This is a genomic window from Acuticoccus kalidii (assembly GCF_021556395.1).
Taxonomy (GTDB): domain Bacteria; phylum Pseudomonadota; class Alphaproteobacteria; order Rhizobiales; family Amorphaceae; genus Acuticoccus; species Acuticoccus kalidii.
The window spans coordinates 56,914-158,627 of sequence record NZ_JAKGCS010000005.1 but is presented as its reverse complement, the minus strand read 5'-3'; the positions used below and the strand labels follow the sequence as shown (position 1 = coordinate 158,627).

Sequence of the window (101,714 nt, the reverse complement as noted above, 5' to 3'; positions counted from 1 at the left end):
GGCGCGACCGCGACACCCTCCATGAATTCAGCGCCTTAGCCATCGGCGCCGAACCGTTCTCCCTCCCTCGACCGGGCATGACGCCCGACGGCCGCCCGCTCGCCGCCGCGCACTCGCCTCAAAGTGGCACGCGCGTTGCTTGAAACGGGGCCGGGCGATCAACCGATCGTCGCCTACGTGAATTGGCCGAGGGAGGCACAATAATGTTCCCACGCACGCTACGACGTGCCAGCATTGCGCTCGCTGCGACGGTACTTCTATCGACCTCGGCACTCGCCGACGGAACGCTGCGGATCGGTATGACCGCGAGCGACATCCCGCTCACCACCGGCCAGACCGACCAGGGCGGCGAAGGCATGCGGTTCATGGGCTATACGGTCTATGACGCGCTCATCAACTGGGATCTGTCCAGCGCGGACGAGCCGTCCGTCCTCATTCCGGGCCTCGCCACCGAGTGGAGCGCCGACGAGGCGGATCGCACCAAGTGGACCTTCAAGCTCCGCGAAGGCGTCAAGTTCCACGACGGCAGCGACTTCGACGCCGAGGCCGTCGTCTGGAATCTCGACAAGCTCCTCGACAAAGAGAGCGAGCAATACGACACGCGCCAGGCCGCGCAGGGCGCGAGCCGCATCCCGTCCATCGCGAGCTACAGCGTGGTCGATCCGCTGACGGTCGAGATCGTCACCAAGACGCCCGATGCGACGCTGCCTTATCAGCTCGCCTGGATCATGATGTCCTCGCCCGCCAACTGGGAAGCCCTCGACAAGAGCTGGGAGGCCGTCGCGGCGAAACCGTCCGGCACCGGGCCCTGGAAGCTCGAAACATTCGTGCCGCGCGAGCGCGCCGAACTCGTGCCCAATGCCGACTATTGGGACGAGGCCCGCGTGCCTCAGCTCGACAAGCTCGTCCTCCTGCCGCTGCCCGAGCCCAACGCCCGCTCGGCCGCCCTCATGTCCGGCCAGGTCGACTGGATCGAGGCGCCCGCGCCCGACATCGTCCCGGCGCTCCGCGGCAACGGGTTCGAGATCGTCTCCAACACCGTTCCGCACAACTGGACCTGGCACTTTTCGCGCAATGACGATTCCCCCTGGAACGATATCAACGTGCGCAAAGCCGCGAACCTCGCCGTCGACCGCGACGGGCTCGAGCAGCTTCTCGGCGGGCTGATGGTGAAGGCGAAGGGCTTCATGCCGCCCTCGTCGCAATGGTTCGGCAATCCCGAATTCGACGTCACCTATGACCCGGAAGCCGCCGTCGCCCTCCTCGCCGAATCCGGCTTCGGTCCCGACAATCCGGTCACGGTGAAGACGCTGATCTCCTCCTCGGGGTCGGGTCAGATGCTGCCTTTGCCGATGAACGAGTTCATCCAGCAGAACCTCGCCGAGGTCGGCATCAACGTCGAGTTCGAGGTCGTCGAGTGGAACACGATGATCAACATCTGGCGGGCCGGCGCGCAGGATCCGTCCGCGATGGGGACCAACGCGATCAACTTCTCCTACTTCATCCAGGATCCGTTCACCGGCCTCATCCGGCACCTTTCCTGTGATCTCGCGCCGCCCAACGGCACGAACTGGGGCTCCTATTGCGACCCCGAGATGGAGGAGCTCTTCGCCGAGATCCGCTCAACCTTCGATCCCGCCGAGCAGGACGAGGTGATGCGCCGGACGCACGAGAAGTTCGTCAACGACGCGCTCTTCCTCTTCGTCACCCACGACGTGACGCCTCGCGCCATGAGCCCGAAGGTGAAGGGCTTCGTCCAGGCGCAGAACTGGTTCCAGGACTTCTCCGGGATCACGATCGAGGAATAAGGGCCCCGCGCGGCGCTCCGGCGCCGCGCCGCCCACGCGGGAGGCGACGGCCTCCCACCGCCATCCGCACGAAAGCGGCCCATGCCGCCGCCGCCACGGGCGCCCCGCCCGTGGCTTCCTACGACAGCGACGGAGCGCCCATGCGATGCTGACCTACACACTGAGAAGGCTCGCCTACGTCATCCCCGTGGCCTTCGGGGTCAGCGTCATCTGCTTCCTCCTCGTGCACATCGCCCCCGGAGATCCGCTCACCGCGGTGATGCCGATCGACGCGACCGCCGAGCAGCAAGCCGAGATGATGGCCATCTACGGCTTCGACCGACCGTTGCCGGTGCAATATGCGATCTGGCTGGGCAAGGCGCTGATGGGCGATCTCGGCACGTCGATCGCGACCGGGCGCGAGGTGTCCGCCGAAGTGAGCCGCGCCGTCGGCAACACGCTGATCCTCGCCGTCTTCGCCTCGATGATCGGCTTTCCGCTCGGCATCCTGTTCGGCTTCATCGCCGGCTATTTCAAGGACACGCTCGTCGACCGCGCCGTCACGGCCCTGTCGATCACCGGCGTCTCGGTGCCGAATTACTGGCTCGGGATCGTCCTCGTGGTGATCTTCTCGGTCAATCTCGGCTGGCTCCCGTCCGTCGGCGCCGGCCCCGGTGGCTCGACGGCCTGGAAATGGGACTTCGAACACCTGCGCTATATTATCCTGCCGGCCGTCACCCTCGCGGTCGTGCCGATGGGGATCGTCACCCGCACCGTCCGCGCGCTCGTCGGCGATCTGCTTTCGCAGGATTTCATCGACGCCTTGAAGGCCAAGGGTCTCGGCCGCTTCGAGATCCTGAAGCACGTCGTGAAGAATGTGACGCCGACGACGCTGTCGGTCGTCGGCCTTCAGCTCGGCTACCTCCTCGGCGGCTCGATCCTGATCGAGACGGTGTTCAACTGGCCGGGCACTGGCTTCCTCCTGTCGAACGCCATTTTCCAGCGCGACCTGCCGCTTCTTCAGGGGACGATCCTTGTCCTCGCGCTCTTCTTCGTCTTCGCCAACCTCATCGTCGACCTCGTCCAGCCGCTGGTCGACCCGCGCATCAAGAGAGGCTGACCCGACATGAGCGCCAGCATGGACGCCCGCATCGAGGCGACGCCCGGAACCGTCGGCCTCGAGGCCGAAACCACCGTCCCCGTCCGCTCCCAGGGCTATTGGCGCGGGGTCTTCACCCGCCTCAAGCGCGATCCGGTCGCGATGGTCTGCGGGGCGATCCTCCTCCTCCTCTTCCTCGTCGTGATCTTCGCGCCCTATCTGCCGCTGGCGGACCCCTACAAGGGATCGATGATCGCCCGGCTGAAGCCCGTCGGCACGCCGGGCCACATTCTGGGCACCGACGAGCTCGGCCGCGACATGCTCGCCCGGCTCATTTATGGCGGCCGCCTCACCTTGATGCTCGGCCTCCTGCCGGTCGTCTTCGCCTTCGCGATCGGCACGACGCTCGGCATCCTCGCGGGCTATATTGGCGGCGCGCTCAACACGGCGATCATGCGCACGGTCGACGTATTCTTCGCCTTCCCGTCGATCCTCCTCGCGATCGCGATCTCGGGTGCGCTCGGCGCGGGGATCGTCAACAGCCTCGTCTCGCTGACGATCGTCTTCATTCCGCCGATCACGCGCGTCGCGGAGAGTGTCACCGCCTCGGTGCGCTCGCTCGAATATGTCGACGCGGCGCGGATCTCCGGCGCCCATCCGCTGACGGTGGTGCGCGTCCACGTCCTCGGCAACGTGATGAGCCCGATCTTCGTCTATGCGACGAGCCTCACGTCCGTCTCGATGATCCTCGCCGCGGGCCTGTCTTTTCTCGGCCTCGGCGTGAAGCCGCCACAGCCCGAATGGGGCCTGATGCTCAACACGCTGCGCACGGCGATCTACATCGATCCGCTGATCGCCGCCCTGCCCGGCATGATGATCTTCGCGACCTCGCTCTGTCTCAACCTCCTCTCAGACGGCCTGCGCTCGGCCATGAACATCAAGGACTGACGCCATGCGCGAGGTAAAGAACTCCCGCGATCGCGGCGGCCCGGCCCAGCCCCTCGTCATCGCCAACGATCTCACCCGCCACTTTCCCGTGCGCGGCGGCCTGTTCGGCAAGGCGGCGGGCGCCGTGCGTGCCGTCGACGGGGTGACCTTCACCGTCGAGAAGGGCGAAACGCTCGGCATCGTCGGGGAATCGGGCTGCGGAAAGTCGACGACGGCACGCCTCCTCGTCGGCCTGATCGGCCTCGACAAAGGCGAGATCGTGCTCGACGGGGAGAAGCTCGGCGGCGATCTGCGCCTCAAGGATCTGTGGGACGATGTGCAGATGGTGTTCCAGGATTCCTGGGCCTCGCTGAACCCACGCCTCACCATCGAGGAGACCATCGCCTTCGGTCCCAAGATGCGCGGCGTTTCGAAGGTCGACGCCCGGCGCCTCGCGCACGATTTGTTGGAGCGCGTCGGCCTCGCCCCGGCGCGCTTTGCCGGCCGCTACCCGCACGAGCTGTCGGGCGGTCAGCGCCAGCGCATCAACATCGCCCGCGCGCTCGCGATGAAGCCGCGCCTCGTGATCCTCGACGAGGCGGTGTCGGCGCTCGACAAATCGGTCGAGGCGCAGGTGCTGAACCTCCTCGCCGACCTCAAGGCCGAGTTCGGCCTCACCTACGTTTTCATCTCCCACGATCTCAATGTCGTCCGCTTCGTCGCCGATCGGATCATGGTGATGTATCTCGGCGAAGTGGTGGAGATCGGGCCGGTCGACGAGGTTTGGCGGCGCCGGGCGCATCCTTATACGTCGGCTCTCTTCGCGGCGATGCCGTCGATGGACCCCGACGCGCGGACCGAAAAGCCACCGCTCGCCGGCGACCCGCCGAACCCGATCGATCCGCCATCCGGTTGCCGCTTCCACACCCGCTGCCAGTATGCCGAGGCGGTGTGCGGCAAGAGCGTGCCGCGGACGAGCGTCGTCGCCGGCATCGCCTCCCACCTCGCCGCCTGTCACATGCTCGACGAGGCCTCCGGCCACACCAAGGCCGGCGCCGCGCCCACGCTGATCAACGAGGCCGCCGAATGAGCCCTTTGATGGAGATCAGGGACCTCACGGTCCGCTTTCATGGCGAGCGCACGGTGCACGCCGTCAACGGGCTCGACCTCACGCTCCAGCCGGGGGAAGTCATCACGATCCTGGGTGAATCGGGCTCGGGCAAGAGCGTCACGCTGAAGGCGCTGTTGAAGCTCCTGCCGGAAAAGCGAACCGAGATCGGCGGCACGATGACCGTCGACGGGATCGACGTTACCGCGCTCACCGGGCGGCGCCTGTCGGACTATCGCGGCAAGGCCGTGTCGATGATCTTCCAGGAGCCGATGCTGGCGCTCGATCCAGTCTACACGATCGGCGATCAGATCGCCGAGGCGGTGCGCCGGCACGACCGTGTCTCGCGCACCAAGGCGATGGACATCGCGCTCGACATGCTGACGCGCGTGCGCATCCCCTCCCCCGAGCGGCGGTTGCGCAACTACCCGCACGAGATGTCGGGCGGCATGCGGCAGCGGGCGATGATCGCGCTCGCCCTCGCCTGCCGGCCGAAGCTCCTCCTCGCCGACGAGCCCACCACCGCGCTCGACGCGACGGTGCAGATCCAGGTGCTGCTCCTTCTGCGCGAGCTTCAGAAGGAGTTCGGCATGGGGATCGTCTTCGTCACGCACGATATCGGCGTCGCGGTGGAGATCTCCGACCGCATCGCGGTGATGTATGCGGGCAATATCGTCGAGGAGGGCACGGTCTCAGAGATCATCAAGGATCCGCGCCATCCCTACACCAAGGGCCTCCTCGCGGCGAACCTTCACGGTGCGACGCGCGGCACGTCGCTCGCCTCCATCCCCGGATCGCCGCCGCCGCTCGACGCGCGGCCGAACAATTGCGCCTTCGCCCCGCGGTGCGCCCACGCGCGCGAGGAATGCCTCGAGGCGCTGCCGCCGGTCTTCCGGCCCGGACCGGGACGGCGCGTCGCCTGCGTCCTCGAGCGCGGCCAGTCGGAGATGGTGCTCCCGGCGCGAACGCCCGAAGCGGCCTAGACCGAGAGGCGCTCCGCGATCAGGCGCGCGGCGGCCGGGATCGGCTCGACGATCGCTGCACCGAGCCGGGTGGAGATCACATGCGCCGCCGCAGCGAGCGGCCCGCCGCCGATGATCACCGCTTCGGCCCCGCCTTCGGCGATCGCCCGCCGGGCCGCCGCCGTCAGCGCATCGGCGAGAAGACCGGGATCGGCCACGATCGCATTCGGATCCCCCGGCGTGAGGAAGGTGCCGGCAAAGGAGCCGGCGCAGCCATAATGCGCGACACGGGCAGCGATCGGATCGACGAGAGCGGGCGTCGTCGTCGCAATCGCGAAGCGGCGGCCGTCGCGGGCGGCGTCGAGGATACTCGCCTCGCCGATCCCGATCACCGGAACGTCGAGCCGCGCCCGCACCGCATCGAGGCCCGGATCACCGAACGCGGCGACGATCACCCCGGCGGCGCCGCCCACATCCTGCGCCATCACCTCAACAGCACGCGCGCTTTCGGCAAGCGCGATCGGCTCGACGATCATGTTCGGCCCGAACGGCGCCGTCCGCCCCAAGAAGCGAAGGTCGGGCATCGCGGCGGCGGCGATCGCCACCATCTTCGCCGTCGTGTCGTCGTTGGTGTTCGGATTGATGAGGAGGACGTCCATTCGGTCCCTTCCGGCGGTAAGCGATGCCACCATGCGCCGACACGGCCGGCCGCGCCAAGAGCGCAGCGGCGTGCGATTGCAGCGCCTCCGTAGCCTCCGCTCACCGTGCGCGGGAGCGACTGGCCCGCTGGGGTGCGGCGTGGCGCTGTCTGAGCCGGACGGGTCTCATCCAGAACACAATCAGCATGGATGCTATGCGATAGTGTCTTCGGAGCGATGGAAATGAACCACGCATATCGCGGCATCGCAACCGATCCGGCGGGGGACGTCAGACCATGAGCCATTCATCCCATTCCAGCACCGCGAGCCCGACCGGCCGAACGACGCATCCGCGATCGGCCGTCGCCCGGCTCCTCTCGCACACCCGAGCACACGCACGCGCCGGCGCGATCCCGCGCGCCCTCCGGCGCACCTCGCTGGTCGCGGCGACGCTCCTCACCCTGTGCGCGACCGCCGAGGCGGACGCCGTCCTCTTCGAGAATGTACGGATTTTCGACGGAACGGGTGCGGACCTCACCCCGCCGATGAACGTCCTCGTCGAAGACGGCCTGATCGCGACAATCTCGGCCGAGCCCGTGGACGCCGACGGGGCGGAGCGCATCGCCGGCGATGGACGCGTCCTGATGCCCGGCCTCATCGACGCCCACTGGCACACGATGCTCGCCTCCGTGACGCCGATGGAGGCGCTCGGCGATGTCAGCTACAACGCCATCGTCGCCGCCGACGAGGCGACCGCCACGCTGATGCGCGGCTTCACCACGGTGCGCGATGTCGGCGGTCCGGCATTCGGCCTCAAGCGGGCGATCGACGAGGGCCTCGTCCAGGGGCCGCGCATCTATCCGTCCGGCGCGATGATCACGACCACCAGCGGACACGGCGATTTCCGCCAGGTCACCGAGCTGCCGCGCGGTCTCGGTGACGCGCACTCGCGGATGGAGGTGGTGGGCGGCAGCATGCTCGCCGACAGCCCGGACGAGGTGCGGCTTCGCGTGCGCGAGCAATTCATGCTGGGCGCGACGCAGATCAAGCTGACGGCCGGCGGCGGCGTCTCCTCCCCCCATAGCCCGATCGACGTCACGACCTTCACGCCCGACGAGCTGCGCGCCGCGGTCGAGATCGCCGACAATTGGGGGACCTACGTCACGGTCCACGCCTTCACCATCGATGCGATCGAGGGGGCGATCGAAGCCGGGGTGAAGTGCATCGAGCACGGCTTCCTGATGGACGACGCGACGGCACAGGCGATCGCCGAGCATGGAATCTGGCTGAGTCCGCAGCCTTTGCCTGAGGCGCTGCGGCTCGGCTTCCCGGAAGGATCGGTGCAGCGCGCGAAGGCGGACGAAGTGTGGCCGGGGATCGACCGGACTTACGAACTCGCCAAGACCTACAACATCAAGACGGCGTTCGGGACGGACGTTCTGTTCTCCCGCGAACTCGCCCGGAGCCAGGGCGCGATCCTCGCCTCGCTTGTGCGCTGGTATACGCCCGCCGAAGCCCTCGCGATGGCGACAGGCACGAACGCCGAGCTTCTTGCCCTCTCCGGTCCGCGCAACCCCTATCCCGGCAAGCTCGGCGTCGTCGAGGAAGGCGCGTTCGCCGACCTCCTCCTCGTCGACGGGAACCCGCTCGAGGATATCGCGCTGATCGCCGATCCCGAGAACAGCTTCAAGATCATCATGAAGGACGGCGTCATCGAGAAGAACACGCTCACCGATTAAGGGCGCGAGTCGGACCGTCCGGCCCGCCGGACGCCGTCCGCGAAGCCTCTAAGTTGCTGGTGCTGCGGTCACTTTCGTGTTGTTCGGGGCACACCCAGCGACGCCATGACGCTCCGGCGCTCACGAACCCTTGATAGGGCAAGCCCCGCGCTTGAGATGCCTGTGCTTTTTCGCAAGTTCAATCGATGCACGGGCCCGTCGGCCCTGCGCTTGCCGAATGCCATGGGCCGAGGGATCGAGGGGAAATGTCGAAAAGCCACACTGACATGAGCCGGAGGGCGTTCGTCGCCCTCGGGGTGACGACGGCGACCGCCGCCTTGGCGGGTTGCGTCGCCGACGGAGCGAGCTTTCAGGCCGCAACGCTCGGTTATCGGCCGGTTCCGCAGCTCGGCTCGCCCGAGCGGGAAGCCTTCCCGGTGCCCACCGTCGACATGAACAAGATCCCGAAAGAATTCCATCGGCAATATGTCGATCATTCGGGCCGCTATAAGCCCGGCACGCTGATCGTCAGCACCGGCACGCGTCACCTCTACCTCATCGTCGACGAGACGACCGCCATCCGCTACGGCATCGGCGTCGGCCGTGCCGGCTTCGCCTGGGGTGGCGAGGCGCGCGTCGGCCGCAAGGCGCAGTGGCCGACCTGGACGCCCCCGAGCCAGATGATCAAGCGCGAGCCGAGCCTCAAGAAGTGGGCCGGCGGCATGGAAGGCGGACCGAGCAACCCGCTCGGCGCGCGTGCGCTCTACCTCTACAAAGGCGGCCGCGACACGCTCTATCGCATCCACGGCACCAACGAGCCTTTCTCGATCGGCCAGGCGATGTCGTCCGGTTGCATCCGTATGCTCAACAAGGACGTGATCGACCTTTATGAGCGCGTGCCGAGCGGCACAACCGTCGTCGTCCAGCACGGCAACGCGACCGTCTGAGGCCTACCGGGCCGGCGTGTCGGCCGGCCCGCTTAGAATCTCAGGGGCCGGCTACTCGGCCGGCCCGTCGAGGGTAAGCGTCTGAAGGAGCGCGCCGTCGGACAGGCGGCGCACTTCGATCCGCGGCTGCGCGCCACCGATCGTGAGGACGATTCGGTCACCCGTCACCGCCGCGTTCGTCACCTCCTCCGCCGCGAGCGGCAAGCTCACCTCTTCCACCACCGGCGCACTGGTGGTGCTCTCCGAGACGCGGTAGATGACCGCGAGGATGACGGCGGCGAAACCGATCAGCATCACGCCCCCCGAGATGAGCAGAAGGCGCACGAGCTTGCGCCGGACCGCTTCCATCGCGGGATCGAGTTCCTCGTCATTCTCGGTATCGGTCACAAGCGCTCCAGGACGGTTTCAAGCAATGTCGGTCGAAGAGGTGGCAATCGAGGTGGATCGCGCGGGACGGGCCGACGCCGCCCTCGCGACCGCGGTGGACTCCCTCAGCCGAACCCGCGTGCAGGCGCTGATACGGGCTGGCGCCGTGGAACTCAACGGCGAGACGATGACCGACCCCTCGCGCAAGGTCGCAGTCGGCGACCGCCTCACCCTCGTCCCGCCTCCGCCGGAACCGGCGACGCCGGTGCCCGAAGCGATCCCGCTCGACGTTCTCTTCGAGGACGAGGCGCTGATCGTGATCAACAAGCCGGCCGGCCTCGTGGTCCATCCGGCGGCCGGCCATGCGCGCGGGACGCTCGTGAACGCGCTTCTCCACCATTGCGGGGACAGCCTGTCGGGCATCGGCGGCGTGATGCGCCCCGGTATCGTCCACCGGCTCGACAAGGACACCTCAGGCGTGATGGTCGTCGCGAAGACCGACGCGGCGCACCAGGGCCTTGCCGCCCAATTCGCCGACCACGGCCGCACGGGGCCGCTCCGCCGCCGCTATGACGCGCTCGTCTGGGGCGAGCTGTGGCCCCGCAGCGGCACGGTCGACCGCCCTCTCGGCCGCCATACCGGGGACCGGCAGCGCTTTGCGGTGCGCCGCGACGGCAAAGTCGCGATCACGCATTATCGCATGGAAGAGGTGCTCGGGACGGTGAGCCGCATCGCGTGCGAGCTCGAAACCGGCCGAACCCATCAGATCCGCGTCCATATGGCGGCGATCGGTCACCCTCTCCTCGGCGACACGCTTTATGGGGCAGGCTTCGCGACCAAGGCGAACCGGCTCGGCGAGACGGCCCGCGCCGCGCTCGACGCGCTCGGCCGGCAGGCGCTTCACGCGGCGCACTTGACGTTTTCTCACCCGCTCTTACTTACAACGATGGTCTTCGAGGCCCCGCCTCCCGAGGACCTTTCTCGCGTCCTGTCGGCATTACGCGAGCGCGCATGACGCGCGGTGCCGCTGCGTGGTTGAACCAGCGCAGCCGGCACAGAACATAAACATATCTTCACTTGCCAACCTCCCCGTCCGGGAGGAGGCTTGAATCTTGGCCCGATGGTAACCAAATCACATGGTCCGGCGGTGCTTCGGACCGCGCGTGCCTCGCCGCATGTCGGGAGGCACTTTTGTTATAGGAGGGATACGTATGGCCAAATCCCTGCCGGCGATCGCGTCCGGTGAGGCGGGGCTGTCCCGCTATCTGGACGAAATCCGCAAGTTCCCGATGCTGGAGCCGCAGGAAGAGTACATGCTCGCCAAGGCATACTTGGAGCATGACGATTCCGATTCGGCCCACAAACTCGTCACCAGCCATCTGCGTCTCGTCGCCAAGATCGCGATGGGTTATCGTGGCTATGGCCTGCCGATCTCCGAGGTCATTTCGGAAGGCAATGTCGGCCTGATGCAGGCCGTCAAGCGTTTCGACCCGGAGAAAGGCTTCCGCCTCGCCACCTACGCTATGTGGTGGATCAAGGCGGCGATCCAAGAGTATATTTTGCGTTCGTGGAGCCTCGTCAAGCTCGGGACCACCGCGAACCAGAAGCGGCTTTTCTTCAACCTGCGCAAGGTGAAGAGCTCGATCCAGGCACTCGATGACGGGGACCTCCGTCCCGATCAGGTCGCCCAGATCGCGAAGAAGCTCAACGTGCCCGAATCCGACGTCATCTCGATGAACCGCCGGCTTTCGGGCGACTCGTCGCTCAACGCACCGATCCGTCAGGAAGCCGATTCCGGCGAATGGCAGGATTGGCTGGTTGACGATACGACGAGCCAGGAAGAAGTGCTCGCCGAGAACGAAGAGCTCGACAATCGCCGTCAGCTCCTGAAGAACGCGCTCGGCGTCCTCAACGACCGCGAAAAGCGGATCTTCGAGATGCGCCGCCTCGCGGAAGAGCCGATGACCTTGGAAGCGTTGTCGACCGAGTTCGGCGTCTCGCGCGAGCGTGTGCGTCAGATCGAGGTGCGCGCCTTCGAGAAGGTGCAGAAGGCCGTCGTCAAGGCATCGCGCGAATTGGAGCGGCCCTCGGAGCAGCTTGCCGCTCCGGCCTGAGGCCGCGACGGATCCGCCGGACCATCCGGCGGATCATGAGGGGACGACCCGGCTGACGGATCGAACGGCTCCACGCGGGGCCGTTTTTTTTGTCCGCAAAGCGTGCCGGTTCGCTGTGCCTCGACTTAGGCCTCCAGACCGTGAGCGCCCCACTCGCGACATGGTCGGCCGGGTCGCCTGCGGGCACGGGCGGTTCACCCGTCGATCCGCTCCCGGCTTGCCTGCCGTAGGTGGTCGAGAAACAAGGTAAAGGCGCGGGTCGGTTGGCGCCGGCTCGAATAGAAGGCGTGATAGCCTGGAAAATGCGGACACCAGTCGGCGAGCACATCGACGAGACGGCCGTCCTTCAGGGCGGGCGCGGCAAGGTCCTCGAGCATATAAGCAAGGCCCATTCCCGCTGAGGCCGCTCCGACGAGCGCGTCACCGTCATTGACGATGACGGACGGCGCGACCTTCACCGTCTCGGCGCGCCCGTCTTTCTCGAACGACCACGGCGACAGGGTGCCTCCGGCATTTCTATACCCGATGCAGCGATGCGCCGAGAGCTCGCGCGGTGTGCGCGGCGGCTCGCAGGTATCGAGATACCGCGCCGCGCCCACGACGACCGCCCTCAGCGGTCGCCCGACCGGCACGGCGACCATGTCCATCTCCAAATCCTCGCGCAAGCGTACCCCGATGTCGAACCGCTCGGCCACGATATCGACGTGCCGGTTCTCGACGCTCAATTCGCCGTCGATCTCGGGATGGGCCGTCATCAGGCGCGAGAAGGCCGGCCAGACGAGCGTAGCGGCGGCATGTTTTCCGCACGTCACCCGCAGCCGCCCACCCGGTTGCTCGCGCAGCTTTTCAAGGTCCTCGATTTCGGCATCGAGCTCCGCGATGACCGGCACGAGCGTGTCGAGCAGGCGTTCACCCGCCGCCGTCGGAGCGAGGCTGCGCGTCGAGCGGGACAGCAACCTGACCCCGAGCTCGCCTTCGAGGCGCTTCACGGTCTGGCTGACGGCGGACTGGGTTACGCCGAGACTGCGCGCCGCGGCGGTGAAGCTGCGCTCAGCGGCAACGCGGTGGAAGATGACGAGATCGGAGAACATCCGCGGATCCATTCAGTAGCCATACTACTTGATCCGTCAATTTCCCAACCCCTAATCGCCCACTCCATCGATGCACTAATATCCGCTCACCACGAACGAGGAGCGGACAATGACCGACACGGTATGGTTCATCACCGGAGCCGGCGGGGGACTGGGATATCTGCTCGCCCGCGATGCATTGGCCGCCGGCGACAAGGTCGTCGCGACCAGCCGGTCCATCGAGGGGCTGGGCGAAAGCCTGTCCGCTGCGGAAAACAGCCTGCTCGTCCTCCCGCTCGACGTGACCGACCCCCGCGCGGCGGCGAGGGCGCATGATGCGGCCATCGCGGCGTTCGGCCGGATCGACGTGCTGGTCAACAACGCCGGTCGCGCGCAGCTCGGATGGTTCGAGACGATCCCGCAGGAGGACGTGCGCCGGCAGTTCGAGATCAATCTCTTCGGAGCGATGAACGTCGCGCGCGCGGTGCTCCCCACGATGCGCCGGCAGCGCTCGGGCCTCGTGGTGACCATCTCGTCGGTGAACGGCCTCGTCTCGAATCCCGGTGGGTCGGTCTATGCGGCGTCCAAATTCGCGCTCGAAGGCTGGATGGAGGGCCTTGCGGAAGAAATCGCACCGCTCGGCATCCGCTCCCTCATCGTGGAACCGGGGATGATGCGCACGAACTTCCTTAATCCGTCCACCGCGCGGCAAGGCGATATCGACATTGCGGACTATGCCGAGCCGGTGTCCGCGTTCCGCGCCTTCATCGCGCAGGCGAACGGCGCCCAGCAGAACGATCCCGAGGCGCTTTCCGCGCTGATCGTCGCCGAGGCGTCGTCTCCCTCCCCGGCGCGGCGGCTGCTGTTCGGTGCCGACGCGCACGAATGGGCGGGCGCCAAGTGCCGGCAGCTCGCGGCCGAGATCGACGCCTCGCGCACACGTGCCTGAGTATGGGCAAGGCGGGGTTCGTCCGCACGAACGGCCAACACGGTTCGCGGACGTCGCCCGTGTCGGCCCGATCGCGGCGGTCAGCCTTTGTCGGCGCCGGGCAGGTCTCTGTCAGGGCCGTCCTGTCCCTTCCGGCGACGCGACAGGGGCAAGACATGGCCGGCCTTCGACACGAGATCCTGCACCTTCGCGCCCAGCGAGAGGAGCTGGACGAGTCGCTCCGTCTCCAGCCGGTTCATGTCGTTGTACCAGCCGGTCAACAACTCGATCAGCCCGGTCAGCTCCTCGATGCGCTGGCGGGCATAGACCTCGTCGGTGCTCGTCTCGTCCGAAAGCTGCAATTCGCGCAGTTTGGAGAGGGTCGGGTCGATCTCCCGGCGCTTGCGCTCCTCCACCAGGGTGCGAACGATCTCCCACAAATCGCTCGGCGTGGTGAAATACTCCCGCCGATCCCCTGCGAAGTGCTTGAGGCGGACGAGATTCCACCCCTGCAGCTCCTTGAGCCCCATCGACACGTTGGACCGCGAGAAGCCGAGAAGGTCGGTGATCTCCTCCGCGTTCAACGGCCGCTCGGTGACGAACAACAGCGCATAGATCTGGCCCACCGTGCGGTTGATGCCCCAGCGCGACCCCATCTCTCCGAAATGGAGGACGAATTCCTCTTGCAAGGGGGGAAGCTTCACGGCACCTCCGTCGACGTCGCGACACCGCGGGGCGGCGCGCTGGACCACTCGCCACATGCTACCCCATCCGGGTGTCGCTTGGCTGAAGTCGCTTCGAATGTTGCAAGAAATTACCGCTCCCCGAACGAGGAGCGGCAATTTTGTTCGGACCATCGTCGCCGTTGGGGCGGCGCCGTCAATGGCATGGGTCCAAATTGCGGGGGACTGGCAATAAAACGCCGCCCCTCATCGAGAGGGACGGCGCGTCTCGATCGGCCGCGGCCGATAATGTCGCAGGCGGCTTACTTGTAGCCGACTTCGTTGTAGATGCGCTGCGCCTCGTCGGAGAAGTTGCCGAACTCGCCGACATTGAGCTCGTCGCGCTTGAAATCGCCGAGCTCCAGAACTTCAGGCGCCGCCTCGACGCCCTCGACGACCGGATACTCGTCATTGCCGTTGGCGATCAGCTCCTGCGCGCGCGGCGTCAGAAGATACTCGATGAAGGCCCGCGCATTGTCGACGTTCGGGGCGTTCGCCGCGATCCCGGCGGCGGAGATGTTGACGTGCGTGCCGGTGGTCTCCTGGTTCGGGAAGACGATGCCGATCTGATCGATGCCCTCGGTGAGGCCGGCCACCTCGTTGCGCAGACCGCGCGCATAATAATAGTGGTTCGCCACCGCGATCGGGCACTCGCCGGAGATGATGCCGCGAAGCTGATCGGTGTCGCCGCCCTGCGGATCGCGGGCGAGGTTGTTCTTCACGCCCTCGGCCCATTCGCGCGCGGCCTCTTCGCCCTCATGGGCGATGATCGAGCCGAGCAGGGAGAGCATGTAGGTGTTCGACGAAGAGCGCGTGCAGATCATCCCCTCATACTGCGGATCGGCGAGATCCTGGTACGTCTGGGGCGGGTTCTCGACGCCGTCCTTGTCGAAGAAGATCAGGCGGGCGCGGGTCGAGATCGCGGTCCAATTGTCGTCCGCGCTGCGAAGCTCGGCCGGCACCTTTTCGTTGACGACCTCAGACCCCATCGGCTGGAGCAGGCCCCCATTGTCGGCGATGGCGATGCGCGCCGCGTCGACGGTGATGAAGACGTCCGCCGCGCCGAGCTCACCTTCCGACCGCATCCGTTCCATGAGGACGTTCGCGTCGTCCTCGATCCGGTTCACGGTGATGCCGGTGCTTTCCTCGAAGTCGCTATAGAGGGCGTCGTCGGTGTCGTAGTGACGCGACGAATAAATGTTCACCTCTCCCTGCGCGAAGGCCGGCGAGGCCATCGCGATCAGGGCAATGGCGGACAGAAGGTGCCGTTGCATGGAAACTTCCCCTGCTCGATTTCGTTGCGCGGGGAGGTATCGCTATGCAATAGACCGGTCAACATCGCCGAAAAAATCAAGAATTCAACTAAAACCAATCTGTCGGCTTATCCAGTTTGAGCTGGAATAAATCTAATCTTTCAAAATCCTAATACTCTCGTTCGTAGAAAACACCGATCGACGTTTCGTCGGTCATGGCCTCCCCGCGAATTCTGAGGTTTCGCGTCACATCGAGGTTCAGCGTGACGCCGGAGGACTCCGCGCCGGCCCGCACACCGAGATAAACATTGTCGGCAATGTAACGGCCGGCCTGCGCCGAAGTGCCGCCATCCTCCGTGGTGACGATCTCGAGATTGTCGAGCCCGGAGAAGACGCGGACCTGCTCGAGGATGTTCGGACCACCGCCACCGCCGGCGAGCTCGGCCACGGCCGCGGCGAGCTGTGCGAGCTGGAAGGCGGACAGATCTTCGATACTCGTCCCGAAGAGGAGCTGCGCGAGGACTTCGTCCTGCGGCAGATCCGGCTCGGAGCTGAACTCGACCGTCGGATCGCTCGCCTGGCCGGACACGGTGACCCGCACGACGACATCGCCCTTGCGGGTTTCCGCGACGAGGCGGATCGTCGGATCGAGATCGCCGAGCAGCGTCACCGAGCCTTCGGTGAAGACGATGCGCTGGTTCAAGATGTTGAGCCGGCCGCGGATGAGGTCGAACCGGCCGACCGGCGCGATGTTGTTCGACGGACCCGTGACGCGCAGCTCGCCGCCGAACTCGGCGTCGATGCCGCGGCCGCGGACGAAGAGGCGGCGCGGCGCGGAAATCGTCACGTCGAGCTGGACACCGGAGCCCGATGCGCCCCCCTCCTGCACGTTCGCATAGGGGCCCGCCTTCGCGCGGCGCAGCGTCTCCAGCACCGCCCGCGAGGGATCGACATGGCTCACCTCGATGAGCGCCGTCGTCCCGTTGAGGCTTTCCGGCACGGTGATCTCGGCCCGGTCGATGTCCACCCGGCCGACGATCGCCGGATCGACGGTGAGGCGCCCGTTCACCCTGAGATCGCCGTTGAAGATGATGGCGAAGAGCCGGCCATCGGCATAGCGCGCATTGCGGGCCGTAATCGTGAGGTCGGCGGGGAAGCCGTCATTGAGGCCGACGGTGCCCGACACGACCACCGTCCCGTCGCCGAGATTGCCCGACACGCGTTCGAGAACGACACGGTTGCCGTCGAGATTGGCGGCGATCGCGCCGTTGGTCATCACGAAGCTGGTGTCGGGATCGCGCACCGTGATGTCGCTGCCGCGCACCGAGCCGTTGATGTTCGGTGCGTCGAGCGAGCCGGTAACGCGAACGTCCGCGACGACCTGACCGCTGAGGAGCGTGCCGCGATCGGCGAGGAAGCGCTGGGCGATGACGAGAGCGGCGTCAGCGCGCACCCGCACATCGAGCCCGGAACCGGCGAGCGGCACCGTTCCCGACGCCTCCACATTGAGGCCCGAGCCGTTCGCGGTGGCGTTTCTGATCTCGACCCGGTTGTTGGCGAACCGGCCTTCGGTGCGGATCGTCAGCGGGCCGACATTCACGCTGGCGAGTTGGGTCGAGGAGAAGCCGTCGACGCCGAGGGAGAAGGTCGCCTGCGGGTTCTCCACCGAGCCGCGCGCCTGGGCCTGGCCGTTGAGGCGGCCGGTGAGGCCGAGATCGGGCTGCACGGCGTTGGCGAGCGCCACGGGAAGGTTCGACAGGTTCACGTTGAGATCGAGACGGCGGCCGACGCTGCCCGTCGCGCGCACCTCGCCGCCGCCGGCGCGGACCAGCGCATTCGAGATGCTGACGGTGCCGCGGTCGAAGGTGCCGGCGGCGGTCAGCGAGATCATGCCCACCCCGGAGCCGTTGAGCGCCGCGGCCGAGACCGACGGCGCATCGACGCGGAACCGCACCTGCGGCCGCTCGATCGAGCCGCTCGCCTGCACCTCGCCCGACAGGGTGCCGGAAAGGCCGAGATCGGACTGGAAGCCGTTCGCCACCGCGAGCGGCAGGTTCTGGAGCCGCGCGGTCACGTCGAGCCGGCTGCCGACGGTGCCGGTCGCGGTGATGAGACCGGAGCCGATCCGCACCTCGGCGGTGGAGAGCGTCGCCGACTCGTCGGCATAGCGGCCCGCGACGCGCGCATTGACCGCGCCGACGCCCGAGGCGCGCAGCGGCGCCGCGTTGGCGTTGTCGACGCGAAGGTCGAAATCGGCGGCCGGATCGTCGAGCGAGCCCGTCACCGTCGCCTTGCCGGAGGCGGTGCCGGAAATGTCGTAATTCGGGACGAAGGCGTTCGCGAGGGCGAGCGGCAAGGTCGTCATGTCGACGGTGAGGTCGAGCGTCTCGCCGACGGTGCCGGAGGCGATGATCTCGCCGCTGCCGATCCGTGTCTCGAACTGGCGGATGGTCGCGGTGCCGTCAGCATAAGAGGCATCGGCCGACAGGTTGAGCGGCGCGATCCCGCGATCGCGCAGCATCGCGGCGGTGACGCCGGTCGCCGTGAGTGAGGCGTTCGCCGTCGGCTCGGAGCGCGTGCCGGACAAAGTGAGGTCGCCCGAAACGGTGCCCCCGACGCCGAGATCGGCGCGCACGAGGTTCGCGATCGACAGAGGGAGCTGCGCGAGTTGGGCCCGCAGGTCGAGATCGTCGCCCAGCGTGCCGGCGACCGAGACCGACCCGTCGCCGATGGACAGGTTCGTGTCGCCGATCGTGACGGTGCCACTCGCGACGGTCACCGTGGTCGGCGCGCTGAGCCGCGCGGCGAAACCGTCCCGTGAGAGGAGGAAGGACTCGAGTCCGGCGGTAAAGCCGCCTTCGGAGCGGGCGAGGCTGCCATTGGCGGACAGCGTGCCGGTGCCGAGATCGGCGCTGAGATTGAGGTTGGTCGCCTCCCCGTCCCGCCGCGCCGTGAGGTCGGCGGTGCGGATATCGAACCCGGCGACCTTGAGGGTGCGCACGTTCGCCGTCCCGTCGAGGGAAGGAATGCCGAGCGCGTCGTCGACCGCAAGATCGATATCGGCGTAGGAGAGCGAGACGCCCGCGACGGAGATCTGCCGTGCCTCCGCGTCGAGATCGACGCCCTGGCGACCGTCATTGATCGAGAGCTGCACGGTGCCCGACAGGCTGCCCTCGGCCTCGGTGAGGGCGAGCGGGGCGAGCCGCGCGAGGTCCGGGACGTCGAGCAGGAGATCGCCTTCGACGAGGCCCGTATTGCGCAGCGCGATCGACCCTTCCGCGGTCGCCCCCGCAATCTCGATGATGAGGCCGCGCAGCGCGCGCAGGCCATCGCCGGTATCGAGCCGCGTGTTGAGGCGCAGAGGCTCGTTCTGGAACGTGCCGCTGACCGCGAGGGTGCCGTCGACGTCGCCCTGGATCGCGCTGTCGCGATCGAACGTGCCGTCGAACGCGACGTCGAGCTCGCGCAGCTCCTGCTGGTCGAGGGTGAGCACGGGGCTCGTGATGCGCGCGGCGATGGTGGGATTGGAGGGCTGGCCGGAGATGGTGAGATTGGCCTCGATCCGGCCGGACGCCTTGTCGCTCACCGCCGAAAGGTCGGCGAGCGCCGCCTCGGCCTTGAGATCGGCGACCGCCTCGGTGACGTCGCCGTCGACGGTGACGTCGAGCTGATCGTTCGCGACCCGGAAGGCCTCGAAGGAGAAGCCGTCAGCCGTCTTCGCGGCGCGGCCCGTCAGCGTCGTCGTCCCGGCGAGAAGCCCGTCGACCGCTTCGATGCCGGCGGCGAGATTGTCGGTCTGGGCGTCGATCGCGAGCGACAGCGTGCCGTCGAAACCGATGGTGCCCTGCGCGCCGAGATCGATCGAGCCGCCGAGCTCGCGGTTCGCGATCCCCGAGAAGGCGGCGAGATTGGCGGCGGTCAGCCGATAATTGCCGTCGACCGCGTCGCCGACCGTCCCCTGAAAGCTCGCGCTCAGATTGTCGGACGAAATCTCCGCGACGTCGATCGAGACGGCCTGGCCGGTCTGCCAACGGCCCGATGCGTTGAGGTTGATCGCCGTGCCGATGGCGTCGGCGATGCCGCCATCGTCGGAATTCAGCTCGTCCGCCCCGCCCGTCACCTTGAAGGTGACGACGCGGTTCGCGGCATCAGACAGGTTCGCGGCCGTGCCGGTCGCCTCGATGCGCGCACTCGGGGTGCTGATCGTCGGCGTGTCGAGATCGGTGAACGCGATCGTCGCGTTGAAGGCGTCCCCCTGGTTGCCGCCGAGGCCGATATCGATGGTCGCTTCGCGGATCGTCGCGTCGCCGCCACCGCCCGGCAGCGCGATCGGCCCGCCGTCCTGGCCGCGCATATCGCCCTTGACCGACAGACGCGTGGGGACGCCATCGGCGCCGACCGACGCTGCGAAGGTCAGCGAGGCGACGCCGCTTTCGAGCGAGCCCTCGGAGATCTCCATCGCGCCGCTGTCCTGGCGCATGAGGTCGAGTTTCACGCGCGAGCCGCCGGCCACCAGCGGATCGTAAAGGTTCGCAACGAGCGGCGAGAGATCACCCTCGATGTCGACGAGGGCGCGCAGGCCGCCATTCGACTGGGTCAGCGTCGTCGTGCCCGACACCAGCGTGCGCTGATCGGCGTCGAGGCGGATCTGCGCGACGAAATCGGAGAGCGGGCCTTCGCCCTTCACCTCGAAGACGATCGGCGGCTTGCCTTCGATCGACATCGCGTTGGCGAGGACGCCGTCGGCCGGCTCGGAGACGACGACGTCGATCGCGAGCTGACGGGAGGAGTTGCTGAAGCTCGTGTCGATCGCGAGCGTTCCCGGCCGGTCGCGGCGCTCGATGTCGAGCTTGGCCTCGAGATCGCCGCTGCCGAGGCGGATGCTGCCGTCGACGCTGAGATCCGCGGCCGGGCCGATGACGCCTTCCGCGATCTTCACCTCCGGCACGGCGAGCTTTTCAAGGAGGACAGAGACCGGAAGCTCCGGCACGGCGAACTCCGCGCCCTCTTCGAGCGGCTGGTCGTTCTCGTTGGGGAGCGGCGTGCGGGTGATGTCGATCGAGGAGGCTTCGAGGCTGTTGATCGACAGACGGCCGCGCAGCAGCGCGAGGCGCGACCACACCATGTGCACGTCGTTGATGCGCAGCCAGACGCCCTCGCGGTCGGCGATGGTGATGTAGGAGATGCGCACGTCGGAGGAGAGCGCGCCGTTGATCTGACCGAGGCTGATCTGCCGGTCGGGCGTCGAGATCTGCCGTTCCACGAAGCGAACGAAGCGGGACTTTTCCGCATCGTCCTGCGCGACCGCGAAGCCGACGGAGGTGAGGCTCAGGACCAGGAGCGTCAGGAGGAGCTTTTTCACCGCATTTCCTCCGATCAGAAGGCTTGGCCGATGCCGATATAGAAAGCGACGTTCGGGTCGCCTTCCAACGGATCGAGGGGAACGGCGACGTCCAGGCGGATCGGGCCGACGCCGGTATTGTAGCGCAGGCCGACGCCGGCGCCGAAGCGCATCGGCTCGGAGAAGTTCGGGAACTCGTCGCGGAAGGCGTTGCCCATGTCGAGGAAGGGCACGATGCCGATATTGCGCGTCACGCCGACGCGCGCCTCGACGGAGGCGGTGAAATAGGAGCGACCGCCGATCACGTCGCCATTGCGGTCGATCGGGCCGACACCGCGATAGGGATAGCCGCGGATCGAGCCGCCGCCACCGGCGAAGAAGAGCTTGTTGGCCGGCACTTCCTGAAGCGGCGCGCCGACGATCGACCCGGCCGACGCGCGCCCGGCAAGCACGAAGCGCTCGGAGGTGATCGGGATATAGACCGTCCCCTGAAGCTGGGAGATCGCGCCGACATTGTGATGGTTCGCCTCATAGAACGGCTCGAACGCCGCATCGACGCGATAGCCGCGCGTGGGGTTCAACGCGCTGTTCGAGCCGTCATATTTCGCCGTCAGCGGCGTGCTGAGGAAGACGAAGTCGCCGTCGCCGACCGTGGTCTGGTCGATCGAGGAATATTCGCCGGACAGGAAGCCGGACACGGTCAGCCGCTGGCCGATCCGCCGTGTGAGACCGAGCCGGCCACCGACGACGCGGGCGCGATAGGTGTCGGGCGAATCCTGCTCGCCGAAGATCGTCGTCGAGAAATCCGTATAGGGGTTGAAGACGCCTGGTTTGATGAAGGTCGCAGCGACGCGATAGTTGTACTCGTCCGGATCATTGGCATCGATGCCGCCGACGCTCGCCTCGAGATTCAGCTTCTCGGCGCGGCCGAACAGGTTGCGGTGGCGCCAATAGGTCTCGAGGCCGATGCCGTCCACCGTCGAATAGGATGCGCCGCCGCCATAGACGCGCCGCTTGCGCTCCGCGACCTCGATCGACATCGGAAGCGACCCGTCGGGCAGGATCTCGTCCCCCTCCAGGATGCGGACCGCCTGGAACACCTCGAGCCGGCGCAGCTGATCGCGCGCCCGGTCGATCTGGTCGGGATCGTAGGTCTCGCCCGGCGTGATGCCCGCATAATAGGCGACGAACATCGGGTCCATGTACTGCGTGCCCGACACCGACGTGTCGCCGAAGGTGGCGAGCCGGCCCGGATCGACGCGAATGCCCACGTCCACCGTCGAGTTGCGGTGATTCGCCGTGACATTGCGATTCGCGATCGCGGCCTTCGGATAGCCCTTGTAGCGCCAGCGATCGACAAGCGCCGCCTCGCTCGCCAGGACGATGGTGGAATTCGCCTGCCCGCCGGTCACGAGACCGAGCTCGGCCGGCGTCCGCGGCACCTTGCTGTTATAGTGCTCCGGCACCTCGCCGGCGGCGTTGACGATATCGATATTGTCGAAATGAAAGAGCGGGCCGGGATCGACGGAGATGTTCACGTCGGCGGTGTCGCCGAACTGCGCGTCGACCGGAATGTTCGCCGCCTCCTCCCCGTCGACCTGGATCGAGATCGTCGGGCCGTAGCGGGCCGCGCCATAGAGCGTGCCGAGAAGGCGCTGATAATCGCCGCGCGCACGGGACAGCAGCGCCGCCGCGCCCGGGCTCGGCTCTTTTTCCTCGTCGATCAGACGCGAGGCGCCCCGCAGCGTCTTTTCGAGACCGTCATCCGGCGCGACGCTGAGATCGACTTTGTAGCTGACGGCATCGGGAGACGGCGGCTCCTCGGGCTCGCCGCCGAAAAGACGTATCCCAAAGATCTCAAACGCGGCCGCGGTGTTCGGCACGCTGACGCAGGCGATTAGCGCCGTCGCCGCCACCACCCGACACCGTTGGGCTACGCTCAATTCCATTACTCCGCACGCAAGTGATCTCGATCAATACGCGCGAGCAAACCAGAATGCACAACGCATTGCCATGCGCCGAGTCTCCTTGAACGCGAGCTGCGGCATGAGGGCAACACTACGCATGAACCAAAACTTGCAGCGGTCGAAACAATTCGAACGAGACACGACAGATTGGAATGCGCCCCGGACACGGGGCCATCAAACTGAGAAAACAATGGCTACTTTGCAGTTCGGGTCGCGATATGACATGGAAGAGGAACATCGCACGTTTGGAGTAGGCGCATGATGGGATCGCTGATCGACCATCTCGTCGGGTTCGGTGAGATCTGGCTCGCGACATATGTCCTGGTATTCGGCTCGTACCTCGTGTTCGGCTGGGCCTTCACCCTGTGGTCGCGCCATCATCCCGAACGCAAGATCCAGGAGCGACGCGACGGACAGAAGCGGCGCAACAAGGAGATCCGGGCGAGCGCGCGGTCGCTCATCGTCACCTGCGCCTGTTTCGCCGGCGGTCTCTATCTCCAGCTCCAGGGCGTCACGCTGTTCGATCCGTTCGCGCTGACCTGGTGGTCGGCGCCGTTGATGTTCCTCGGCTCGGTCTTCCTGTTCGACACGTGGTTCTATTGGGTCCACCGCCTCAACCATTTCGGCCCGTTCAAGAAGTGGCACGCGCTGCACCACCAGTCCGTCGCGCCGACGGTGTGGAGCAACTATTCCGACACCTTCTTCGACGCCTTCTCCCAGCAGAGTTTCTTCCTGTTCATGCCGCTGATCGTGCCGTTTCCGCCGGCGATCTTCATCGCTCACCGCGCGTTCGACCATTTCAACGGGATGATCGGCCATTCGGGCATCGAGTTCGCGGCCGGCAAATCGTCCCGCTCGCCCTGGCCGCTCGCGTCGGTGACGTTCCACGACATGCATCACTCGACCTACAACTATAATTACGCCAACCATTTCTCCTTCTGGGATCGGCTGATGGGCACGCTGCATCCCGATTATGACGAGAAGGTCGTCTGGATGGAGAAGCGGATCGCCGCCGGCGCCCGCCGCGAGGACGGCGACGAAGTGCCGAGCCGCAGCGCCGTCTGAACCGCGCGGCGCCGCGACCACCCGTCACTTGCCAAGACGGCTTCATCCGTCCATCTGCCAACAACTTGCCATGACACTCGATTACCGACGCACCGAGCCGGTAACGCCTTTGGAGGATCCCCCATGCGTCGCATCACCCTCGCGGCCCTCGCCGCGATCGTCTCGGCATCGACGGCCGCCTTCGCCGCCGACACCGAGTGGAAGCCCTTGATCTCGCCGGAGGATCTCGCCTCCTTCGCCGACGGCTCCGTCACGATCGTCGATATCCGCGATCCGAAGGCGTTCGCGACGGCCCATCTTCCGGGGGCCGTCAACGCGCCGTACGAGGATTGGCGCGGCCCCGCCGACAATCCCGGCGCCGTTCTGTCCGACGAGGCGCTGACCGCCCTCCTCCAGAGCGCGGGTCTGCGCACCGACAACACCGTCATCGTCACCCATGCCGGCGTCGACCAGACCGATTTCGGCGCGGCGGCGCGCGTCTACTGGACGCTGAAGTCGGCCGGCTTCCCGCAGATCGCCATCCTGAATGGCGGCGTGCGCGGCTGGATCGCCGACGGCCAGAGCCTCCAGGTGACGGCCGATGCGGTCGAGCCGTCCGATGAGAGCTTCACGATGTCGGACGAATGGATGATCGACCGTGAGGGCATCGCCGCCGTGATCGCGGGCGAGCGTCAGGCGACGCTCGTCGACGCCCGCCCCGACGACTTCTTCGCCGGCGCGAAGAAGCACGCCGCCGCGAGCTCGGCCGGCACGTTGCAGGGCGCGAAGAGCTTCCCCTTCGCCGCCTGGTTCGAGGGCTCCGACACCGAGGTCGCCGGCGCGGATGCGACCACGGTCGCCGCCAATGCACCGGCCGCCGAAGGCGAGACGGTGAGCTTCTGCAACACCGGCCACTGGGCGGCGACCAACTGGTTCGCGATGTCCGAGCTCGCCGGCAAGAAGAACGTGAAGCTCTACCCGGAAAGCATGGTCGGCTGGACCAATGCCGGGGGCGACGCCGTCAGCGGCGAATAGGACCGGCAGTCACGGGCCGCCGATTGCGGCCCCGGTCGCGTCGCGGGCCGACGCGGGACAAAAAGGCCCCGGACCGAGGTCCGGGGCGAAGTCGCGAGGGTTATCGCACCGGAGGGAGGGATGTCGGGGCCCGGCTCCGGCCCTCAAGACATACGGCGATCCGCACGCCCGGAATTTGATACAAATCACATTTTTGACGTTCCGCCCCGCCGGGCAGCGAGCAGCGCGCGAAACAAGGCGCAAGCGGTGGGCGGGCCGGCCGTGCGGCTGACCGAGGGCGACCCGCCGAAGGCCGCCACGCCCATCTCATGCCGACAAACGAAAGGCCGGCCCCGAGGGACCGGCCTTTCGACCATTCGCGGCCACGCCGTTGCGGCGGCCGGGCACGCCTCGCAGATCGTGCGCCCGCGGGCGCACGCAGCGCAGACGGTGCGCCGGCGCCTATTCGGCGGCGTAGGAGACGCCCGCGGCCTTCGCGCGCTCGACCGCCTCGAGGATCTTCTGCTTCGCCTCGTCGACGTCGCCCCAGCCGGTGACCTTCACCCACTTGCCGGGCTCGAGATCCTTATAATGCTGGAAGAAATGCTCGATCTGCTGGATCGTGATTTCCGGGATGTCCTTGTAGCTCGTCACCTTTTCGTAGCGGCGGGTGAGCTTGGTCGAGGGGACGCACAGGATCTTCTCGTCCTGGCCGCTCTCGTCGTCCATGTGCAGCACGCCGATGGGGCGCGCGTTCATCACCGCGCCCGGCACGATCGGCCGCGTGCTCGCGATCATGACGTCGATCGGGTCGCCGTCATCCGACAGGGTGTGCGGCACGAAGCCGTAATTCACCGGGTAGCGCGTGGGCGTGTAGAGGAAACGGTCCACCCACAAAGTGCCTGACGCCTTGTCGAGCTCGTATTTGATGGGCTCCCCGCCCACCGGAACCTCGATAACCACGTTGACATCGTCGGGAGGATTCTTCCCGATCGGAATGGCGTCGATGCGCATGCGCATGTCCTTTGTGCTTCCCGTTCACGCCGACCGTGAGGCCGGCTCGCACGCTTCACTATTGCAGCCAGCGCCGAGGGCAAGAGGCGATGCAATCGCAAAGCAGCGACTGTGGACGGCGCGGACGCAAGTTTGCGTCCGCTAGAATTGAATGTCGCCGCACGCTCAAGAGAGGGTGCGGTTTCTCCTTTTATATCTTTAGCAGATTCCGCACCTGCTCAAAAGTTTAGCGCCTTTTCACCGCTCGAGCGCCTCCCGCACCAGCGCGGCGACGAGCCGCGGATACTCCGCCTGCGGAACGAGCCCCGCGAGCGCCTTCGCGTCCGTGCCGAGCTTGTGTTTCTTCGCCCCTTCGAGGGCCATCTTGTCGGCGAAAGGGTAGAGTTCGGGCCAGACGGCCTGTGCCTCGCGGAAGAAAATGTCGACCGCCCCGTCGCCGACGCCCTTCACCGCCTTCAGCGCCGTCCGTTCGGCCGCCGGATCGGCGCCCGCCGCCTCGCGCAGACGGCGCAGGTCGCCGCGATAGCGGTCCATCAGCAGATCCGCGGCGTCCTGCAGCATCCGTGAGGTCTTCTCGTCGAAACGGGCATAGCCGTTTTTGTTGAGAACCTCGACGCGCGCCTCCCACGTCGCGTCGCGCATCGCCTTGACGGTGGTGTAACCGGCATCGGCGAGGGCGCGAGCCGCCGTCATCGCGTTGGCGTGCTGGATCGGTGCGGACAGGAGGATGCAGGCCGTCAGCCAGCGAAACAGCGGCGACGGGGTGTTCTTCTCGAGCTTGATGCCGAGCTCTTCGGCGAAGGTGGTTCCATGGGCGGCGATGAGATCGCGCGCCGTTTCGGCTTTCGTCATCGGCTCGCTCCCTTCCTGGCGGGAACGCGGAGGAGCGGAAAGGGTTCGATCCGCCTCCGGGCGGCGGATCGACGATCGTGAAGCACTGGAGCGCTGCGGCCAGCGCTCCGACGCAGGCCTTGTCTACATCACCGCGCCGATCTGCCAGGGCACGAACTCGTAGTCGCCGAGCCCCTGCGCCTCGGATTTCGTCTTGTCGCCGGACGCGACCGCAAGGAGGCGCTGGTAGATCTCCCGGCCGACATCCTCGACGCTCTTCTCGCCGGTGAGGATCGGGCCGGCATCGACGTCCATGTCCTCGTTCATCTTGGTGGCGAGCTCGCTCGTCGTCGCGACCTTCAGCGTCGGGGCGGGCTTGGAGCCGAACGCCGAGCCGCGGCCCGTCGTGAACACCACGAGGTTGGAGCCGGAGGCGATCTGACCCGTCACGGAGGCCGGGTCGTAACCGGGCGAATCCATGAAGGCGAAGCCCGGCGTGCGGATCTCGTCGGCATATTCGTAGACGCCGGTGAGCGGCGTCGTGCCCCCCTTCGCCGCCGCGCCGAGCGACTTTTCGAGGATCGTCGTCAGACCGCCGCGCTTGTTGCCGGGCGACGGGTTGTTGTCCATCGAGCCCTTGTTGCGGGCGACATAGTCCTCCCACCAGCGGATGCGCTTGATCAGCGTCTCGCCGACCTCACGGCTCGCGGCCCGCTCGGCGAGGAGATGCTCGGCGCCGTAGATCTCCGGCGTCTCGGCGAGCACGCCGGTGCCGCCTTGGGCGACGAGAAGATCGCACGCATAGCCGACCGCCGGATTGGCGGTGATGCCGGACCAGGCGTCCGAGCCGCCGCACTGCAGCGCCACGGTGAGCGCGGAGGCCGGGCACGGCTCGCGCTTCGCCTCGTTGGCGAGCGGCAACATCGCCTCGACCTTAGCGATGCCGGCGTCGACGGTGCGCTTCAGGCCAGCGACGTCCTGGATGTTCATCGTGGCGAACAGCGGGCCCTGCTTGAGGCCGTAGGCTTCGAGAAGCCAGTCGATCTGGTTCATCTCGCAGCCGAGACCGACCATCAGCACGCCGGCATGGTTCGGATGGCGCGCATAGCCCCACATCGTGCGCTGAAGCGCGGCAAAACCGTCGCCCGAGCCGGCCATGCCGCAGCCGGTGCCGTGCGCGAAGGCGACGACGCCGTCAACGTTCGGATAGTCCTTCAGCCGCTCGGCGGTGAAATGGTCGGCGATCTTGTGCGCGGCGGTGGCCGAGCAGTTCACGCTGGTGAGGAGGGCGATGTAGTTGCGCGTGCCGATCCGCCCGTTCTCGCGGCGGTAGCCCATGAAGGTGTCCTGCGTCTCCGGCTTGGCGGGCGGGCGCAGATTGGTGCCGAAGCGATAGTCGACGTCGGTCGCGCGGAAGGCGAGATTGTGCTCGTGCACGTGCTCGCCGGGGGCGATGTCCTGGCTCGCATAGCCGATGATCTGCGCATATTTGCGCACCGGCTCACCGGACTTGATGGGGCGCATCGCGATCTTGTGCCCACGCGGGATGAGCATCGTCGTGGTCACGGATTCGACGGCTGTCCCCGCCTCCAGCGGACGGGTGGCGGTGACGACATCGTCGACTTGGTCGAGGCGAACAAACAGGGCCATGGCGTTTCCTAAGATTTGTCTCGTTCTAGCATGAGACGAGGGCGTCCTGCGAAGCGCAATTGAGGTCGATCGGACCGGCGCCGACGGCACCGAGACGGCGCGCGGACGGGGAACACCCGCCCCCATCGCACGCCCTGTCCGACGCGGGCGGCACGCGCGTGCGCTCCACCCGGCGGCTCAACGCCGCGTGTCGTCGAGCGCTTCCTCGTCGCACAGAACCTCGACGATATCTTCGACGGCCTTCGTGTGGCGGGCAGACGCGCCGCGCGCGGCCTTCGGTCCGGCGGCGGCCTTTCCAGGTCGCGCCCCTGAAGTGGCGCCGGGCGCATAATGCTTCAAGAACACCCGCATCACGTGATTGACGCCCGCTTCGTTCACCGAACGCGCGTCCGGGCCGAAATAGCGCCCGCGCGTGTGCGGTGCGGTGATGATCTCGTAAGACGGGAAATAGTCGACCGCGTCGTCGGCATCGGCCGTCGCTTGCGCCGCCACCCGCAGGATCGCCTTGGAATGCGTCGTCGACACGAGGACGTGACGGTCGATCCCCGTCGCCATCAGCGGCACCGGGGAGACGGTCAGCACGAACTTCACGCTCGGATTGCGCGCCTTGATGAAGGCGATCGCAGCCCGGAGATCGTCGACCACCTCGTCGACCGAGAAGTTGAGGAACCTGTGCCGCGTCGGATCGTAGGTGCCGCCGGCGACACCCGGTGCGAGCGGGTAGATGGCGCCGGTCTCGTCGGTCCACGCCTCGGTGAGGCCGAGCGTGAAGACGAAAACCGAGAGGTTCTCGACCATCTCCCGAACCTTCGCCAGGTGGAAGGCCCGATCGGCGCGGAACTCGCTCTCGCTCTCATAGGTCGCGACCTGGGGGCGGAACGGATCGCACAGCATGCCGTCCTCGCGCGTCCAGGCGCCGATGCCCGGATCGAAGAGCCCATAGGCGCGCTCCAGAAGCTGGCGGAGTTGGCGCGAGGTGTAGATGTTGCCCGAGCGCGTGGCGTAGACGCCATATTGAAACTCACGCGCGAGCGGCGCGGTGAGGAAAGACGGCCCCTCTTCCGCGATCAGGATGTTGAACCCGTTCGCCTTCAAATGCCGCGCGACGTGCTGGGCAAAGCAGCTCCCGGAGGTCGCCACCTTGTCGCTCGGCAGGATGGCGAACTTGGGGTTCACCATCGGGTCGAGCTCGGTGTGGTTGGCGACGCCCGCCGCCCGCCGCCAATTGCGATAATAGGCGATGCCTTCGTAGGGATGGCGCTGCGTCATGACGTGCTCTCCAACGGGGGCGTAACGCGGGCGGGATGCGGCGCGCCGCCCGCCGACACCGCGTCCGCATAGGCGCGCAACGCGTCGAGGACGTGGGCGCCATAGCGGGCGTTCGCGTGGGTCGGATCGGCCTTGCGGTACGGCGCGGCGAGGAAGCCATTCTCGTCGAGCGCCTCTTCCATTGGACCGATGAAATGGATGCCCTCCGCCTCGCACATCTCCTTCACGATCTGATTGCCCATCCGGTAGAGCTTCAAACGGATCGGCGCAGGCGTGAAACGCGGCTCGAGGCCTGCCGATTTGGCGAAAGCGCCGAGGTGCTGGGCGAGATGCTCGTTGTCCGGAATCGGCGGCGGCGACGCGACGTGCACGGTGGGCTTGCCATAAAAACGCTTGAGTAAGCGGACCTTCGAGAGCATCCCTGTCAGCATCAAGTTGAGCATCGCCCTGACCTGCGCCCGCGGGACGATGCGTCGGTCCTCGAACATGATCGGGACGGACGGCTCTTCAAAGTCGAATGGTTCGGGCTGCTCGATCAGCCCGAGGAGGTTGTGTTCGTTGCCGCCGATCATTGAGACCGCGATCTCCGGCTCGAAGCGGGAGAGGAGACGCGGCGAGATTTCGTCAAGCCGCGACCGCTTGCCTTTCGGGATCAACAGAACCCCGAACCGCGGATCGGGATCGTCCTTCAAGACATCGTACACCGAGCGGGTGTGGCTGAGGCCGATCACGAAGACCGGCAGCTTGCGCGCCGGCTTCAATCCGCGCAGCACCATGCGGGGCAGGCGCTTTTCCATGTCGGCGGACCAATCGATGGTCTTCGCGTCGAGAATGCAGGGGTTCGGCGTCGTCACAGCGTCGGATTTCGTCACGGCCGCCATCTACCACTCTTTGAGATCATGAGCCTCGATCCCGTCACCATCGCAACATTTCTCGTCACCGTCTCGATCCTCGGCATATCGAAAGGTGGCCTCGCCGGCGTCGGCATGATGGCGATGCCCACACTCTTGTTCGTGATGCCACCGGCCCAGGCCGCAGGTCTCATGTTGCCGATCCTGATGATCCAAGATGCGTTCAGCGTCTGGCTCTATCGCGCCCACTGGGATCGGGGCAATGTGAAACTTCTCCTGCCGGCCGCCCTGATCGGCATCGGGCTCGGCTTCACGCTCTTCTGGGCGCTGCCGGAACGGCCCATTCTCGGCATTCTCGGCATCGTCACGCTCGCCTTCGCGCTGCGCGGGATCCTGAACGCGAACGCGCCGTCGAAGGTGCCCAGCAAGCGGGTCGGCTTCCTGCTCGGGATGATGTCCGGCTTTACCTCGACCGTCTTCCATCAGGGCGGCCCGCCCTTCCAGATCTACCTCATCCCGCAGCGCCTGCCGCGCGACGTCTTCGTCGGCACCGGTGTCATGTTCTTCGCCGCGGTCAATCTGATCAAGCTGCCGGGCTTCATCGTCCTCGGGCAGATCACGCGCGAAGGGCTGATCATCGCCGCGATCAGCGCGCCCTTTGCGCTGTTCATGACCTATGTCGGCATGCTTCTCGTGCGCCGCTTTTCGGCGGAGCGCTTCTATCAGATCATCTACTGGCTCCTGGCGCTCGTCGGCACGAAACTGCTCTTCGACGCCATCATCGGTCGCTAGCGCACACGCGTCATCGCGCACCTCGACGCGCGATTGACGGTCTGGCCAATTCCATCTTGGCTGCGTCCGTTCTAGGTTCGCGTCACAAGATTTCAGAGGGAGAGAAAATGCGGATCCTGATTATCGGCGGCGGCGGTTTCATCGGCCAGAAGATCGCCCGCTCATTGGCGGCGAGCGGCACGCTGCGCGGCGAAACCATCACCCATCTCGCGCTCGCCGATCTCGCCGAGCCGGGTCCGTTGGAGGCCCCGTTCGACGTCTCACGTCATGCGACGGACATCGGCGACCGCGCGTCGGTCGACACCCTGTTCGAGACCAAGCCCGACGTGATCTTCCACCTCGCGGCGATCGTCTCCGGTCAGGCCGAGGCCGAGTTCGATCTCGGCATGAAGGTGAACCTCTTCGGCACCTTGAACATCCTCGAGGCCGCCCGTGCGCTGGGCACGAAGCCGGTCGTCGTGTTCACCTCCTCCTGCGCCGTCTATGGCGGCGAGATCCCCGAGGAGATCGAGGACTGGACGGCGCTCAACCCGCAGACCTCCTATGGCGCGCAGAAGGCGGCGGGCGAGCTCTTCGTCACCGACTATTCGCGCAAGGGCTTCATTGACGGCCGCGCCCCGCGCCTGCCGACGGTGACGATCCGTCCGGGCAAGGCGAACGCCGCCGCATCGTCCTTCATGTCCTCGATCTTCCGCGAGCCGCTCCAGGGTGAGGAAGCCGTCTGCCCGGTCGATGCCGATTACGCGCTCTGGTACGCCTCGCCGCGCGTCACGGTGGCGAACCTCATCAAGTGCGCCGAGATCCCCGCGGAGAAGCTCGGCGAGCAGCGCGGCTTCGCCCTGCCGGGCAAGGTCGCGACGATCGGCGAGATGGTCGAGGCGATGCGCAAGGTCGCCGGCGACGAGCCGGTGAACCGCATCAAGTGGGAAAAGGACCAGCGGATCTACGACATCGTCACGGTCTGGCGCCCCTATATCAACCCGCAAAAGGCGCTCGCGATGGGCCTCACGGCCGACAACAATTTCGAGGAGAATGTGCGCTATTTCCTCGAGGACGATATCCGCCGCTGACGCACCCCGCGGCGGCATGACCCCCTGCCGCCACGACGCGGGACGATAGGAGCCCGGCGGTCACCCGAACGCCTTCTCGGGCGACCGCCAAGCCCTCCCCCGCCCTCCGCACGGTCGCGCCGATCGTGCGGACCACCCGCCGCGCTCCTTAGTCGGCGACGGGCCTCCCCGGCCGGACCGCGACCACGAGCACGACCGCCTCTCGCACCGACGAAGCCGTTGGCGGCCCCGCGGCGTGGTGCTAATCCTTCGCGACGTTCCGAAGGATCCGGGCATGTTCCTTGTCACCGTCGCACTCATCTGGACCGTGGCCGCCGTCACGCCCGGCCCCAATGTCCTCGTCGCGATCCGCTGCTCCATCAACGGCTCGCGCCGCACGGCATTCGCCTCGGTCGCCGGAACGCTCTGCGGCACGGCGCTCTGGGGCCTCGCCGGCGCGTTCGGCATCACGGCCCTCTTCACCGCCGCCCCCCTCGCCTATGCGATCCTCAAGATCGTCGGCGGGGTCTATATCGCCTATCTCGGCGCGCGGATGATCTGGAAGGCCCGGCGACCGGGCAGTCTCGGCGAGACCGACCTCGCCACCAAGGGGCCGGGCTGGGCCTTCCGCCTCGGCTTCGTCACCAACATCGCCAACCCGAAGAGCGCCGCCTTCGTGGCCGGCCTCTTCGCCGCCGCGCTCCCCGCCGATCCGACATGGTGGCACGGCCTCGCGGCCGTCGCCGTGATGCTCACGATCTCGGCGACCTGGTACACCATTCTCGTCCTGTCGCTCACCCACCACCGGGTGGCGAGCGCCTACCGCGCGATGCGGCGGCGGGTGGACCTCGTGACCGGCGCGCTCTTCGTCGGCTTCGGTTCGGCGCTCGCCCTCGCCGGCCGCTGACGGGGGCTCGAAACGAAAAAAGCCCGCCTTCGACAGGCGGGCTCGTTTCGCATGGGTCGCCGATCGTGAGATCAGGCGACCGGGCTGATCAGCGGAAGGCCCGCGAAGTGCGCCTTCAGATTGCGCACCACGAGATCGCCCATCGCCCAGCGCGTCTTGTGCGTCGCCGAGCCCTGGTGCGGCGACAGCACCACATTGTCGAGCCCGAAGAAGCCTTCCGGCACGTTCGGCTCGTCCTCGAACACGTCGAGGGCGGCGCCGCCGATCCGCTTCTCCTTCAGCGCCGAGAGAAGCTCGGCCTCGTCGACCGTGGTACCGCGGCCGACATTGACGAACAGTCCGTCCGGTCCGAGCGCGTCGAACACGGTGCGGTTGATCATCTTGTTGGTCGAGGCGTCGCCCGGCACAATGTTGACGAGCCAATCCACGTCCTTCGCCATCTGGGTGAGATCGGCGTAGTAGGGATAGGGCTCGGCCTCCTGCTTGTTGCGGCCGTGATAGACGACCTGCATCTTGAAGGCCTGGCAGCGCCGCGCGACCTCTTTGCCGATCCGGCCGAGGCCGATGATGCCGATCGTCTTGCCCGTCAGCTCCCGCGTCAGGCGATAGTTGCCCTTCGAGGCCCACTTGCCCTCGCGGGTATAGACGTCGGCCTGCGGGATCTCGCGGCAAAGCGCGATGATCAGGCCGAGGGTGATCTCGGCCATCGCATCGTTGAGGACGTCGGGCGTGTTCGAGACGCGCACGCCGTGCTTGCGCGCCGCGTCGACGTCGATGCCGTCATAGCCGACGCCGAAGCTCGCCATCATCTCGAGATTCGGCAGGCGCGACATCACTTCCGGCGGGCAGCCGAGATGGCCGCTCGTCGCGACGCCGCGGATCTTCGGGCCGACCTCGGCGAGGAAGGCGTCCTTGTCGGACGCCTCGAAATATTTGTGCGTGTTGAAGGCCGCATCGAGCCCCTCGATACAGCTCGGCAGAAGCCGATTCATGATGAGGACGTCGACCTTTTCGGTCATGCCGCGATCACCGTCTGACGCTGCTCGCCGAGCCCCTCGATGCCGAGCGTCATGACGTCGCCGACCTTGAGATATTTCGGCGGCTTCATGCCCATGGCGACGCCCGGCGGGGTGCCGGTCGGGATGATGTCGCCCGGCAGAAGCGTCATGAACTGGGAGACGTAGGACACGATCGTCGGCACGTTGAAGATCAGCGTCGAGGTCGAGCCGGTCTGACGGCGCTCGCCGTTGACGTCGAGCCACATCGGCAGATTGTGCGGATCGGGCATCTCGTCGGTCGTGACGAGCCAGGGGCCGAGCGGGCCGAACGTGTCGTGCGACTTGCCCTTCGTCCACTGCCCTTCGCGGCGGACCTGATAGTCACGCTCGGACACGTCGTTGAAGAGAGCGAAGCCGGCGACATAGTCCATCGCGTCCGCCTCGGAGACGTACTTCGCCGTCTTGCCGATCACGATCGCGAGCTCGACTTCCCAGTCGAGCGCCTCGGACCCGCGGGGCATCTCGACATCGTCGTTCGGCCCGCAGATCGAGGTGGTGGCTTTGTGGAACAGGATCGGCTGGCTCGGCGGCGTCGCGCCGGTCTCCGCCGCATGGTCGGAATAATTGAGGCCGATGCAGACGCACTTCGACGGCGCGCCGACGCACGGGCCGATGCGACCGGCATTCTCGACGACCGGCAAGGACGACACGTCGGTCCCGATGAGCTGAGCGAGCACCTCGGAGGAGAGCGTCGCGCTCGAGATGTCGGCGACGACGCCGGACAGGTCACGGATCGTGCCGTCCGTGTGCAGGCAGCCAGGCTTTTCGTGGCCCGCCGGGCCGTAGCGCAGAAGTTTCAAGGACCGTCTCCCTTGGTTCGGTTTGTTTCGTGGTGGGCCGAAACGCGATGTGGATCATCCGCCCCGCGTTTTCGCCGTGAGAACGCGGGTGTCAGGCGGCCGTCCAGCCGCCATCAATAACGAAGGCTTGTCCGGTGACGAAGGCCGATTCGTCCGACGCGAGATAGACCGCCATCATGGCGATCTCCTCGGCGGTGGCGATGCGGCCCATCGGCTGACGGGCGATGAAGCTCTTCATCGCGCCTTCATAGTCGCCGGTGGCGCGCAGGCGCTCGTGCAGCGACGGGGAATCGACCGTACCGGGGCAGATCGCGTTGCAGCGAACGCCCTTCGTCACGAAATCGACCGCGACCGACTTGGTGAGGCCGAGAATGCCCGCCTTCGACGCGCCATAGACGCAGCGATTGGGCACGCCAATGATCGAGGAGGCCGCCGAGGCGATGTTGACGATTGCGCCGCCGCCCCGCTCCACCATGCCGGGGATCGCAGCGCGCATGGTGCGGAACATCGCCTTCACATTGAGGCCGAACGCGACGTCGAAATCGTCGTCGCTCGCCTCGAGGATCGTACCGTTATGGACGATACCGGCGCAGTTGAAGAGGATGTCGGGCTCCGTGCGGGCGATCGCCGCCTCGACCTCGCCTTGGTCCATCACGTCGAGACCGAAGGTGATGACGCCTTCCGGCAGGCCCTTCAGCCCCTCTTCGTTGATGTCCGTCGCGAAAACCGTCGCCCCGTCGCGGGCGAAGGCTTCGACCGTTGCGCGCCCGATGCCCTGGGCCGAAGCCGTGCAGAGCGCGCGTTTACCAGCAAGCCGCATCACCGATTCCCAAAGAGTTCAGCAAAGAAATCGACCATCTGGGGGACCATGCGGTCACCATGGCCGTTGGCCTTCGCGACGCCCAGTGTCTGCTTGGCCGACACCGACATGAGGCTCGGCACGCCGAGCCCGTCCGCCATCGCGGAATAATAGCCGACATCCTTCGTCGCGTTGGCGACGGAGAAGGCGAGAAGGTTGGGATCGCCGTCGATCGCGTAGCCCTTCACGAAATCCATCATGCCGGAGCGCAGCGGCCCGGCCGACATCACGTCATAGAGCTTGTCGCGCGGAATGCCGGCGCAATCGGCCATCGCGAACGCCTCAGACATCGCGCAGGCCGTCGTCATCGCGAAGAAGTTGTTGATCAGCTTCAGCGTATGCCCCGCGCCGAGCGGGCCGACATGGAAGACGTTCTCGCCGAGATCCTTCAGCACCGGCTCGACACGAGCGAAATCGTCCGCAGTGCCGGCGGCCATGATGTTGAGCTTGCCCTCTTTCGCATGGGAGGGCGTGCGGCCGAGCGGGGCGTCCATATAGCGCGAGCCCGCGGCCTCGACCTGTTCGGCGAGGGCCTTGGTGGAGCCGGGAAGCGACGTGCCGAAATCGATCACGATCGAACCGGGCTTCAGGCCGGCGATGACGCCGTCCGGGCCGAGCATCCGGGCCTCGACCGAGGCGGAGGTGTCCATGCAGAGCATGACGATGTCGCTCGCCGCCGCGACGTCCGCCGTGCGCTGGACCTCCGTCGCGCCGCGCGCCACCGCTTCGTCGACGCCTTTGCGGCTGCGGTTGGCGATCACCGTCATCGGATAGCCGAGCGACTGGAGCCGCTCCACCATCGCAGAGCCCATCAGTCCAAGGCCGATGAAGCCGATGGCGGGTTTGTTCGACATACTTCCTCTCCTTCGCTGGGTCTTGCGCCCAATGCAGCGCTCGCGCCCGTCCGCATGGGACGCCGGGTGCGACGCGCACGTCGTTATGGCACACATCCTCGCTCGGGCCCCCCTTCGGACCCGCGACCGGTGGCGTGCGAGATGAATGGGTGGCACAGCACGCCCTAAGAAACAATCGCCCACGTCAGGCGAGCTGCGCCTTACGATCGATAAAAATGGCGGCGGGCGACGGATGCCTCGTTATCCTTGGTAGCGTTCCCGGCGATTTTCCGGCGCGATCATTCCTTCGCCCGGAGCGTCTCGAAATCGACCATGACGTGCTCGGCATAGGCCGGGCGGTCCGAGAGGCGCTCATAATAGGCATCGAGCGCCGGCAGGCTCGGCCGGTCGATCTCCATCTCATAATAGCGGTAGAGAAGATGGGCGAGATTGACGTCGCCGATCGTGAGGGCGTCGCCGGCGATGAAGGGCCGGTCGGCGAGGAATCCGTTGGCCGCGGTCAGCGCTTCGATGGAAGCCTCGAAATTGCGGGCGATCTCCGCCGGCTTGCGCTCCGACGGACGGGTGCGCACCGTCGACCAGAAGAGCAGCATCAACGGGCGCGTCACCGTGTTGTGGGCCCATTCGGCCCACATATCGGCGGCCCCGGCCTTCGCCGGATCGGCCGGCCACAGGCGCCGCTCGGGATCGGCGAGGGCGAGATGGCGCACGATGGCGTTCGATTCGAACATCGCATAGCCATCCATCTCGACCGCCGGAATCCGGCCGTGCGGGTTGAGGGCGCGGAATTGCGGCGTGTCGAGCCCGCCATACATGCCGCCGACATCGTGGCGCTCGTATCGAAGACCCAACTCTCCGATCGTCCACATGACCTTCTGGACGTTCGAGGAGGTGGCGCGGCCCCATACGGTGATCATGGTCGTTTCCTCTTCGCGTTTCATCGCGCGTTGAGGCAATCTAGACCAGTCCCGGGCGCCGATGGCCAGCATCGAACGTCCATCCTCACACAGCGCACGCATCTCGCCGGGCATCGCGGACACGCCGCGGCCGGTGGGACATGCACAGCACCGCTTCGGCGGCTCGAACGGGAGCATCATGCGCAATCTCTTCATCGAAGGCCTGATCACGCTGCGCCAGAGTTACTGGTTCTGGCCTTCGATCCTCACGGCGTTCGCCCTCGTGCTCGGCTTCGCGATGCCCGTGTTCGACGGCTATGTCGGCTCCGACTGGATGCAGCCGCTGCCCTTCCTGCGCCCGTTGCAGGTCGACGGCGCGCGCGATATGCTGACGACCCTCGCAAGCGCGGTCCTCGGCGTGGCCGGCGTCTCCTTCTCGATCACGATGGTCGCCGTCACCTTCGCGAGCGGCAATTATGGCCCGCGCCTCATCGGCAATTTCATGCGGGACCGGACGAACCAGCTCGTTCTCGGCGTCTTCCTGTCGACCTTCGTCTATTGCATCGCGGTGCTGAGCCGCGTCCATGACGAGTCCGACATCGCCGCCGTCGTGCCGCAGATCTCGATCCTCTTCGCGATCGTTCTGACGCTCGCCTCGGTGGGGGCGCTGATCGTCTACATCCACCACGTGCCCGAATCGATCAACATCATGAACCTCGTCGCCCGGATCGGCGGCGAGCTCGAACGCGCGATCGCCGCGATGCTCGTGACGGAGAGCGAACGGGACGAGAAGTGCGCGAACACCCACGACGATCCCGGCGTCGCGGCATGGAGCGAAAACCCCGTCTATAGCGAGCGCGCCACCTCGATCCGAAGCCACGGCACGGGCTATCTCCAATGGATCGACCTCGAGCGGCTCGACGCGATCGCGGCCGAGGCCGACGTGCAGATCGTGCTCGTCCGCTCGGCGGGCGATTTCGTCGTCGAGGGCGAGCCGATCATGACCGTTCGCCCGGCCGAACGGCTCGACGAACGCCATGCGGCCGACCTTGCGATCGCGCTGACGCTCGGCGCCAACAGGACCGAGCTTCAAGACGTCCTCTTCCTGTCGGACGAGCTCGTCGAGGTGCTCGCCCGCGCGCTGTCGCCGGGCGTCAACGATCCGCATACGGCGATGCTCTGCCTTGATTGGCTGCGTGCGGGCCTCAGCATCCTGGCGCGGGAGAAGGGATGCGGCGAGGTCTCGCCCCGTGCGCGGGTGCTCTACACCCGCGTCACCTTCGAGCGCATGATCGAGAGCGCGTTTTCTCAGATGCGCCAATATATTGCCGCTGACCGCAACGTCACGCTGCACGCCATCGGGACGCTGTCGGATCTCGCAGCCGAGGTCAGCGACACGTCCCGCATCGCCGCCCTCGACGAGCAGGCCGAAACGCTCGCCACCTCGGCCCACGAACGCCAGGCCGAGAGCGCGGCCAAGGCGGAGATCGACGCGGCCATGGCGGCCTATCAGGAGCGCAAACGCCGCGGTGACGCCGGGGTTATCGGCCCGCGTCCGGGCTGAGACGGGATCGGGCGAGGGCGTCGCCTTCTCGCAGTGGGCGGCGCGACGTGTGGGCGCCGGGCCAGTCTATCCGCCCGGCTCGAGCGTCACCACCGCGGGGTCGCCCGCGAGCGCGGCGGGGATCGACGGCGTGGTGCGGATGCGGGCGAATTCCGCGCCCGGATCGCTGCCGAAAATCGCCGCCGGCAGGCCGATGAACGCCTTCGGATCAGCCAGATGGCCGACCCGCACGACCACCCCGTCGAACGTGCGTCCCGAATAGGGAAGGTCGACAGACACGTTCTGGCCCGGCGCGATGTCGCTTCCGGCGGCGAAGAGCGCCTGGACATGCCCCTCGGCGCCCTGCTGGTAGAGGAGGCCGAGCGTCTGGCCGCGCACGACACGTTCGCCGGGGTCGGCGAGAATGCGGGCGAGATAACACTCGCACGGGCTGATGATCGTCCGTTGCTCGCTGCCGGCGAGATCGTTCGCGAGGGTGACCAGCGTCGCGCCACGGTCGACCGCTTCGCCCGGCGCGGCCGCCCAATCGAGGACAACGCCCCCCTGCCCGGCCCACACCGCGACGCGCTCCACCGCGACGGCGGCATGTTCGGCCCGCACGGGGCCCGCCGGGCCGCTTTCGGTCCGCGTCTTGTCGGCCGCGAGGGTGAGGATCGCGACCCCCGCGACGAGGCCGATGACGGCGAGATTGAACGGCAGCGACATCAGCGCCGTCAGCGGCCCGACACCGCGCGGTCGCCTGGTGCGCGCGCCCTTGCCGCGTGACGCAGCGCCGGCGGTGGCGGGCGCGGCGTTCGCGACCTGCGCGCGGCGCGGCGCGGCGAACGGCTTTGACTGGAGGCTCACCTGGGTGAGCGCGCGCAGCACCTGGCGCTGCTCCTCGCTCGGATTGATGAAACGCCACCCCGTCCGCTCGGAGGAGCGGTTCGCGACCTCGGCGTCGATGTCCATGTTGACGGCATAGTCGCCAAGATCGATCTCGAGCTCCAGGGTGCGCACGTCGCCGATGCGGTAAAAATGGCCGTCCGATCGGATGGCGATCCCGCCATTCGACCAATCGACCAGCGGGAAAAGCTGATTTTCGATGATGACGGTGCCGCCGCCCTCGATCCGCTGCGCCGTGCGATTGCGCGCGCCGAGCGCGTTGGCCCGTTCCTGCTCGCGCCGAAGGTCGGGCTCAGGCGGTGGCGGCACGGTGCGGGCGCGGTCTTCCGGTCCGTAGGCGCGGCGCGGGGTGGCCGCGATGATCGGGCGGTCCTCCTCGACGGGCGGCTCCGATGACGCGGCCGCGGCCGCGGCGACGAGTGCGGTGTTTGCGGCGTTCGCCTCGCCGCCCGTCGGGGAAATGTCGGCCCGGCCGGTGGTGCGATCGCGTCCCTGGCGGCCGCCTTCGCGGCGGCCACGCGCCCTCATGCGCGCCTCCCCGGCGTCGCGCGTTCCGCTCGGCTTGACGACCTGCGGCTCGCTCGAGGGCATCGGCACATTGTCGAGGGTGACGGTCCAACCGCCATAACCATATTCGATTCCATCCGTCTGCGACGCGGATTGCGGCTCGTTGCGGTCGACCGCCATCGCCTCGTCGTCTCGTGCGCGGCGGCGGCGTAGGCGTGCACCCACTGTGCTCTCGGTCAAATCGTCTCCGCTTCCGCCCATCCGGCTCCCTGCGTCGCTGCGGACACTATGGGCCGGATCGGACACTTTGTCAGTCGACTTCCCTCTAGCGTGAATAGGAATAATCAACCATTGCGTGTGTGTCTAGACGATTTCCCTCTATGGTCGGAATCCCGCGACCCGACGGCGCCAGCGCTTCGGCCCCTGCGAGACCGCTTGACCCCGGCCGAGGCGGACCGATTCATCTGCATCCAACGCGCCGGCCACCCCCATCGATCCGCACCCGGCGCACTTTTCGCGCGGCGCGGCCATCCGAGGCGCATGCCGACCGATCGGCGACGGGTGGCGTTTAGCGTTGGCCGCCGATCAAGACGTAGCTGAAGTTCTGATTAAACGGGATGACACCCTCGATATACTGATCGACGAAGAGGTTGATCTTCGCGATCCGGCTCTTCGGCACGATGACGATGTCGAAGGGCTGCAGCAGGGTGTTCTCCGTCGGCGTCCCGTCCCGCGAGAAGGACTGGAGATCGAGGAAGCGCATCATCGGCAGGTCGTTCGGGCCGCGGCGGATGAGGACGACATTCTTGCGCTCGGCCGTATCCTCGAAGCCACCGGCGAGGAACACCGCCTCGAGGACGCCGGTCTGCCCGTTGAGCGGATAGGCGCCGGGATCGGAGACCTCACCGCCGACATAGACCTGGCGGTTGCCGAAATCCGTCGGGATCACACCGACATCGGGAAAGCGCAGATACTTCCCGTAACGCGCCTCGAGATCGGCCTGGAGCGCCTCGGGCGTGCGCCCGGCGGCGTGAACCTTGCCAACGAGGCCGATATAGATGTTCCCGTCGGGGGCGACGGTCGTCGTCACGTCCTCGTCGTCGTAGAAGGGGAGCGTCACTTTGAGGGTGTCGCCGACGACGAAGCGCATGCCGCTATCATATCCCTCGGCCCACGGCTGGAAGCCGCTCGGCACCGGCATCGCGGTCACCGGTGCGGCGCCACGCGACGCGCAGGCGGGCGCGCACGCGCCGCGCGCATCCTCCGGCGCCTTGTAGACAGGGCACGCGGCGGCGGACTGCGGCGCGCACACGTCGCCCGATTGCTGGGACGCGCATGCAGAAAGAAAGAGGGCGAGGGCCACGACGGCCAGACGCACGATGCCACACTCCTCGGATGAGCCAACGCGACACGTTCGTCGCGATATGGTTAATGGGTGACTAATCGCGCCCCACGCTGTCCACAGCCCCGGGCCGGCTTCAGTATGCATTCTCCGATCGCATAACGAGCGACAGCGGCGTCATCGCGAGGATGTAAAGGTCGAACCAGAAGTTCCAGTTCTCGATATATTCGATGTCGTAGCGGACACGGACGAGGAGCTTGCGGTTGGTGTCGGTCTCGCCGCGCCAGCCGTTCACCTGCGCCCAGCCGGTGATCCCCGGCTTGACCCGGTAGCGGCGCATATAGTCGGCGACCGCCTCCTCGAAGGGCTTCCCCTCCGACTTGGTGCCGAGCGCATGGGGCCGCGGACCGACGAGGCTCATGTCGCCTTGGATGACGTTGAGGAGCTGGGGCAGCTCGTCGATCGAGGTGCGGCGGAGAAAGCGGCCGACACGCGTCACGCGCGGATCGTCCTTCGTGGTTTGCGCCGCGCCGGCGAAATCGGCGAGATCGGTCCGCATCGTGCGGAATTTGTAGATCGTGAAGATCCCGCCATTCCACCCGCGGCGCGGCTGCCGGAAGAAAACCGGCCCTTTGGAATCGAGCTTGATCGCGATAGCCGCGGCGATGAGAACCGGCGAGATGAGGACGAGAACGAGGCTCGCGAGGAGCCGATCCTCGATGAACTTCGCAACGCCCGCCCACCCCTCGATCGGCGCCTCCATCGCGCGCAGCATCGGAGCGCCGCCGACGACCTCGAACGGGCGGTCGAAAAAACGCCACATCGCGAGATCCGGCGCGAACAGCACCGTCACCGAATAGCGCGACAGGCGGTTCATGATCTGGGTCAGCCGCTCGACGGCGCTGAGCGGCAAAGCGACGATGACCTCATCGACATAGCCACGCTCCACGGCGTCTTCGAGCTCGGCGAGCCCGCCGCGGCGCTCATAGCCTTCGATGCTGGCGGGCACCCGCTTGAAGCGCTCGTCATAAAAGCCGACCAGCAGATAATTCGCGTCGTCGCTCGCCTTCAAATGCTCGATCACGGCGACGCCCTGCGCATCGCCCCCATAGATCGCGACGCGACGCTGGAGATGGCCGCGCGACATCGCGAAGCGGACGATGGCGCACACCACCATCCGGTAAAGCAGGATGCAGAGGACCACCGTCGCGGCCCAGACGAACAGCCATTCGCGCGTGTATTGCGCGCCGAGCCGGAAAGCCACCGTGACGGTGGCGACAACGAGAAAGGTGAGGAGGCAGGCGCGCAGGATCCGCCGCACGAGGCGCGGCGTCACCTTGTGGGCGGGAATGCGATAGACGGAATTGTGCTGCGCCATCCGCGAGAAGACGAAGGCGGCGATCGAAACGATCACCAGATTGGAGATCGTCGCCTCTCCGCCGCCGACGAGAAGCTGCGAGACGACGAAGCCCGACAGAAGGAAGACGAGAAAATCCCCGACGCCGAGCGCTCGGTCGATATTGCGCAGGTCGAGATAATGCGGCCGAAGCCCTTGCACCGGCGGCCCTTTCGGGGTCGGTGCGGGCGCCTGTGCGGACGCCTCTGCGCGAGCCGCCTCGCGGTTGCCATCCGCCTCGTGGGATTCCGCCTCGTGCGATGGTGCCGCGATGCTTTGGGACCGTCCCTGCCGCGTCATGTTCGATCACTCATCTTCGGCGCCGGCGACACCTGCGGCAGCACAACCCATCCAGCGACGTCGATCGACCGACGCCGGCATGTAGCCCGACATCGCGTCGCCCGAGATGCAACAATGCAACCCGACCCGAGCGCATACCCGAGCCGAATCCGATTCGAGCCGCGCGCCGTCATCATCACATTCGGGCCGTCCGAACGACCCTTACGGCCCTTCTGACGACGGCGAGCGATCAGCGACTATTCGTGATGCCACACGCACAAGGTATGAAGGCAAAGTCTATCGACTGCAATCATTTCATGGTTCGAGGCCTGCATTCCGCACCGCCCGGCTCCGATTTGCAGTCGATGCCCAACTATCGCCACCTCTTACCGAAACTTGTAAATACACCGATGAAAAGGTTAAGCATTTCGCGGTGCGAAAAATTGCCTCGCCTCAGATGTTTGATCTTGAGTGCCTGCTCCCCGCACCGGCGATGGGTTTTGGCACCGGCCATGACGACATCCAATGCATGCATAACCTTATTATTGCCATCATAGGTTATTCCTATGCGGCCCGCCGGCAATGGAGAGGCAAGCATTTCTGTGTACCCTGACATGAGATTGGTGGCCCTGCCCGAGTTGCGTTTGTAGATTGAAAATGGACCGATCGAGCAGCGCTTCGGGCCTGGTTCGGCGGATCGGCGCCGCGCCGTAAATTGGCGAAATGTGCGGCGAGGACGTGCCACGTGCTCGCTCTCGCCAGGGAGGCTAGGCTGGCTGTCAGTCACGGCATCGACGCGGAGATGACGAACGAGGCGGGGATGATGCGGGCGTCGCGCACGGCCGGCGCGTCCGTGCGACTGCCGTCCGACGCGGCGGCATGACGGCGCTCGCGAGCGAGACCGCGCCGAACCGGACCCCACCCGGCGCGGACACCGACCTCGCCAACCCGCTCAACCCGATCCTCTGGCTGATCGCCGCGCTCTGGCAGTACAAATGGCTGATCGTCACCGTCGTGACCGTCGGGGTCGTCGCGGCGGCCTTCCTCGCCTTGCGCATTCCCGACAATTACACCGCCGGCGGCCTCCTCGAGATCAATCCGCGTCAGACGAGCCTGCTCGACGACAATGCGCAGGACACCCAATATATCCCGCCCGAGACGCTGACCGAGACCGAGGTCCAGGTCATTCGCTCCTACAGCGTGCTGTCGCGTGTCGTCGACACGCTCGATCTCGAATATTCGAGCGCCAATCCCCTCCTCGGCGAAGCCCGTTCCACCGGCGCGCCGACGATGACGCGTGAATCCGCGCGCAACGTCATCGTCTCGGAATTGCGCAACGGTCTCAGCGTTCAGCCGACGGGCCGCTCGTTCATCGTCGACGTGCGCTATGAAGCCGGCGAGCCGGCTTTCGCCGCCGAGGTCGTGAACGCGGTGATGGCGTCTTATCTCGGCGTCGAGGTGAACGAACTGCGCTCGCGCGCCCGCGATGCGGTCACCGCCCTGTCGGACCGCCTCGAAGCCTTGCGCACCGATCTCGACCGGCGCGAGCAGGACGTCCAGGATTTCCGCAGCCGCAGCCGCGTCACCGAAGGCGCCGGGACGGACCTCCTCGCCGAACAGCTCACCCGCGTCAACGAAGAGCTGATCCGCGCCCAGTCGGCCCTCGCGGTCGCCGCCGCCACCTCGCGCCAGGGTGGCCAGGCCGACGCCGCCCTGCCCGAGGTGGTGAACTCGCCCCTCATCCAGACCCTTCAGGCCCAGGCCGCCGAGCAGGAGAAAATCGTTTCCGAGCTCGCCGCGATCTATCGCGCCTCCCACCCGCGGCTGATCCAGGCGCGCGATGCGCTCGCGGTCCTGCGCAATACCATCGTGCAGGAGACCGCCAAGATCGCCGCCTCGCTCCAGACCAGCGAGGCCGTACAGAGCGAGCGCGTCGCCGCCCTGCGCAGCGAGGTCGAGACCTTGCGCGACCAGCTCAACGAGCAGCGGGCGGCCGAGCTCGAATTGCGCCGCCTCGAGCGCGAGGCGGAGGCGTCCCGCCGGATCTACGAGACCTTCCTCAACCGCTTCAACGAGGTGCAGGGCACCGAGGGGCTCGAGCGGCCGCGCGGCCGGATCGTCGCCGCCGCGGTGCCGCCGACGAAACCGTCCGGCCCCAACCGCCTCCTCGTCGTCGCCGGGGGCGGGATCCTGTCGGGCGCGGCGGCCTTCGCCCTCGTCGTCGGGCTCGCGCTTCTCGATGCCCGGATCCGCACCCGCGCCGACCTCTCCCGCGCGACGGGCATTCCCCCGGTCGCGGTCGTCCCGCCCGTCCCGCGAGGCCGCGGGCGACGCGCGCGACGCCGGAATGCGGCGTTCGCAGAGGCCATCACGCATCTCCGCGCCGCGCTCATTCTCGGCAGCGGAACGTCCGGGCCAATGGCCATCGCGCTCACGGCGGCCGACGGTGCGGCCGGCCACAACGCGCTGTCGATGGCGCTCGGCCAGGCCTGCGCGATCGCGGGCGACACGACCGTCCTCGTCGACGCCGACTTCACGCGGCCGAGCGCCCATGTCGAGCTGTCCGGCAGCAACGAGTTCGGCCTTTCGGACCTCCTTCAGGCGCGCGGCGACGTCGATGCGGCGCTACAGCTCGATCCGGCCTCCCCCTTGCAGTTCATCGCGCCCGGCCGGCTGACCGACGCGACGCTCTTCCGCAGTGTCGCGATGGCCGATCTTCTGAACGCCCTTTACGTCCGGTTCGATGTCGTCCTCGTCAACCTGCCGCCGCTTCTCGACCAGCCGGAGGCCCAGGCGCTCGCCGGCGAGGCGGACGTGACGGCCCTCGTGGCGCGCGCCGGGGTCTCTGAACGGGCGAGCCTCACCGAGCTCGTGTCGATGCTCCACTTTGCCGGCCGCGGACACCGGGTCGCCACCGTCCTCATCAGACGCTGACGCGGACCCGGACGGCGACCGCGATCGCGGGGCGCAATGGCCGCACCCACTTTGAACGCGGCACCGCGACATCACATGTCCCCTATCCGCCGCGGCCGACGGGCACGTTCGCGGATCGCACCGTTCCACACGAAGCGTGGATCGGTGCGGGAACTCGCAGGCTCTCAGCTCCGTTGGTCGCAGGTCATGGTCTCTCTGTCTCCGTCCGCGATTGGACACCAAACCCGCCAGGCGTTCGGCCTCGCAGGGCTTGCCGCCTCGGTGCTGCGTCGCTCGATCGGGCGGCGCTTCCCCGAACTCGCCGCCGAGGATCGGCTCGCGATGGTGCCGAAGGCCGCCCCGGTCTCAGCCCCGATCAGCATCCGCTGGAACGATCATCACGTGCCCTTCGTCGAGGCGACGACGGAGCATGACGGCGCCGTCGGACTCGGCATCGTGCACGGACATTTGCGGCTCGCGCAGACGGAGCTGATGCGCCGTGTCGCCTATGGCCGCCTCGCCGAGGTGGTGGGCGAGCCGGCGGTCGAACTCGACACCTTGCTGCGTCTCGTCGATTTCCCGCGCGCGAGCGAGGCCTCCCTCGCTCTCCTCCCCGACGAGACGCGCGCCTGGGCCGAAGGCTTTGCCGCTGGAATCACCGCGGCGGCCGAGGCCCAGCCCCTCCCGCCGGAGTTCGACATCCTCGGGATCACCCCGGACCCGTGGACCGTCGGCGACATCTTCGCCGTCTCGCGGCTCTGCTCGGCCGATTATGCCTGGCGCGTGTGGCGCACGCTCAACCCGCTGCGCGAGCACGAGGAATGGACGCGCATGTGGGCCGATCTCGTCGGCGTCGCGGCGGTGGCGGACGAGGATATTCCGGTCGGCGCCGAAGCGCTCGACGAGGCGCTGCCGACCACCTTCACGCACACCGGCTCGAACGCCTATGCCGTCGCCGGACGCCGCACCAAATCCGGCGCGCCGCTTCTCGCGTCCGACCCCCATCACATCATCACCACTCCCAATCTGTGGCTCATCGCCGGGATGCGGACGCCGGCCGTCTCGGTCTGGGGCTTCATGATCCCGGCGTTGCCGATCTTCGGCGTCGGCCGCAACGCGTACGGCGCATGGGGCGGGACGAACCTGCACGCCACCTCCTCGGAGCTGATCGACCTCACCGGCGAGACGCTCGAGGAGCGGGAGACCACGATCGCGGTGCGCGGCAAATCGCCGAGGACGGTGACGACCCGTCAGTCCGAGCTCGGCCCGGTGATCAGCGACGCCAAGCCGTTCCGCATGAAGTCCGACACCGTTGCGCTCCACTGGCTCGGCCACAAGCCGAGCGACGAGTTCACGCCCTTTTATGCGATGATGCGCGCGCACGACTGGCCGGCCTTCGAGGATGCGGTCGACGCCTATGCCCTGCCCGGCCTCAACATGATCTGGGCCGGAACCGACGGGACGATCGGCAAGATGATCGGCGCGCACGTGCCGCGCCGGCCGCTGACGACGCCGGCCGATCTCGTCATCAGCAAGGCGGACGCGCACACCCAGTGGGCGAACCTCCTCACCGGCAAGGATTTGCCCCAATCGGTCGACCCGGAGGAGGGTTTCGTCGCCTCCGCCAACGAGGCGCCCGTCGATCCGCCGGTCACGATCAGCCTCTTCTTCGCGGCCGAGCACCGGATCCGCCGGATCGTCGAATTGTTGTCGGCGCGGACGGATCTCACGCTCGACGATCTCAAGGGCTTTCAGCTCGACGTCTACCACAAGGCGGCGGACACGCTCGCAAGGCGCCTCGTGGGGATCGCCGAAGGGATCGGCCGGACCGGCCCCGTCCTCGACGCGATCAAGAGCTGGGACGGGCAATATCGCGCCGACTCGCGCGGCGCCCTCGCCTTCGAGCTCTTCGCCGCGCCGCTGATCGACGGGCTCGAAGCGCGCTCGCCCCACCGCATCGTCAGCCCCTATTGGCGGCCGTTCTCCCGCCTCACGCGCCTCGTCGACGCCGCGACGGAGGCCGACCTCGAAGCCGCGCTCGGCGAGGCGCTCGACGCGGCGGAGGCCCCGTTCGCGAAGACCGGCACCTGGGGCTCGCTCCACCGGCTGCGCCTTGCCCACCCGCTCACCCGCATCCCGTGGCTGAAGACCCGCCTTCCCGCGCTCGACTTCCCCTCGGGCGGAACGAACGACACTTTGATGAAGTCGATGCATCCCTTCACCCAGAAGGTGCATTCGACCAATTTCGGCGCGAACGCCCGGTTCTGCGCCGATCTCGCCGATATCGACGAGACCTATGCCGTCCTCCTCGGCGGTCAGGACGGCTGGCCCGGCTCGCGCACGATGTTCGACCAGGTCGGCCATTGGCGGCGCGGCGAACAGATCCGCCTTCCGCTGCGGCCGGAGAGCGTCGCGAGCGCCTTCCCCTACGTCACCCCGATCACCCCGGTCGAGGCGGCCTAGAATGCTCGATGCGACGCCCTTTCTGCGCGGCTATGCCCGGCTGCGCCAACGCCGCCTTGCGCGCCACAGCGCCGCCTCGCTGCAGGAATCGCAGCTGCTTTCCCTCGTTCATCGCGCACGCGGGACCCAATTCGGCCGCGACCACGATTTCGGCGCGATCGAGAGCGTTGCCGATTATCAAACCCGCGTCCCGCTGCGCTCCTTCGAGGATTTCCGCGCCGATTATTTCGACGCCGCCTTCCCGGTGCTCGAAGATCTCACCTGGCCGGGGCGTATTCCCTATTTTGCGGCCTCGTCGGGAACGTCGAGCGGGCGCACCAAGCACATTCCGATCTCCCGCGAGATGCTGCGCTCCAACGCGCGCGCCGGGACGGACATGCTCGGCTATCATGCCCGCCTCCATCCCCATTCCAAGGTGCTCGGCGGCAAGAGCTTCATGCTCGGCGGCTCTGTCGCGATGGAGGATCTCGGCCACGGGGTGAAATCGGGCGATCTGTCGGGCATCGCGCGGCTCGAAAATCCGCGCTGGTCGACGCCGTTCGTCTTCCCGTCCATCGAGGAGGCGCTGGAAGCGGATTGGGAGAACAAGATCGACCGACTCGCGCGCCTTTCGGTCAAGGAGCCGATCCACTGCATCGCCGGGACGCCGAGCTGGCTGCTCCTCTTTTTCGAGCGCCTCGCCGAGATCACCGGCCGCGGGCACGATGTGTCGGCCTTCTATCCTGAGCTCGATCTGATGGTCTATGGCGGCATGAGCTTCGCCCCCTATCGGGACATTTTCGAGACCTGGTTTCCGCGCGGCGGGGTCGACTGGCGGGAAGTCTATTCGGCGAGCGAGGGCTTCGTGGCGAGCGCCGATCGCGGCATGGACGACGGGATGCGCCTCAATCTCGATATCGGGCTGTTCTTCGAGTTCGTGCCGATCGCCGAATGGGAGGCGGAGAACCCGACCCGCTATTGGATCGGAAACGCGCCGGCGGGCGAATATGGCCTCGTGCTGTCGACCTGCGCCGGGCTCTGGGCCTATCGGCTCGGCGATGTCGTGGAGCTTCTGCCCGGCGAGCCGCCGCGGGTGAAGGTGACGGGCCGCACGTCCTATTATCTCAGTGCCTTCGGTGAGCACGTCTCCGGCCAGGAGATCGAGCGCGCCGTCCTCGCCGCCGCCCAAGCGATCGGGCGTCATGTCACCGAGTTCTCCGTCGCTCCGATCTATCCCGAAGCGGGCGACCATGCCGGCGGCCATCAATATGTCGTCGAACTCGACACGGTGCCCGATGCGGACGCCGCCGCGCGATTTGCCGCGGTGCTCGACGAGACACTTCAGAGCGGCAACGAGGACTATGAAGTCCACCGGCGGAACGACTATCAGCTCAAACCGCCGCGCGTCGCCTTCGTCCCGCATGGCGCGTTCACCGACTGGATGCGCGAGCGCGGCAAGCTCGGCGGACAGAACAAAGTGCCCCGCGTCGCGCTCGCCAACGGCGTGCGGGATGATCTATTGAGGCTCGCGGCGCGCCATTCCGCTCAGGAACGCGTCTGACTTCTGCCCTCGAAGACGCGGCGAGCGATGACCAAGACCCCCTTTCAGCGCGTCCAGCTCGTCACCGCGAGCCCGTTCGGCCCCGCCGACCCCGCTCGCGCCGAGGCGATCGAGACGCGGCTCTATCGGCCGCAGTCGGTCGATGGCCGTTGCCCGGCGCTCGTGATCAGCGCCGGCGGTCGGACCGAAGCGGCCGAACGATGCGCACGGCGCGCGACGCGGACCGGGGCGATCGCGCTCATCGTCGACACCGCCGCGGCGCGGCGGGCGCGGGGAGCCTTCGCCCGCGTGCGCGTCACCGAGGCGATGGCCGTCGCCGACGCCTTCGCCGCCTTGGTCTATCTCGCCACCCGCGATGACGTCGACCCGGCGTGCATCCATCATGCGGGCCTCGCCGATGGCGGAACGGCGGCCATCCTCACGACCTATCGCCAGTTGCAGCAGCGCTTTCGACCGGACGGGCCGGCCTTCGCGAGCCACCTCGCGATCGACGCCCCACCGAACGTGCGCATGGAGGACTACCGGACGACCGGCGCGCCCGTCGCCCTCGCGTTCGGCGCCGGCTGTCCGGCCGACACCGCGCGGCTCGACCTCGTCGCCGGCGATCTCGAGCAAGGCGGATCGTCCGTCTCCCGGCATGTGGTGGACGCGATCGCCGAGGACTGGCACCCCGCGCCCGCGCTCCGCGTCACACCGGATGGACGCGTGGTCGATGATCAGAGCGGCCGTCCGGTGAAGGGCCTTCTCGGCCGCTATTTCGCGCTGCGGCGGGCGCGGCGGCGCCCCCGCCCCGCGCCGGTCGAGGCCGACGCGACCGCGACGCTCGACGGTCTCATTCGCGCCCAGCTCGGCGGAGCGGCAGCATCGGCGCGCGAGACGCCGGCCGGCTGACGCCGGCGGCCAGGCCCGGCTTATCGCGGGCGTCGCCAGCGGTCCGGTTGATGTGCTTTAGTCTGCCGGAGGATCGTCCAAGGAGCGACAGATGGTGTCCCATCCCGTCCCCTCACGCCGCGCCGATTATGCGCTGTGCGAGACGATCGCGAGCCGTTGGGCCGACAATGACGTCTACGGCCACGTCAACAACGCGGCCTACTACACGATGATCGATTCGGCGGTAAACCGTTATATGATCGCCCGCGCGGGGATCGACATTCACAGCGGCCCGTTCATCGCGCTCGTGGTGGAGACGGGATGTCGCTTCCACCATCCGCTGCATTTTCCACAAAATATCGAGATCGCGATCAAGGTCGCCCGGATCGGCCTATCGAGCGCCACGTGGCACGTCGCCCTGTTCGAGGCGCCGGCCGCACCCGAGACCTCGGCCGCGGCGGACGCGCACTTCACCCACGTCCTCGTCGACCGCGCGACGCGGCAGGCGACGCCGTGGCCCGATCGGATGCGCGACGCCCTGTCGGCGGCGATGGGGTGAAGGGTGGCCGACGGGGCGTCACCCTGGTCGAGCCGGGCCCGAGACGAGAAAGGGCCCCGGAGTCAGCGACCCCGAGGCAAGTTTGAGGCAGTGGATGCCGGCCGCATCCTCATCGAGCGACGCGACCGCCAGTGGTGCAGCCCGACAGGCGGGCTGGTCGTTGCCCCGCCGGCGCGACGGCCCGCGGGACAGAACCGCGAACGGTTGATCCCGGCTCAGCGCATATTGACGACGCGCACCGCGGGGCTCGCCGACGCCGAGGTCGGCGGCATCACGAGACGCGGGCCGGACGGCGGCGGCGCCACCGTGGGCGTCGTCGAGGCGGGCGGCGCGCTCGGGCGCAGCGAGGTCGACGGCGAGGGCACGGTATAGGTCGGCGGCGGAGCCGGCGAGTTGCTCGGCAGGTTCGACGTGCCGACCGCGGGTTCCGACAGATCCGTCTGCTCCGGCCGCGGGACGACGGCAGCGCCTTCGACCGGCTCGTTCAGCACCTGCGGACGCACCGGCACGGGCGCCGATGCCGGACGCGAGGCGCGCGACGGCGCCGGGCGCTTGATCGTCGTCCGCTGCGGCTCGCGATAGGATGTCGGCGCAATCACGGTCGGATCGACGACCTGTTCGGGCAGGATCGTCTCCCCCGGCCGGCCGATCCGCGGATCGGGCTCCGGCGGGTCGCCATAGGGGTTCCACGTCTTCGACATGAAGTAGCCGTTGATCGTCAAACCGTAGGCGAGGAGGAGGAGGCTGCGGGCGTCGGTGTTGTTCTCGCAAAGCCGCAGGCGCCAGGTGATCGCCCCACGCTGGAACGAGAAGACGCGCGCATCGGCGGCGATGCGCTGCCAGGCATAGATGCAGGTCGCCTTGCCCGAGCCGCCGGTGGCGTAGCTGAACGGACCATAACGGTTCTGTGCATAAAGTCCCGACACGCGCATCGGAACGCCGGGAAAGCGCTCGTTCAGCTCCTGGCGGATGTCGGTGACGTTCATCAGATCGGTCGAGAGGGTCGATTGACCCGCATCCCGCCCCATCGGCCCGAACGCCCGCACATAGATGACGTTCTGGCCCGAAACGGACGAGCCATTATCGAGAATGATGTCTTGCGCCAACGCGTTCGCATAACGGTTTTCGACGACGGCGATCACCTCTGGCCCACCCGGCGGGGGTGTCATGAAGGCCTCGGTCACGGGCACGGAATTGCCGAGCGTCGCCGTTCTGACGCCACCGGCATTGTACCCGCACCCGGCCAAGGCTGCCGAGATGAGGATCGCGATCGTCTGGTGCGCCTTTCGCAAAGTCAGGATCATCGCATCCAGCCTCATATTGGTCTTCGGCGCGCCGCACGTGTGGCGGCACGCATGGCCGAATCGAATCAATTCGGCTTCTCTCGCGCGAGAGTGGCGGGCGATCCTTGAGCATTTGTTAACCTTGACGACGATTAACGTTAACTCCGTTGGATGACCGCCACGCAGGCCCGCGAGGCTCGGGAAGGCCATCCTTGAGAGGCTGCGATTAACGTCGCGTTCACCATCCCCCGCGAGCCTAGTCGGAGGGTTGGCGTGCGATTCGAGGCGGGCGCGCTTTGGCGCAGTCGGCCGCGTTGATTGCCGCGTGCGAATTCAGTAGTCACCATTCTGGCGACAGGATGGGCTCATGGTGCAGAACTTGCTATGAGGCACGAGCCCGAATTTGTCGGAAATGTGGCATACACAGCGGATGCAGACGGGCGTTGATTCGCCACGCGGCCACAGTTTGACAAATTTTGTCAGACTCGGGGTCTCATTGAGGACGGTGCCATGAGGTTTTTGGTTCTACTGCTCTGGCTGGCCGCGGTGGCGGTGATCCTCTTTATGGTGACGCAGCCGGTCAGCCTCGACACGCACTTCGTCACGTCTCTCATCATCGTGGTAATCATCGCGATTTTGAAGATGTTCGACCGGCAAGGCGCCTTCCGCGCCATCGTCCTCGCCCTCGGGACGGCCGTGGTGCTGCGCTATCTCTATTGGCGCACCTTCACGACCATTCCGCCGGTCTCCGAGCTGCAGAACTTCATCCCCGGCATTTTGCTCTATTTCGCCGAATTCTATTCGGTGATGATGCTGTTCCTGTCGCTGTTCGTGATCGCGGATCCGCTCAATCGGGCCAAGCGCACGCTGACGCGGGACGCCCCTCGCCCGACGGTCGACGTCTATGTGCCGACGATCAACGAAAGCCCGCAACTCCTCGCGACGACGCTGTCGGCGGCGAAACAGATGGACTATCCGCGCGACCGGCTGAACGTCTTCCTCCTCGACGATGGCGGGACGGACGAACGGACCGAGAGCGCCGATCCGCGTGTCGCGGCGACGGCGCAGGAGCGCCGGCGCGAGCTCCAGCAGCTCGCCCGCGATCTCGGCGTCAACTATCTGACGCGCTCGGCCAACATCAACGCGAAGGCCGGCAACCTCAACAACGGCCTTGCCCATTCGACGGGCGAGTTCGTCGCCGTGTTCGATGCCGACCACGCCCCCGCGCGCGACTTTCTGAACGAGACACTCGGCTATTTCTACGACGATCCGCGCCTCTTCCTGGTGCAAACGCCGCACTTCTTCATCAACCCCGACCCGCTCGAGCACAATCTCGAGACCTGGAACCGCATGCCGTCGGAGAACGAGATGTTCTACGGCGCGATCCAGAAGGGTCTCGACAAGTGGAATGCGAGCTTCTTCTGCGGTTCGGCCGCGGTGTTGCGCCGCTCCGCACTCGAAGAAATCGGCGGCTTCGCCGGTTCCTCGGTGACGGAGGACTGCGAGACCTCGCTCCAACTGCACCGCGAGGGCTGGAACTCCGCCTTCGTCGACCGGCCGATGATCGCCGGTCTTCAGCCCGAGACGTTCGCGAACTTCATCGGCCAGCGCTCGCGCTGGTGTCAGGGCATGATGCAGATCCTGTTCCTGAAGAACCCGTTGATCCAGGGCGGGCTCAGCTTGGCGCAGCGGCTTTGCTACATGTCGTCGATGTTCTACTGGCTGTTCCCGATCGCGCGGCTCATCTTCCTCTTCGCGCCGCTCTTCTATCTCTTCTTCGGCCTGTCGATCTTCGACGCGTCGGGCGCCGAATTCGCCGCCTATACGATCACCTACATCCTCGTGAACCTGCTGCTGCAGAACTATCTGTGGAGCCGGGTGCGATGGCCCTTCGTCTCCGAGCTCTATGAGACGATCCAATCGGTCTACCTGATCCGCGCGTTGGGCGCGGTGACGCTCAGTCCGAGGCGGCCGAAATTCCGCGTGACGACGAAGGGCGAGACGAACCGGACATCGCGCATTTCCGAGCTTGGCGGCCCGTTCTACTTCATTTTCTTCCTGCTCCTCGCGGGCGTCGTCGCCACGATCTATCGTGTCATCACGCAGCCCTTCGCGGCGGATATCGCGCTCGTCGTCGGCGGGTGGAATCTCTTCAACATCCTTCTGATGGGCGCGGCGCTCGGCGTCGTCGCGGAGCGGCGGCAGCTTCGCAGCTCGCAGCGCGTGGCGATCGACCGGCCGGCCGAGATCATCTATGGCGACCGCGTGATCCCGGCGAAGATCGACGACGTCTCGATTTCCGGTGCGCGCGTTCTCGTGCCGGCGAACGTGCTGCGGCAGATCAAGCCGGGCGAGCAGATCATCATGCGCTTCCAGCCGATGGCGCCGCTCTCCTCCAACGAGCTGCCGCTGACGGTCCGCTCGGTGGTGCGTGACGAAGGCGGCGTCGCTCTCGGCTCCGAGTTCGCGGTGGTCGATCCGCGCCAGTACGAGCTCGTCGCCGACCTCGTCTTCGCGAACTCGGACGAATGGGTCCGCTTCCAGGCCTCGCGCCGTAAGGATGTCGGCGTCATTCGCGGGGTGGTCGAATTCATCTCGCTCGCGATCTTCCAGATGGTGCGCGGGTTGTCCTACCTCCTCACCTCGGCGGGCCCTCGCCGCGCCGCGGCGGCCCCGAAACAGGCCGACACGCCCGCGGCGCAGAGCCCGGCCCAGCCTCAACCCCGACGCGGCGGCTTCATCGGCGCGGACCCCAACGCCATCGTCACCGGCGGCGGCTCCGCTGCGGCGATGCACGGCGGTGCAAGCTCCCGCCCGACGCATACACGAGCCGACCGATGAGGATTGCGATCATGCGTCCCTCCCGCCTTCTCGGCGCCACGGTGCTCTCGGCCGCGGTCCTCGGCCTCGCGCTGCCGGCCGTCGCCCAGCAGCAACCCGCCCCCTTCTCCTTCTCCCTCGACGGCGCCACGGCGGCTCCCGCCGCCCGGCAGTCCCCGGCCGGAGCGAACGCCAGCGAGGCGCCGCCGCAGCTTCCCCGCGGCGGTGCGACCAACACCGCGCCGGCGAGCAGCACCTCGCGCCCGGGCGCCCGCCCGTTCGACATCAACGGCGACGGTCGCGCCCCGCCCACCGAGGTCGTGGACGAAGAACAGGAATATTTCGGCCCATCGACGACGACCTCGCCGCTCTCGGCCGGCCGGCCGTCGCCCGATGTCCTGCCCCTCGACGCGATCAGCCAGGAGCAGCGGCGCGAGTTGCAGCGTGTCCTCAAGGAGGATTCGAGCCAGGTCCGCGAGCTGCGCGTCAATGTGGAGAATGACCAGGATTGGATCGATTCGGTCGTCGAGCGGCCGATCGTTCCCTTCCGCACGCTCCGCCTCGACGGTGAGATCGACTATCGCTCGTGGAGCGTCTTCCTCACCGCAGCCGAGGCTGCGCGCGGGGGAACGCTGTCGATCGCCTTCACCAATTCGGTTCTCGTCCTTCCCGAAGCCTCGCGCCTCCGCGTCTATCTCAACGGCCGCCAGATCGCGCAGACCGCGATCGACAGCCCGGACCGGACCAAGGTGATCGCGCTGCCCGTTTCCTCGCAGCTTCTGCGCCCCGGCGAGAATGCGCTGCGGATCGAGACCGACATGCGCCACCGCATCGACTGCTCGATCCAGGCGACCTACGAGCTGTGGACCCGGATCGACACCCGTCTCACCGGCTTCACCTTCGAGGGCGGCCGCATCCCGTTGAGCGGGATCAACGATCTCGGCGCGGTCGGCGTCGGAACCAACGGCGCGACGCGGCTGCGCATCTACCAGGAGCAGGCCGGCAACCCGACCAATATCGACCGGATGCTCCGCGCCGTTCAATCGGCCTCGCTGCGCGGTCGCTTCGCCCAGCCGCTCGTCGAGGTCGTCAACTCGATGGACGGTGCCGTCGCGACCCCCGGCATCCTCAACATCATCATCGGCCCTTACGAGGCCATCCGCGGCGTCTCCAACGTCGTGCCGCGCGAAGGCGCGCTCGGCCCCGTGACCGCGCTCGTCGACGATGCCGAGATCGGGCCGACCCTCGTGATCACCGGCCCCGGCGAGCGCGATGTCGACGCCGCGCTCGCCCGCTTCGACGCGCCCGAATTCGCCGAGACGCAGCAATCCCCGATCGCCGCCATCCCGCCCTGGATGGTGCCCGACAGCGTCCGGGTGAACGGTGCCGACACGGTGACGCTCCGCGATGGGGGTGTCGAGACGATCAACTTCTCCGGCCGCCACTTCACCACCCACTTCTCGGTGACGCTGCCGCCGGACTTCTACGCCGCCGCCTATGGCGAGGCGCTGCTCCTCCTCGACGCCGCCTATTCGAGCGAGGTCGAGCCCGGCAGCCGCCTCACCGTCTCGGTGAACGGGGTTCTGTCGACCGCGATCAGCTTCACCTCTTCGGCGGGCGAGGTCTTCGATTCCTTCCCCATCGTCCTGTCGATGCAGAGCTTCCGGCCCGGCATCAACGAGATCGAGATCGTCGCGGACCTCAACACACCGTCCGACCGCGCCTGCCTCCCAGGCGGGACGGTGCCGCAGCGCGATCGCTTCGCCCTCTTCTCGTCGACCCGCCTCGTCTTCCCGAACTTCGCGCGGATCGGCCAGCTTCCCAACCTCGCCTCCTTCGCGACCAACGGCTTTCCCTATCCGCTCTCGGCCGAGCCGGTCCGGGTCCATGTCGCCGGGCCGTCGAACGACACCATCGGCGCAACCGGCACCCTCCTCGCCCGCGTCGCGGCGAGCCGCGGGGCGCCGCTGCGCACCAATGTCGTCGAGGAGGTCGCTCCGTTCGGTTCGGCCGGCATGATCGTCGTCGGCGCGCTCTCGGACGTGTCGAACCTCGCGCTCGACGCGACCGGCGCATCGCGCGTCATTCCGTCCAACTGGCTGCAACCCTATGCGGCCGGCAGCGTCGGGAGCGGCGCGGAGCCGGAAGGCCTCGAACGCTATGACGACGTCCTGCGCCGCTTGCGCCAACAGCTTCGCCAGGAAGAGATCCGCCTCGACCGCGATGCCGCCGAGCCGCAGGACCCGGCCGAGCAGCAACGGGCGCTCGACCAGCGCAACGAGACGCTGCGCACCCGCGAGCGCTGGGCCGAGAAGCTCGGCCAGGGCTCCGGCGTGTCCCGCTGGATCAACCAGGCCAAAAACAAGGTGCGCGAGGCGATCAAGCTCAACATCACGTTCGGCCGCAACGAGGACGCGCTCGGCATGGCCGCGCCGATGATCTCGGAAAACGCCTCGCTCGTGATGGCGCAAGGCCAGGCGCCCGACAATCCGCAGACCGCATGGACGCTCGTCACAGCGCCCTCCCCGGCGCTCCTGTCGACGTCGATGGCGGCGATTTCCTCGCCCGATATGTGGGACCGAATCGGCGGGCGCATCACCGCTTACGACCTCGAAAGCAATTCGGTCGAAGTCGTGCCGGTCGATCAGGTCTCCTATCTCGCGACGCTGCCGCTGTCCTTCGGCAATCTCCGCCTCATCGCGGCAAACTGGTTTTCGATCAATAACGGCGTCTACGCCATCGCGCTCGTCGCCGTCGGCATCTTCCTCGGGTTCATCACATGGGTGTTCGTGACCCCGCTTGGACGGCGCAACAAACGCTGAGGCTTCACCGCTTCAGCGCTCACCAACACGTCTCGCGGCCGCGTCGGTCCGCGGGGCGTTCAGATGATCGACGACCGCACGCACCGGGCCTTCGACGGCACCAGCATGCGGGTGGACAAACGTGCCGCGTACCGGTGCGACTTACCATTCATTAACTGTGTTGATTCAGACTCGTGCGCATACATCCAACGACGTCTCGTGATTTCGACTTCGCATTCGGTCGCGCGCAAGACTCGGACAGCTTCGCGAGGAGCGAATGGTGAAACACTCGATTGAAGCCCACGAGATCAAACCGCCTCTCGCCTTGCGCCCAAAAGAACCGTTCTCCGTGGAAGATGGCGCCCGCCGCCTCGCCCGGGCCGCCGGCCGGCACGCCCGCACGATCCCGTCGGGCGCGACCTCTCCCATCAAGCCGGTGGTCCTCGGCGTCACCGCCGCGCTGATGGTCGGCTTCGTCTTCGATGTCGGCCCGTGGTCGGCGATCACCGGCCGCCTTCTCGGCACGGCGGACGCGCAGGAGGCCCTGCAGCAACGCCAGTCGTCGGATGCATCCGTCCCCTCCGAGGCCGATCGCGCGGCGCTGCGTTATTTCGCACGCGAGGGCGACGTCGACCGGCTCGAGGCGGAGCTGCGCCGGTTGCGCGCGCTCTATCCGGGCTGGCAGCCTCCGCGGGATCTCCTCGACCCGCAGGGGGAGGATACCGAGCTGCAGCGCATGTACGATCTCGTCGGCGAGCAGCGCTATGAGGAGGCCCGCGCCGCGATCGCCGAACGGCGTCAGCGCGATCCGTCCTGGACGCCGCCTGCGCGGCTCACCGATCTCATCGACCTCGCCGGCGTCCGCGAAGAGCTGCTCACGGCGAGCAATGCACGCAATTTCCGCGAAGTCCTGTCGCTCGCCGAGAGCAACGAGCGGATCCTCACCTGCGACGATGTCGATTCGCTCTGGCGCGTCGCCGAGGCGTTCGCCCAGACCGGCCGTCCGCAGCGCGGGTTCGACGTCTATGCCTATATCGTCAACACCTGCACCGATCAGGCCGTGCGCGGGGCGAGCCTTCAGAAGGCCGCCGCCCAGCTCGACCCGACCTATGTGACCGAACTCTTCGAGCTCGGCCAGACCGGGCCCGACGGGCAGAACGAATTCACCAACGCGCGGCTCGACATCATCCGCGGCGCCGTCGCACGCGGCGGCGAGATCGAGGGCGTGATCGTCCCCGCCGAATGGCTCCAGCTCCTCGCCGATCATGCCCGCACCGGGCAGGATCTGCAGGATGCGATGCTCGTCGGCTTTTACCTCTACCGGCAGGGCAATCCCTCCGAGGCGGCGCAGTGGTTCCGCTTCGCGCTCGACAACGGGCTCGGCTCGGACGCGGCCGAGGGCTATATCGTGGCCCTCCGCGCCACCGGAAACCGCGATGACGAAGCGCTCGCCCGCGAGGTCGCCTATCAGTGGCGCGAGCAGACGCCGGAGCTGATGGAGGCCTATCTCGATGCCCTCGCCACGATCCTGACGGCGGACGAGTTCGGCGAGCGCTCCATCCTCGACGTCGAGCAGTCGTCGGTCGACCGCTTCGTGCCGGTCGTCATCAATCAGCGTGACGCCAACGGCGCCCAGGCGCTCGGCTGGTACGCCTTCAACACCTGCCAATTCATCATCGCCGAAGAGTGGTTCATCACTTCGGCGAACTGGGTGCCGACCGAAGCCGCGATCTACGGCCTCGCCCTCACCCGCCTTCGTCTCGGCGACCAGGCCGGCTTCAGCGAGGTGGTGGCCGAGTGGGGGTCGCTCTACCCGTCGGTGAACGGGCTCGCGACGGGCGAGGACATCGCGCCGATCGATCCCGTCACCGGCGCGCCTGACGATCCGACGGCGCAGGTGGGCGTTTCCTCCGTGGTGTGCGATCCCGCCGAGCGGGAGCGCCTGCGCCGCCTCCTCGTCGAGCAGCAGCGCGCCTCGGGCGACCTGATGACCACCGAGGCGGGCTCGCTGACGGCCGTTCCGGTTCAGGTTCGCGCCCTCGCCTCGCGGCCGGACGGCATGGAGCGGCCGGAGATCCCGCGTCGCTCCGTCGTGATCCGGCCGGAGCCCCAGGAGCCGAGCAGCCTCCTCATCCAGGCGCAGACGCCGCCGCTGCCGGTCCCGACGGGTCCGGTCCGCCAGGCCGTCCCCAACACGGCGAGCCCGAATTATGGCGGCGAGTCGCTGGAGGATCGCGTCCTGCGCGAACGGGCGGCCGAGAATGCCGCCCGCTACGGAACGACGCCGACCGCGCCGAGCACCGCACGGCCGATCGAGCGGCGCACCACGGTCGTCACCGGCGGCAATCGCGCGGTCGATACCGGCGGCGCCACCGTCCAGCGCCGCGTGCGCCAGGGCCTGCCGACGACGGTCGACGAGGATGTCTATCGCATCGTGGAGCGCCCCCGCACGACGAGGACGCGCAGCAGCGGCGGCGGCGGCGGTTCGTCGGCTCAGTCGGCGCTCGCGAGCCGGAATTACGGATCTTGCGTCGCCATCACCGATGCGTCGATCCGGTCCGGGCGCCTTTCGGCGGCCGACGCTGCGGCGCGCGGCTACTGCCTCCTCCAGCTCGAACGGCCGGTCGAGGCGGCGCAGGCCTTCCAGCTCGCCCGCGTGAAGTCTCGCATCGGCAGCAACCAGGCCGCCGACGCAGCCTATGGCTCCGCGCTCGCGGCGATCGCCACCAACAACACCAACGAGGCGGCGGTCGCGGCGACCAGCGCCCCGATGTCCCGCGCGCGGCGGACCGAGCTGCAGATCGGCATCCTCACCCAGCGCGCAATCGCCGCCAATCGCGATGGCCGCTATGTCGAGGCACTCTATTATCTCGACCAGCGCTCGCGGATTGCGCCGCTGCAGAAGGATCTGATGCTTCTGCAGGGCTACGCCTACCAGAATGCCGGCGACTTCCGGTCCGCGCAGAAGATCTTCCGGGCCGTCCACGGGGCGGGCGCGAGCAGCGAATCGATGCGCGCCATCAACGTCGCCGAAGAGCGGAAATACCCGCCGCAGACCCGCTCCACGGTGGGCGACAGCTACCGCTGACGCCGCCACCCCATCACGACGATGCAAGAGCCGGGTTCGCCCGGCTCTTTTCGTTTGCGCGGCGGCAACGGCAACTGGGGGCTGTGGCAAATCGGCCATCGGCGCTTTATCCGGCAATCGCCGCGATGCAAGTCAACATATGTTAGTTAAACTGGCCGCCAGACTGCGCAAACTGCCCAAGTCCTAAGGCAGACATTCGTATTCGCCGCCAATTCGTTGCCTCGAAACGAAACCATACCACGACATTCACGGCGTCATCAGCGCAGACATGCACGAGCGAGCGGGAGCATCGGGGAATGGACGACGACGCGTACCCTTTTTACGATTCCTTCGACACGATCAGCAGCGAATACTGGCATCGATCGAACCACACCAACGAAAATTCGTGGATCAACACGAGTTGGGCGTATGGCAACACGATCCAGCACGACAGCGAGTTCGAGCTCGTTCTCGAGCGCAGAGAAACCGACGGGAAAGAGTTTACCGGGGCGGAGATCCAGAGCAACGACAAGTTCGGATACGGCCGCTACGAAATCGAGATGAAACCCTCCGGCGAAACCGGCGTCCTCTCAACCTTCTTTCTCTACACCGGCGAATATTACGGTGACATGTGGAACGAGATCGACTTCGAGTTCATCGGAAACGATCCGACCCATGTCCGGCTGAGCTACTACTATAACGGCTCCTCCTACCACGAGGACGTGGCGCTCGGTTACGACGCCTCCGAAACCTTCGTGACCTACGCCATCGAATGGCTGCCGGATTCGATCCGCTGGTATGCCGGCGACACGCTCCTTCACGAGGTGATCGATCCGCTCGTTCCCGTGCCGGACTCGCCGGCCAAGATGTTCATGAGCATCTGGGCCGGTGTCGAAAGCGAGTTCGGCGCCCCGACCTTCGAGACCAGCACCTCGGCGCATTATCGCGGCGTCTCTTTCGAGCCGTTCGACGTCACGCAGGATCCGGACGCGGCGCCCTTCAAGCTCACCCTCTACGACGCCGATACCGACACGGTGATCGCCCCGATCACCGACGGCGCGGTCATCGAGGTGGAGAATCTCGACACCACCAAATTGTCGATCCTCGCCGCGCCGACCAACGCCGCGACCCGCTGGGAGACATCGAGCCTCACCCTCGATCTCAGCGGCGCGATGGCGCACGAGCAGATCGAGAACTACAAGCCATGGGGCCTGTTCGGCGACCGCTATAGCGATCTGTGGGGCCGCTATTTCAGCGAGGGCGATTACGCGCTCAACCTCACCGCCTATTCGGAGCTCCAGGGCGAAGGCGACGTTCTCGGCCTCGCCGATTTCGACTTCACGCTCGTCGCCGCCGATCCGGCCGAGGAGCCGGCGCCGAGCCCGCTCCGCATCGTCCTCTTCGACACCGAGACCAACCGGCCCATCGCCACGCTGACGGACGGAGCGACGGTCGATCCCGCGCTGTTCTCCGATCACGACCTTTCAGTCCTCGTCACCATCCTCGACGAGACGTTGGCCGCGACCGCCGACAGCATCGCCTTCAACCTCGACGGGCCGGTGGCGCACGAGCAGATCGAGAATGCCGCCCCCTGGGCCCTGTTCGGTGATCGCGGCAGCCTCATTCACGGCCGCGATTTCGCCGAGGGTGCCTATACGCTCGATCTCTCGCTCCACCCGCGCAACGATGGACGCGGCGGGACCGAGCACAGCGAGAGCCTCACCTTCACCGTCGAACGCGGCGGCGACACCAACGGCGAAGGCGAGGCACCCGAGAACGACCTCAGAGTGTTCCTGATCGACGCCGACAACGACACGATCATCTCCCGCCTCCAAGACGGCGACACGGTCGACGCCGACACGATCGGCACGCGCAATCTGTCCGTTCTCGTCCGCAGCGGCGATCCGCGCACCGAAAGCGTCGTCTTCGAGCTCGACGGGGCCTATGCGCACGAGCAGGTCGAGAACGTCGCCCCGTTCGCCCTTTTCGGCGACCGCGATCCCCTCTTCCACGGCCGCGATCTGCCCGACGGCGACTATTCGCTCGCGATCGCGAGCCATGTCCGCGCCGGCGGCAACGGGGCGCTGCTTGCGAGCCTCGATCTCGACTTCACCATCGCCTGAGGCGAAACACGGCGGCGATTGTCTGTTTCGCCCGCCCGCCCTGATGCGCTAAAGCGGGGGCAGTCGAAGCGCACGGCACGCGGGCCGGAAGGCGCCGACGGCCGACGATAGGAGTTCGTATGATCCGCAGCATCACCCTCGCCGCCAGCATCCTCGTTCTCTCGCTCGCCGGGGCCGGCGCCGAGGAAACGCTTCCGAAGAGCATCATGGAGGCGCCGACCGAGACGCAGGCGTCCGAGCCCGGCGTCGAATCGATCGCGCAGGAGGCGGCCGAGGTCGGCGAGGAAGGCACCGAGGCCGGCGGCATGGAGCGGACGGAAGACGAGATGATCGAAGCCGAAGACAATGACGGCTGCGTCACCAACGAAGACACCGGCGGCTGCCCCGGCGAATTCAACTGACACCGCCACGGGCGCGGGTGTGCGCCGTCACGCGCCCACCATCGCCCGGCCGCCTCACCCCTGAGGCAGGCGCTTACAATGCAGGCCGCGCCCCTCTATCCGCGAGCGCGGTGAGAAAGCGTGAAATATCGGCGCCCACCTTCGGCCACGCATAGGCGGTGAGGTCGGGCGCCGTCTCGCTCGGAAGCGGCGCCGCGAGCGCGTCTTCGAGCACGTCGGTCGAGATGTCCCCGTCGAAGAGACGGACCCAATCGGCGCCGACCGCCTCCCTCAACTCCGGCAAGCTGCCGATCGCGGGGGCGAGGATCGGCTTGTTGCGCCCGAGGGCATGGAGCGCGACGCCGCTGTTCAGGATATTGCGGTAGGGCAGGACGACGAGATCGTGCGCGTCGATGACGCGCTCCAGCTCCTCGTCGGCGACGAACGCGTCGCGGATGTCGATCGCGATGCGCGGATCGCCGGCCGCCCGGCGGGCGATCTCCTCGCCGAGGCCCGCCTCTCCGGCCGTGCCGATCACCGTCAGCGCGAACGGCGCACGCGCGACCCCGCGCGCCGCCTCGACGAGGCGCTCCACATTCTTGTAGCCTCGGATATTGCCGAAAAAGAGTACCCGATTGCCCCATTCCGCCGCGCGCAGCGGACGGGGCGGCGTGCCCGCTCCATAGCGCCCGTGGACCGTCACGAGCTCCTTCGCGAAGCGCAGGCCCGGATAGAGGCGGCGCGCCTCCTCCCGCGAGGAGCGGGAGAGGTAGACGACCCCGTCGAGAAGGCTCGTGAACAGATGGCTCGTCAGCGCCGAGCGCATCGACCCGCCATCGTGCGGCTCGAGATTGTGCGCCACCCAGACGAAGCACGTCCCGTGCCGCCACTTGTCCCTCGCCATCTTGGCGAGGAGCGTGAGGGTCGCCTTGCGGCGCGTCGGGCGGAAGAACTCCGTCGGCCAGTGAAAGACGACGACATCGTACGCCCCCCGCCCGAGCCCGTCCCATTCGAACGAGACGATATCGAGCGCCGCGGGATCGATGTGGCGCGAAAAGAGCCCCGAATAGGCGTTGGCGGGGGCGCTCACCGGCTTCAGCGCGAGCCGGGGCCTCGCCCGATCACGCGGGGCGGACGCCGCCATGGCCGGCGATCGCTGCAACATCGCTAGGCCGCGACCGGGCGAGCGGCGCGAGCGGCGGCGGCCTCCATGACGTCCATGAAGGTCTCGAACTGCGCGCCGGCCTGAAGCGCGGGACGCTCGGCATAGCGCCTCGCCGCCTCGCTCGCCCCGTCATAGGCGGCCGGATCGGTCCACAGATGCCGCAGCGCGGCGGCCCAATCCTCGAGCGGCGCGTCATAATCGAGCGTCACGCCGCCGGGGCCGATCGCCTCGGGAAGACCGCCGCGGGTCGAGCCCACCACCGGGATCCCGCTGCAATGGGCCTCGGACGCGACGCGGCCCCAGGCCTCCTCCCATTTGCTTGGCGCGAGCAGGATTTTCGTGCGGCCATAGACGGTCTTCATGTCGTCGGTGCGGCGCATGAAGGTGACGTTGGCGAGCCCGTCGAGCTCGCCGCGAATGCGGGCGAGCGCCGCATCGTCGAGCCGCCAACTCTCCACGAACAAGAACGGGATTTCGGGGCACGCCTTCGCGAGCGCGAGCGCCTTCTCGTACCCTTTTTCGGGATAGAGATTGATGAAGGTGACGAAGTTCCGGCTCGTCTCGAAGCGGTATTTCCCGGCATCGATCGTCGGCGGAATGACGACGCTGTCGATCCCGAACGCGTCTTTATAGGCGCCGGCGGTAAACGCGGAATTGGCGATGAAGCGTGCACCGGGCAGCTCGCGCACATCCCCTTCGAGCTCGTGATATTCGACGTTTCGCAGATAGACGACGAGCGGCACGTCATAGGCGGCGAGCGCCTTTCCGACCCGAACCGCCTTGTGGCATTGAACGAGCGCGGCGTCCGGCTTGAACGCGTTCACGACGTGGCCCGCCGCATCCCAAGGAAACCACGCCCGCATCACCTTGTAGCCGAGGGTGTGGTCGGTCGCGACGGGTGCGCGGCCCATCTTCAGCTTCACCCGTGCCTTGAAGCCGAACAGGCTGTCGCCGAAGAGGGCGGCGAGGACGGCCGCGTCGTGTCCGGCCGCGATCGTCTGGCGGACCAGATGGTCCGTGCTCGACTGAACACCGCCGTTGAATTCGGGAAGATAGCCGTTGCCGCCGGCGAACAGGATTCGCACCACAGATCCTCCATTGGCCGGCTCGGTCCGGATCCGCCCCGTTCAAGAGGCGCGCGGCCTGTCGTCGCAAGCCAGGCGTCCGGCGAGCGCGGGAATGCGCGAGGCCGCTCGCCATCGCCTCGACGGTTGGCGGCCTGATCCGACATTGCAGTGCAGCATAAATGGGCGACCCACACTATCATATGTTGATCCCTCCTCTTATGGCATGGGCCAAAGCTGACGACGCCGCTTGCCGTCGAGCGGCCATTTGCCCGCGGAGGATGGAATGTCGCCTGTTCCCCCGATGAGATCGCTTTCGGCGCTCGCCCTCTCCCTCGTTCTCGCTGGACCGGCCGTCGCCGGCGATGCCTTCATCGATCGGTTCGACCGGCTCGATGGCCAGCGCTGGACGATCTCGAACGGATGGACCAACGGCGCGCACATGGGCTGTATCTGGCAGCGCGACGAGGTCAGCGTCGGCAACGGCGCGCTCTATCTGCGCCTCACCAAGACGCCGACCGAGACCGACAAAGGCGAGACGCGCGACTATGCGTGCGCCGAGATCCAGAGCCGCGAGACCTACGGCTTCGGCCTCTATGAAGCGCGGATCAAGGCGGCGCGCGGCAGCGGCCTCGTCTCCGCCTTCTTCACCTATACCGGCCCCCATCTCGGCGATCCGCACGACGAGATCGACGTCGAGATCCTCGGTCGGTCGATGGACGAGTTCGACAGCAACCATTTCGTCGCCGGCAAGGACCAGGGCGCGGTTAAGATCCCGCTGGCGGCCCCCGCCGATCGCTCGATCATCGATTATGCCTTCGAATGGACCCCCGACGCGCTGCGCTGGTACGTCAACGGAACGCTGGTGCGCGAGGTGACGGAGGGCCCGATGCCGGAGGCCGATCAGAAGATCTTCTTCAGCATCTGGAATGGCGGACGCGGCACAACGGAATGGCTCGGCGAGCCCGATCCGTCGATCGAGTGGGCGGCGATGATGGTCGACTATGTCGCTTATACGCCGATAGGCGAGACGTGCCGCTTCGCCGGCTCCGCGAGCTGTTCACCCAACTGGGAGGTGCGGGGCACGCGGGCCGACGAGGGAGAAAGCGCCACCCAGTGACCCGTATTGCGAAGCGCATCGTCACCGCAGAGCCCGCGAACACGGCCTATATCGCCGCGGCGATGACCGTGTCGATGTTCGTCTTCGCCTATTCGACGCGCTTCGGTCAGGTCTCCATCCTCGCCCTTTACGCCGTCTGGTTCTTGCCGCTCGCGGTCGAGCCGCGCCTGGCGCTCAAATATTTCGGCGGCACCCTCGCGGTGTTCGCCCTCGCCGGCCTCGCGATCGCCTCGACGCTGTGGTCCGATCATCCCTCCGGCACGCTGCGCACGGGGATCCAGTACGCGACGACGATCGTCTGCGCGGTCGTCGCGGCGCGGATCTCGGGGCGAACGGGCTTCGTCCTCGGCGGGCTCATCGGCTCGATCCTCGTCGGCCTCTATTCCCTCGCGATCGGCGGCTACCATTATGACGTGATCGACGCGACCTACGCCTTCACCGGCGCCTTTTCCTCCAAGAACCAGCTCGGCTTCTTCTCTTCCCTCGCGATCCTGTTCGGCATCGCGGCGCTCTTCGAGCGCTCGGTGGCGATGCGCCTTCTCGGCTGCATCGTGATGGCGCTCGGCGGATTCCTGCTGGTTTCGTCGGATTCGGCGACCTCGCTGATCACCGTCGCGGGGGCGGCGCTCGTCATGGGCGCCATCCTCGCCGCATCGCGGACGAAGCCGACGGTGCGGCTCGTCCTCATCGGGCTTGCGGGGCTCTTTCTGGGCGTCCTCGTCGTCGTCGCGATCCAGTTCGGCGTCTTCAGCGGCGTGCTCGGCGCGTTCGGCAAGGATCCGACGCTGACGGGGCGGACCTATCTGTGGAGCAAGGGGATCGAGGCGGCGGGGGGAAGTCCGCTCTTCGGCATGGGCTATCAGGCGTTCTGGCGGATCGGCTATCCGCCGGCGGAGGATTTGTGGCGCGAGTTCTACATCACCGCGCGCACCGGCTTTCACTTCCACAACACCTATATCGAGATGGCGGTGGGGCTCGGCCTCGTCGGTCTCGGGCTCATGGTGGCGATGCTCGTGACGCTCCTCGTCCAGTCGGCCGGGACGATCTTGCGCGCGCGCGTCACGGTCTTCAACGCGCTGACCATCACCTTTGCGCTCTTGCTCCTGATGCGCTCCTTCGTCGAGATCGACTTTCTGATGCCCTACACGGTGGGCACCTTCCTGCTCTATTTCGCGATGGTCCGGCTGATGGAGGAGCGCGCCAGAGCGCACCGCACGACGCGCCGGACACGCCGCGCGCCGGCCCGTTCAGCCCGCCATCTTGGCCCGCAGTTCGCCGCGTAGGCGCTTGAGGCGCGCGGCGATCGGATAGCGGAAATGCCAGGCGGCCCCCGGCCGGGCAACAACGCGCGCCAGCGCCGCACGGATCCGGTTTTCCTTCAGCGCGTCGACCGCGTCGATGAAGGCGGCGGCGTCGTCGAGCGCGCGGGTGCGTTCGGCGAGCGCGCGGCGGGCATTCGCATCGAGCGTGTGGCGGAGCGCGAAATCCTCGTCCGCCCGCTTCATCGCCGCGACATGACGCGCCGCGAGCCGGGCGGAAATCGACCCCTCCCGGCGGCGATAGAGATAACCGGCGCTCGGCTCCACCGCACAGCGTGCACCGCCGGCGAGCGCGTCGGCCATCAGGAGATAGTCCTCGCCGATGCGCAGGCTCGCATCGTAGCGTAGCATGAGCCGGTCGAGCATTTCGCGGCGGAAGAAGGGCTTGGCGTAGCCGAGGCTCTGATTGCGCGCGAAGGGATGGTTGCCGGCGATATAGGTCGCAAGGTCCATCTCGCGCATCGCGGCGAGCTGCGGTTCGGCGATGAGCGGCTCGGGCGGCGCGTCCTCTCGTTCGACGAGGACATTGTCGATCACGATATCGGCGCGGCTCGCCTCGGCGCATTCGACGAGCCGTTTGAGGCGGCCCGGCAGGAAGACGTCGTCGGCATCGAGCACTGCGACATAGGCGCCGCGCGATTCTTCGATGGCGCGATTGCGCGCCGCGCCCGGTCCCCCGTTCGCCTCCATCGCATGGACGGCGACGCGCGGATCGGCGATCGCGCGGGCGACGGCAAGCGTGTCGTCGGTCGAGGCGTCGTCGACGATCACGACTTCGATCGAGACGCCCTGATCGAGCGTGCTCGCAACGGCCTCGGGAAGGCTGTCGGCCGCATTGTAGGCGGCGACGACGACGCTGACATCAATTGGCGGCAATGGACCGATCCGCCCCGTACTGAACGAGCGTGCGCATCCCGAGAAGCTGGGCGACCACGCCGGCGTGGAGGCTCGCCCGCAACGTCCAGGAAATGCGGCGGCGGGCGAAGGGAAGCATCGCAAGCGCCGCGACGGTGCAGACGCCGCATTTCGCGCCGGCGAGCGCGAGGGAACGCCCCTGCCCGACAGGCCCCCGCGCCGCCTGCGCGAGGAGCAATCCGTGCGTCTGGCCGGAGCGGAATTTGCGCTTCATCAGCCAGCCGAGCGACTGGCGCCGCGCGTCGACCCGCTCGCTGACGATCGCGTCCGGCGCCTCGACGATGCGCGCGCCGAGGCGGAAGGCGCGGGCGAAAAACTCCGTGTCCTCCCCACCCGTGCGGCCGAGATCGGGGCGGAAGCGCGCCCCGGCGAGGGCGGGCGCATCCCGGCGGAACAGGACGTTCGAGGTGTAGCCGGTGCGGATCGTCCCGCCGACATGGACGGGACCGGCGGAGTGAAAGTCCCCGTCCCGCATCCAGCGCGGCGCCGCCTCGTCATAAAGGGCGACGACCGGGCCGAGAACGATGTCGGCCCCGGTCTCCTCCTGGCAGGCGAGGAGGCGGGAGAGCCAAGCGGGATCGGCGATCTCGTCATCGTCCAGGATGGCGACGAAGGGCGCCGTCGCGGCGTCGAGCGTCGCATTCCGGGCAATCGAGATATTGCGCGCCGGGGCGTGACGGTAGACGAGATCGAGGCCGAGATCGGCTCCGATCGCCTCGATCGCCGGGCGGGCGGCGTCGGTCTCGTCATTGTCGGCGACGATCACGCGGATCGTCGCCGGGGCCGCCTGATCCGCGAGCGAGCGGAGGGTCTCGCGGATCGAGGCGCGGCGAAAGGTGCACACGCAGACATCGACGTTCGTCATCGTCGGTATCCCTTCAACAGCCCTTCCCAGAACCCGAGCGACCAGGCGAAATGCATGATCATGGCCGCCGGACCCGCGAAGAGAACGCATCGCGACGCTTCTTTGAGCCGCAAGAATGCGCCGAAAGCGAGGCTTGCCCCCGCCCAGGCCACCATCGGCAGCGCGAGCAGCGCGGCGAGCGGCGCGCCGAAGGCCGCGACAACGAGCGCGACGAGGCCGATCGCCGTCGCGGGCGCGACCGTTGCGGGGATCAATTGGCGCAGTTTCGGCCAGGCGTGGTGCTTGGCGATCGTCATCGCCCGGCCTCGGCCATAATTGCGGTATTGCCGGAAGAGCGAGCCCGGCGCGTTGCGGGGATTGTAGACCAGCGACACCCGATCGCTCTGCCAGATCCGCCCGCCATTGGCCGCGAGGCGGAGGTCGAACTCGGCATCCTCGTTGTGGCTGAAGGCGGGGTCGTAACCGTCGATCGCCCGGAAGGCGTCGGCGCGGATGAGCGCGTGATGACCGTGGTCGACATAATTCGCCTTCGCGCCGACACGGTGACCGGAATTGCCGGCCCCGAGGCGCGAATTCTGTGCCGCCGCGACGGCGCGCTGGAAGCAGCCCTCCCCCTCCGTCCGCATCGCGACGACCACCGATTCCGCCGCCACCCGCTCCGCCTCGATGAGGAGTCCCCGGCAATAATCGGGCGGATAGTGGCTATGGGCGTCGATGCGGATCAGATATTTCGCGCGGCCACCGAACAGCGCCACGGCGCGGTTGATCCCGGCGCTTTGGATCTTGTCCGGGTTGTCGATCAGCACGACACGCGGATCGCGCGCGGCGATCGCCTCGACGATCGCGATGGTGCCGTCAGTGCTTCCCCCGTCCGCGACCACGATCGCGAGCGGCACCGCGTCCGCCTCGGCGAGGAGCTGGTCGATCAGCGGGCCGATATGGCTCGCCTCGTTGAGGGTCGGAAGGACGACGAGCGTCTCGGCGAAGGTGAAGGGCGCGTTCATGCCGCAAGCTCCACGCGCGGCATGGCGCCGGTGATCAGCGCGACGAGCGCCGCGCAGTCGCCGTCATCGGCCACGAAATCGCCGGTCGGAACGCGGGCGACCTTTGCCGCCTCGGCCCGGTAGGCCTCGCCGTCGAGCGTTCGCAGGCGATCGGCGAGCGCCTCGGCCGGATCCGCGCCGAGGACGAGCCCATAATCGCGATCGGCAAGGAAGCGGGCGATCTCGGTGCCCTGCCGCGCGATCGGGACCGCGCCATAGAGCCCGCCTTCATAAAGGCGGTTGGGCAGGAGCCATTCGGAGTTGGCGTCCGCCTCATAATAGTCGATCGCCCAGACGAAATGGACGTCCGCATAGATCGCCGCCAGGTCGTCCGGATTGCGATAGGCCCCCTCGAAGGCCACGTTCGGCGCCGCCGCGAGCTCGGCAGCGAGGTCGTCGAAGATCGCCGCCGACGGACGACCGCGAACGACGATCTCGGCGAGCCCGTCGAGCGTGGCGGCGAGCTGCTTCAGAAGATCCACCGAGCGCCGGTCGCGCAGCGCGCCGAAGAGGCCGATCCGCCAGGGCGGACCGTCGGCGAGGCGTGGCGATGGCGGCGGCGCTGCCCAGCCGGGCACCTTGTTTTCGACGAGATGGACGGGCGCCCGTACCCCGGAGAGCGGCTCGAAATACTGGCGGACGAAGGCGGGCGAACTCGTGATCACCGCGCTCACATTGGCCGCGAGGCGGCGCTCCACCTCGCGCAGCGCCCGCCCCTTCACGGAGCGGTCGAGGAGGAGGCGGTGGATGTCGAGTACCTCGTAGCTGAGCGGCACCGCGCGCGGCAGCTTGCCGCGGACCGCCGCGCCGAGGGACAGCATCTCAAGATTGCGCGCCAGCACCGCATCGACGGCGCCGACCGCGCGCGCGAGCCGTCCGGCGCGCGCCGAAGCGGTCATCACCTGCGCGGCACGGTTCGCCATTCGGGCGTCATGGGTCCGCCCGAGAGCGATCGGAAGGACCCCGGCGACGCTGCCGGGCGGGCTTTCGGTCCGATGAAATCCAGCGAGAACGACGCTCGCTCCGCCGCGCTGCAACATCGTGACGCGGCGGGCGACCGCAGAATCAGCCAAATCGTGGACGAGATACAAGATTCGCACGGCAGCCGCTCTGGTTGTGAAATGCACCTGAACGATGCAGACTGCCTATGCGTATCGGAGGCGCGGGATCGGTCTCTCCAACTAATGTTATTGAGAGGCGTTGCGGCTGGATGTTTGCTGCAGCGCGAAAGTTGTACCGCAGGTGCGTGCACCTCAAGGTCAAACTTTGTGTAGAGGGCGCGTGGAAGAATGCATCGGCGCTGGCGATGACGGGATCGCCGTCATCGTACCGGCTTACAGAGCGGCCGCCACGGTGGCCAACGCGATCCAGTCGGCGCTCGCCGAACCGGAAGTTGCGGAGGTCGTGGTCGTCGACGATGCCTCGCCGGACGATACGGCTGCGCAGGCGCGCGCCGCCGATGACGGGACCGGCCGCCTCACCGTTCTGTCGCTCGCCCGCAATTCAGGCCCATCGGCCGCCCGCAACGCTGCGATCGCGGCCTCCGCCGCACCGATTATCGCCGTTCTCGACGCGGATGACCGGATCCTCCCCGGTCGCTTCGCGAACCTTCTCGCCGTTCCCGAATGGGACGTCATCGCCGACAACATCCTCTTCGTCTGTCCCGACACGGAGGACGCGACCCTCGCGACCTTCCGCCCGCTCGCGACACCCGGCGAGGTGCACGATCTCGATTTCGCGACCTTCGTTCGCGGCAATGTCACGCGGCGGGGCTATCGTCGGCGCGAGCTCGGCTTTCTCCACCCGTTGATGCGGCGGGCCTTTCTCGACGCGCATGGTCTTCTTTATGCCGACGATATCCGCCTCGGCGAGGATTACGAGCTTTACACCCGCGCTTTCCTCGCCGGCGCCCGCTTCCGCCTCACGACGAGCCTCGGCTATTTCGCGGTGGAGCATGACGGCTCGTTGAGCGGCTCGCACCGGACCGCCGATCTCGCCCGGCTCGCCGTGGTCGACGACGCCCTCCTCGCCGACCCGCGCCTCGGCGCCGACGATCGCGCCGCCGTGCTCGAACACCGGCGCAGTATTGAAGCGCGCCATCGCCTGCGCCAATTCCTCGACGAGAAGCGCCATCACGGCCTCGTCGGAGCGGGATCGCGACTGTTGCGGCGTCCGGCGGCGATCGGCGACGTCGCGGCCGGCGTCTTCCACGACAAGCTCGAGGCGGCACGCACACGGCTGCGCCCCGCCCGAAATGAAGCGCGCCCACAGACCCTTTTCGAGGCCCCGCAGTTCGGGAACAGGTGATCCCGCCAGCGCGCGAGCGATCGGGGACGGAGCACGATGAACACGATACCGGACGATTTCCGCGCCGAGCCGTATGGCCGCAGCGCCGCGCCTGCGCGGCGCGAGGACGATCATGGCGAGTTCATCGATCTCGGCGTTCTCTTTCGAGCGGCGCGGCGGCAGGCGTGGCTGGTGATCGCCTCGATCGGCGTGTGCAGCGTTCTCGCGCTCGGCTATGCGATGTCGCTCCAGCCGCTCTACACCTCTTATGCGACGATCCTACTCGACGAAGATCGGGCGGAGCTCGTCAACCTCATCTCCGAATTGCCCAATGCGGCCCTGCGTGACGCGACGGTGCAGAGCGAGGTGGAGGTTCTGAAGAGCCAGGCGCTCGCCGAGCGGGTGGTCGACCGGCTCGACCTCACTGCGCGACCGGACGTCCTGTCGATCAAGCCCTCGCCGATCAATGCGGCGATCGGACAGGTGAAATCGGTGGTGTCCGGCCTCGTCGCCCTCGTCGAGCCGCAGCCCGAGATCGATCCCGCGGCAGAGGCCAACCCGGCGGCGGCGAGCCCGAGCGAGCGCACCCTTCTCGCCGGGAGCCTGCGTCAGAAGCTCGACGTGCAGCGGATCGGGCGCAGCTACGTCTTGCAGATCTCCTACACGGCCCCCGCGCCCGAACTCGCCGCCGAGATCGCGGAGGCCTATACCGACGCCTATCTCGCCTTCCAGCTCGAAGCCAATGCGAGCGCCGCCGACAGCGCGGTCGAGTGGATGCGCGATCGCGTCGAAACGCTCCGTCAGGCGAGTCTCGACGCGAGCCAGGCCCTTGCGACCTTCCGCCAGGACCACGGCCTCGTCTCGGTCGGTGAGCGGCTCCTTTCCGAACAGCAGGTGTCGGAGGTGTTGAGCCAGCTCGTGCTCGCCCAGGCCGATGCGACCCGCGCCCGCGCCCTCGCCGATCAGGCCGAGTCGGCAATCGAGGCGGGACCGGATGCCGCCCTCGCCGCCCTCGCGGGGATGAGCACCGCCAATGACACCGCGACCGAGACGCTCCGGATCCGCTATCGTGACGCGCTCCATCAGCAACGGCGTGTCGAGGCGCGTTTCGGCGCCGACCACCCCGAGGCACAGCGCCTCGCGGCCGAGGTCGCCGACGCCGAGACCCAGATCGAAGACGAGTTGCGCCGGCGCGCCCGGCAGGCCCGCGGCACCGCGGACGCTCAGCAAACCCGCGTCGAAGCGCTCCGCAGCGGCCTCGACGATGCGATGAACAACACCGGCCATGACGGCGGCACGCTCTACCGCCTCAATCAGCTCGAACAGACCGAACAGAGCTACAAGCAGCTCTATCAGTCGGCCCTCACCCGGCTCGAAACGGTCGTGCCGCAGCAATCGATCCCGATCACCCCGGCGCGGGTGATCACGGCGCCCGACATGCCGAAGGGCGCGTCCAGCCCGTCAAAGGCGAAATATCTGGCGCTCGGTTTCCTGCTCGGGGCATTTCTCGGCGGCGGTGTCGGCACGCTTCGCGAATTCGCCCGCGACCGGATCGACAACGAAGCGGACGTGCGCCGCATTCTCGGCCTTCCCGTCATCGACAGCGCACCACGCGGACGGCACACGAGCGCGCGCGACCGCGTCGCCTCCGCTGCGCCGCGCGACCCGCGCGTGCTGCGCACCTTGCGGGCGATCAAGCTCGCCCTCGATCATGTCGGGCGGGGACGGGGGGCGCGCTCGGTCGCCTTCCTCTCGGCCCAGCCGAAGGAAGGGGCGGGCCCGCTGGGCTTCGCCTTCGCCCAGATGCTCGCCTCTTACGGCCTCCACGTCCTCTTCATCGATGCCGCGGAGCGCGGCCAGTCCGTCATCGAGCAGATGGGCGCCGGCAAGAACACGAGCCTCGTTGATCTGGCCCGGTCCAACAATTCGATGACGGTCGACGCATTTCGTGTGGCCAAAGACTCAACTTTGTTTGCAATACCTTTCACGTCCTCCGAAACGCCTTTCGCGGGAACGATCTTTTCCCAGTCGTCGGCTCTGCGCGAGACGCTCGCGGCGCTCGCCGAAGACGTCGACTATGTGATCTTCAACGCCCCGCCCGCGACCACCGGGCCCGACGTCGACGCCGTGGCCCCCTATGTCGAGGCGGCGGTGCTGGTGACGCGCAAAGGGCGCACGTCAGCGCACGAAGCTCTCTCTTTGGTTGAGTCGCCGCTATGGGGTGACCGGATCATCGGCGCGGTTCTGACCTGAGGTTTCATGACCTCGGTTGCCTGAACATACGTTCAGTTCCACTAAAAACCGTGAATGCATAGGAGCCTTACAATTTCGCAAGGCTCCCAGTGCTGCCTTATTCATGAACGACTGCCGCGCAATTCAAATGCAACGCGCAAAATTAAGCGACACCTGCCCAATAAACACATAAAATGACGGGACGATGATCGTCGTTTTGTCGGAATGACAAAGAATATCAGGCAATTCTGTGGCAATGTGACTTAATTTTTGTTATAGCCGCTCCCCAGGCGCTTCTCTCTAAGGGTGCATGAGGCTCGGGCACTTGGACCGAATTCGGTCTTTGCGACCGGGCCGAGTTGCACAAGTTTCGACCCTCGGAGAGTTCCTGATGATCGCCAATGCTCTTCAGCGCAGCCGGTCTGCGCACTGGTATGCGCCGATCTCTCACAGAACGATCAAAACTCTGGCTCTAAAGAAAAAGCGTGCGCGCCGTGCGGCACGCAGCAAAGCTCTCGCGCTGCCCACCCCAGTGGGCGGCAAGCAAAAGCGAGCCTTCGATATCCTGGTTTCGGCGTCGGCGCTCGCCGTCGCCGCCCCCGTCCTCGGCGTCCTTTGCGTCGCGGTTCGCCTCGGCGATCGTGGCCCCGCCGTTTTCGGCCACGAGCGCATCGGCCACAATGGCCGCACCTTCCGTTGCCTGAAGCTGCGCACCATGCGCACGAACGGGGACGAGATCCTCGCCGCCCATCTCGCGGCCGACCCCGCCGCCGCGGCCGAATGGCGTGAGACGCGCAAGCTGAAGGATGACCCGCGCGTCACCCCGCTCGGGCGGTTCTTGCGCAAGACGAGCCTCGACGAGCTGCCGCAGCTCATCAACATCCTGCGCGGCGAGATGAGCATCGTCGGCCCGCGCCCCGTCGTGCGCGCCGAGCTCAATCGCTACAAAGACGGTGCCGCCGCCTATGTCGCCACCCGCCCCGGCCTCACCGGGCCGTGGCAGGTCTCCGGCCGCAGCGATGTCGGCTACGATTCCCGCGTCGCCCTCGACACGGCCTATGTCTCGTCCTGGTCGATGCTGCGCGACATCCTCATCGTCACGAAGACGGTTCCGGCCGTCCTGCGGGCCAAGGGGTCTTACTGATGGCCGGCCCCGCTCCGTCCCGCCGGTTCGCACCTGCCGCGTGTCTCGCGGCAGGTCTCGCCCTACTCGCGCCGCTCGCTTTCTCTCTCGAGGCCCGCGCGGCGGAGGACGATTACACCCTTCACCCGCAAGATCAGATCGAGGTGAAGGTCGGAGAATGGGACGCCGTCGCGCGGGAAATGAAGCCGATGGAATGGTTGAGCGGGGAGCATCGGGTCGGCCCGGCTGGCATGGTCGACCTGCCCGTCGTCGGCCGGATCGAGACGACGGACAAGACCGTATCGGACTTGTCCGAGGCGACCGCGCAGGCGCTGCGTGAGCGGCTCGGCCTCCTCGACGAGCTTTATGTCTCCGTCCGCATTCTGGAACACGCGCCGCTCTTCGTGGTCGGCGCGGTGGAGAAGCCGGGCGCCTATCCGTTCGTCCCCGGCATCAACACGCTTCAGGCGATCGCCGTCGCGGGCGGCGTCCGCCGCTCCAACAGCCTCTTCACCCGCACCGACCGGGACGCGGTCCGCGCGCTCGGCGACCATCGCCTCCAACAGGTGGAGCGGTGGCGGATCCTCGCCCGCATCGCGCGGCTCGAGGCCGAGCTGACCGACGCCGAGGAGATCGACGTTCCGGACGAATTGCAGACCGTCGAGATGAGCGATGCGCTGATCGACGTCGAACGCGAGATTCTGAAGGCCCGGCTCGACGACCACCAGACGGCGCTCACCTCGATCCGTGAGTTGAAGGATTTGCTCCACGCCCGCATCGAGAAGATGCGCCAGGAGATGGCGCTGCGCAGCGAGCTCCTCGACCGGACGCGCGAGGAGCAGGACGCCGTCAGCTCGCTCGTCGAGCGCGGCCTGTCGCGCAACTCGCGCGTCAACTCGGTCCGCCGCGAACTCACCGACCTCGAGGCGCGGCAACTGGAGCTCGAAGGCTCGATCCTCACCGCCGAGCAGCAGCTGAACGAGGCCGACCGGGATGAGATCGAGCTCGTCGGCGACCGACGTATCGACATCGTGACCGAACTTCGTGATGCGCGGACGGAACTGAATCGCATCGAGGTGCGTACGGAAACCGCAGACGCGCTTTTCGCTGAAGCTGCCCGGTTCGGCTCGACCGTTTCCGATCTCGCCAAAGGCGCGACGGACCGGACGCCGACATTCGTCGTCACCCGAGGCGGCGCGGGCTCGGATCGCGTCTTCGAGGCGGTCGCTTCGACCGTGCTCCAGCCCGGTGACGTCGTGGAGGTGCGCGCACCGGAGATCGACAACGTTCCGACCCTCGGCGCCTCGGCCTTGCCGCCGCGCTTCGGGGCCGACGATTCCACTGCGGACGCGGAGCTCAACTGATGAGCTTCATACGCCTTCCCCTTGGAGCTTATCGACCGAAGCTGGAGAGGTTCTGATGCAACGCGTTCTCGTCACGGGCGGCGCCGGCTATATCGGAAGCCATTGCTGCAAGGCCCTCGCCGCGGCCGGATACGAGCCGGTGGTGTTCGACAATCTTTCGACGGGTCATCGGACCTTCTGCCGGTTCGGCCCGCTGATCCCCGGCGACGTGCGCGATGCGGACGAACTCGAGCGCGCCTTCCAATCGATGGCGCCGGTCGCGGTGATGCACTTCGCGGCGCAATCCCTCGTCGGCGAATCGACCGCGCGGCCGTTCGACACCTACGATGTGAACGTCAACGGCACGCTCACTTTGCTGCGCACGATGCTCAATCACAATGTGCGCAACATCGTCTTCTCCTCCACGTGCGCGGTCTACGGGCCGGCCGATCGGCTGCCGATCGCGGAGACGACGTCGCTCAACCCGATCAGCCCCTATGGCCGCTCGAAATTGATGGTCGAACAGATCTTCGACGATTTCGACGCGGCCTATGGAATTCGTTCGGCGCGGCTGCGTTATTTCAATGCGGGGGGTGCCGACCCGTCCGGCCTCATCGGCGAATGGCATGAGCCGGAGACCCATTTGATTCCCGTCGTGCTCGATGTCGCGATGGGATTGCGCAAGGCCCTCAAGGTGAATGGCGGGGCCTATCCCACCTCCGACGGTACGGCGGTGCGTGACTATATCCATGTCGACGATCTCGCCGAGGCCCATGTCGCGGCCCTGCGCTATCTCATCGACGGAGACGCCAGCGTCGCCGTCAATGTGGGGACGGGGGTCGGCAGTTCGGTCGACGAGGTGGTCCGCGCGGTCGAGCGGGTGACGGGACGGCCCGTCGCCACCCAGTCCGGTCCGCCCCGACAGGGCGACCCGGCGGAGCTCGTCGCCGATCCGGCGCTGGCGAAATCGATGTTCGATTGGCGCGCCACGCGGGATCTCGACACGATCATCGCGGACGCCTGGTCATGGCACCAATCGCTTCGGCGCCATGAAACGGTTCATCACAAAGAGTCCGTATGAACCCCACGATTGGATCATAATTTCACAGAGATTAGATAATAATATTACTGCAACGCATATTTAGGCAACTTCTCCTTTTCAAAGACGAAAGAATACATCTCCAGACGATCGCTACCGATCTTGAGATGCCGACGAGCGATGAAAAGACCCTGTGTAACAGTCGAGGTTCAGAGGTCGCATGACTGATGAGACGATCTTTCCGCTTACGGCGCGGATGACCGGGTTGGGTGCCCTGGATCACTTTTCACAAAGTGAAATCCAGACGATGCACGGCCGGCAAGAACAATATCGGGCGGGGAGCGAAGTCGTTCTCCAAGGGCGCCTCGGCGCTCGCCCCTGGGTCGTCGTGTCGGGGTGGCTGATGCGCACGCACGTCCTCAAGGACGGGCGGCGACAGATTCTCGGCTACCTTCTGCCCGGTGATCTCCTCAATTTTACCCTGCATTCCGCCGTGTCGAACTTCTGCGACATCGAGTGTGTGACCGATGTCGTACTCGCGGACATCAGCACCCTTCGCGAGCATATCGCTTCGGCGGATGACGACGACCCGATCGTCAACGCGTTCTGGACGATGCTCGCCCACGACGATGCGATGGCGCTCAACGCCGTCGCGCGGCTGACCCGTCAGTCGGCCTACGAACGGCTCGCCCACCTCTTTCTGGACCTGCACGATCGTCTCGCGCTCGCCCAGCAGGCCGGGCCGGATCACTTCGAGATGCCGCTCACCCAACAGGCGCTGGGCGACGCGCTCGGCGTCAGCGTCGTCCACGTGAATCGTGTGTTCATGAAATTGCGACGGGAGGGCTTCATCGACCGCGTCAAGCAGACGCTGATCCTTCCGGACATCGAGCGGCTGAGCAATAGGGTCGATCACTCGGTCCCAAAGTTCACGCCGGGCGCGAAGCATTCGATCCCGTTCAGACCGAGCATGCAGGCCATGCCCATGCACTGAGGGGCCCGCGCCCCCTACCGATCAGACCGCGTGCGCGACCCAGACGATGAGTTGCGCACTCGGCACCAGAAGGAGCTGGGCAAGCAGCGTCCCGGCGAGACGGCTTCCCACCATCCAGATCACCACCCGGCGAAAATGCGCCTCGGTGTCGGCCCCCTTCACCACATCGTCGGTGAGACCGGCGAGATAGGGGTCGATGATGACGAAGAGCAGGATCGTCGCGACGCCGTTCACCACCGACGACAAGGTGCTCGCCGTGAGCCGCAGCTCCGGGTCGATCGCCCCCGCATAGATCGCGGCGAGCACGCCGACGGTCCACAGCGCGCTCGCGAAGACATTGAGCGCGACGACGCCGAGCGGCAGATCGAGCCGCCAGCGCAGCGACGTCAGGCTTCGGCGCCGCGGCACGGTGAAGGCGGACGCCACCGTCCCCACCCCGTGCGGCGTGATCGCCCGCCGCACCAGCTTCACCACCGACCGATCCCGTGAAAACCCGTTGATCGCCCGACCGGCGACGCGCTGGCATGTCGGGATCATGAGCCCGCCAACGATGGTCGCAAGCGTCGCCGCGAACAGGACGAGGCTGAAATCGAACGCCAAATTGTGCGCCGTTTGCCCCAAAATGTTCGTCTCGACGCGTTTTGCGATAAATGGGCCCTGGAACGAGTTGGCCGTCCGTGAGACGAGAACCAGTATGTTGAAGAGAGCGAACGCCGTGGCGATCTGCCGCGTGCGGATCCCGGCGATTCGGAAGGCGTAAGCAAGCGTCCCGACCAGATGAATGACAAAGGTCAGCGCGATGATGAAGGCGAGCTGCAAATCCATATCATGGCCCTCTGCGGCGGGCAGGACGCCGCGCGCGAGAGCCTATCATCAGCCACGCTTCATATATCACCGTCGGGACACCACGTACCTGATTAAATCCATCGGAATTATCATCGATCGATCGAAACCATGATTTCCCAGAAGGCCAAATACGCGCTGCGCGCTCTCCTCGCCCTCGCTTTACTCGAGCGCGGCCATACGGTTTCGACCGCTGAGCTCGCCGAGAAAGAGAACATTCCACGCAAATTCCTCGAACAGATTTTGCTCGATCTGAAGCGTGACGGGCTCGTTCAAAGCAAACGGGGCGCCTCCGGCGGCTACGCGCTGCTGAAGCCCGCGGATACGATCACCTTCGGCCGCGTCCTGCGTCTGATCGACGGGCCGATCGCGCCGCTTCCCTGCCTCAGCCGCATCGCCTATCGCCGTTGCGACGACTGTTCCGACGAGGCGACCTGCCGCATCCGCCGGGTGTTTTCCGAGGTCGCGAACTCCGCGCGCGCCGTCCTCGACCAGACGACGATCGCCGACGCCATTGCCGATCCGCGCGAGATCGCCGCCCTCACGGAAGACGCGGCCGCGGGCTGACCGCGGCGCGGGCCGCCCGCGCGCAGCGGTGTTCGCCGCGCCGGCCGCCGCCCTCTCCTGTCCCACATTCCGCATCGCTGACGCCTCGGTTCTCCGGCGGCGCGTGAAGGGTCGTGACCGGCCCTCCCGCGTCGACGACCGGCTATAACATGCCTGTTTGACAATTCCTATCGGATATGTAGTCTTTGTAATGTCGACTGATCCGATAGGAAATGAGGCATACAATGACTCTCCCACTTCGACATCTCGCGACCGGGATCGGCATCGCGCTTCTGTCCACCTCAGCGCTCGCCGAAACGACCCTCCTCAACGTCTCTTACGACCCGACCCGTGAGTTCTATAAGGCGTTCAATGCCGGCTTCGCCGAGCACTGGAACGAAGAGACCGGAGAGCGCGTCACCGTTCGCATGTCGCATGGCGGATCGGGCAAGCAGGCCCGCACCGTGATCGACGGGCTCGACGCCGATATCGTCACCCTCGCCCTCGAAGCCGACATCGACGCGATCGCCAGCCAAACCGGCAAGATCCCGGCCGACTGGCGCCAGCGACTGCCGCATCAAAGCGCGCCCTACACGTCGACGATCGTCTTCCTCGTGCGGAAGGGCAATCCGAAGGGCATCGCGGATTGGGACGACCTCGTCGCCGATGGGGTCGAGGTGATCACGCCCAATCCGAAGACTTCCGGCGGTGCGCGCTGGAACTATCTTGCCGCCTGGGCCTATGCCGACAAGGCCTTCGCGGGCGACGAGGAGAAGATCCGCGGCTACGTCTCCGCCCTCTTCCAACACGTTCCCGTGCTCGACACCGGCGCGCGCGGCTCGACCATCACCTTCGCCCAGCGCGGTGTCGGCGACGTCCTTCTCGCCTGGGAGAACGAGGCTTTCCTCGCCCTCGAGGAGATCGGGCCGGACTCGTTCGAGATCGTCGTCCCCTCGATTTCGATCCTGGCCGAGCCGCCGGTGGCCCTCGTCGACGCCAACGCCGACAAGAAGGGCACCCGCGAGGTCGCCGAGGCCTATCTTCACTATCTCTATTCCCCGTTCGGCCAGTCCCTCGCGGCGGAAAATCATTACCGGCCCGCCGACCCCTCGCTCGCCGATCCCGCCGACCTCGCCCGCTTCCCCGATATCGAGCTCGTCACCATCGACGACCCGCTTTTCGGCGGGTGGGCGAAGGCGCAGCCGACTCATTTCGGTGAGGGCGGCGTGTTCGACCAGATCTATCGCCCGATGAACTGAGGCCGTTCATGACAAGCGCCCGCCTCGCCTTCAAACAGCCGAGTATCCTGCCGGGTTTCGGTCTCTCTTTTGGCTTTACCCTCGCTTATCTCGGCTTGATCGTCCTCTTTCCGCTCGCCGTTCTCATTCTGAAGAGCGCCGGGCTCGGCTGGACGGAGTTCTGGCGGCTGGCGCTCGATCCGCGAACCGTCGCCGCGCTGCGCCTGTCGTTCGGCGCATCGGCGATCGCGGCGGCGATCAACCTCGTGTTCGGCTTGCTGATCGCCTGGGTTCTCGTGCGTTATCGCTTTGTCGGCCGCCGGCTGATCGACGCGATGATCGATCTTCCCTTCGCGTTGCCGACCGCCGTCGCGGGCATCGCGCTCACCGCGATTTACGCGCCGAACGGCTGGGTGGGGCAGTTTTTCGCCCCGCTCGGCATCAAGATCGCCTACACGCCGCTCGGCGCCGTGGTCGCGCTCGTCTTCGTTTCGCTACCGTTCGTGGTGCGGACGGTCGAGCCCGTCCTCGCCGAGATCGACCGCGAGCGGGAGGAGGCGGCGGCGACGCTCGGCGCCTCTCGCCTTCTCACGGTCTGGCGCGTGGTGCTGCCCTCACTCGTCCCGGCGCTCCTCACCGGCTTCACCCTCGCCCTCGCCCGCTCGATCGGCGAATACGGCTCGGTGATCTTCATCGCCGGCAACATTCCTTACGTGTCGGAAATCGCCCCGCTCCTCATCGTGATCCGGCTCGAGGAGTTCGATTATCCCGCCGCGACCGCGATCGCCGCGATGATGCTCGGGATCTCGTTCGTTCTGCTGCTCACGATCAATCTGATCGGAGCCTGGAGCCGTCGGAGGTTCGGTCATGCGGTCTGAAACCATCGCCGCATCGGTCGCCGAGCGGCCGGCAAAAGCCTGGCGTCCGGCGACCAGCGAAACGCCGGCGACGCGCCGTGTGCTGATCGCCATCGCCGGGATCTTTCTCGGGCTCGTCCTTCTGTTGCCGCTCGGCGCGGTCTTCGCCCAGGCCTTCAGCGGCGGGTGGAGCCTCTACCTCGCCGCGCTCGCCGAGCCGGATGCCGTCGCCGCGATGCGCCTCACCCTCCTCGTCGCGGCGATCGCGGTGCCGGCCAATCTCGTGTTCGGCGTGGCCGCCGCCTGGGCGATCGCGAAATTCGAGTTCAGGGGAAAGAGCCTTCTCGTCACCCTGATCGACCTGCCCTTTTCCGTCTCGCCGGTGATTTCGGGCCTTGCCTATATTCTCGTGTTCGGCAGCCACGGCCTCCTCGGCCCCTGGCTCGATGCGTATGGGATCAAGGTGGCGTTCGCGGTGCCGGGCATCGTGCTCGTCACCATCTTCGTGACGCTCCCCTTCGTCGCGCGCGAGCTCATTCCGCTGATGGAGGAGCAGGGCGCGGGCGAGGAAGAGGCCGCATTGTCGCTCGGCGCGAGCGGGTGGAAGACGTTCCTCTTCGTCACCCTGCCGAACGTCAAATGGGCGCTCCTTTACGGCGTGCTCCTCTGTAACGCGCGGGCGATGGGCGAATTCGGCGCGGTGTCGGTGATCTCCGGCCACATTCGCGGCCTCACCAACACGATGCCGCTCCACGTCGAGATTCTGTACAACGAGTACGCCTTCCAGGCGGCCTTCGCCGTCGCCTCGCTGCTCGCGATTCTCGCGCTTCTCACGCTCGCTCTGAAGACCTTCCTCGAATGGCGCTTTGCCGGCGACATGGCCGGCGCGCGGGGACACTGAGGCTCATCCATGGACATTCGCATCCAAAAGGTCAGCAAGGCCTTCGACCGTTTCCCGGCCCTTCACGACGTCTCGCTGTCGATCCGCTCGGGCGAGTTGATCGCCCTTCTCGGCCCGTCGGGGTCGGGCAAGACGACGCTGTTGCGCCTCATCGCCGGCCTCGAAGCGCTGGACGCCGGGCGGATCCATTTCGGCGACACCGACGCCTCGCACCTGTCGGTGCAGGAACGCAATGTCGGCTTCGTCTTCCAGCATTATGCGCTCTTCAAGCATATGAGCGTGCTCGACAATATCGGCTTCGGGCTCGCCGTGCGTCCGTGGCGCACGCGCCCGTCCGGCGCCGAGATCCACCGCCGGGCCGAAGCGCTCCTGGAGCTGATCCAGCTTCCCGGCCTCGGCCATCGCTTCCCGGCGCAACTGTCCGGCGGACAGCGGCAGCGGATCGCGCTCGCCCGCGCGCTCGCGATCGAGCCCCGCGTCCTCCTTCTCGACGAGCCGTTCGGCGCGCTCGACGCCAAGGTGCGCAAGGATCTCCGCCGCTGGCTGCGCGAACTTCACGACGAGACCGGCCACACCACCGTGTTCGTCACCCACGACCAGGAGGAGGCGATGGAGCTCGCCGACCGCGTCGTCGTCATGAGCAACGGGCGGATCGAACAGATCGGCACCGCCGACGAGATCTATGACAGCCCCGCCTCGCCCTTCGTCTTCTCCTTTATCGGCGCATCCAACGCCTTGAAGGTGACGATCGAATACGGCCGCATCCATCATGCCGGCCAGCCCCTCGCCCTTCCGAAGGGTGACGCGGCCGTGCCCGACGGCCCCGCGAAGCTCTATCTGCGCCCGCACGATCTCCGCCTCACCGATGATGGCGCCGGCGCGATCCGCGGCATTGTCACCGGCACGCGGCGGACGAGCGGAACGCGCCTCCTCGAAATCGAGGTCGGCCCGCAGCGCGAGCGGCTCGAGGTGGAGGTGCCGGTGAGCGCCACCATCGCGGCGCGCGAGACCGTCACCCTTCGGCCGGAGCGCTGGCAGCTTTACAGCGACGCCTGAGACGGCGGCGGGAGGGGCGCGCCCCTCCCCTCACCTACGCCTCGATAGTGCGCTCCGACTCCAAGATCGCCTTGATGAAGTCCGGGACGCCGAGCCCGTCATTGACCTTCGCCTCCATCTCCGCCTCGGCCGCACGCACCGCCTCGACGCCCTTCAAGGTCGCCTCGATCCGCGCCTGGGGGATGATGACCACCCCGTCCGCATCGCCGATTACGAGATCACCCGACGCGACGGCGACGCCACCGACCACCACCGGAAAGCCCGCCGTTCCCGGTCCGTTGCGAGCCGGCGAATTGGGCGTCAGCGCCGCGCTATAGATCGGCAGACCGACCTTCAGGAGCCCGGCCCGGTCGCGGACCGCCCCATCCGTCACGAACCCCACCGCGCCGAGATTGCGGGCCATTCCCATCAGAAGATCGCCGGTGATCGCGGCGCCGACATAGGCGTCGGCGGAGGCGATCAGCACGTCGCCCGGCTCGAGGAGATCGAGCGAGGCGAAGAGGCCGAGATTGTCACACGGCCCGGATTGCGAGGTGACGGCGACGCCGACCATCACGTCGTCGCGGAAGGCGAGCGGCGCGATCGCGGCGTCCATCGCCCCCGCGCCGTCCATCGCGTCGACGGCATGGCCCGTCTGGGTGCCCTTGAACGCGGCGACGAGATCCGCCGGCGGCCGCGTGAAGCGGCGATTGATGCGAAGCAGCGGCGCGTCACCGATCATGTGGAGTTTCCTTCCCTGAAGAGTTTCGGTTTCGTGTGGAGGATTGAGGCGTCGATCTCCCCGAGCGAAGACAGGCCGCACAGGCCCATCGCCCGGTCGAGCTCGCCCCGATAGATATCGAGGACGCGGGCGAGCCCGGCCTCTCCGGCGACCGCGATCCCCCAGAGCTGCGGCCGGCCGATCAGCACGGCGTCGGCGCCGAGCGCGAGCGCTTTCAAGATGTCCCCGCCGCGCCGGACGCCGCCATCGAGGAGGACCGGCATCCGCCCGCCGACCCGCTTTGCGATCGCCGGCAGCGCCTCCACCGAGGCCGCCGCCCCGTCGAGCTGCCGCCCGCCATGATTGGAGACGACGATGCCGTCGACCCCGGCCCCCAACGCCGGCTCGACATCGTCGGGATGCATCACGCCCTTGAGGATCAAGGGACCATCCCAGACGGTGCGCAACCATTCGACGTCCCGCCAGGTCATCCCCGGGTCGAGGAGCGCGCCCATCCGTCCGGCGAGTGCGCCGATATCGTCCGCTTCGCCCTCCCGCCGATAGTTGGCAAAGGTGATCGAGCGCAGCTCGCGCCGCATCCGCCAGAGCCAGCCCGCTTTGGTGACGGTGTCGGCGAGACCGGCAAAACCCGGCCGCGGCGGGATCGTGAAGCCATTGCGTAGATCGCGCTCGCGATTGCCGGTGAGCTGATTGTCGATCGTGAGGACGAGCGCGTGATAGCCCGCCGCCTTCGCCCGCATGGCAAGTTCGCGGGTGAAACCGCGGTCGGTGTAGATGAAGACCTGCATCCAGCGCGGCACCGCGCCCGCGTCGGCGAAGTGCTCCAGCGTGCAGGCCGAGCCGTGGCTGAGGCAGATGCCGACACCGGCGGCCGATGCCGCCCGCGCCGCCTCGCACTCGCCGTCCGGCCAGAAGAGCCCGGCAAGCCCCGTCGGCCCGACGACGAGCGGCATCGACAATGTGTGCCCGAACAGCGTGCGGGAGAGGTTTCGCGTTCCCGCCCCGCGCAAGGGGCGTGGCAAGAGGCTCAGCGCGCGAAACGCCGCCTCGTTGCGGCGGAGGGTCGTCTCCGTCTCGGCCCCGCCATCAGCGAAGTCGAACACGGCGCGCGGCAGGACGCGGCGCGCACGCTCACGCATCGCGTCGACGCTCGCGACACGGGACAGATCGGCGGCCATCGCGCGGGCTCAGCCATCGAGCCGATAGAAGGCGATCGCGTTGTCGCGGAAGAGGCGCTTGCGCTCGTGCCGCGACGCATCCTCGACCACCCAGTCGACGAGCTCGACCCAATTCGGATAGGGCGTCGCGAGCTCGACGACATGCCAGTCGCCGCCATACATCACCCGGTCGAAGCCGAAACACTCGATCGTGCGCTCAATAAAAGGCCGCACTTCCTCGCGCGTCCAAGCCTGATGGTCCGCTTCGGTGACGACGCCGGAGATCTTGCACCAGACATTGTCGAATCCGGCGAGCGTCTCGATCTCGCTCCACCATGGCTCTTTGAGGCCCGCTTTGATGCCCGGCTTACCGATATGGTCGAGCACGAAGCGCACATTGGGCGCGCGGCGCACCATCTCGATCACCGCGCCGAGCTGGTGATGGAGGACGCAGATATCGAACGAGAGATCGCGCGCGGCAAGGAGCGCCAGCCCCTCGCGAAAGCCGGGCTTCAGGCAGAAGTCGGGATCGGGCTGGTTCTGGATCAGCCGGCGGACGCCCTTGACCCCGGCGATGGCCGCCAGCGCGTCGAGATCGTCGGCGACCGCGGCGCCTTTTTCGATTTCAGCCGCGGCGACGATCCCCTGAAGGCGCGGATCGGCCTTGGCGAGCGAGGCCACCCATTCGGCTTCCGCGCGCTGCTGGGGCGAGGCGACGTCGACCTCCACGAAGACGAAGCGGTCGATTACATAGGGGGCAGCCGCGACGCTGAAATCCGCCGGCAGGACCGGCCGTTTCAGCGACGGGGCGGCGTCCATCCACGGATAGGTGAAGCGGGCGGGGTCGGCGAGATGCACGTGGGCGTCGACAATCGGATGGTCGATCATAGTCCCCCCAGTTGGATTATTGTTGTTTTGGTGCGTCAGTTGAGGAGCACGCTTTCCGTCCCGTCAAGGACGTGGGGGCAGATCCATTCCCGCCGCGTCGCACGCCTTGCGACAAGGCAAGCGACCGCACGAACCAACCGCCGGCGAACCGGCGGCAACGAGGAGCCCCCCATGCTGCGATGTGTCATTCTCGACGATTATCAGCGCGTCGCGCTCGAAAAGGCGGATTGGGCCCGTCTCGACGGCAGCGTCGAATGCGTGGCCATCGACCATCATATCGGCGAGCGGGCCGCGCTCGTCGCCACGCTGCGCGATGCCGAAATCATCGTCGCGATGCGCGAGCGCACCCCCTTCGACGCCGCCCTCCTCGCCGAGCTGCCGAAGCTGAAGCTTCTCATCACCACCGGCGCCTATAATGCCTCGATCGACGGAGAGGCCGCTGCGCGCCAAGGCGTCGTCGTCTGCGGCACCGGCAACTATCCGGGCACGACGGCCGAACTCGCCTGGGGCCTCATCCTCTCCCTCGCCCGCCATATCCCCGACAGCGCCGCCGGGATGCGTGAAGGCGGCCCGTGGCAGCCTCTCATCGGCCACGCCCTTCACGGCAAGACGCTCGGCATTCTCGGCTGGGGCAATCTCGGCAAGCGCGTCGCCGCCGTCGGCCGCGCCTTCGGCATGGAGATCCTCGCTCATAGCCGCAGCCTGACCCCCGAAGCGACCGCCGCCGCCGAGATCGGCCATGCCGCGACGCTCCCGGCGCTGATGGCGGGGTCCGACATCGTGTCGATCCACCTGCGGCTGACACCCGAGACGCGCGGCATGATCGGCGCCGCCGAACTCGGCGCGATGCGGCCAGGGGCGATCCTCGTCAACACGTCGCGTGGGCCGATCGTCGACGAGGCGGCCCTCCTCGACGCGCTCGCGTCGGGCCACATCCGCGCCGGGCTCGATGTTTACGATGTCGAACCGCTGCCGGTCGATCACCCGCTGCGCACCGCGCCCGGCGTCGTCCTCACCCCGCATGTCGGCTACGTCACGCACGAGACCTACGACGTCTTCTACCCGGACGCCCTCGCCGACATCGAAGCCTGGCTCGCCGGCGCGCCGATCCGGGTGATCAACGGCTGAACCCCGCGCCGGCGACTTACGGCGCGAGACCCCGCTCTGAGAGCCGCCGCGCAAGACCTTCGTCGGACGAGGCGCCGAGATCGAGAAGCGCCGCATAGGGGTCGCCCGCGAGGCCGAGCACGCGGGCGAAGGCAGGCTCGGTACCGTAGCCACGCCGCCGCCACGCCATCACGGCGGCGTGGAGCGCGGCCCCGCCGATCGCGAGGAGCCGGCGCTCGATCACGAAGTGCCGCCAGCCTTCCTGCGCCTCGACCGGCCGATCGTCGCCGAACAGCTCGAAGACCCACCCCTCGGCCATGAACGAGGCGATGACAGGACGGCGCGGGCCGGTCCACTGGCGCATCGCGAACCCTTCGTGCGCGGCGAACGCGGTCCAAACCGCATCGGCGAACGCGGCGGGGTCCGGCGCGTGGCATAAGATGTCGATATCGCTGCCCGGAAGGTCGAGGCCCAGCGGCGGGGTGCCGGCCAGGCGCGGGCCGAAGCGCGCGAGGCGGTCGAGGACGGCGAGCCGGGTCACCGCCTCCTCATGGTCGATCCGGTCCATCTCGCGCTCCGGCGTCGAACGCTCAGGCGCGGCGGTCCTCCAGGATCATCGCCGCCCCCTTCTCCGCGATCATCATCGACGGCGCGTTGGTGTTGCCTGAGGTGATCGACGGCATCGCCGACGCATCGGCAACGCGAAGGCCCGACACGCCGCGCACGCGCAAACGCTCGTCGAGGACGGCCATCGGATCGCTCGCCGCGCCCATCTTCGCGGTGCCGGCCGGGTGGAAGATCGTCGTGCCGAGGGCCTCGGCGGCTTCGAGCAGCGCGGCATCGCTCGTCGCGGCCGGGCCGGGGCGGTATTCTTCCGGGCGGTACGGCGCGAGCGGCGGGGCGTCCATGATGCGGCGCGCCCATTTCATGGAATCGACGGCGACCCGCTTGTCGGTCTCGGTATCGAGATAGTTGGGATCGATCGTCGGCGCCGCCTCGGGCTCCCGGCTCGCGGCGTGGACCGAGCCGCGGCTCGTCGGCCGCAAATTGCACACCGACGCCGTGATCGCCGAGAAGGTGTGAAGCCCCTCGCCCCAATTGTCGAGCGAGAGCGGCTGGAAGTGAAATTCGAGATTGGCCGTCTCATATTCGGGCGAGGACTTCACGAACGCACCCACCTGGCTCGGCGCCATCGTCAGCGGGCCGCGCCGGCGCAGCGCATAGTCGACGCCCATCAAGGCCCGCGTCACCAGATTATGGTAGACGGTGTTCAGCGTCTTGATGCCGGTGAGCTTGTAGATCGGCCGGATCTGAAGATGGTCCTGCAAATTCTCGCCCACGCCGGGGGTGTGGCGCACCGTCTCGACGCCGAGCGCGTTGAGCCGCTCTCCGTCGCCGATGCCGGACCGCTCCAGGATCGCCGGCGAGCCGACCGCGCCGGCCGAGAGGATCACCTCGCCGGCGGCCCGCGCCGTCACCGCCTCCCCGCCACGGCGATAGACGATGCCGACCGCGCGCCCCTCTTCGACGAGAACGCGGTCGACCGCAACGCCGGTCTCGACGGTGAGATTGGGGCGCGAGAGGGCCGGCCTCAGAAAGCCGCGCGCGGCGCTCCAGCGGCGGCCGTTCTTCTGGTTCACCTGGAAATAGGACGAGCCTTCATTGTCGCCGGTGTTGAAGTCGTCGACCTTGCGGACGCCGACCGCCTCGGCCGCGTCGCGCACCCGGTCGAGCACCTCCCAGTGGACGCGGGGATGCTCGACACGCCATTCGCCGCCCGCGGCATGGAAGGGGTTCGCCCCGTCGGCATGGTCCTCGTGCTTCAGATAGGTCGCGAGGACGTCGTCCCAGCCCCAGCCGGGCAGGCCCTGCTGGCGCCAATTGTCATAATCGGCGGCCTGGCCACGCATATAGATCATCGCGTTGATCGCCGAGCAGCCGCCGAGCACCTTGCCGCGCGGATAGGCGAGCGCGCGGCCGCCGAGGCCCTTCTGCGCGCCGGTCTTGAACATCCAATCGGCGCGCGGATTGCCGATCGCGAACAGATAGCCGACCGGAATGTGAAACCAGATCCAGTCGTCTTTGCCGCCGCCCTCGAGGAGCAGGACACGGTTGCCGGGGTCGGCCGAAAGCCGGTTCGCGAGGACGCAGCCCGCCGATCCCGCTCCGGCAATGATGTAGTCGTAGGTCTCGCCCGTCACGTCGCTTCCCCGTGGTCTCGTCTTGTTGTTGGCCGCCCTCTAGCACAGGCGGACCGGCGTTGCGCAGCCTGCACCACGCGCAACATCTTCGGAAGCGCCCGGAGCGGCCCCGCCCGCCGAGGCGTCGGCGCTCGATCGCACCACCGGAGGGACACGCAATCGAACGCGCGGCAACGCGATATTGCCTCAATGCTGGGCAACTGGTGTCGCCGCCGTGGCGGGTGTAGCGTCTTTTGCGCGCCGCTCCGGGGCCGCATCCGGCGTGGCCATTGGCACGAGATATGCAGGTTCCGGTTAAGCAATCGGTTGGAGGTCACGTGAAGCCAACCCTGACAGTCGCATGCATTCAGTTCGAGCCGAAGATCGGAGACGTCGCCCGGAACGTCGAGGAGAGCGCCGCGCGCATCGAGGAGGCCGCGGACCATGACGCCAAGCTGATCGTGCTGCCGGAGCTGTGCAACACGGGCTATGTGTTCGACGGCCGCGGCGAAGCCCTCGCGCTCGCCGAAGAGACCGACGGCCCCACCATCGCCCGATGGACCGCCCTCGCCGCGGACCGCGATCTCCACATCGTCGCCGGCTTCTGCGAGAAGGACGGCGACGCGCTCTATAACAGCGCGGCGATCATCGCGCCGGACGGTCTGCTCGGCATCTACCGCAAGACGCACCTGTGGGACGAAGAGGCGGTGATCTTCGAGCGCGGCGATCTCGGCTTTCCGGTCTTCCGCACGGCGGTGGGCCGGATCGGCGCGTTGATTTGTTATGATTGCTGGTTCCCGGAGGCTTGGCGGCTCCTCGCTCTTCAGGGTGCGGAGGTCGCCTGCGTTCCGACGAACTGGGTGCCGATGCCCAATTCCGAGCATCAGCCGCTCGCGATGTCGAACATTTTGTGCATGGGCGCGGCGCACGCCAACTCGATCTTCGTCGCCGCCGCGGACCGGGTCGGCACCGAGCGCCAGCAGCCGTTCATCGGGCAGAGCATCATCGCCGGGCCCGACGGCTGGCTGATGGCCGGCCCCGCGAGCAAGACCGATCCCGAAACGCTCTATGCCGCCTGCGATATCGGCGCGGCCCGCCGCAGCCGGACCCTCAACGCCTTCAACCAGGTTCTGCGCGACCGTCGCGCCGATCTCTACGGAGAAATGCTCGGCTCCGACGCCGAGCCGTCTTGGTACTGACAGCCCGACCAAAAACAACAAATCGACACCCGGAGCCCTCTCATGAAACGAAGCGTCTTCCTTTCGCTGCTCTTGTCGGTGACGGCGACCGCCGCGCTGGCGCAGGACCCCATCAAGATCGGCATCCCGGTCGGCCTCAGCGGCGCGAACAGCGTGGTCGCCCCCTCGGTCGTCCAATCGGCCGAGCTCGCCGCTGAAGAGATCAACGCCGAAGGCGGCATTCTCGGCCGCCCGGTCGAGCTCATCGTCGCCGATGACGGCTCGGGCGCGCAGGGCGCACAGCGCGCGTTCGACAGCCTCGTCTTCCGCGAGGGGGTCGACGTTCTCATCTCGATGGAGACCTCGGCGGCCCGCAATGCCGGCCTTCCGATCGTCAATCGCGGCCGCGTGCCGTACATCTACACCTCGTTTTACGAGGGCAAATCCTGCTCGCCCTGGATGTACGTCAATGCCTGGGTGCCGGAGCAGCAGGTGGCTCCGATCGTCGACCATTTCATGAAGGAGTTCGGCGCCAAGACCTACTTCCTTATCGGCTCCGACTACGCCTTCGGCCGCGGCATGCTCGAATTCACGCGCCAATATGTCGAGGACAGTGGCGGCGAGATCGTCGGCGAGGAGTATCTGCCGATGGACGGTTCGGACTGGACCGCGATCATCTCCAAGCTGAAGGCCGCAAACCCCGACGCGCTGATCACCTCGACGGCCGGCGGCGCGCCGAACGTGACGCTGACCAAGCAGCTCCGGGCCGCGGGCGTGTCGATCCCCTACGGCAACCTCGCCGTCGACGAAGGCACGGCGAAGTCGATGGGCGCCGACGCCAACGGCATCTTCATCGCCGCCTCCTATGTGACGGGCATCGATTCGGAGGAGAACAAGACCTTCCTCGACGCGATGAAGGCGAAGTTCGACGGCGACCTCAACACGCCGAACGACCTTTCGGTCCCCCAATATGAGGCGGTCTATCTCTACAAGGCCGCCGTCGAGAAGGCCGGGTCGACCGATCCGCAGGCCGTCATCGACGCGCTCTCCGAGGTGAGCTTCACCGGCCCGCGCGGCACCGTTCAGATGAACAAGCAGCGCCACGCCCCGCTCACCATGTATCTCGGCCAGGTCCAGGAGGACGGTTCGGTCGAGGTGATCCAGAGCTTCGCGAACGTCGATCCGGGCGATCAGTGCCCGCAATTGGCGAATTGATCGGCGCGGGCGACCGACGATGAGCATCCTCGTCCTCGATATCGTGACCACGGCGGCGATCCTGTTCGCCGTGGCCTCCGGGCTGATGATCATTCTCGGCGTCATGAAGCTGATCAACTTCGCCCACGGCGCTTTTCTGACCGTGGGCGGTTACACAGCCTTCCTGACCACCGAGGCCGGCATCACCCCCTGGCTATCGGCGCCGCTGGCGGCGATCTTCGGTTTTCTCGCCGGGATCGTGATCGAGCGGCTCGTCGTCCGCCCGCTCTACTCCCGCCCGCTCGACGCGATCCTCGCGACCTGGGGGCTCGGCATCGTCATCGGCCAGGTCATCACGTTGACCTTCGGCCGCGAAGTCCAGTTCGCCGCGAGCCCGATGTCCGGCACCTTCGATTTCGGCGCGATCGACTATTCGGCCTATCGCATCGTCGTCACCTTGATCGCGATCGCGATCGGAATCGCGCTGACGGCGCTGTTCTACGGCACGCGCTTCGGCCTTCAGGCCCGCGCCGTGATCATGAACGAGACGCTCGCCCGCGGCCTCGGCATCGATTCGGGCCGCGTGCGCACGCTGACCTTCGGCCTCGGCGCGGGCCTTGCCTGCGCCGCCGGCGCGCTGATCACGCCGCTCCTTTCGGTCGACCCCAATATGGGCCTTCCCTGGCTCGTGAACTCGTTCATGCTGGTGCTCGTGTCGGGCGTGTCGATCCCGTCCCTCGCGCTCGCCTCCCTCATTCTCGGCGGCGCTCAGGTCGCGGTGTCGACCTATATCAGCCCGATCATCGGCGGGCTCACCATCGTCGTCCTCGCAGCGTTCATCCTGCGCATCAATCCGCGTGGACTCGGTCTTGGCTAGCCTGTCCTCAAAGCGCGTCTATCGCACCGTCGCTCTCGGCGCGATCACCGCCCTCGCGGTGATCGCGATCGCGCCCTTCTTCATGGACATCTACACGACCAACATCCTCATCCGCGCCTTCTACCTCGCGGCATTGGTGATGACGGTCGACATCCTGTGGGGCTATACCGGCATCCTGACCTTCGGCCAGTCCGCCTTTTTCGGGATCGGCGCCTATGCCTGCGCCCTCGTCTTCACCCATTACGGGTTCGGCCCGCTCTGGGCGATCGGCGCGCTCGCGATCGGCATTCTCGCCGCCCTCGCGGTCGCCGCGATCGTCGGCTGGCTCGCCTTTTATCACGGCGCATCGCCGCTCTATGCCTCGATCATCACGCTGGCGCTGCCGATCGTCCTCGTCCAACTGATCTTCGCCGGCGGGCGATGGACGGGCTCCTCCTCCGGCCTCTCCGCCTTTCCGACCTATTATTGGTCGACCGAGACGTGGTTCTGGATCGCCGGCGCCTATCTCGTCCTCGTCACCTCGCTCGGCTTCCTTCTGGTGCGCAGCGATTTCGGCCGCATCCTCGTCGCGATCCGCGAGAACGAGGAGCGGGCGGCCTATCTCGGCATCCCGATCAGCCGGATCAAGACCGGCCTGATGATGGCCTCCGGCGCGGTCGGCGCGGCCGCCGGCTTCGGCTATGCCGCCTTCACCAACGTCGTCGCTCCCGAGCTCGGCGACTTCCTGCTCGGCACCGAACTCCTCATCTGGACGGCGCTCGGAGGTCGCGGAACGCTGATCGGCCCGGTCCTCGGCGCGATCGGTATCGACGTGACCGCCTCCTATCTCTCCGGCACGCTCCCCTTCCTGTGGAAGCTCCTCACCGGCATCGCCTTCGTGGTGGTGATCGTCTTGCTGCCGCGCGGCCTCGCGCCGATTCTCGGCCAGGCGATCGGCTTCGTCATCCCGCCGCTCCGCCGCAAGCCGCCTCAATCGGCCGAGCTGGTGCCGGCCGACTGGCGCCCCATCGCCGCCTCCTTCGATGCGCCGCCGCTGAAGATCGACGAGCTCATCTGCCAATATGGCAGCCTGCGCGTTCTCACCGGCGTCAACGCCACGGTGAAGGGCGGCGAGCTCCTGTCGATCGTCGGCCCCAACGGCGCCGGCAAGACGACGCTGATGCGCTGCGTCTCGGACGGATCGGAGCGGACCGCCGGCCGGGTCTATGTCCAGGGCGTCGAGATCGGCCGCGGCGCGCCGCAATCGATCGTCGCGCTCGGCGTCGGCCGGTCCTTCCAGAACACCAACCTCTTCGACACCCTCACCGTCGCCGAGTGCCTGATGCTCGCCCGTTATGGCGTCGACGGCGCGCCGATGTTCGCCCGTCGCGCCGAGATCAGGATGCCCGAGCCGGCGCTCGACATCATGCGCGCGACCGGGCTCGACAAGGTGCTCGCGACCGAGACCGGCAGCCTCAGCCACGGCATGAAGCGGGGCCTCGAGCTCGCAATGGTGCTCGCGACGGAACCGTCCGTCCTCCTCCTCGACGAGCCGACGGCCGGCCTTACCAAGGCCGAGCGCACCGCGATCGGCCACACGCTGAAGCGCCTCACCGACGAATACGGCCTCGCCGTCGTCCTCATCGAGCACGATCTCGACTTCGTGCGGGAGATCTCCTCGCGCATCGTCGTCCTCCACCAGGGCAGCGTCCTCATGGAGGGCACCGTCGAGGAGGTGGTGAACTCCGAACTCGTCCGCGCGGTCTATTCCGGCGAGCAGGTCGAGGCGGTGGCATGAGCGGGCCAATCCTCTCCCTCGACGAGGTGTCCTCCGGCTATGGCGCGGCGACCGTCCTGCACGGCGTGTCGCTGTCACTGCGCGCGGGCGAGATCGTCGCCGTTCTCGGCAAGAACGGGATGGGCAAGACCACCCTCCTCAAAACCATCATGGGCTTCGTGAAGGCGGCCGCCGGCTCGGTTCTCCTCGACGGCGCGCCGATCACCGGGCGCTCGCCCCACGCCATCGTGCGCCAGGGGGTCGCCTACGCGCCGCAGGACTACACGATTTTCCAGGATCTCACGGTGGAGGAGAATCTCCGCCTCGGCGTCCTCGCCGACGACATCTATCGCGGCCGCGTCGACATGCTCGGCGACGTGTTTCCCCGTATGCTCGAGCGCCTCAAGCAGCGCGCGGGTACGCTGAGCGGCGGCGAGCAGAAGATGCTCCTGATGTCACGCGCCATCATCGCCCGCCCGCGCATCATGCTCGTCGACGAGATCTCCGAGGGGCTGCAACCGACGATGATCGAGCGCATGGCCGAAGTGCTGCGCCGGACGCGCTCGGAGCACGGCACGGCGGTCCTTCTCGTGGAGCAACATCTGTCCTTCGCCCTCTCCGTCGCCGACCGCTATGCCGTCCTGAAGCTCGGCGAGATCGTCGACGAGGGGGTGGCGGCCGAAGGCGCGGCGAAGGTCGCCGAGCATCTCAAGGTCTGACGGGCGCGCGCCATGGAAGTGAACACCTTCTCGATCGTCGGACGCTGCGAACGGACGGGGGAGCTCGGCGCGGCCGTCGCCTCCGCCGTTCCCGCCGTCGGGGCGATCTGCCTCGTCCTGCGATCCGGTGTCGGGGCGGTCTCGACCCAGTCCTGGGTGAACCCCTACCTCGCCGGTGCGATTCTCGACCGCCTCGCGACCGGAACGACGGCCCCCGCCGCCGTGGCCGCCATCCTCGCCCAGGATCCCGCCGCGGCGTTCCGCCAGGTCGGCGCGATCGGCCACGCCGGCCCCGGCGCCGCCCATACGGGGACGGAGTGCACCCCCTGGTGCGGCGAGCGCGACGGACCCGACTACGCCGCGCAAGGCAACATGCTGACAGGACCCGCCGTCATCGACGCCCTCGCCGAGACGTTCGAGACGACCGCCGGCCTTCCCCTCGAAGAGCGCCTGATGCGCGCTTTGGAGGCCGCGCAGGCCGCCGGCGGCGACAAGCGCGGACGGCAATCGGCCGCCCTCGCCGTCATCGGCGCGGAGGATTATCGCCGCGTCGACCTTCGCGTCGACGAACATGCCGACCCGATCGCCGAGCTTCGCCGCGTCTACGCGGTGGCGGGCCGTCAACTCGCCCCCTTCGTCGCCGGGATGCCCCGTCGCGGCGCGCCGCCGGCCCCCGCCCCGGACGCCGTCGTCGAAATGCTTCTGAAGTCCCCGCCCGACCGCCCCGGCGGCGGTGGGTCACGCAACCCCTGAAAGAGACGCCGATGCCGGACCCGCTCGCCCCGCGAACGATCACGAGCCTCGACCTCGACGAGCCCCGCCTCGCGGAGGTCGCCGCCGCCTTCGCCGAGATCCGCACCGAGATCGAAAAACTGCGCACCCTCGATCTCGGCGAGATACATCCCGCGATCGTCTTCCACCCGGTGGAGCCCGCCGGTGAGTGACCTCACGGACCGGACGATCACCGAGCTCGCCGAGGCGATCCGCACCGAGCGCCTCTCCCCGGTCACCCTCCTCGACGCCTATCGGGACAGGATCGCCGCGCGTGACGGAACGCTGAAATCCTTCGTCCACCTCAATGACGGCGCGCGCGCCGCCGCGGAGACCGCGGCAGAAGAGATCGCGGACGGCGCCTATCGCGGCCCCCTGCACGGCATTCCGATCGCCATCAAAGACAATTACGCCACCGCCGACATGCCGACGACGGCCGGCAGCGCCGTTGCGATCGACGATCCGATGACTGACGCTCATGCGGTGGCGAAGCTGCGCGCGGCCGGCGCGGTGTTCATCGGCAAGACGCGGATGCATGAATTCGCCTGGGGGATGGAGACGCCGCCGACGGTGAACCCGTTCGACACCGACCGCGTGCCGGGCGGCTCCTCGGGCGGCTCGGGCGCGGCGCTCGCGGCGGGGCTCTGTGCGGCGGCGCTCGGCTCGGACACCGGCGGCTCGATCCGCATCCCGGCGAGCCTTTGCGGCACCGTGGGCCTCAAACCCACCTTCGGGCGCATCGGTCGAAGCGGCATCGTTCCGCACTCTTGGTCGCTCGACCATGCCGGGCCGCTCGCGACCTCCGTCGCAGACGCCGCGCTCCTGACGGCGATCATGTCCGGCCCCGACGCGGCCGACCCGGCGGCGACCCACGCCCCTCTCGCCTACGACGCGCTCCGCCCCGCCCTCGACGCGGGGGCCAAAGGCCTCAAAGTCGGCATCTGCCGCAACCATTTCTTCGAGGGCATCACCCCACCGGTCGCCGCCGCCGTCGAGGCCGCGATCGACGGGCTCGCCGCCGACGGGGCGACGATCACCGAGTTCGAGATTCCCGAACTCGCATACGGCCTCGGCGCGATCTTCGCGATCGAGCTCGCTTCGTCGACCGCCTATCACGATCGCCGCCTCGCGCGAGGCGACGTCGCGTCCTTTTCGGAGGATGTGCGCCTTCTGGTCGAGATGGGCCGCTTCGTGACCGGCGCGGATTATCTCCAGGCCGAGCGCTACCGCACCTTGATCGGACACCGCTGGGCGGAAAAGCTCGCCGATTGCGATGTCGTCATCGGTCCGACGATGCCGCTGACGGCCTGGCGCGTCGGCGAGCGGACGGTGGAGATCGGCGGCGCGCCGGAGAGCGTTCTCGCGGTCGCCTGGCGGCTCACCTATCCGTGGAACCTCACCGGCCTTCCCGCCATCAGCGTGCCGTGCGGCGCGGCGGAGGGCCTGCCGATCGGCCTCCAGATCGCCGGCAAGGCATTCGACGAGGCCGCCGTCCTGCGCGCCGCCGCCGCCGTCGAACGCCGCCAAGGCGGCCCCTTCCGCAAGGCCTGAGGGCCGCCCCGCCACACTTGGCCGGCCCCATCTGCGACGCCGCCGCGGCCCCCTTCGCTCTCGAATGGTCCCCCATTCATGACGCCAGGCCACCAGCGAACGCGCGCCCCATCCGGCAGTGCCGAAAATGGCGGCGCCCCAACGGGGCCCCACACCGCAGACCACGCGCGACACTTGCGCCACCCGGCCGGCCCGCGCCTCCACACCGCGCGTCCTCTTCCCCTTCCTTTGGAGAGACCGAAAGCCCGACCTTCCTTCGGAGCCGCCGACACGGCCCGGACCCCGCGGAGCGGGGCTCGGGTCAACCCCGAAGAGCGAAGCGTGGGTTGAGGCGAGCCCCGCTCCGCGGGAGAATGGACACGAGGCGGGAGAGGCTTGGCACGGCCCCATCGGCGGCGCCGCTCGGGGACCATCCCGATCGGCGCCCGTCAGAAACGGGATCGCCTCAGACGGCCGGTGGCTGCGATGCGCCGCCGGGCGATGCCGCCGCGCGGCGCATGTCGAACGAAAGATGCGCGTGGGCGCCGAGCGATCGAACCTTCGAGGCCAACGCTTCGGGAAGATCGGTGAGGACGGTTTCCATCTCGTCGGTCCGGCCGAGATCACGCAGCGCCTCGGCGCGCACCAAGGCGGCATGACGGCCGGGCATCTCCGCGACGCGGGCGAGCGCCGCCTCCGGCGCGTGCGCCTTGAGGAGGAGCGCGGCGAGGTTGAGACGCGCGTCGATATCGTAGGGCTCGATGGAGAGAAAGCGCTCGAACCCGTCGCGGGCGGCGCTGAAGCGACCGAGATCCATCAAGGCGCAGGCCCGCTCGAAGAGCGCGTTGACGTGCCGCGGCTCGCGCGACAGGACGGCATCGGCCGCGACCACCGCCTCTTCGGCGCGGCGCGCGTGGCGGAGCGCCACGGCCTTGTTGTAGAGGAGCGCCGGCGCCCCCGGCTGGTGCACGAGAAGCCCGTCGAGCGCCGCGACCGCCTCGTCCCAATCCTCGGCCTTGACCGCCTCCTCGAAGCGGGAGGCGAGGCGTTCGAGCTCGGC

Annotated in this window: 82 protein-coding genes (1 of these 82 running past the window's edge); 48 read left to right on the top strand and 34 right to left on the bottom strand. The window is 67.3% G+C overall.

Going from position 1 to position 101,714, the window contains the following annotated elements; translation table 11 throughout:
- Positions 1-203: 203 nt before the first annotated feature.
- The 5 genes from L1787_RS00935 to L1787_RS00915 all read left to right on the top strand — a co-directional run bounded on the left by L1787_RS00935 (position 204) and on the right by L1787_RS00915 (position 5,904).
- Positions 204-1,808: an ABC transporter substrate-binding protein gene (locus tag L1787_RS00935; RefSeq protein ID WP_235706594.1), complete on the top strand. Its 1,605-nt coding sequence runs from the start codon at positions 204-206 to the stop codon at positions 1,806-1,808.
- A 145-nt stretch (positions 1,809-1,953) separates the two neighbouring features.
- On the top strand, positions 1,954-2,907 hold the full coding sequence (locus tag L1787_RS00930; RefSeq protein ID WP_235706593.1) for an ABC transporter permease: 954 nt from the start codon (positions 1,954-1,956) through the stop codon (positions 2,905-2,907).
- Positions 2,908-2,913: 6 nt separating this feature from the next.
- The gene (locus tag L1787_RS00925) at positions 2,914-3,834 is read left to right on the top strand and encodes an ABC transporter permease (protein ID WP_235706592.1); all 921 of its coding nucleotides are present in this window, start codon (positions 2,914-2,916) and stop codon (positions 3,832-3,834) included.
- Between the two features lie 4 nt (positions 3,835-3,838).
- The gene (locus L1787_RS00920) at positions 3,839-4,903 is read left to right on the top strand and encodes an ABC transporter ATP-binding protein (protein ID WP_235706591.1); all 1,065 of its coding nucleotides are present in this window, start codon (positions 3,839-3,841) and stop codon (positions 4,901-4,903) included.
- Positions 4,900-5,904, top strand: coding sequence for an ABC transporter ATP-binding protein (locus L1787_RS00915; protein ID WP_235706590.1), 1,005 nt, complete (start codon positions 4,900-4,902; stop codon positions 5,902-5,904). Before L1787_RS00920 ends, L1787_RS00915 begins: the two co-directional genes overlap by 4 nt.
- On the opposite strand, the gene L1787_RS00910 is transcribed toward L1787_RS00915, so the two are convergent.
- Complete coding sequence (locus tag L1787_RS00910; RefSeq protein ID WP_235706589.1) at positions 5,901-6,542, bottom strand: aspartate/glutamate racemase family protein; 642 nt, start codon at positions 6,540-6,542, stop codon at positions 5,901-5,903. The genes L1787_RS00915 and L1787_RS00910 overlap by 4 nt on opposite strands.
- 275 nt (positions 6,543-6,817) lie before the next feature.
- On the opposite strand from L1787_RS00910, the gene L1787_RS00905 reads away from it, so the two are divergent.
- Both L1787_RS00905 and L1787_RS00900 read left to right on the top strand, forming a co-directional pair.
- Positions 6,818-8,260: a metal-dependent hydrolase family protein gene (locus L1787_RS00905; protein ID WP_235706588.1), complete on the top strand. Its 1,443-nt coding sequence runs from the start codon at positions 6,818-6,820 to the stop codon at positions 8,258-8,260.
- 245 nt (positions 8,261-8,505) lie between these two features.
- Positions 8,506-9,186, top strand: coding sequence for a L,D-transpeptidase (locus tag L1787_RS00900; RefSeq protein WP_235706587.1), 681 nt, complete (start codon positions 8,506-8,508; stop codon positions 9,184-9,186).
- 51 nt (positions 9,187-9,237) lie between these two features.
- Here L1787_RS00900 and L1787_RS00895 read toward each other — a convergent pair whose 3' ends face one another.
- Positions 9,238-9,573 (bottom strand): DUF6476 family protein, encoded by a 336-nt coding sequence (locus L1787_RS00895; RefSeq protein ID WP_235706586.1) that lies wholly within the window; start codon positions 9,571-9,573, stop codon positions 9,238-9,240.
- Positions 9,574-9,598: 25 nt separating this feature from the next.
- Between L1787_RS00895 and L1787_RS00890 the strand changes: the two genes are divergently transcribed.
- Positions 9,599-10,567 (top strand): RluA family pseudouridine synthase, encoded by a 969-nt coding sequence (locus L1787_RS00890; RefSeq protein ID WP_235706585.1) that lies wholly within the window; start codon positions 9,599-9,601, stop codon positions 10,565-10,567.
- Positions 10,568-10,763: 196 nt separating this feature from the next.
- Positions 10,764-11,666, top strand: coding sequence for an RNA polymerase sigma factor RpoH (gene rpoH / locus L1787_RS00885; protein WP_235706584.1), 903 nt, complete (start codon positions 10,764-10,766; stop codon positions 11,664-11,666).
- 194 nt (positions 11,667-11,860) lie between these two features.
- On the opposite strand, the gene L1787_RS00880 is transcribed toward rpoH, so the two are convergent.
- A complete protein-coding gene (locus L1787_RS00880) occupies positions 11,861-12,769 on the bottom strand; it encodes a LysR family transcriptional regulator (protein ID WP_235706583.1) in 909 nt (302 codons plus the stop codon).
- A gap of 97 nt (positions 12,770-12,866) precedes the next feature.
- Here L1787_RS00880 and L1787_RS00875 point away from each other — a divergent pair, with 97 nt between their 5' ends.
- Positions 12,867-13,685, top strand: coding sequence for an SDR family NAD(P)-dependent oxidoreductase (locus tag L1787_RS00875; RefSeq protein ID WP_235706582.1), 819 nt, complete (start codon positions 12,867-12,869; stop codon positions 13,683-13,685).
- Between the two features lie 80 nt (positions 13,686-13,765).
- On the opposite strand, the gene L1787_RS00870 is transcribed toward L1787_RS00875, so the two are convergent.
- The 4 genes from L1787_RS00870 to L1787_RS00855 form a co-directional block, all read right to left on the bottom strand.
- Positions 13,766-14,368 (bottom strand): GbsR/MarR family transcriptional regulator, encoded by a 603-nt coding sequence (locus L1787_RS00870; RefSeq protein ID WP_235706581.1) that lies wholly within the window; start codon positions 14,366-14,368, stop codon positions 13,766-13,768.
- 281 nt (positions 14,369-14,649) lie between these two features.
- On the bottom strand, positions 14,650-15,660 hold the full coding sequence (locus tag L1787_RS00865; protein ID WP_235706580.1) for an extracellular solute-binding protein: 1,011 nt from the start codon (positions 15,658-15,660) through the stop codon (positions 14,650-14,652).
- A 148-nt stretch (positions 15,661-15,808) separates the two neighbouring features.
- Positions 15,809-21,001: a translocation/assembly module TamB domain-containing protein gene (locus L1787_RS25910; RefSeq protein WP_235706579.1), complete on the bottom strand. Its 5,193-nt coding sequence runs from the start codon at positions 20,999-21,001 to the stop codon at positions 15,809-15,811.
- Positions 21,002-21,015: 14 nt separating this feature from the next.
- A complete protein-coding gene (locus tag L1787_RS00855; RefSeq protein WP_235706578.1) occupies positions 21,016-22,923 on the bottom strand; it encodes an autotransporter assembly complex protein TamA in 1,908 nt (635 codons plus the stop codon).
- Positions 22,924-23,205: 282 nt separating this feature from the next.
- Between L1787_RS00855 and L1787_RS00850 the strand changes: the two genes are divergently transcribed.
- Positions 23,206-24,012 carry a sterol desaturase family protein gene (locus L1787_RS00850; protein ID WP_235706577.1) on the top strand — a complete coding sequence of 269 codons (807 nt, stop codon included), beginning with the start codon at positions 23,206-23,208 and terminating at the stop codon, positions 24,010-24,012.
- 123 nt (positions 24,013-24,135) lie between these two features.
- A complete protein-coding gene (locus tag L1787_RS00845) occupies positions 24,136-25,026 on the top strand; it encodes a sulfurtransferase (RefSeq protein ID WP_235706576.1) in 891 nt (296 codons plus the stop codon).
- A 441-nt stretch (positions 25,027-25,467) separates the two neighbouring features.
- Here the strand turns inward: L1787_RS00845 and ppa are convergent, their stop codons facing one another.
- The 5 genes from ppa to L1787_RS00820 form a co-directional block, all read right to left on the bottom strand.
- Entirely contained in the window at positions 25,468-26,019 is a 552-nt protein-coding gene (gene ppa, locus L1787_RS00840; RefSeq protein ID WP_235706575.1) for an inorganic diphosphatase, read from the bottom strand.
- A 237-nt stretch (positions 26,020-26,256) separates the two neighbouring features.
- Complete coding sequence (locus tag L1787_RS00835) at positions 26,257-26,871, bottom strand: hypothetical protein (protein WP_235706574.1); 615 nt, start codon at positions 26,869-26,871, stop codon at positions 26,257-26,259.
- A 123-nt stretch (positions 26,872-26,994) separates the two neighbouring features.
- Positions 26,995-28,500: a UxaA family hydrolase gene (locus L1787_RS00830; protein ID WP_235706573.1), complete on the bottom strand. Its 1,506-nt coding sequence runs from the start codon at positions 28,498-28,500 to the stop codon at positions 26,995-26,997.
- Between the two features lie 177 nt (positions 28,501-28,677).
- On the bottom strand, positions 28,678-29,769 hold the full coding sequence (locus tag L1787_RS00825) for a GSCFA domain-containing protein (RefSeq protein ID WP_235706572.1): 1,092 nt from the start codon (positions 29,767-29,769) through the stop codon (positions 28,678-28,680).
- Positions 29,766-30,650 carry an SGNH/GDSL hydrolase family protein gene (locus tag L1787_RS00820; RefSeq protein ID WP_235706571.1) on the bottom strand — a complete coding sequence of 295 codons (885 nt, stop codon included), beginning with the start codon at positions 30,648-30,650 and terminating at the stop codon, positions 29,766-29,768. The genes L1787_RS00825 and L1787_RS00820 overlap by 4 nt, the downstream gene beginning before the upstream one ends.
- 18 nt (positions 30,651-30,668) lie before the next feature.
- Here L1787_RS00820 and L1787_RS00815 point away from each other — a divergent pair, with 18 nt between their 5' ends.
- The 3 genes from L1787_RS00815 to L1787_RS00805 all read left to right on the top strand — a co-directional run bounded on the left by L1787_RS00815 (position 30,669) and on the right by L1787_RS00805 (position 33,368).
- Complete coding sequence (locus tag L1787_RS00815) at positions 30,669-31,412, top strand: sulfite exporter TauE/SafE family protein (protein WP_235706570.1); 744 nt, start codon at positions 30,669-30,671, stop codon at positions 31,410-31,412.
- Between the two features lie 107 nt (positions 31,413-31,519).
- Positions 31,520-32,482: a D-erythronate dehydrogenase gene (gene denD / locus L1787_RS00810; RefSeq protein ID WP_235706569.1), complete on the top strand. Its 963-nt coding sequence runs from the start codon at positions 31,520-31,522 to the stop codon at positions 32,480-32,482.
- A gap of 274 nt (positions 32,483-32,756) precedes the next feature.
- The gene (locus L1787_RS00805) at positions 32,757-33,368 is read left to right on the top strand and encodes a LysE family translocator (protein ID WP_235706568.1); all 612 of its coding nucleotides are present in this window, start codon (positions 32,757-32,759) and stop codon (positions 33,366-33,368) included.
- 71 nt (positions 33,369-33,439) lie between these two features.
- Here L1787_RS00805 and L1787_RS00800 read toward each other — a convergent pair whose 3' ends face one another.
- From L1787_RS00800 to L1787_RS00780, 5 genes are all read right to left on the bottom strand, one after another.
- Complete coding sequence (locus L1787_RS00800) at positions 33,440-34,387, bottom strand: 2-hydroxyacid dehydrogenase (RefSeq protein ID WP_235706567.1); 948 nt, start codon at positions 34,385-34,387, stop codon at positions 33,440-33,442.
- Positions 34,384-35,226 (bottom strand): fumarylacetoacetate hydrolase family protein, encoded by an 843-nt coding sequence (locus L1787_RS00795; protein ID WP_235706566.1) that lies wholly within the window; start codon positions 35,224-35,226, stop codon positions 34,384-34,386. The genes L1787_RS00800 and L1787_RS00795 overlap by 4 nt, the downstream gene beginning before the upstream one ends.
- 91 nt (positions 35,227-35,317) lie before the next feature.
- Positions 35,318-36,046, bottom strand: a complete 729-nt coding sequence (locus tag L1787_RS00790; protein WP_235706565.1) for an SDR family oxidoreductase — start codon at positions 36,044-36,046, stop codon at positions 35,318-35,320.
- The gene (locus tag L1787_RS00785) at positions 36,046-37,035 is read right to left on the bottom strand and encodes an NAD(P)-dependent oxidoreductase (protein WP_255720147.1); all 990 of its coding nucleotides are present in this window, start codon (positions 37,033-37,035) and stop codon (positions 36,046-36,048) included. Before L1787_RS00785 ends, L1787_RS00790 begins: the two co-directional genes overlap by 1 nt.
- Before the next feature lie 182 nt (positions 37,036-37,217).
- Positions 37,218-37,856 (bottom strand): glutathione S-transferase family protein, encoded by a 639-nt coding sequence (locus tag L1787_RS00780; protein WP_235706563.1) that lies wholly within the window; start codon positions 37,854-37,856, stop codon positions 37,218-37,220.
- Between the two features lie 133 nt (positions 37,857-37,989).
- Here L1787_RS00780 and L1787_RS00775 point away from each other — a divergent pair, with 133 nt between their 5' ends.
- Positions 37,990-39,399: a DUF2254 domain-containing protein gene (locus L1787_RS00775; protein WP_235706562.1), complete on the top strand. Its 1,410-nt coding sequence runs from the start codon at positions 37,990-37,992 to the stop codon at positions 39,397-39,399.
- Between the two features lie 66 nt (positions 39,400-39,465).
- On the opposite strand, the gene L1787_RS00770 is transcribed toward L1787_RS00775, so the two are convergent.
- From L1787_RS00770 to L1787_RS00760, 3 genes are all read right to left on the bottom strand, one after another.
- The gene (locus L1787_RS00770; protein ID WP_235706561.1) at positions 39,466-41,031 is read right to left on the bottom strand and encodes a PilZ domain-containing protein; all 1,566 of its coding nucleotides are present in this window, start codon (positions 41,029-41,031) and stop codon (positions 39,466-39,468) included.
- Between the two features lie 328 nt (positions 41,032-41,359).
- Entirely contained in the window at positions 41,360-42,169 is an 810-nt protein-coding gene (locus L1787_RS00765) for a polysaccharide biosynthesis/export family protein (protein WP_235706560.1), read from the bottom strand.
- Positions 42,170-42,269: 100 nt separating this feature from the next.
- On the bottom strand, positions 42,270-43,691 hold the full coding sequence (locus tag L1787_RS00760; RefSeq protein ID WP_235706559.1) for an undecaprenyl-phosphate glucose phosphotransferase: 1,422 nt from the start codon (positions 43,689-43,691) through the stop codon (positions 42,270-42,272).
- 996 nt (positions 43,692-44,687) lie between these two features.
- Between L1787_RS00760 and L1787_RS00755 the strand changes: the two genes are divergently transcribed.
- The 5 genes from L1787_RS00755 (at position 44,688) to L1787_RS00735 (ending at position 52,153) form a co-directional block, all read left to right on the top strand.
- Positions 44,688-46,742, top strand: a complete 2,055-nt coding sequence (locus tag L1787_RS00755) for a GumC family protein (RefSeq protein ID WP_235706558.1) — start codon at positions 44,688-44,690, stop codon at positions 46,740-46,742.
- Positions 46,743-46,928: 186 nt separating this feature from the next.
- A complete protein-coding gene (locus L1787_RS00750) occupies positions 46,929-49,184 on the top strand; it encodes a penicillin acylase family protein (RefSeq protein WP_235706557.1) in 2,256 nt (751 codons plus the stop codon).
- A gap of 1 nt (position 49,185) precedes the next feature.
- A complete protein-coding gene (locus tag L1787_RS00745; RefSeq protein WP_235706556.1) occupies positions 49,186-50,724 on the top strand; it encodes a GH3 family acyl-acid amido synthetase in 1,539 nt (512 codons plus the stop codon).
- Positions 50,725-50,751: 27 nt separating this feature from the next.
- Positions 50,752-51,615, top strand: coding sequence for a hypothetical protein (locus L1787_RS00740; RefSeq protein WP_235706555.1), 864 nt, complete (start codon positions 50,752-50,754; stop codon positions 51,613-51,615).
- A gap of 91 nt (positions 51,616-51,706) precedes the next feature.
- A complete protein-coding gene (locus L1787_RS00735) occupies positions 51,707-52,153 on the top strand; it encodes an acyl-CoA thioesterase (RefSeq protein ID WP_235706554.1) in 447 nt (148 codons plus the stop codon).
- A gap of 215 nt (positions 52,154-52,368) precedes the next feature.
- Here the strand turns inward: L1787_RS00735 and bcsN are convergent, their stop codons facing one another.
- Positions 52,369-53,472: a cellulose biosynthesis protein BcsN gene (bcsN, locus tag L1787_RS00730; protein WP_235706553.1), complete on the bottom strand. Its 1,104-nt coding sequence runs from the start codon at positions 53,470-53,472 to the stop codon at positions 52,369-52,371.
- Between the two features lie 474 nt (positions 53,473-53,946).
- Here bcsN and bcsA point away from each other — a divergent pair, with 474 nt between their 5' ends.
- The 5 genes from bcsA to L1787_RS00705 all read left to right on the top strand — a co-directional run bounded on the left by bcsA (position 53,947) and on the right by L1787_RS00705 (position 64,648).
- Positions 53,947-56,277 carry a UDP-forming cellulose synthase catalytic subunit gene (bcsA, locus tag L1787_RS00725; protein ID WP_235706552.1) on the top strand — a complete coding sequence of 777 codons (2,331 nt, stop codon included), beginning with the start codon at positions 53,947-53,949 and terminating at the stop codon, positions 56,275-56,277.
- Entirely contained in the window at positions 56,274-59,078 is a 2,805-nt protein-coding gene (locus L1787_RS00720; RefSeq protein WP_235706551.1) for a cellulose biosynthesis cyclic di-GMP-binding regulatory protein BcsB, read from the top strand. The genes bcsA and L1787_RS00720 overlap by 4 nt, the downstream gene beginning before the upstream one ends.
- Before the next feature lie 328 nt (positions 59,079-59,406).
- Positions 59,407-62,145 carry a hypothetical protein gene (locus L1787_RS00715; protein ID WP_235706550.1) on the top strand — a complete coding sequence of 913 codons (2,739 nt, stop codon included), beginning with the start codon at positions 59,407-59,409 and terminating at the stop codon, positions 62,143-62,145.
- 296 nt (positions 62,146-62,441) lie between these two features.
- Positions 62,442-64,247 carry a family 16 glycosylhydrolase gene (locus L1787_RS00710; protein ID WP_235706549.1) on the top strand — a complete coding sequence of 602 codons (1,806 nt, stop codon included), beginning with the start codon at positions 62,442-62,444 and terminating at the stop codon, positions 64,245-64,247.
- Between the two features lie 119 nt (positions 64,248-64,366).
- Positions 64,367-64,648: a hypothetical protein gene (locus tag L1787_RS00705; protein WP_235706548.1), complete on the top strand. Its 282-nt coding sequence runs from the start codon at positions 64,367-64,369 to the stop codon at positions 64,646-64,648.
- A 73-nt stretch (positions 64,649-64,721) separates the two neighbouring features.
- On the opposite strand, the gene L1787_RS00700 is transcribed toward L1787_RS00705, so the two are convergent.
- Both L1787_RS00700 and L1787_RS00695 read right to left on the bottom strand, forming a co-directional pair.
- On the bottom strand, positions 64,722-65,771 hold the full coding sequence (locus L1787_RS00700) for a glycosyltransferase (RefSeq protein WP_235706547.1): 1,050 nt from the start codon (positions 65,769-65,771) through the stop codon (positions 64,722-64,724).
- Positions 65,772-65,794: 23 nt separating this feature from the next.
- Positions 65,795-66,877 carry a glycosyltransferase gene (locus L1787_RS00695; RefSeq protein ID WP_235706683.1) on the bottom strand — a complete coding sequence of 361 codons (1,083 nt, stop codon included), beginning with the start codon at positions 66,875-66,877 and terminating at the stop codon, positions 65,795-65,797.
- 265 nt (positions 66,878-67,142) lie between these two features.
- On the opposite strand from L1787_RS00695, the gene L1787_RS00690 reads away from it, so the two are divergent.
- Both L1787_RS00690 and L1787_RS25905 read left to right on the top strand, forming a co-directional pair.
- Positions 67,143-67,976 (top strand): family 16 glycosylhydrolase, encoded by an 834-nt coding sequence (locus L1787_RS00690; RefSeq protein ID WP_235706546.1) that lies wholly within the window; start codon positions 67,143-67,145, stop codon positions 67,974-67,976.
- On the top strand, positions 67,973-69,259 hold the full coding sequence (locus tag L1787_RS25905; RefSeq protein WP_235706545.1) for an O-antigen ligase family protein: 1,287 nt from the start codon (positions 67,973-67,975) through the stop codon (positions 69,257-69,259). The genes L1787_RS00690 and L1787_RS25905 overlap by 4 nt, the downstream gene beginning before the upstream one ends.
- Here L1787_RS25905 and L1787_RS00680 read toward each other — a convergent pair.
- Genes L1787_RS00680 through L1787_RS00665 form a run of 4 tightly spaced genes read right to left on the bottom strand, consistent with a single transcriptional unit; the run spans position 69,224 to position 73,041 of the window.
- Positions 69,224-70,171 carry a glycosyltransferase family 2 protein gene (locus L1787_RS00680; protein WP_235706544.1) on the bottom strand — a complete coding sequence of 316 codons (948 nt, stop codon included), beginning with the start codon at positions 70,169-70,171 and terminating at the stop codon, positions 69,224-69,226. The two genes, L1787_RS25905 and L1787_RS00680, sit on opposite strands and share 36 nt — an antisense overlap.
- Entirely contained in the window at positions 70,158-71,075 is a 918-nt protein-coding gene (locus tag L1787_RS00675; RefSeq protein ID WP_255720143.1) for a glycosyltransferase family 2 protein, read from the bottom strand. The genes L1787_RS00680 and L1787_RS00675 overlap by 14 nt, the downstream gene beginning before the upstream one ends.
- The gene (locus L1787_RS00670; RefSeq protein WP_235706543.1) at positions 71,072-72,079 is read right to left on the bottom strand and encodes a glycosyltransferase family 2 protein; all 1,008 of its coding nucleotides are present in this window, start codon (positions 72,077-72,079) and stop codon (positions 71,072-71,074) included. Before L1787_RS00670 ends, L1787_RS00675 begins: the two co-directional genes overlap by 4 nt.
- Positions 72,076-73,041 (bottom strand): glycosyltransferase, encoded by a 966-nt coding sequence (locus tag L1787_RS00665; RefSeq protein ID WP_235706542.1) that lies wholly within the window; start codon positions 73,039-73,041, stop codon positions 72,076-72,078. Before L1787_RS00665 ends, L1787_RS00670 begins: the two co-directional genes overlap by 4 nt.
- 358 nt (positions 73,042-73,399) lie before the next feature.
- Between L1787_RS00665 and L1787_RS00660 the strand changes: the two genes are divergently transcribed.
- From L1787_RS00660 to L1787_RS00635, 6 genes are all read left to right on the top strand, one after another.
- A complete protein-coding gene (locus tag L1787_RS00660; RefSeq protein WP_235706541.1) occupies positions 73,400-74,425 on the top strand; it encodes a glycosyltransferase in 1,026 nt (341 codons plus the stop codon).
- 36 nt (positions 74,426-74,461) lie between these two features.
- Positions 74,462-76,657, top strand: a complete 2,196-nt coding sequence (locus tag L1787_RS00655; RefSeq protein WP_235706540.1) for a GumC family protein — start codon at positions 74,462-74,464, stop codon at positions 76,655-76,657.
- Positions 76,658-77,156: 499 nt separating this feature from the next.
- Entirely contained in the window at positions 77,157-77,780 is a 624-nt protein-coding gene (locus L1787_RS00650; RefSeq protein WP_235706681.1) for a sugar transferase, read from the top strand.
- On the top strand, positions 77,780-79,123 hold the full coding sequence (locus tag L1787_RS00645) for a polysaccharide biosynthesis/export family protein (protein ID WP_235706539.1): 1,344 nt from the start codon (positions 77,780-77,782) through the stop codon (positions 79,121-79,123). The genes L1787_RS00650 and L1787_RS00645 overlap by 1 nt, the downstream gene beginning before the upstream one ends.
- Before the next feature lie 55 nt (positions 79,124-79,178).
- Positions 79,179-80,183, top strand: coding sequence for a UDP-glucose 4-epimerase GalE (gene galE, locus L1787_RS00640; RefSeq protein WP_235706538.1), 1,005 nt, complete (start codon positions 79,179-79,181; stop codon positions 80,181-80,183).
- A 178-nt stretch (positions 80,184-80,361) separates the two neighbouring features.
- A complete protein-coding gene (locus tag L1787_RS00635; RefSeq protein WP_235706537.1) occupies positions 80,362-81,135 on the top strand; it encodes a Crp/Fnr family transcriptional regulator in 774 nt (257 codons plus the stop codon).
- Between the two features lie 21 nt (positions 81,136-81,156).
- Here the strand turns inward: L1787_RS00635 and L1787_RS00630 are convergent, their stop codons facing one another.
- A complete protein-coding gene (locus tag L1787_RS00630; protein ID WP_235706536.1) occupies positions 81,157-81,960 on the bottom strand; it encodes a lipid II flippase Amj family protein in 804 nt (267 codons plus the stop codon).
- Between the two features lie 129 nt (positions 81,961-82,089).
- Here L1787_RS00630 and L1787_RS00625 point away from each other — a divergent pair, with 129 nt between their 5' ends.
- From L1787_RS00625 to L1787_RS00605, 5 genes are all read left to right on the top strand, one after another.
- Positions 82,090-82,545, top strand: coding sequence for an RrF2 family transcriptional regulator (locus L1787_RS00625; RefSeq protein ID WP_235706535.1), 456 nt, complete (start codon positions 82,090-82,092; stop codon positions 82,543-82,545).
- A 224-nt stretch (positions 82,546-82,769) separates the two neighbouring features.
- Positions 82,770-83,783, top strand: coding sequence for a sulfate ABC transporter substrate-binding protein (locus tag L1787_RS00620; RefSeq protein ID WP_235706534.1), 1,014 nt, complete (start codon positions 82,770-82,772; stop codon positions 83,781-83,783).
- 8 nt (positions 83,784-83,791) lie between these two features.
- A complete protein-coding gene (cysT, locus tag L1787_RS00615) occupies positions 83,792-84,640 on the top strand; it encodes a sulfate ABC transporter permease subunit CysT (protein WP_235706533.1) in 849 nt (282 codons plus the stop codon).
- Positions 84,630-85,520 (top strand): sulfate ABC transporter permease subunit CysW, encoded by an 891-nt coding sequence (gene cysW, locus L1787_RS00610; RefSeq protein WP_235706532.1) that lies wholly within the window; start codon positions 84,630-84,632, stop codon positions 85,518-85,520. The genes cysT and cysW overlap by 11 nt, the downstream gene beginning before the upstream one ends.
- A gap of 9 nt (positions 85,521-85,529) precedes the next feature.
- The gene (locus tag L1787_RS00605; RefSeq protein WP_235706531.1) at positions 85,530-86,576 is read left to right on the top strand and encodes a sulfate/molybdate ABC transporter ATP-binding protein; all 1,047 of its coding nucleotides are present in this window, start codon (positions 85,530-85,532) and stop codon (positions 86,574-86,576) included.
- A gap of 34 nt (positions 86,577-86,610) precedes the next feature.
- Here L1787_RS00605 and L1787_RS00600 read toward each other — a convergent pair whose 3' ends face one another.
- Genes L1787_RS00600 through L1787_RS00590 form a run of 3 tightly spaced genes read right to left on the bottom strand, consistent with a single transcriptional unit; the run spans position 86,611 to position 89,342 of the window.
- Complete coding sequence (locus L1787_RS00600) at positions 86,611-87,297, bottom strand: RraA family protein (protein ID WP_235706530.1); 687 nt, start codon at positions 87,295-87,297, stop codon at positions 86,611-86,613.
- Positions 87,294-88,475, bottom strand: coding sequence for an alpha-hydroxy acid oxidase (locus tag L1787_RS00595; RefSeq protein ID WP_235706529.1), 1,182 nt, complete (start codon positions 88,473-88,475; stop codon positions 87,294-87,296). Before L1787_RS00595 ends, L1787_RS00600 begins: the two co-directional genes overlap by 4 nt.
- A 9-nt stretch (positions 88,476-88,484) precedes the next feature.
- Positions 88,485-89,342, bottom strand: coding sequence for an amidohydrolase family protein (locus L1787_RS00590; protein WP_235706528.1), 858 nt, complete (start codon positions 89,340-89,342; stop codon positions 88,485-88,487).
- A 171-nt stretch (positions 89,343-89,513) separates the two neighbouring features.
- On the opposite strand from L1787_RS00590, the gene L1787_RS00585 reads away from it, so the two are divergent.
- The gene (locus tag L1787_RS00585; RefSeq protein WP_235706527.1) at positions 89,514-90,470 is read left to right on the top strand and encodes a D-2-hydroxyacid dehydrogenase family protein; all 957 of its coding nucleotides are present in this window, start codon (positions 89,514-89,516) and stop codon (positions 90,468-90,470) included.
- Between the two features lie 16 nt (positions 90,471-90,486).
- Here the strand turns inward: L1787_RS00585 and L1787_RS00580 are convergent, their stop codons facing one another.
- Positions 90,487-91,017, bottom strand: a complete 531-nt coding sequence (locus L1787_RS00580; RefSeq protein ID WP_235706526.1) for a DUF4269 domain-containing protein — start codon at positions 91,015-91,017, stop codon at positions 90,487-90,489.
- Between the two features lie 22 nt (positions 91,018-91,039).
- On the bottom strand, positions 91,040-92,650 hold the full coding sequence (locus tag L1787_RS00575; RefSeq protein ID WP_235706525.1) for a GMC family oxidoreductase: 1,611 nt from the start codon (positions 92,648-92,650) through the stop codon (positions 91,040-91,042).
- Between the two features lie 317 nt (positions 92,651-92,967).
- On the opposite strand from L1787_RS00575, the gene L1787_RS00570 reads away from it, so the two are divergent.
- Genes L1787_RS00570 through L1787_RS00535 form a run of 8 tightly spaced genes read left to right on the top strand, consistent with a single transcriptional unit; the run spans position 92,968 to position 100,675 of the window.
- A complete protein-coding gene (locus L1787_RS00570) occupies positions 92,968-93,828 on the top strand; it encodes a nitrilase family protein (protein WP_235706524.1) in 861 nt (286 codons plus the stop codon).
- 42 nt (positions 93,829-93,870) lie between these two features.
- Positions 93,871-95,022, top strand: a complete 1,152-nt coding sequence (locus tag L1787_RS00565; protein ID WP_235706523.1) for a substrate-binding protein — start codon at positions 93,871-93,873, stop codon at positions 95,020-95,022.
- Positions 95,023-95,041: 19 nt separating this feature from the next.
- Positions 95,042-95,878 carry a branched-chain amino acid ABC transporter permease gene (locus tag L1787_RS00560; RefSeq protein ID WP_235706522.1) on the top strand — a complete coding sequence of 279 codons (837 nt, stop codon included), beginning with the start codon at positions 95,042-95,044 and terminating at the stop codon, positions 95,876-95,878.
- Positions 95,871-97,655, top strand: coding sequence for a branched-chain amino acid ABC transporter ATP-binding protein/permease (locus tag L1787_RS00555; protein WP_235706521.1), 1,785 nt, complete (start codon positions 95,871-95,873; stop codon positions 97,653-97,655). Before L1787_RS00560 ends, L1787_RS00555 begins: the two co-directional genes overlap by 8 nt.
- Positions 97,652-98,353, top strand: coding sequence for an ABC transporter ATP-binding protein (locus tag L1787_RS00550; protein ID WP_235706520.1), 702 nt, complete (start codon positions 97,652-97,654; stop codon positions 98,351-98,353). Before L1787_RS00555 ends, L1787_RS00550 begins: the two co-directional genes overlap by 4 nt.
- A gap of 12 nt (positions 98,354-98,365) precedes the next feature.
- Positions 98,366-99,106: a DUF1028 domain-containing protein gene (locus tag L1787_RS00545; protein ID WP_235706519.1), complete on the top strand. Its 741-nt coding sequence runs from the start codon at positions 98,366-98,368 to the stop codon at positions 99,104-99,106.
- Between the two features lie 11 nt (positions 99,107-99,117).
- Positions 99,118-99,297, top strand: a complete 180-nt coding sequence (locus L1787_RS00540; protein WP_235706518.1) for a hypothetical protein — start codon at positions 99,118-99,120, stop codon at positions 99,295-99,297.
- Complete coding sequence (locus L1787_RS00535) at positions 99,290-100,675, top strand: amidase (RefSeq protein ID WP_235706517.1); 1,386 nt, start codon at positions 99,290-99,292, stop codon at positions 100,673-100,675. Before L1787_RS00540 ends, L1787_RS00535 begins: the two co-directional genes overlap by 8 nt.
- A 445-nt stretch (positions 100,676-101,120) precedes the next feature.
- Here L1787_RS00535 and L1787_RS00530 read toward each other — a convergent pair whose 3' ends face one another.
- Positions 101,121-101,714 carry the 3' portion of a tetratricopeptide repeat protein gene (locus tag L1787_RS00530; protein ID WP_235706516.1) on the bottom strand. It continues 33 nt past the right edge of the window, so 594 of the gene's 627 nt are visible here — the last part of the coding sequence; the start codon falls outside the window, past its right edge — the gene reads right to left on this strand; it ends in the stop codon at positions 101,121-101,123.

Coding starts and splice junctions, on each gene's coding strand:
- L1787_RS00935 (WP_235706594.1), top strand. CDS start 204: ATGTTCCCACGCACGCTACGACGTGCCAGCATTGCGCTCGCTGCGACG.
- L1787_RS00930 (WP_235706593.1), top strand. CDS start 1,954: ATGCTGACCTACACACTGAGAAGGCTCGCCTACGTCATCCCCGTGGCC.
- L1787_RS00925 (WP_235706592.1), top strand. CDS start 2,914: ATGAGCGCCAGCATGGACGCCCGCATCGAGGCGACGCCCGGAACCGTC.
- L1787_RS00920 (WP_235706591.1), top strand. CDS start 3,839: ATGCGCGAGGTAAAGAACTCCCGCGATCGCGGCGGCCCGGCCCAGCCC.
- L1787_RS00915 (WP_235706590.1), top strand. CDS start 4,900: ATGAGCCCTTTGATGGAGATCAGGGACCTCACGGTCCGCTTTCATGGC.
- L1787_RS00910 (WP_235706589.1), bottom strand. CDS start 6,542: ATGGACGTCCTCCTCATCAATCCGAACACCAACGACGACACGACGGCG.
- L1787_RS00905 (WP_235706588.1), top strand. CDS start 6,818: ATGAGCCATTCATCCCATTCCAGCACCGCGAGCCCGACCGGCCGAACG.
- L1787_RS00900 (WP_235706587.1), top strand. CDS start 8,506: ATGTCGAAAAGCCACACTGACATGAGCCGGAGGGCGTTCGTCGCCCTC.
- L1787_RS00890 (WP_235706585.1), top strand. CDS start 9,599: ATGTCGGTCGAAGAGGTGGCAATCGAGGTGGATCGCGCGGGACGGGCC.
- rpoH (WP_235706584.1), top strand. CDS start 10,764: ATGGCCAAATCCCTGCCGGCGATCGCGTCCGGTGAGGCGGGGCTGTCC.
- L1787_RS00880 (WP_235706583.1), bottom strand. CDS start 12,769: ATGGATCCGCGGATGTTCTCCGATCTCGTCATCTTCCACCGCGTTGCC.
- L1787_RS00875 (WP_235706582.1), top strand. CDS start 12,867: ATGACCGACACGGTATGGTTCATCACCGGAGCCGGCGGGGGACTGGGA.
- L1787_RS00865 (WP_235706580.1), bottom strand. CDS start 15,660: ATGCAACGGCACCTTCTGTCCGCCATTGCCCTGATCGCGATGGCCTCG.
- L1787_RS00850 (WP_235706577.1), top strand. CDS start 23,206: ATGATGGGATCGCTGATCGACCATCTCGTCGGGTTCGGTGAGATCTGG.
- L1787_RS00845 (WP_235706576.1), top strand. CDS start 24,136: ATGCGTCGCATCACCCTCGCGGCCCTCGCCGCGATCGTCTCGGCATCG.
- ppa (WP_235706575.1), bottom strand. CDS start 26,019: ATGCGCATCGACGCCATTCCGATCGGGAAGAATCCTCCCGACGATGTC.
- L1787_RS00835 (WP_235706574.1), bottom strand. CDS start 26,871: ATGACGAAAGCCGAAACGGCGCGCGATCTCATCGCCGCCCATGGAACC.
- L1787_RS00830 (WP_235706573.1), bottom strand. CDS start 28,500: ATGGCCCTGTTTGTTCGCCTCGACCAAGTCGACGATGTCGTCACCGCC.
- L1787_RS00825 (WP_235706572.1), bottom strand. CDS start 29,769: ATGACGCAGCGCCATCCCTACGAAGGCATCGCCTATTATCGCAATTGG.
- L1787_RS00820 (WP_235706571.1), bottom strand. CDS start 30,650: ATGGCGGCCGTGACGAAATCCGACGCTGTGACGACGCCGAACCCCTGC.
- L1787_RS00815 (WP_235706570.1), top strand. CDS start 30,669: ATGAGCCTCGATCCCGTCACCATCGCAACATTTCTCGTCACCGTCTCG.
- denD (WP_235706569.1), top strand. CDS start 31,520: ATGCGGATCCTGATTATCGGCGGCGGCGGTTTCATCGGCCAGAAGATC.
- L1787_RS00805 (WP_235706568.1), top strand. CDS start 32,757: ATGTTCCTTGTCACCGTCGCACTCATCTGGACCGTGGCCGCCGTCACG.
- L1787_RS00800 (WP_235706567.1), bottom strand. CDS start 34,387: ATGACCGAAAAGGTCGACGTCCTCATCATGAATCGGCTTCTGCCGAGC.
- L1787_RS00790 (WP_235706565.1), bottom strand. CDS start 36,046: ATGCGGCTTGCTGGTAAACGCGCGCTCTGCACGGCTTCGGCCCAGGGC.
- L1787_RS00785 (WP_255720147.1), bottom strand. CDS start 37,035: ATGTGTGCCATAACGACGTGCGCGTCGCACCCGGCGTCCCATGCGGAC.
- L1787_RS00780 (WP_235706563.1), bottom strand. CDS start 37,856: ATGATCACCGTATGGGGCCGCGCCACCTCCTCGAACGTCCAGAAGGTC.
- L1787_RS00755 (WP_235706558.1), top strand. CDS start 44,688: ATGACGGCGCTCGCGAGCGAGACCGCGCCGAACCGGACCCCACCCGGC.
- L1787_RS00750 (WP_235706557.1), top strand. CDS start 46,929: ATGGTCTCTCTGTCTCCGTCCGCGATTGGACACCAAACCCGCCAGGCG.
- L1787_RS00745 (WP_235706556.1), top strand. CDS start 49,186: ATGCTCGATGCGACGCCCTTTCTGCGCGGCTATGCCCGGCTGCGCCAA.
- L1787_RS00740 (WP_235706555.1), top strand. CDS start 50,752: ATGACCAAGACCCCCTTTCAGCGCGTCCAGCTCGTCACCGCGAGCCCG.
- L1787_RS00735 (WP_235706554.1), top strand. CDS start 51,707: ATGGTGTCCCATCCCGTCCCCTCACGCCGCGCCGATTATGCGCTGTGC.
- bcsN (WP_235706553.1), bottom strand. CDS start 53,472: ATGAGGCTGGATGCGATGATCCTGACTTTGCGAAAGGCGCACCAGACG.
- bcsA (WP_235706552.1), top strand. CDS start 53,947: ATGAGGTTTTTGGTTCTACTGCTCTGGCTGGCCGCGGTGGCGGTGATC.
- L1787_RS00720 (WP_235706551.1), top strand. CDS start 56,274: ATGAGGATTGCGATCATGCGTCCCTCCCGCCTTCTCGGCGCCACGGTG.
- L1787_RS00710 (WP_235706549.1), top strand. CDS start 62,442: ATGGACGACGACGCGTACCCTTTTTACGATTCCTTCGACACGATCAGC.
- L1787_RS00705 (WP_235706548.1), top strand. CDS start 64,367: ATGATCCGCAGCATCACCCTCGCCGCCAGCATCCTCGTTCTCTCGCTC.
- L1787_RS00700 (WP_235706547.1), bottom strand. CDS start 65,771: ATGGCGGCGTCCGCCCCGCGTGATCGGGCGAGGCCCCGGCTCGCGCTG.
- L1787_RS00690 (WP_235706546.1), top strand. CDS start 67,143: ATGTCGCCTGTTCCCCCGATGAGATCGCTTTCGGCGCTCGCCCTCTCC.
- L1787_RS00675 (WP_255720143.1), bottom strand. CDS start 71,075: ATGACGAACGTCGATGTCTGCGTGTGCACCTTTCGCCGCGCCTCGATC.
- L1787_RS00670 (WP_235706543.1), bottom strand. CDS start 72,079: ATGAACGCGCCCTTCACCTTCGCCGAGACGCTCGTCGTCCTTCCGACC.
- L1787_RS00665 (WP_235706542.1), bottom strand. CDS start 73,041: ATGGCGAACCGTGCCGCGCAGGTGATGACCGCTTCGGCGCGCGCCGGA.
- L1787_RS00655 (WP_235706540.1), top strand. CDS start 74,462: ATGAACACGATACCGGACGATTTCCGCGCCGAGCCGTATGGCCGCAGC.
- L1787_RS00645 (WP_235706539.1), top strand. CDS start 77,780: ATGGCCGGCCCCGCTCCGTCCCGCCGGTTCGCACCTGCCGCGTGTCTC.
- galE (WP_235706538.1), top strand. CDS start 79,179: ATGCAACGCGTTCTCGTCACGGGCGGCGCCGGCTATATCGGAAGCCAT.
- L1787_RS00635 (WP_235706537.1), top strand. CDS start 80,362: ATGACTGATGAGACGATCTTTCCGCTTACGGCGCGGATGACCGGGTTG.
- L1787_RS00630 (WP_235706536.1), bottom strand. CDS start 81,960: ATGGATTTGCAGCTCGCCTTCATCATCGCGCTGACCTTTGTCATTCAT.
- L1787_RS00625 (WP_235706535.1), top strand. CDS start 82,090: ATGATTTCCCAGAAGGCCAAATACGCGCTGCGCGCTCTCCTCGCCCTC.
- L1787_RS00620 (WP_235706534.1), top strand. CDS start 82,770: ATGACTCTCCCACTTCGACATCTCGCGACCGGGATCGGCATCGCGCTT.
- cysT (WP_235706533.1), top strand. CDS start 83,792: ATGACAAGCGCCCGCCTCGCCTTCAAACAGCCGAGTATCCTGCCGGGT.
- cysW (WP_235706532.1), top strand. CDS start 84,630: ATGCGGTCTGAAACCATCGCCGCATCGGTCGCCGAGCGGCCGGCAAAA.
- L1787_RS00605 (WP_235706531.1), top strand. CDS start 85,530: ATGGACATTCGCATCCAAAAGGTCAGCAAGGCCTTCGACCGTTTCCCG.
- L1787_RS00600 (WP_235706530.1), bottom strand. CDS start 87,297: ATGATCGGTGACGCGCCGCTGCTTCGCATCAATCGCCGCTTCACGCGG.
- L1787_RS00595 (WP_235706529.1), bottom strand. CDS start 88,475: ATGGCCGCCGATCTGTCCCGTGTCGCGAGCGTCGACGCGATGCGTGAG.
- L1787_RS00590 (WP_235706528.1), bottom strand. CDS start 89,342: ATGATCGACCATCCGATTGTCGACGCCCACGTGCATCTCGCCGACCCC.
- L1787_RS00585 (WP_235706527.1), top strand. CDS start 89,514: ATGCTGCGATGTGTCATTCTCGACGATTATCAGCGCGTCGCGCTCGAA.
- L1787_RS00580 (WP_235706526.1), bottom strand. CDS start 91,017: ATGGACCGGATCGACCATGAGGAGGCGGTGACCCGGCTCGCCGTCCTC.
- L1787_RS00565 (WP_235706523.1), top strand. CDS start 93,871: ATGAAACGAAGCGTCTTCCTTTCGCTGCTCTTGTCGGTGACGGCGACC.
- L1787_RS00560 (WP_235706522.1), top strand. CDS start 95,042: ATGAGCATCCTCGTCCTCGATATCGTGACCACGGCGGCGATCCTGTTC.
- L1787_RS00550 (WP_235706520.1), top strand. CDS start 97,652: ATGAGCGGGCCAATCCTCTCCCTCGACGAGGTGTCCTCCGGCTATGGC.
- L1787_RS00545 (WP_235706519.1), top strand. CDS start 98,366: ATGGAAGTGAACACCTTCTCGATCGTCGGACGCTGCGAACGGACGGGG.
- L1787_RS00540 (WP_235706518.1), top strand. CDS start 99,118: ATGCCGGACCCGCTCGCCCCGCGAACGATCACGAGCCTCGACCTCGAC.